Origin of the sequence: Curtobacterium sp. MCLR17_034 (genome assembly GCF_003234485.1) — a bacterium.
GTDB classification, from domain to species: Bacteria; Actinomycetota; Actinomycetes; order Actinomycetales; family Microbacteriaceae; genus Curtobacterium; species Curtobacterium flaccumfaciens.
The window spans coordinates 112,547-208,811 of record NZ_QKTH01000005.1 but is presented as its reverse complement, the minus strand read 5'-3'; the positions used below and the strand labels follow the sequence as shown (position 1 = coordinate 208,811).

102 protein-coding genes and 1 rRNA gene (1 of these 103 only partly in view) are annotated in these 96,265 nt (G+C 69.4%); 55 read left to right on the top strand and 48 right to left on the bottom strand.

The annotated features are described in order from the left end of the window. The 11 genes from rrf to DEI98_RS08135 all read left to right on the top strand — a co-directional run. A 5S ribosomal RNA gene (rrf, locus tag DEI98_RS08185) occupies nucleotides 1-105 on the top strand; the annotation flags it as partial. A gap of 1,389 nt (nucleotides 106-1,494) precedes the next feature. Continuing rightward, nucleotides 1,495-2,346: a hypothetical protein gene (locus DEI98_RS18635; RefSeq protein WP_111100455.1), complete on the top strand. Its 852-nt coding sequence runs from the start codon at nucleotides 1,495-1,497 to the stop codon at nucleotides 2,344-2,346. A gap of 13 nt (nucleotides 2,347-2,359) precedes the next feature. Further along, complete coding sequence (locus DEI98_RS08170; protein ID WP_111100454.1) at nucleotides 2,360-3,349, top strand: HAD-IIA family hydrolase; 990 nt, start codon at nucleotides 2,360-2,362, stop codon at nucleotides 3,347-3,349. Between the two features lie 10 nt (nucleotides 3,350-3,359). Then, nucleotides 3,360-3,527 carry a hypothetical protein gene (locus DEI98_RS18630; RefSeq protein WP_164941184.1) on the top strand — a complete coding sequence of 56 codons (168 nt, stop codon included), beginning with the start codon at nucleotides 3,360-3,362 and terminating at the stop codon, nucleotides 3,525-3,527. Further along, a complete protein-coding gene (locus tag DEI98_RS08165) occupies nucleotides 3,520-4,353 on the top strand; it encodes a TlyA family RNA methyltransferase (RefSeq protein WP_111100453.1) in 834 nt (277 codons plus the stop codon). The genes DEI98_RS18630 and DEI98_RS08165 overlap by 8 nt, the downstream gene beginning before the upstream one ends. Continuing rightward, entirely contained in the window at nucleotides 4,350-5,273 is a 924-nt protein-coding gene (locus DEI98_RS08160) for an NAD kinase (protein ID WP_071245131.1), read from the top strand. Before DEI98_RS08165 ends, DEI98_RS08160 begins: the two co-directional genes overlap by 4 nt. Before the next feature lie 90 nt (nucleotides 5,274-5,363). Beyond that, nucleotides 5,364-7,058, top strand: a complete 1,695-nt coding sequence (recN, locus tag DEI98_RS08155) for a DNA repair protein RecN (RefSeq protein WP_111047474.1) — start codon at nucleotides 5,364-5,366, stop codon at nucleotides 7,056-7,058. A gap of 126 nt (nucleotides 7,059-7,184) precedes the next feature. Next, nucleotides 7,185-8,900, top strand: coding sequence for a CTP synthase (locus DEI98_RS08150; protein WP_111100452.1), 1,716 nt, complete (start codon nucleotides 7,185-7,187; stop codon nucleotides 8,898-8,900). 178 nt (nucleotides 8,901-9,078) lie between these two features. Continuing rightward, complete coding sequence (locus tag DEI98_RS08145; protein ID WP_071245128.1) at nucleotides 9,079-9,654, top strand: NUDIX hydrolase; 576 nt, start codon at nucleotides 9,079-9,081, stop codon at nucleotides 9,652-9,654. Next, a complete protein-coding gene (locus tag DEI98_RS08140; protein WP_111095924.1) occupies nucleotides 9,651-10,250 on the top strand; it encodes a DUF1349 domain-containing protein in 600 nt (199 codons plus the stop codon). The genes DEI98_RS08145 and DEI98_RS08140 overlap by 4 nt, the downstream gene beginning before the upstream one ends. 37 nt (nucleotides 10,251-10,287) lie before the next feature. Next, a complete protein-coding gene (locus DEI98_RS08135) occupies nucleotides 10,288-11,268 on the top strand; it encodes a site-specific tyrosine recombinase XerD (RefSeq protein ID WP_111100451.1) in 981 nt (326 codons plus the stop codon). A gap of 162 nt (nucleotides 11,269-11,430) precedes the next feature. On the opposite strand, the gene DEI98_RS08130 is transcribed toward DEI98_RS08135, so the two are convergent. Further along, nucleotides 11,431-11,877: a DUF2510 domain-containing protein gene (locus DEI98_RS08130; RefSeq protein ID WP_181437981.1), complete on the bottom strand. Its 447-nt coding sequence runs from the start codon at nucleotides 11,875-11,877 to the stop codon at nucleotides 11,431-11,433. 124 nt (nucleotides 11,878-12,001) lie between these two features. On the opposite strand from DEI98_RS08130, the gene DEI98_RS08125 reads away from it, so the two are divergent. After that, on the top strand, nucleotides 12,002-12,460 hold the full coding sequence (locus tag DEI98_RS08125) for an ASCH domain-containing protein (RefSeq protein ID WP_220037074.1): 459 nt from the start codon (nucleotides 12,002-12,004) through the stop codon (nucleotides 12,458-12,460). Nucleotides 12,461-12,505: 45 nt separating this feature from the next. On the opposite strand, the gene DEI98_RS08120 is transcribed toward DEI98_RS08125, so the two are convergent. Continuing rightward, nucleotides 12,506-13,543: an LLM class flavin-dependent oxidoreductase gene (locus DEI98_RS08120; protein WP_111100448.1), complete on the bottom strand. Its 1,038-nt coding sequence runs from the start codon at nucleotides 13,541-13,543 to the stop codon at nucleotides 12,506-12,508. 50 nt (nucleotides 13,544-13,593) lie between these two features. Here DEI98_RS08120 and DEI98_RS08115 point away from each other — a divergent pair, with 50 nt between their 5' ends. Next, the gene (locus tag DEI98_RS08115) at nucleotides 13,594-13,926 is read left to right on the top strand and encodes a TraR/DksA C4-type zinc finger protein (RefSeq protein ID WP_071405871.1); all 333 of its coding nucleotides are present in this window, start codon (nucleotides 13,594-13,596) and stop codon (nucleotides 13,924-13,926) included. A 130-nt stretch (nucleotides 13,927-14,056) separates the two neighbouring features. Then, a complete protein-coding gene (locus DEI98_RS08110; protein WP_071405873.1) occupies nucleotides 14,057-14,506 on the top strand; it encodes a TIGR02611 family protein in 450 nt (149 codons plus the stop codon). Between the two features lie 172 nt (nucleotides 14,507-14,678). Here the strand turns inward: DEI98_RS08110 and DEI98_RS08105 are convergent, their stop codons facing one another. Then, nucleotides 14,679-15,932 (bottom strand): MFS transporter, encoded by a 1,254-nt coding sequence (locus DEI98_RS08105; protein ID WP_111032691.1) that lies wholly within the window; start codon nucleotides 15,930-15,932, stop codon nucleotides 14,679-14,681. A gap of 103 nt (nucleotides 15,933-16,035) precedes the next feature. On the opposite strand from DEI98_RS08105, the gene DEI98_RS08100 reads away from it, so the two are divergent. Beyond that, nucleotides 16,036-16,401 (top strand): helix-turn-helix transcriptional regulator, encoded by a 366-nt coding sequence (locus DEI98_RS08100; protein ID WP_071245119.1) that lies wholly within the window; start codon nucleotides 16,036-16,038, stop codon nucleotides 16,399-16,401. Continuing rightward, nucleotides 16,398-17,984 (top strand): methyltransferase, encoded by a 1,587-nt coding sequence (locus tag DEI98_RS08095; RefSeq protein ID WP_258370777.1) that lies wholly within the window; start codon nucleotides 16,398-16,400, stop codon nucleotides 17,982-17,984. The genes DEI98_RS08100 and DEI98_RS08095 overlap by 4 nt, the downstream gene beginning before the upstream one ends. Nucleotides 17,985-17,987: 3 nt before the next feature. Here DEI98_RS08095 and DEI98_RS08090 read toward each other — a convergent pair whose 3' ends face one another. Next, nucleotides 17,988-18,851 (bottom strand): NAD(P)-dependent oxidoreductase, encoded by an 864-nt coding sequence (locus tag DEI98_RS08090; RefSeq protein WP_071245140.1) that lies wholly within the window; start codon nucleotides 18,849-18,851, stop codon nucleotides 17,988-17,990. A 296-nt stretch (nucleotides 18,852-19,147) separates the two neighbouring features. On the opposite strand from DEI98_RS08090, the gene DEI98_RS08085 reads away from it, so the two are divergent. Next, nucleotides 19,148-19,465: a hypothetical protein gene (locus DEI98_RS08085; RefSeq protein WP_146243473.1), complete on the top strand. Its 318-nt coding sequence runs from the start codon at nucleotides 19,148-19,150 to the stop codon at nucleotides 19,463-19,465. 48 nt (nucleotides 19,466-19,513) lie between these two features. Here the strand turns inward: DEI98_RS08085 and DEI98_RS08080 are convergent, their stop codons facing one another. Then, nucleotides 19,514-20,104 (bottom strand): TetR/AcrR family transcriptional regulator, encoded by a 591-nt coding sequence (locus DEI98_RS08080; RefSeq protein WP_111024889.1) that lies wholly within the window; start codon nucleotides 20,102-20,104, stop codon nucleotides 19,514-19,516. A gap of 176 nt (nucleotides 20,105-20,280) precedes the next feature. Between DEI98_RS08080 and DEI98_RS08075 the strand changes: the two genes are divergently transcribed. Then, entirely contained in the window at nucleotides 20,281-22,761 is a 2,481-nt protein-coding gene (locus tag DEI98_RS08075) for a glycoside hydrolase family 3 C-terminal domain-containing protein (RefSeq protein WP_111100446.1), read from the top strand. A gap of 613 nt (nucleotides 22,762-23,374) precedes the next feature. On the opposite strand, the gene DEI98_RS08070 is transcribed toward DEI98_RS08075, so the two are convergent. Beyond that, nucleotides 23,375-24,388 (bottom strand): LLM class flavin-dependent oxidoreductase, encoded by a 1,014-nt coding sequence (locus DEI98_RS08070; protein ID WP_111100445.1) that lies wholly within the window; start codon nucleotides 24,386-24,388, stop codon nucleotides 23,375-23,377. A 122-nt stretch (nucleotides 24,389-24,510) separates the two neighbouring features. On the opposite strand from DEI98_RS08070, the gene DEI98_RS08065 reads away from it, so the two are divergent. Both DEI98_RS08065 and DEI98_RS08060 read left to right on the top strand, forming a co-directional pair. Then, nucleotides 24,511-27,081 carry an RNA helicase gene (locus DEI98_RS08065; RefSeq protein ID WP_111100444.1) on the top strand — a complete coding sequence of 857 codons (2,571 nt, stop codon included), beginning with the start codon at nucleotides 24,511-24,513 and terminating at the stop codon, nucleotides 27,079-27,081. Nucleotides 27,082-27,145: 64 nt separating this feature from the next. Beyond that, a complete protein-coding gene (locus DEI98_RS08060; protein WP_027465939.1) occupies nucleotides 27,146-27,397 on the top strand; it encodes a DUF6458 family protein in 252 nt (83 codons plus the stop codon). A 7-nt stretch (nucleotides 27,398-27,404) separates the two neighbouring features. Here the strand turns inward: DEI98_RS08060 and DEI98_RS08055 are convergent, their stop codons facing one another. The 4 genes from DEI98_RS08055 to DEI98_RS08040 form a co-directional block, all read right to left on the bottom strand. Further along, on the bottom strand, nucleotides 27,405-27,809 hold the full coding sequence (locus tag DEI98_RS08055; RefSeq protein ID WP_027465940.1) for a PIN domain-containing protein: 405 nt from the start codon (nucleotides 27,807-27,809) through the stop codon (nucleotides 27,405-27,407). After that, a complete protein-coding gene (locus DEI98_RS08050) occupies nucleotides 27,809-28,009 on the bottom strand; it encodes a type II toxin-antitoxin system VapB family antitoxin (RefSeq protein WP_111100443.1) in 201 nt (66 codons plus the stop codon). The genes DEI98_RS08055 and DEI98_RS08050 overlap by 1 nt, the downstream gene beginning before the upstream one ends. Before the next feature lie 58 nt (nucleotides 28,010-28,067). Then, a complete protein-coding gene (locus DEI98_RS08045; protein WP_027465941.1) occupies nucleotides 28,068-28,589 on the bottom strand; it encodes a ribonuclease H in 522 nt (173 codons plus the stop codon). Between the two features lie 94 nt (nucleotides 28,590-28,683). Then, a complete protein-coding gene (locus DEI98_RS08040; protein ID WP_146243472.1) occupies nucleotides 28,684-29,514 on the bottom strand; it encodes a hypothetical protein in 831 nt (276 codons plus the stop codon). A 118-nt stretch (nucleotides 29,515-29,632) separates the two neighbouring features. Here DEI98_RS08040 and DEI98_RS08035 point away from each other — a divergent pair, with 118 nt between their 5' ends. Next, entirely contained in the window at nucleotides 29,633-29,971 is a 339-nt protein-coding gene (locus DEI98_RS08035; protein ID WP_051596813.1) for a hypothetical protein, read from the top strand. A gap of 5 nt (nucleotides 29,972-29,976) precedes the next feature. Here the strand turns inward: DEI98_RS08035 and DEI98_RS08030 are convergent, their stop codons facing one another. Both DEI98_RS08030 and DEI98_RS08025 read right to left on the bottom strand, forming a co-directional pair. Continuing rightward, a complete protein-coding gene (locus tag DEI98_RS08030; RefSeq protein ID WP_111100441.1) occupies nucleotides 29,977-30,795 on the bottom strand; it encodes an aldo/keto reductase in 819 nt (272 codons plus the stop codon). Nucleotides 30,796-30,986: 191 nt separating this feature from the next. After that, nucleotides 30,987-32,192, bottom strand: a complete 1,206-nt coding sequence (locus DEI98_RS08025; protein ID WP_071405882.1) for an MFS transporter — start codon at nucleotides 32,190-32,192, stop codon at nucleotides 30,987-30,989. A 355-nt stretch (nucleotides 32,193-32,547) separates the two neighbouring features. Between DEI98_RS08025 and nrdH the strand changes: the two genes are divergently transcribed. From nrdH to nrdF, 4 genes are all read left to right on the top strand, one after another. Further along, a complete protein-coding gene (nrdH, locus tag DEI98_RS08020; protein WP_017886897.1) occupies nucleotides 32,548-32,781 on the top strand; it encodes a glutaredoxin-like protein NrdH in 234 nt (77 codons plus the stop codon). 111 nt (nucleotides 32,782-32,892) lie between these two features. Beyond that, nucleotides 32,893-33,309 (top strand): class Ib ribonucleoside-diphosphate reductase assembly flavoprotein NrdI, encoded by a 417-nt coding sequence (gene nrdI / locus DEI98_RS08015; RefSeq protein WP_027465945.1) that lies wholly within the window; start codon nucleotides 32,893-32,895, stop codon nucleotides 33,307-33,309. 17 nt (nucleotides 33,310-33,326) lie between these two features. After that, on the top strand, nucleotides 33,327-35,432 hold the full coding sequence (gene nrdE / locus DEI98_RS08010) for a class 1b ribonucleoside-diphosphate reductase subunit alpha (protein ID WP_111100440.1): 2,106 nt from the start codon (nucleotides 33,327-33,329) through the stop codon (nucleotides 35,430-35,432). 90 nt (nucleotides 35,433-35,522) lie between these two features. Beyond that, nucleotides 35,523-36,497, top strand: a complete 975-nt coding sequence (nrdF, locus tag DEI98_RS08005; protein WP_017886894.1) for a class 1b ribonucleoside-diphosphate reductase subunit beta — start codon at nucleotides 35,523-35,525, stop codon at nucleotides 36,495-36,497. Between the two features lie 255 nt (nucleotides 36,498-36,752). Here nrdF and DEI98_RS08000 read toward each other — a convergent pair whose 3' ends face one another. Together DEI98_RS08000 and DEI98_RS18345 are read right to left on the bottom strand one after the other, a co-directional pair. Next, on the bottom strand, nucleotides 36,753-37,283 hold the full coding sequence (locus tag DEI98_RS08000; protein ID WP_146243471.1) for a hypothetical protein: 531 nt from the start codon (nucleotides 37,281-37,283) through the stop codon (nucleotides 36,753-36,755). Between the two features lie 80 nt (nucleotides 37,284-37,363). Continuing rightward, nucleotides 37,364-37,558 carry a hypothetical protein gene (locus tag DEI98_RS18345; protein WP_146243470.1) on the bottom strand — a complete coding sequence of 65 codons (195 nt, stop codon included), beginning with the start codon at nucleotides 37,556-37,558 and terminating at the stop codon, nucleotides 37,364-37,366. Nucleotides 37,559-37,777: 219 nt separating this feature from the next. Between DEI98_RS18345 and DEI98_RS07995 the strand changes: the two genes are divergently transcribed. Together DEI98_RS07995 and DEI98_RS07990 are read left to right on the top strand one after the other, a co-directional pair. After that, nucleotides 37,778-39,604: a DUF4209 domain-containing protein gene (locus DEI98_RS07995; protein ID WP_111100438.1), complete on the top strand. Its 1,827-nt coding sequence runs from the start codon at nucleotides 37,778-37,780 to the stop codon at nucleotides 39,602-39,604. Nucleotides 39,605-39,823: 219 nt separating this feature from the next. Further along, nucleotides 39,824-40,540, top strand: a complete 717-nt coding sequence (locus tag DEI98_RS07990) for an alpha/beta hydrolase (protein ID WP_181437980.1) — start codon at nucleotides 39,824-39,826, stop codon at nucleotides 40,538-40,540. A gap of 148 nt (nucleotides 40,541-40,688) precedes the next feature. Here DEI98_RS07990 and DEI98_RS07985 read toward each other — a convergent pair whose 3' ends face one another. From DEI98_RS07985 to DEI98_RS07960, 5 genes are all read right to left on the bottom strand, one after another. Further along, nucleotides 40,689-41,294, bottom strand: coding sequence for a hypothetical protein (locus DEI98_RS07985; protein ID WP_181437979.1), 606 nt, complete (start codon nucleotides 41,292-41,294; stop codon nucleotides 40,689-40,691). After that, nucleotides 41,291-42,178 (bottom strand): hypothetical protein, encoded by an 888-nt coding sequence (locus tag DEI98_RS18340; protein WP_146243469.1) that lies wholly within the window; start codon nucleotides 42,176-42,178, stop codon nucleotides 41,291-41,293. Before DEI98_RS18340 ends, DEI98_RS07985 begins: the two co-directional genes overlap by 4 nt. 1 nt (nucleotide 42,179) lies before the next feature. Beyond that, nucleotides 42,180-42,752, bottom strand: a complete 573-nt coding sequence (locus tag DEI98_RS07975) for a hypothetical protein (protein ID WP_146243468.1) — start codon at nucleotides 42,750-42,752, stop codon at nucleotides 42,180-42,182. A 1,346-nt stretch (nucleotides 42,753-44,098) separates the two neighbouring features. Beyond that, entirely contained in the window at nucleotides 44,099-44,317 is a 219-nt protein-coding gene (locus DEI98_RS07965) for a cold-shock protein (protein ID WP_258370778.1), read from the bottom strand. 75 nt (nucleotides 44,318-44,392) lie between these two features. Next, a complete protein-coding gene (locus DEI98_RS07960) occupies nucleotides 44,393-44,587 on the bottom strand; it encodes a hypothetical protein (RefSeq protein WP_111100431.1) in 195 nt (64 codons plus the stop codon). 161 nt (nucleotides 44,588-44,748) lie between these two features. On the opposite strand from DEI98_RS07960, the gene DEI98_RS07955 reads away from it, so the two are divergent. The 6 genes from DEI98_RS07955 (at nucleotide 44,749) to DEI98_RS07930 (ending at nucleotide 50,077) form a co-directional block, all read left to right on the top strand. Beyond that, nucleotides 44,749-46,347: a helix-turn-helix domain-containing protein gene (locus DEI98_RS07955; RefSeq protein WP_146243467.1), complete on the top strand. Its 1,599-nt coding sequence runs from the start codon at nucleotides 44,749-44,751 to the stop codon at nucleotides 46,345-46,347. Nucleotides 46,348-46,533: 186 nt separating this feature from the next. After that, nucleotides 46,534-47,361 (top strand): hypothetical protein, encoded by an 828-nt coding sequence (locus DEI98_RS07950; protein ID WP_111100429.1) that lies wholly within the window; start codon nucleotides 46,534-46,536, stop codon nucleotides 47,359-47,361. Between the two features lie 95 nt (nucleotides 47,362-47,456). Beyond that, the gene (locus tag DEI98_RS07945; protein WP_146243466.1) at nucleotides 47,457-48,542 is read left to right on the top strand and encodes a hypothetical protein; all 1,086 of its coding nucleotides are present in this window, start codon (nucleotides 47,457-47,459) and stop codon (nucleotides 48,540-48,542) included. A gap of 22 nt (nucleotides 48,543-48,564) precedes the next feature. Then, nucleotides 48,565-48,861 carry a hypothetical protein gene (locus tag DEI98_RS07940; RefSeq protein ID WP_111100427.1) on the top strand — a complete coding sequence of 99 codons (297 nt, stop codon included), beginning with the start codon at nucleotides 48,565-48,567 and terminating at the stop codon, nucleotides 48,859-48,861. Between the two features lie 34 nt (nucleotides 48,862-48,895). Beyond that, nucleotides 48,896-49,267, top strand: a complete 372-nt coding sequence (locus tag DEI98_RS07935; RefSeq protein ID WP_111100426.1) for a hypothetical protein — start codon at nucleotides 48,896-48,898, stop codon at nucleotides 49,265-49,267. A gap of 117 nt (nucleotides 49,268-49,384) precedes the next feature. Then, nucleotides 49,385-50,077, top strand: a complete 693-nt coding sequence (locus tag DEI98_RS07930; RefSeq protein ID WP_111100425.1) for an HAD family hydrolase — start codon at nucleotides 49,385-49,387, stop codon at nucleotides 50,075-50,077. 199 nt (nucleotides 50,078-50,276) lie between these two features. Here the strand turns inward: DEI98_RS07930 and DEI98_RS07925 are convergent, their stop codons facing one another. The 5 genes from DEI98_RS07925 to DEI98_RS07905 form a co-directional block, all read right to left on the bottom strand. Then, nucleotides 50,277-51,164 (bottom strand): carboxypeptidase-like regulatory domain-containing protein, encoded by an 888-nt coding sequence (locus tag DEI98_RS07925; protein WP_146243465.1) that lies wholly within the window; start codon nucleotides 51,162-51,164, stop codon nucleotides 50,277-50,279. A 226-nt stretch (nucleotides 51,165-51,390) separates the two neighbouring features. Further along, nucleotides 51,391-52,626, bottom strand: a complete 1,236-nt coding sequence (locus DEI98_RS07920) for an acyl-CoA dehydrogenase family protein (RefSeq protein ID WP_111100423.1) — start codon at nucleotides 52,624-52,626, stop codon at nucleotides 51,391-51,393. A 417-nt stretch (nucleotides 52,627-53,043) separates the two neighbouring features. Continuing rightward, nucleotides 53,044-53,469, bottom strand: a complete 426-nt coding sequence (locus tag DEI98_RS07915) for a hypothetical protein (RefSeq protein ID WP_111100422.1) — start codon at nucleotides 53,467-53,469, stop codon at nucleotides 53,044-53,046. Between the two features lie 261 nt (nucleotides 53,470-53,730). Next, nucleotides 53,731-54,780 (bottom strand): methionine synthase, encoded by a 1,050-nt coding sequence (locus DEI98_RS07910; protein WP_111100421.1) that lies wholly within the window; start codon nucleotides 54,778-54,780, stop codon nucleotides 53,731-53,733. Between the two features lie 37 nt (nucleotides 54,781-54,817). Then, a complete protein-coding gene (locus tag DEI98_RS07905; protein WP_111100420.1) occupies nucleotides 54,818-55,774 on the bottom strand; it encodes a putative oxygenase MesX in 957 nt (318 codons plus the stop codon). 120 nt (nucleotides 55,775-55,894) lie between these two features. On the opposite strand from DEI98_RS07905, the gene DEI98_RS07900 reads away from it, so the two are divergent. Then, complete coding sequence (locus DEI98_RS07900; RefSeq protein WP_017886883.1) at nucleotides 55,895-56,836, top strand: LysR family transcriptional regulator; 942 nt, start codon at nucleotides 55,895-55,897, stop codon at nucleotides 56,834-56,836. A gap of 56 nt (nucleotides 56,837-56,892) precedes the next feature. Here DEI98_RS07900 and DEI98_RS07895 read toward each other — a convergent pair whose 3' ends face one another. Beyond that, entirely contained in the window at nucleotides 56,893-58,365 is a 1,473-nt protein-coding gene (locus DEI98_RS07895) for a family 20 glycosylhydrolase (protein ID WP_181437978.1), read from the bottom strand. 110 nt (nucleotides 58,366-58,475) lie between these two features. Continuing rightward, nucleotides 58,476-59,000: a hypothetical protein gene (locus DEI98_RS07890; protein WP_111100418.1), complete on the bottom strand. Its 525-nt coding sequence runs from the start codon at nucleotides 58,998-59,000 to the stop codon at nucleotides 58,476-58,478. A 284-nt stretch (nucleotides 59,001-59,284) separates the two neighbouring features. On the opposite strand from DEI98_RS07890, the gene DEI98_RS07885 reads away from it, so the two are divergent. From DEI98_RS07885 to DEI98_RS07865, 5 genes are all read left to right on the top strand, one after another. After that, nucleotides 59,285-60,346, top strand: a complete 1,062-nt coding sequence (locus DEI98_RS07885) for a LacI family DNA-binding transcriptional regulator (protein ID WP_209050904.1) — start codon at nucleotides 59,285-59,287, stop codon at nucleotides 60,344-60,346. Between the two features lie 147 nt (nucleotides 60,347-60,493). Next, nucleotides 60,494-61,831, top strand: coding sequence for an ABC transporter substrate-binding protein (locus tag DEI98_RS07880; protein ID WP_110864172.1), 1,338 nt, complete (start codon nucleotides 60,494-60,496; stop codon nucleotides 61,829-61,831). Nucleotides 61,832-61,842: 11 nt separating this feature from the next. Further along, nucleotides 61,843-62,802, top strand: a complete 960-nt coding sequence (locus DEI98_RS07875) for a carbohydrate ABC transporter permease (protein ID WP_258370776.1) — start codon at nucleotides 61,843-61,845, stop codon at nucleotides 62,800-62,802. Beyond that, entirely contained in the window at nucleotides 62,799-63,707 is a 909-nt protein-coding gene (locus tag DEI98_RS07870; protein WP_110864171.1) for a carbohydrate ABC transporter permease, read from the top strand. Before DEI98_RS07875 ends, DEI98_RS07870 begins: the two co-directional genes overlap by 4 nt. Before the next feature lie 50 nt (nucleotides 63,708-63,757). Continuing rightward, on the top strand, nucleotides 63,758-65,857 hold the full coding sequence (locus DEI98_RS07865; protein ID WP_111100473.1) for a beta-galactosidase: 2,100 nt from the start codon (nucleotides 63,758-63,760) through the stop codon (nucleotides 65,855-65,857). 52 nt (nucleotides 65,858-65,909) lie between these two features. On the opposite strand, the gene DEI98_RS07860 is transcribed toward DEI98_RS07865, so the two are convergent. Both DEI98_RS07860 and DEI98_RS07855 read right to left on the bottom strand, forming a co-directional pair. After that, a complete protein-coding gene (locus DEI98_RS07860) occupies nucleotides 65,910-66,791 on the bottom strand; it encodes an ornithine carbamoyltransferase (RefSeq protein WP_111100417.1) in 882 nt (293 codons plus the stop codon). A 188-nt stretch (nucleotides 66,792-66,979) separates the two neighbouring features. Next, a complete protein-coding gene (locus DEI98_RS07855) occupies nucleotides 66,980-67,489 on the bottom strand; it encodes a hypothetical protein (protein WP_111100416.1) in 510 nt (169 codons plus the stop codon). Between DEI98_RS07855 and DEI98_RS07850 the strand changes: the two genes are divergently transcribed. Beyond that, a complete protein-coding gene (locus DEI98_RS07850) occupies nucleotides 67,488-67,703 on the top strand; it encodes a hypothetical protein (protein WP_146243464.1) in 216 nt (71 codons plus the stop codon). The genes DEI98_RS07855 and DEI98_RS07850 overlap by 2 nt on opposite strands. A gap of 77 nt (nucleotides 67,704-67,780) precedes the next feature. Here DEI98_RS07850 and DEI98_RS07845 read toward each other — a convergent pair whose 3' ends face one another. After that, nucleotides 67,781-68,524: an SDR family oxidoreductase gene (locus DEI98_RS07845; RefSeq protein ID WP_111100414.1), complete on the bottom strand. Its 744-nt coding sequence runs from the start codon at nucleotides 68,522-68,524 to the stop codon at nucleotides 67,781-67,783. An 83-nt stretch (nucleotides 68,525-68,607) separates the two neighbouring features. Here DEI98_RS07845 and DEI98_RS07840 point away from each other — a divergent pair, with 83 nt between their 5' ends. The 3 genes from DEI98_RS07840 (at nucleotide 68,608) to DEI98_RS18335 (ending at nucleotide 70,986) form a co-directional block, all read left to right on the top strand. Further along, nucleotides 68,608-69,057 carry a MarR family winged helix-turn-helix transcriptional regulator gene (locus DEI98_RS07840; RefSeq protein ID WP_111100413.1) on the top strand — a complete coding sequence of 150 codons (450 nt, stop codon included), beginning with the start codon at nucleotides 68,608-68,610 and terminating at the stop codon, nucleotides 69,055-69,057. Nucleotides 69,058-69,166: 109 nt separating this feature from the next. Further along, nucleotides 69,167-70,390, top strand: a complete 1,224-nt coding sequence (locus DEI98_RS07835; protein WP_111100412.1) for an endo-1,4-beta-xylanase — start codon at nucleotides 69,167-69,169, stop codon at nucleotides 70,388-70,390. Between the two features lie 164 nt (nucleotides 70,391-70,554). Next, nucleotides 70,555-70,986: a hypothetical protein gene (locus tag DEI98_RS18335; protein ID WP_146243463.1), complete on the top strand. Its 432-nt coding sequence runs from the start codon at nucleotides 70,555-70,557 to the stop codon at nucleotides 70,984-70,986. 144 nt (nucleotides 70,987-71,130) lie between these two features. Here the strand turns inward: DEI98_RS18335 and DEI98_RS07825 are convergent, their stop codons facing one another. The 3 genes from DEI98_RS07825 to DEI98_RS07815 form a co-directional block, all read right to left on the bottom strand. Next, nucleotides 71,131-71,469, bottom strand: a complete 339-nt coding sequence (locus tag DEI98_RS07825) for an SdpI family protein (RefSeq protein ID WP_111100410.1) — start codon at nucleotides 71,467-71,469, stop codon at nucleotides 71,131-71,133. A gap of 85 nt (nucleotides 71,470-71,554) precedes the next feature. Next, on the bottom strand, nucleotides 71,555-72,211 hold the full coding sequence (locus tag DEI98_RS07820; RefSeq protein WP_111100409.1) for a response regulator: 657 nt from the start codon (nucleotides 72,209-72,211) through the stop codon (nucleotides 71,555-71,557). Further along, on the bottom strand, nucleotides 72,208-73,917 hold the full coding sequence (locus DEI98_RS07815; RefSeq protein WP_111100408.1) for a sensor histidine kinase: 1,710 nt from the start codon (nucleotides 73,915-73,917) through the stop codon (nucleotides 72,208-72,210). Before DEI98_RS07815 ends, DEI98_RS07820 begins: the two co-directional genes overlap by 4 nt. A gap of 153 nt (nucleotides 73,918-74,070) precedes the next feature. Between DEI98_RS07815 and DEI98_RS07810 the strand changes: the two genes are divergently transcribed. Then, nucleotides 74,071-75,567, top strand: coding sequence for a CitMHS family transporter (locus DEI98_RS07810; RefSeq protein WP_111100407.1), 1,497 nt, complete (start codon nucleotides 74,071-74,073; stop codon nucleotides 75,565-75,567). 64 nt (nucleotides 75,568-75,631) lie between these two features. On the opposite strand, the gene DEI98_RS07805 is transcribed toward DEI98_RS07810, so the two are convergent. From DEI98_RS07805 to DEI98_RS07780, 7 genes are all read right to left on the bottom strand, one after another. Further along, nucleotides 75,632-76,705, bottom strand: coding sequence for a low specificity L-threonine aldolase (locus tag DEI98_RS07805; protein ID WP_071245082.1), 1,074 nt, complete (start codon nucleotides 76,703-76,705; stop codon nucleotides 75,632-75,634). Nucleotides 76,706-76,709: 4 nt separating this feature from the next. Continuing rightward, nucleotides 76,710-77,393, bottom strand: coding sequence for an SDR family NAD(P)-dependent oxidoreductase (locus tag DEI98_RS07800; protein WP_258370774.1), 684 nt, complete (start codon nucleotides 77,391-77,393; stop codon nucleotides 76,710-76,712). Beyond that, complete coding sequence (locus DEI98_RS07795; protein ID WP_111100406.1) at nucleotides 77,390-78,856, bottom strand: DUF6421 family protein; 1,467 nt, start codon at nucleotides 78,854-78,856, stop codon at nucleotides 77,390-77,392. Before DEI98_RS07795 ends, DEI98_RS07800 begins: the two co-directional genes overlap by 4 nt. 208 nt (nucleotides 78,857-79,064) lie before the next feature. Continuing rightward, nucleotides 79,065-79,382, bottom strand: a complete 318-nt coding sequence (locus DEI98_RS07790) for a hypothetical protein (RefSeq protein WP_111100405.1) — start codon at nucleotides 79,380-79,382, stop codon at nucleotides 79,065-79,067. After that, a complete protein-coding gene (locus DEI98_RS18625; protein ID WP_181437977.1) occupies nucleotides 79,379-79,534 on the bottom strand; it encodes a hypothetical protein in 156 nt (51 codons plus the stop codon). The genes DEI98_RS07790 and DEI98_RS18625 overlap by 4 nt, the downstream gene beginning before the upstream one ends. Before the next feature lie 70 nt (nucleotides 79,535-79,604). Then, nucleotides 79,605-80,330: a hypothetical protein gene (locus tag DEI98_RS07785; RefSeq protein WP_111232872.1), complete on the bottom strand. Its 726-nt coding sequence runs from the start codon at nucleotides 80,328-80,330 to the stop codon at nucleotides 79,605-79,607. Continuing rightward, complete coding sequence (locus DEI98_RS07780) at nucleotides 80,327-81,226, bottom strand: ATP-binding cassette domain-containing protein (RefSeq protein ID WP_181437976.1); 900 nt, start codon at nucleotides 81,224-81,226, stop codon at nucleotides 80,327-80,329. The genes DEI98_RS07785 and DEI98_RS07780 overlap by 4 nt, the downstream gene beginning before the upstream one ends. A 316-nt stretch (nucleotides 81,227-81,542) precedes the next feature. On the opposite strand from DEI98_RS07780, the gene DEI98_RS07775 reads away from it, so the two are divergent. Then, nucleotides 81,543-81,992 (top strand): hypothetical protein, encoded by a 450-nt coding sequence (locus DEI98_RS07775; protein WP_111100403.1) that lies wholly within the window; start codon nucleotides 81,543-81,545, stop codon nucleotides 81,990-81,992. A gap of 146 nt (nucleotides 81,993-82,138) precedes the next feature. Further along, the gene (locus tag DEI98_RS07770) at nucleotides 82,139-82,717 is read left to right on the top strand and encodes a TetR family transcriptional regulator (protein WP_111100402.1); all 579 of its coding nucleotides are present in this window, start codon (nucleotides 82,139-82,141) and stop codon (nucleotides 82,715-82,717) included. A gap of 82 nt (nucleotides 82,718-82,799) precedes the next feature. Here the strand turns inward: DEI98_RS07770 and DEI98_RS07765 are convergent, their stop codons facing one another. Then, on the bottom strand, nucleotides 82,800-83,444 hold the full coding sequence (locus tag DEI98_RS07765) for a GntR family transcriptional regulator (protein ID WP_111100401.1): 645 nt from the start codon (nucleotides 83,442-83,444) through the stop codon (nucleotides 82,800-82,802). Between the two features lie 97 nt (nucleotides 83,445-83,541). Between DEI98_RS07765 and DEI98_RS07760 the strand changes: the two genes are divergently transcribed. The 4 genes from DEI98_RS07760 (at nucleotide 83,542) to DEI98_RS07745 (ending at nucleotide 86,634) form a co-directional block, all read left to right on the top strand. Further along, nucleotides 83,542-84,249 (top strand): DUF969 domain-containing protein, encoded by a 708-nt coding sequence (locus DEI98_RS07760; protein ID WP_027465970.1) that lies wholly within the window; start codon nucleotides 83,542-83,544, stop codon nucleotides 84,247-84,249. Then, entirely contained in the window at nucleotides 84,246-85,340 is a 1,095-nt protein-coding gene (locus DEI98_RS07755; protein ID WP_111100400.1) for a DUF979 domain-containing protein, read from the top strand. The genes DEI98_RS07760 and DEI98_RS07755 overlap by 4 nt, the downstream gene beginning before the upstream one ends. Then, the gene (locus DEI98_RS07750) at nucleotides 85,327-86,388 is read left to right on the top strand and encodes a DUF2891 domain-containing protein (protein ID WP_258370773.1); all 1,062 of its coding nucleotides are present in this window, start codon (nucleotides 85,327-85,329) and stop codon (nucleotides 86,386-86,388) included. Before DEI98_RS07755 ends, DEI98_RS07750 begins: the two co-directional genes overlap by 14 nt. A gap of 63 nt (nucleotides 86,389-86,451) precedes the next feature. Continuing rightward, the gene (locus DEI98_RS07745) at nucleotides 86,452-86,634 is read left to right on the top strand and encodes a hypothetical protein (RefSeq protein ID WP_071405924.1); all 183 of its coding nucleotides are present in this window, start codon (nucleotides 86,452-86,454) and stop codon (nucleotides 86,632-86,634) included. A gap of 69 nt (nucleotides 86,635-86,703) precedes the next feature. Here the strand turns inward: DEI98_RS07745 and DEI98_RS07740 are convergent, their stop codons facing one another. From DEI98_RS07740 to DEI98_RS07725, 4 genes are all read right to left on the bottom strand, one after another. After that, the gene (locus DEI98_RS07740) at nucleotides 86,704-87,006 is read right to left on the bottom strand and encodes a putative quinol monooxygenase (RefSeq protein ID WP_071405925.1); all 303 of its coding nucleotides are present in this window, start codon (nucleotides 87,004-87,006) and stop codon (nucleotides 86,704-86,706) included. Between the two features lie 63 nt (nucleotides 87,007-87,069). Beyond that, nucleotides 87,070-87,954: a biotin-dependent carboxyltransferase family protein gene (locus tag DEI98_RS07735; protein WP_111100399.1), complete on the bottom strand. Its 885-nt coding sequence runs from the start codon at nucleotides 87,952-87,954 to the stop codon at nucleotides 87,070-87,072. Next, nucleotides 87,951-88,583: an allophanate hydrolase subunit 1 gene (locus DEI98_RS07730; RefSeq protein WP_111100398.1), complete on the bottom strand. Its 633-nt coding sequence runs from the start codon at nucleotides 88,581-88,583 to the stop codon at nucleotides 87,951-87,953. The genes DEI98_RS07735 and DEI98_RS07730 overlap by 4 nt, the downstream gene beginning before the upstream one ends. Then, nucleotides 88,580-89,341, bottom strand: coding sequence for a LamB/YcsF family protein (locus tag DEI98_RS07725; RefSeq protein ID WP_111100397.1), 762 nt, complete (start codon nucleotides 89,339-89,341; stop codon nucleotides 88,580-88,582). Before DEI98_RS07725 ends, DEI98_RS07730 begins: the two co-directional genes overlap by 4 nt. A gap of 161 nt (nucleotides 89,342-89,502) precedes the next feature. On the opposite strand from DEI98_RS07725, the gene DEI98_RS18620 reads away from it, so the two are divergent. Then, nucleotides 89,503-89,673 (top strand): hypothetical protein, encoded by a 171-nt coding sequence (locus DEI98_RS18620; protein WP_181422642.1) that lies wholly within the window; start codon nucleotides 89,503-89,505, stop codon nucleotides 89,671-89,673. 215 nt (nucleotides 89,674-89,888) lie between these two features. Beyond that, entirely contained in the window at nucleotides 89,889-91,253 is a 1,365-nt protein-coding gene (locus DEI98_RS07720; RefSeq protein ID WP_111100396.1) for an MFS transporter, read from the top strand. A gap of 119 nt (nucleotides 91,254-91,372) precedes the next feature. Here DEI98_RS07720 and DEI98_RS07715 read toward each other — a convergent pair whose 3' ends face one another. After that, entirely contained in the window at nucleotides 91,373-91,717 is a 345-nt protein-coding gene (locus tag DEI98_RS07715) for a hypothetical protein (protein ID WP_110864146.1), read from the bottom strand. A 146-nt stretch (nucleotides 91,718-91,863) separates the two neighbouring features. Further along, entirely contained in the window at nucleotides 91,864-92,694 is an 831-nt protein-coding gene (locus tag DEI98_RS07710) for an alpha/beta hydrolase (protein ID WP_111100395.1), read from the bottom strand. Nucleotides 92,695-92,827: 133 nt separating this feature from the next. Between DEI98_RS07710 and DEI98_RS07705 the strand changes: the two genes are divergently transcribed. Continuing rightward, nucleotides 92,828-93,445 carry an LppP/LprE family lipoprotein gene (locus DEI98_RS07705; RefSeq protein WP_111100394.1) on the top strand — a complete coding sequence of 206 codons (618 nt, stop codon included), beginning with the start codon at nucleotides 92,828-92,830 and terminating at the stop codon, nucleotides 93,443-93,445. Here DEI98_RS07705 and DEI98_RS07700 read toward each other — a convergent pair. Further along, nucleotides 93,439-94,104, bottom strand: a complete 666-nt coding sequence (locus DEI98_RS07700) for a hypothetical protein (protein WP_111100393.1) — start codon at nucleotides 94,102-94,104, stop codon at nucleotides 93,439-93,441. The two genes, DEI98_RS07705 and DEI98_RS07700, sit on opposite strands and share 7 nt — an antisense overlap. Next, nucleotides 94,101-94,832, bottom strand: coding sequence for a hypothetical protein (locus tag DEI98_RS07695; RefSeq protein WP_111100392.1), 732 nt, complete (start codon nucleotides 94,830-94,832; stop codon nucleotides 94,101-94,103). The genes DEI98_RS07700 and DEI98_RS07695 overlap by 4 nt, the downstream gene beginning before the upstream one ends. A 9-nt stretch (nucleotides 94,833-94,841) precedes the next feature. Between DEI98_RS07695 and DEI98_RS07690 the strand changes: the two genes are divergently transcribed. Continuing rightward, nucleotides 94,842-95,873: a YeiH family protein gene (locus DEI98_RS07690; RefSeq protein WP_111032734.1), complete on the top strand. Its 1,032-nt coding sequence runs from the start codon at nucleotides 94,842-94,844 to the stop codon at nucleotides 95,871-95,873. A gap of 77 nt (nucleotides 95,874-95,950) precedes the next feature. Beyond that, nucleotides 95,951-96,265 carry the 5' portion of a hypothetical protein gene (locus tag DEI98_RS07685; RefSeq protein WP_111032735.1) on the top strand. The gene runs 297 nt beyond the window's last position, so only the first 315 of its 612 coding nucleotides appear in the window; its start codon is at nucleotides 95,951-95,953; the stop codon falls past the right edge of the window.

The following is a 96,265-nucleotide window of genomic DNA, read 5'->3' as shown; positions in this document are numbered from 1 at the left end:
AGCGAGAGGGAAACGCCCGGTCACATTCCGAACCCGGAAGCTAAGCCTCTCAGCGCCGATGGTACTGCAAGGGGGACCTTGTGGGAGAGTAGGACGCCGCCGGACTTAACGTATGAAAGATGTGGCCATCGGCCCTCCATCGAGAATTCGCAGGGGAAACCCTCGTTCTCGGTCGGGGCCGGTGGCCATTTCTGTTTCTGCCGCCGTTCACTCGACGCCGGCTCCGGTTCGTGATGGACTGGAGGCCGACGTCGGGAAACTGACGCGGCACCCAACACAACGACACAGCGGACGAACGCCCGAGGCACTGCACCGGGCACGCGATGAGGAGCAACGGTGGCGAACGACGACGATCAGCGGCGGAACGACGGGGACCGCGGGGATCGACCCCGGCGAGACGGCGACCGGTTCCCGCGTCGCGACGGCGCTCCGCGTCGGGCCGGCCAGAGCGATGGTCGTTGGTCGTCCGGTCCTCGTGAGTTCGAGCGGCGCGAAGGTGACCGTCGTGATCGTCCGCAGGGTGGAGGCCGTCCGTTCCGGGACGGCGCACCCCGCCGGGACAGCGCTCCGCGTCGCGATGGGGATCGTCCGTTCCGGTCCGGCGACCGGAACGACCGTCCGTCGTGGCAGGGTGACCGCGGTGACTCCGGCCGGCCGCCGCGTGGTGATGGTCCGCGCGGTGCCGATCGTCCGCGACGCGATGGCGATCGTCCGTTCCGTGGTGGCTCTGACCGCCCGGCTCGTGACGGTGATCGTCCGTTCCGTGGCGGGAGTACTGACCGTCCGCGTCGTGACGGTGACCGCCCGTTCCAGGGTGGTTCAGACCGTCCGCGTCGTGATGGCGATCGTCCGTACCGCGGTGGATCGTCAGACCGCCCGGCGCGTGACGGCGATCGTCCGTACCGTGGTGGATCGTCCGACCGCCCGGCGCGTGATGGCGATCGCCCGTACCGCGGTGGCTCGGACCGTCCCGCTCGTGATGGTGATCGTCCGTACCGTGGCGGGTCCTCAGACCGGCCGCGCCGTGACGGGGACCGACCCTTCCAGGGCGGTTCTGACCGTCCGCGTCGCGATGGCGACCGCCCGTACCGCGGGGGCTCCGATCGTCCCGCTCGTGACGGGGACCGCCCGTACCGCGGGGGCTCCGACCGCCCTGCTCGTGACGGGGACCGCCCGTACCGCGGGGGCTCCGACCGCGCTGCTCGCGACGGGGACCGCCCGTACCGCGGTGGTTCGTCCGACCGTCCGGCCCGTGGTGGTTCGTCCGACCGTCCGTTCCGTGGTGGTTCGTCGGACCGCCCGGCTCGCGACGGCGGTGAGGACCGTCGTCGTTTCGGTGACGGCAGCCGTCACGCCGGCGCCCGTTTCGGTGAGGCCGCGCGCGACGACTGGGAGGACCGCGACCCCTACGGCACGAAGTCGATCCGTCCGCGCCACGACGACCCGGAGATCCCCGAGGAGATCCAGGCGCGCGACCTCGACCCCGCGGCCCGGATGGAGTTGAAGACCCTCAGCAAGGACAACGCCGACTGGGTTGCGCGTCACCTCGTGGCTGCTGCGCTCTTCGTCGACGACGACCCCGAGACGGCGAACCAGCACGCCCTGAGCGCTGCTCGTCGTGCCGGTCGTGTCGGTGTCGTCCGCGAGACGGCCGCGATCACCGCGTACCGCCTCGGCGACTTCGCCACCGCGCTCCGGGAGCTCCGCACCTACCGTCGGATCTCCGGTCGCAACGACCAGCTCCCGATGATGGTGGACTGCGAGCGTGGCCTGGGCCGTCCGGAGCGGGCACTCGAGCTCGGTCGTTCGGTCGAGCGCTCGGCCCTCGAGACCCCGGTGCAGGTCGAGCTCGCGATCGCCATGTCCGGCGCTCGTCTCGACCTCGGGAATCCCACAGCCGCCCTCGGCGAGCTGGAGATTCCACAGCTCGACCCATCCACCGCCTACACGTGGTCCCCGGCGCTCTACAGTGCTTACGCGGCCACGCTCGAGGAGCTCGGTCGACAGGACGAGGCCGACGAGTGGTGGGCCCGTGTGGACCGCGCGGCAGCGGCCCTCGCCGAAATCGCGGACGACAACGCTTGGGAGACAGTTGATGTGGTCGAGGAAACGCTCGAAGTCGAAGAACACGGAGACGCCGGAGACAACGACGCCGACGACCTCGGAGCCGACGACGTCGCGACCGACGAACTCGACGGCGACGACGAATCCGCCGACGACCTCGACGACGACCTCGATGACGAACCCGCCCTCGACGACCTCGACGACGACACCTCCGCAGCCGACGAGCCCGGCGAGATCGACGACGACAACCCCCGCGACGTCGACGGCTCCGCAGCCGGCTGAGCACTCGGCGGCCTTGACCGACGGCGTCGACGTGGTCCTCACCGACCTCGACGGCGTCGTCTACCGGGGCCGCAACGCCATCCCGCACGCGGTCGAAGCCCTGACCCGGGCATCGCTCACGGCGCGGGTCGGCTACATCACGAACAACGCATCGCGCCGGCCGATCGACGTCGCCGAGCACCTCGAGCGCTACGGGCTCGAGGTGCCCGAGGGCGACGTCGTCACCTCGTCACAGGCCGGCGTCCAGCTGCTCGCGACCCTGGTGCCGGCCGGAGCGACCGTCCTGGTCACCGGCGGGCTCGGGCTGTCCAGCATCGTCGAGGAAGCCGGGTTCACCGTCACCTCGAGTGCCGAGGACTCCCCGGCCGCGGTCATCCAGGGCTTCTCACCGGACCTCGGTTGGAAGGAACTGGCCGAGGCCTCCTTCGCCCTGGCCGACCCGGACGTGCCGTGGGTGGCCACGAACATGGACTGGTCGATCCCGGTCGAGCGGGGCATCGCGCCCGGCAACGGCACGCTCGTGTCCGCCGTGCACCAGGCGGTCGGCCGGATGCCCGTCGTCGCCGGCAAGCCCGAGCGGCCGATCTTCGACACGGCGGTCGAGCGCTTCGGCGGCGGTCGGACCCTGTTCATCGGGGACCGGTTGGACACCGACATCAAGGGCGCGAACGACGTCGGGATCCCGAGCGTGCTCGTGCTCACCGGCATCGACAAGGCGAAGCAGGTGCTCGCGGCCGACCAGCGCTCGCGTCCCACCTACGTGCTCGAAGACCTCCGAGGGCTGTCCCAGCCGTACCCGGACACGGTGCGGCGCGAGGACGAGGACGGCACCCGGTACGTGACCGTCGGGACTGCGACGGTGGCGATGCGCGGGCACGTCGTCCGGGTGCTCGACGCCGGGACGGACATCGATCGGCTCCGTGCCGGCTCGACGCTCATCTGGGAGTCCGGGTTGGCCATCTACGGCCTCGACGTGGACCCGCAGCTGTACGGCGGCGAGTAGCGTGTCGGACGTGCCGAACCCCGAGCAGCCGTCCGCCGAACCCGAGCAGCAGGACGCCTTCGCCGCGCGCACCGCCGAGGCCGAGGCCCTGCCGCTCGCCGAGCGCGCCGACGCCTTCTCCGCCCTGCACGACGAGCTGCGGACGCGGCTCGAGAGCGGCGGCTCCGCGAGTGCCTGAGCCGGACGGAGCCGTGCACGACGCGACCCCGGTCCGCCTCGACGCCCTCCTCGCTGCACGCGGGCTCGCACGGTCGCGCACCGTCGCCAGCAAGCTGATCCAGGACGGCCGGGTGCTCGTGGGCGGCCGTGCCGTCCTGAAGCCGTCGACGCCGACCGCATCCGACGCGGACATCGAAGTCGACGCCGCGGACGAGTGGGTCTCGCGCGCGGCCCGGAAGCTCGTCGGTGCACTCGACGCGTTCGACGTCGACCCCGCCGACCGGGTCGTGCTCGACGTGGGCGCGAGCACCGGCGGGTTCACCCAGGTGCTGCTCGCACGCGGCGCGCGCCGAGTCATCGCGCTCGACGTGGGGCACGGACAGCTGCACCCCACCATCGCGCTCGACGAACGCGTCGCCGTGGTCGAGGGGACGAACGCGCGGAACCTCACGCGCGCCGACTACCTGGCGCTCGACGGCACCGCCGCCGAGACGAGCCTGGTGGTGGGCGACCTGTCCTTCATCTCGCTCCGACTGGTGCTGCCGGCGCTGGCCGAAGCCGTCCCCGCGGACGAGTTCGTGCTCCTGGTGAAGCCCCAGTTCGAAGTGGGTCGTGGCGGTGTGCGCGAGGGCATCGTGCACGACGCCGGGCTCCGGAACGACGCGCTCATGAACGTGCTGTGGGCGGCGTGGGACCTGGGCCTCGGCACCAGTGGGCTCGCCGCGTCCCCGATCGTCGGGACACACGGCAACCACGAGTACCTGGCCCGCTTCCAGCGCGGTGTCGGGGGCAATCCGACAGAATGGAGAGTCCGGGCGACCGAACTCACGGAAGGGTCTTCATGAGTGACGAACGGCACATCCTGCTCGTGTCCCACACGGGTCGCCGCGACTCGATCGACGCTGCGGTCGAGGTCTGCGACCTCCTGCACGCAGCCGGTCTCACGCCCGTCATGCCCTTCGACGAGTACGCCGACATCCGTCGTGCCGAAGCGTCGGTCGGCAAGGTCGACATCCTCGGCGTCGACGTCCAGCCGAACCAGCTCGAGATCGTCATCGTGCTCGGTGGCGACGGCACGATCCTCCGCGCGGCCGAACTCGTGCGGAACACCGGCGCTCCGCTGATCGGGGTGAACCTCGGGCACGTCGGGTTCCTGGCCGAGAGCGAACGTGACGGCCTGTCCGAGACGGTCGAGCGTGCGCTGTCCGGCGAGTACAACGTCGAGGAACGCGTCACCCTGCAGGTCGACGTGGTCGTCGGCAACCAGATCGTCTACTCGAGCTGGGCGCTGAACGAGGCCACGATCGAGAAGGCCTCCCGGGAACGGATGCTCGAGGTCGTCACCGAGGTCGACGGTCGCCCACTGTCGTCGTTCGGCTGCGACGGCGTGGTCGTGTCGACCCCGACCGGCTCCACGGCGTACTCGTTCTCCGGCGGTGGCCCCATCGTGTGGCCGGACGTCGACGCGCTGCTCATGGTGCCGCTGAGCGCCCACGCCCTGTTCGCCCGACCGATCGTCGTCGGGCCGGACTGCACGCTCGCGATCGAGGTCCTGCGGCGCACGAGCGGCGTCGGTGTCCTCTGGTGCGACGGCCGACGGACCCACGACCTGCCCCCGGGCGCCCGTGTCGAGGTCCGGCGTTCGCCCGATCCGGTGCGGGTCGCCCGACTCAAGGACGCTCCGTTCACCGACCGCCTGGTCGCGAAGTTCCAGCTGCCCGTCGCCGGGTGGCGCGGCCCCCAGAGCGACGAGGACGACCGATGAGCACGGAGGACGACCGATGATCGGCGTGGAAGGGCGCAGCATCGCTTCCGCCGGGTCAGCCGTGGCGCAGGGAACGACGGAGGACGACCGATGATCGAGGAGATCGCGATCCGCGACCTCGGTGTCATCGGTGAGACCACGCTCGAACTCGGGCCTGGCTTCACCGTCGTCACCGGCGAGACCGGTGCGGGCAAGACCATGATCGTCACGGCGCTCGGGCTGCTGCTCGGTGCGCGGGCCGATGCCGGTTCGGTGCGCCGCGGTGCGTCGAGCGCCGTCGTCGAAGGCCGCTGGCACGTCCCCGAGCAGGACGCCGTCGCCGAACGCGTCGAGGACGCCGGCGGCACCGTCGAGGACGGCGAACTCATCCTCACCCGCACGGTCTCCGCCGAGGGGCGCAGCCGCGCCACGGTGGGCGGTCGCAGTGCGCCCGTGGCGGTACTCGGCGAGCTCGCCGACCAGCTCGTCACCGTGCACGGGCAGTCGGACCAGATCCGCCTGACCTCGGCCACGGCGCAGCGAGCTGCCCTCGACGGGTTCGGGGGAGCCTCGCTCGAGAAGGCCCTCGCCCGGTACGTCGCCGCGTACGACGCCTGGCAGCAGCACGCCGGTGACCTCGAGGTCCTGGTCCGCGACCGGGACGACCGTGTGGCCGAGGCCGAGCGGATCCGCGCGGCCTCCGACGAGATCGAGGCCGCCGACCCGCAGCCCGGCGAGGACGTCGAGCTGGCCGAACGCGCCGAACGGTTGGGCAACCTCGAGGAGCTCCGGTTGTCCGCTGCCCTGGCGCACGAGGCATTGTCCAGCGAGTCCCTCGACGGCGTCTCCGACGTCGTCGGCCTGGTCGAGTCCGCACGCCGTGCCGTGGAGCGCGTCGCGTCGTCGGACAGTGCCCTGCAGCCGGTGCTCGAGCAGCTCACGGAGCTCGGGATCCAGGCGGCCGAGGCCTCGGCGAGCATCTCGAGCTACCTCGGTTCCCTGGAACCCGAGGCCGGGCACGACCTCGAACTCATCAACGAACGCCGAGCCCTGCTGGCCGGCCTCACCCGCAAGTACGGCGAGACGGTGGACGACGTCATCGCCTACGGACAGCGCGCGAGCGACCGGCTGCTCGAGCTCGACGGCGACGACGACCGGATCGCGGCGTTGCAGCAGTCGGTCGAGCAGGACGAGCAGGCGCTCGAGTCCGCCGCCGCCGCGCTCACGACGGCGCGCACCAAGGCGGCCACCGACCTGGCGAAGCGCGTGACCGCTGAGCTGAAGACCCTCGCGATGGGTGGCGCGACGCTGGTGGTCGAGGTCACCGACGCCGGCGAGTACCGCCGCCACGGCCGTGACCAGGTCACGATCCTGCTCCAGCCGCACTCCGGCACCGACCCCCGGCCGATCGGCAAGGGGGCGTCCGGCGGTGAGCTGTCGCGCGTGATGCTCGCGATCGAGGTCGTCATGGCCGGCAGCACCACGGTGCCGACGTTCGTCTTCGACGAGGTCGACGCCGGTGTCGGCGGGGCGGCGGCGATCGAGATCGGCCGACGGCTGGCGAAGCTCGCCGAGCGCACGCAGGTCATCGTCGTCACGCACCTGGCCCAGGTCGCGGCCTTCGCGAACAACCACCTCAACGTCGTGAAGGACGCCAGCGGGGCCGTCACGTCGTCGAGCGTGCGCCGGCTCGAGGGCGAGGACCGGCTGCAGGAGATGGCACGGCTGCTATCCGGACTCGGTGACAGCGCCAGCGGCATCGAGCACGCCCGCGAGCTGCTCGACGTGGCCGGCCAGCGAGCCTGACGACCAAGCAGGCGGGTGCCGCCCGCCGACCCGGCCACGGCCCGAGGACCCGGCCACCCACCCGCGCAACGCCCACGGCGAACCGAGGTCGCGCCTCCCGGCAGTTCTGACGTACGATGGAATCCCGTGGCGGACACTCTCAGCGGCGGTACCAATTCTTCGAACTCGACCCCGAAGGTGACGAAGCAGATCTTCGTGACCGGCGGGGTCGTCTCGTCTCTCGGCAAGGGCCTGACGGCGGCCAGCCTCGGCAACCTGCTCACGGCTCGCGGCCTCAAGGTCGTCATGCAGAAGCTCGACCCGTACCTCAACGTGGACCCGGGCACCATGAACCCGTTCCAGCACGGCGAGGTCTTCGTGACCGACGACGGTGCGGAGACGGACCTCGACATCGGGCACTACGAGCGCTTCCTCGACATCAACCTGTCGCAGGCCGCGAACGTCACGACCGGTCAGGTGTACTCGACGGTGATCGCCAAGGAGCGTCGCGGCGAGTACCTCGGCGACACGGTGCAGGTCATCCCGCACATCACCGACGAGATCAAGCGCCGGATGCGCGAGCAGGCGCAGAACGACCCGCAGCCAGACGTCATCATCACCGAGGTCGGTGGCACCGTCGGCGACATCGAGTCGCAGCCGTTCATCGAGTCCGCCCGTCAGGTCCGGCACGAGCTCGGCCGCAACAACGTGTTCTTCGTGCACGTCTCGCTGGTGCCGTTCATGAACGCCTCGGGTGAGCAGAAGACCAAGCCCACGCAGCACTCCGTCGCCGCGCTCCGGTCGATCGGCATCCAGCCCGACGCGCTCGTGCTGCGGTCGGACCGTCCGGTGTCGGAGTCGAACAAGCGCAAGATCGCGCTGATGTGTGACGTCGACGAGGACGCCGTGGTGAATGCCGTCGACGTCCCCTCGATCTACGACCTGCCGACGCTGCTGAACAACCAGGGCCTCGACCAGGTCATCGTCGAGGCGCTCAAGCTCGACGCCGGTCCGGTCGACTGGACCGCGTGGACCCCGGTGCTGAAGGCCGTGCACGAGCCGAAGAAGGCCGTCACGATCGCCCTGGTCGGCAAGTACATCGACCTGCCGGACGCCTACCTGTCCGTCACCGAGGCGCTCCGTGCCGGCGGCTTCGCGCACGACGCCAAGGTGACGCTGAAGTGGGTCGTGTCCGACGACTGCACCACGCCCGAGGGCGCGGCGAAGCAGCTCGGCGACGTCGACGGCATCTGCATCCCCGGTGGGTTCGGCGTGCGCGGCATCGAGGGCAAGCTCGGCGCGCTGAAGTTCGCGCGTGAGCAGGGCATCCCGACGCTCGGCCTGTGCCTCGGCCTGCAGTGCATGGTCATCGAGTACGCCCGCCACGAGGTCGGTCTGACCGACGCGTCGAGCACCGAGTTCGACCCGGAGACCTCCACTCCGGTCATCGCGACGATGGCGGAGCAGGTCGACATCATCGCCGGTGGCGACCTGGGCGGCACGATGCGCCTGGGCCTGTACCCGGCGTCGTTCACCGATGGTTCGCTGGCGGCGGAGCTGTACGGAGCGCCCGAGGCGTCCGAGCGCCACCGTCACCGCTACGAGGTGAACAACAAGTACCGCGAGCAGATCGCGGACGCCGGCCTCGTCTTCTCGGGCACGTCGCCCGACGGCACGCTGGTGGAGTACGTCGAGCTCCCGCGCGACGTGCACCCGTTCTACATCGCCACCCAGGCGCACCCGGAGCTCCGCTCGCGTCCGACCGATGCGCACCCGCTGTTCGCGGGGCTCGTCGCGGCCGCGATCGAGCGCCACGAGGCGTCCAGCCTGTTCGACCCGCAGACCGAGGAGCAGGTCGCGTAAGCGCCGGTCTCCACGATCGGACGGGAGGCGCGGTGCCAGCTGGCACCGCGCCTCCCGTCCGTCCGGGGTCGCGTCCACGGCACCTGGTTCCGGACACGGAACCGCGGAACGACGCGGTGCTGTGTCCGGAACCTGGTTCCGATGGGGGCGTCAGGGGGGCGCGTGCTTGGATGGGGACGTGACAGACGCACCGATCGCTGACGAGTCCGCCTCCTTCGAGGTCACCGAATCCACCGTCGTGTACGAGGGCGCCGTCTGGGACGTGCGCCGCGACACCGTCGCGTACAACGGCGACTCGATGGTCCGCGAGTACATCGACCACACCGGTGCCGTCGCCGTGTACGCGGAGGACGACGAGGGCCGCGTCCTGGTCATCCAGCAGTACCGGCACCCGGTGCGGCTGCGCGACTGGGAGCTGCCCGCGGGCCTGCTCGACATGGAGGGCGAGGACCACCTGACGGCCGCGAAGCGCGAGCTGGGCGAGGAGGCCGACCTCGAGGCCGACACGTGGGAGCCCCTGGTCCGGTACAACACGTCCTCGGGCGGCAGCGACGAGTTCATCCAGATCTACCGGGCGCGCGGTGTCCGGTCGACCGAGTCTGCGTTCGAGCGCGAGGCGGAAGAGGCCGACATCGTGACGCGCTGGGTCCCGCGGGCGGAGCTGCTCGAGGGGATCCTGGGCGGTCGGCTCAACAACTCGGCCCTCGTCGTCGCGACGCTCGCCGTCGAGGCCATCGAACAGCGCGGCAAGTGAGCGGGTCCGCGGCCGACGGTCTGCGCGACCTGGTCACCTCCGGCACCTGGACGCACGAGCCGGAGGTCGCCGGGTTCGACGGCGACGTGTTCCGCGTCACCGCGGTCGAGGGCAGTGACGCCTGGCGGACCACCTCGTACGGGTTCGTGCACGACTCCGAGCACGCGCTGCTGCAGCCGACGGACGGGCCGTTCTCGGTCGAGGCGTCGTTCGTGCTCGACTACACCGAGCAGTTCGACCAGGCCGGGGTGTTCCTGCGCGTCGACGAACAGACCTGGATCAAGGCCGGTGTGGAGTTCTCGGACGGAGCGCCGCAGCTCGGCGCCGTGGTGACGCGGGGGTTCTCGGACTGGTCGGTGTCGCCCGTGCCGGAGTGGGCGGACCGGGTGGTGACCGTCCGCGCGAGCCGCGATGGCGACGCCGTGACGATCCGGGCGTGGGCCGAGGGTGAGGAACCCCGCCTCGTCCGGGTCGCGTACCTCGACCCGGACGCCGTCGTGTCCGCGGGGCTGCTGTGCGCCGGGCCGACGCGGGCCGGGCTGACCGTGACGTTCACCGGGTTCCGCGTGGGCACGCCGGACGAGGCGTTGCACTGACGGCGGGTGGCCCCGCGCCGGTTAGCCTGCTGAGGTGATGCCCCTCGACCGTGCCGCGGAGACGTACCTGCGGCACGTCGCGATCGAGCGGGGACTCTCGCAGCACACGTTGTCGGCGTACCGGCGGGACCTCGTCGTGTTCACGTCGTGGTTGGCGGCCGCTCCGGTCGTCGAGTCGGACGGTGCGGACCGGGCCGGGGGATCCTCGGTGCTGCTGGACGTGGCACGGTTGGCACGGGCGGACGTCTCGGGGTTCGTGACGCACCTGGCCACCCGACCGGAAGGTCCGCTGGCACCGCGGTCGATCGCGCGGATGCTCAGCTCGGTGCGCTCGTTCACCGCCTTCGCCGCGGGGGAGGGCTGGTTGCCGCTCGACCCTGGCACCGCCGTCCGGCCGCCGAAGGCCCCGATGCGGCTGCCGAAGGCGATCCCCGTCGAGGACATGGAACGGCTGCTCGGGGCGGTTTCCGTCGACGCCGATGACCCCGTCCAACTGCGGGACAAGGCCCTGCTCGAGCTGCTCTACGCCACCGGTGCGCGGATCTCCGAGGCGGTGGGGCTGTCGGTGGACGACGTGACGACGCTGTCGGACGCCGACGGTGAGCTCTCGGTCGTGAAGGTCACGGGCAAGGGCAACAAGCAGCGCATCGTGCCGCTCGGCAGCTTCGCCCGTGCAGCGATCGACGCGTACCTGGTGCGGGCACGGCCGGTGTTCGCAGCACGCGGGCCGTCGACGCCGGCACTGTTCCTCGGTGCCCGTGGAGCGCGGTTGTCGCGGCAGAGTGCCTGGCTCGTGATCCAGGCCGCCGCTGCTGCCGCCGACCTGGAGGCACACGTGTCTCCCCACACGTTCCGGCACTCGTTCGCGACGCACCTGCTCGAGGGCGGTGCTGATGTGCGCGTGGTGCAGGAGTTGCTCGGGCACGCGAGTGTCGCCACGACGCAGATCTACACGATGGTCACGGCGGACATGCTGCGGGACGTGTACCAGACGGCACACCCGCGGGCGCGGCGGTAGGCGGGCCCGGTGGGCCGTGCGGGTGCCTGGGCCGTGCGGGTGCGGGTGCGGGTGCGCGAGGGGCGCGTTTCGTGAGCAGAAATGGTCGGGTCGCGCCGTCTCACCCGACCATTTCTGCTCACGAAGTGCCGTGGACCGCGGCGGTAGGCGGTCCCTACGCGCTCAGAACAGGTGGAACTGGGCCGACGCGGCGATGACCGTCGTCGTCACCGCGACGACGAGGGCGCTCGCCGAAGCGCTCCGCGCCAGGACGGCCCAGGCACCGACGGCCCCGGGACGGACGATGCCGATGACCCCGCACGCCACGGCGAGCAGCCCCGCCAGGCCCCAGGGGTTCGCGACGACCGAGACCACGGCGAGCAGCACCGCGAGCACCGTGAACACGCAGAGCCGACGGGCGCCGGTGGTGCCCGATGCCCACGCGTCCGTCCGGATCGCCGCGGTCTGCACCGAGAACGACGGCCCCACCGGCGCGACGACGATCGGCGTGACCGGGTCAGCAGCGGCCGCGGGGACCCGCGTGGCTGCGCCCCAGGTGCGACCGTCCCACCAGCGCAGACGACGGGCGTCCTGCGGGTCCGGGAACCAGCCTGCGGCCGGCAGCGTCACGGTTGCTCCTCGAGGTGCGGGGTGGATCGACGCTCCCGAGCCTAGGAGCGCGGTCGGCTTCGCCCCAGTCCCCAGCCGGGTGTCAGCACAAGGGGGGACCGGACCGGTGCACTACGGTCGGGGCGTGCCCTCGACGCTCGACGACTTCTGGACCGCGCGACGCAGCGAGCGTCCGAGCCTTCCGACGGAGGTGCCGGAGGCGTGGTCCTTCGGCGCGACCGCGGAGCAGGCGGACGCGCTCCTGCAGCTCGTGCTCGACGGGGTCAAGGTCGGCACGGCGTCGTCGCTCTGGGACTACGAGGCGACCGGCGATCCACTGCCCGCGGCCGACGAGGTGAGCGTCGTGACCGACGGCTCGGGTGCGCCCCGTGCCGTCATCGAGACGACGGCGGTCCGGGTGGTGCCGTTCGACCAGGTCGACGCCGACCACGCCTGGGCCGAGGGGGAAGGCGACCGGACGCTCGAACACTGGCGGACCGTGCACGAGGCGTTCTGGCGCGCACACTCGGAGAACCCGCGGGGGTTCGCGCCGGACATGCCGGTCGTGTGCGAGCGGTTCCGGCTGCTCTGGCCCGAGGGCTGAGCCCGAGCCCGAACGGCTGAGCCCGAGCCCGAAACCGATCCGGGGTCAGGCGGGGACCGGCTCCGCGTCGACCTCGGTGAACACGTCCTTCACGGCGGCGAGCAGCCGGGCGTTGAAGTCCACACCGAGCTGGTTCGGCACGGTGACGAGCACGGTGTCGGCAGCACGGACGGCCTGGTCGGCCGCGAGCTCCGCGACGAGCTGTTCGGGCTCACCGATGTAGGACCGGCCGAACCGGGCCAGCCCGCCGTCGAGGTGCCCGACCTGGTCCTGCCCCTCGACCTGCGCGCGCACGCCGAAGTAGTGGCGCGACTCGTCGTCGATGATCGGGATGATGCTGCGCGAGACCGAGACGCGCGGTTCGCGGTCCCAGCCCGACTCGGACCACACCCGGCGGAAGCGCTCGATCTGCTCGGCCTGCAGCTGGTCGAAGGGCACGCCGGTGTCCTCGGTCAGCAGGGTCGAGGACATCAGGTTCATGCCCTGCTCGGCGGTCCACTCGGCGGTGGCACGGGTGCCGGCGCCCCACCAGATCCGGTCGCCGAGCGAGTCGGAGAGCGGGTAGATCGGCAGGGACCCGACCGACCCGGTCATCTGCGGGTTGGCGTTGGCCATCGGCTCGCCGGCGATCGCGCGGCGGAACACGTTCGTGTGCGCACGGGCCATGTCGCCGCCGTTCTCGTCAGCGGCGTCGGGCACGTAGCCGAACTGCTGGTAGCCGGCGAGGGCGGTCTCGGGTGATCCCCGCGAGACACCGAGCTGCAGTCGCCCGCCGGAGATGAGGTCGGTGGCCGCGGCCTCTTCCGCCATGTAGAGCGGGTTCTCGTAGCGCATGTCGATGACGCCGGTGCCGATCTCGATCCGGCTGGTCCTCGCGGCGATGGCGGAGAGCAGCGGGAACGGTGCGGCCTGCTGCGGCGCGAAGTGGTGGACGCGGAAGTAGGCGCCGTCGACGCCGGCTTCCTCGGCTGCGACCGCGAGGTCGATCGCCTGCACCAGGGCCTCCCGCCCGCTGCGCACCTTCGACCCCGGCACGTCACGCCAGTGTCCGAACGACAGGAACCCGATCTTCGTCATGTCCATGCGAACGCATCCGGAGGCGGGGCCATTCCGCCGCGACTACCGTGGCCGGCATGGAGGACCCCCGCCCCGCACTCGAGGCCGAACGCGCCCGCAACGAACGGCTGCTGCTCGACGTCGAGCGGAGCATGCGTGACGTCAGTGACGCCCGGCAGGACGCGAACTCCGACGACGAACACGACCCGGAGGGTGCGACCCTGGCCTGGGAACGCGGCTCGCTCGGTGCGGTCCGCGACGGCGCCCAACTGCGAGTCCGCCAGGTGGACGCAGCGCTCGCACGACTCGACGACGGCACCTACGGGCGCTGCACGGTCGGTGGTGAGCCGATCCCGGAGGCCCGGCTGGCCGCCGTCCCGTGGGCGGCGACGTGCGTCGCGCACGCGTGAGGGGCACGCGATCGGTGCCGCCTGACGGCCTGGAGGCGCGGGCTGTCCCCGCCACGCGCCTCCCGGCATGCGCACCCCGCGTCCACCCCGTGCGCCGCTGATTCCCAGCCGCGCGCCCTACGTTTTCGGCATGGACGGCGACCCGAACGACCGACCCGGCGAAGCCCGGGCCGACGGCGCGCCGCGCCAGCGCTTCCAGTGGTTCCACCGCCTGCGCACCTGGATCCACGCGCGGCCGCACGTGCACCTGCTCTACAAGGTGCTCGTCGGTCTGGTGGGCGGGCTGGTCGTCATCATCGGGCTGATCCTGGTGCCGCTGCCGGGCCCGGGGTGGCTCGTGGTGTTCATCGGCCTCACGGTGCTGGCGAGCGAGTTCCACTTCTTCCACAAGATCATCACGTGGCTCAAGGCGCAGCTGCACCGCTTCTGGGACTGGGCCAAGCGGCACGGGCCGAAGCGTCTGCGCGATGCTGCAGACCGGGGCAAGGCCGATGTCGATGCTGCGCACACCGGGGCAGCGCGGACCGTCGGGGTGCGTGCGCGCGCTCGCGGGACGAACTCGGCGCGACCGGGCCACTAGTCGGGCCGCTGCGGTCGGGCGCTGGTGCTGTCGGCACCGTGCGGCGCTGGTCACCGCGTGCGAGGTTGATGGCTCCGTGCGGCGCTGCAGGCCCGCACCGAGCGATCAACCTCGCACCGAATGGGCATGGCCGCACCGTGCGAGTGCGTCCCACCAGGCGGACGGACCGTGCCTACTCAGCCGCGACCCGGATCGAGCCGGTGGCGGTGCGCTCGATGACCTCGGCCGCGCGCTCCTCGACCTCGGCGGCGTCCTTCGACGACAGCTGCAGCACGAGGGCGACGACTGCGGCGAGCACGATGAAACCGCCGTACCCGGCGATGACCGGGACGAGCCCGACCGAGGGCTCGAGCAGCCCGCCGATGACCGAGGGCACCCCGAACGCCAGGTAGCTGACGACGTAGATCGTGGAGAGCAGCCCGGCGCGGTGGGTCGGGGCAGCGGTGGCGAGCAGCATCCGCAGCGGCGCCTGGAACCCGGCGCCGAATCCGACACCGGCGATGGCGCTGCCGACGACCATGCCCGGCAGGGAGTGCGCGAACACGAACGACACGGTGACGATCGGGCCGAGCACGAGGGCAACGAGTCCGAGCAGGACCGCGCGACGGGTGTCCATCCGCTGGATCGCCAGGCCGGTCAGCGCGCCGACGCCCGTGACCACGGCGATGAGCGCACCGGCGGCGAAGTGGTTGGTGATGCCGAACACCGTGCCGAGCGCCGAGGGGACGAGCGACAGGAACATGCCGCCGAGGGCCCAGCTGGCGACGAGCGAGCCGGCGACGCCGCGGAACAGCCGGCGTGAGGACCGCGGCACGCTGATCGTCGGACGCAGGGAGCGAAGAGCGCCGGGACGACGCTGCACCTGCTCGGGGACGACGAACAGTGCGAGCACCAGCAGCACGAGGAGCGCGCCGAACAGCAGGTAGACGAGCTGCTCCGGTGCCGGACCCCACTGCACCAGCGCGCCGCTCGACATCGCGCCGGTGGCGAGTGCGATCGGCGGGATGACGCCGTTCAGCACGCCGGCCATGGTCGGGTGGCGTTCGAGGGAGTTGTCGATGAGGGCTGCGCCGAGGGCCCCGATGAGCAGCCCGACCGAGACACCCTGCACGATCCGGTCGACGATGAGCGCGACGACCCCGTCCGCCATCGCGAACAGGCCGAGCGACAGTGCGACACCCAGGCCGCCGACGACCAGGACAGGCTTGCGGCCGACGTGGTCGGACAGGCGACCCGCGACGAGCAGGCTCGCCAACAGGCCGGCGACGTAGATGGCGAAGACCCCGGTGAGCATGAGCGGGGTGAGGTGCCACTCGGCTGCGTAGACCGGGTAGATCGGCGACGGCACGGCCGACGACGCGACCGAGACCAGGAGCATCGCCGCCAGGATCCAGAACCCGGCGACCGAACGAGCTGACTGGTGCATGCGCACCCCTTTCCATCTCCGTGCAGTACGACTGCATTCGTACCGCACTCGAACAGTACGACGCAAGTCGTACAGCAAGCCGAACGGTGGTAGCGTCCCGTCCATGCCCGCGCACGTCGATGCTCCTGAACGGCTGCCGCAGCCGTCCGTGGCCGAGATGGACCTCCCGGTCGTGATGGACGCCCTGAGCGATCCGATCCGGCTCGCGATCCTGCACCGCTACCTGGTCGACGCGGCCGGGGGTGAGCGCAGCTGCGGCTGGGTCGGCATCGACCGGCCGAAGTCCACGCTGACCCACCACTTCCGGGTCCTGCGCGAGGCCGGTCTGCTCGAGCAGCACCTGGAGGGCCTGACCCGCGTCAGCCGCGTCCGCGTCGAGGACGTGCAGCAGCGGTTCCCCGGGCTCCTCGACCTGGTGCTCGACTGGCAGGTCCCCGCGGCCCTGCTGCGCGAGGGGATCGCCTCGTGAGCGACGGTGCAACCGCCAGCGTGGACACGGTGCGCACGCTGCCGTCGATCGTCGCGGACCCCGCCGTCACCACGGCGCTCGCCGCGGACCTGACGGCCGCTGGCTTCACCGTCGACCGGCTCGACTCGCTGTGGGGCGCCGAGGCCGCCGCATCGCTGCACCGCGGTTCGCGGGTCGCCGCGCTCCGCGCGCTCGCCGCCCGCGAGACCACGCCGCTCGGCAGCCTGGCGACGCTGTTCGTGCTCGGCCTGCCGGTGGTGCGGGCCGAGGCCGCCGCGGCGTTCCCGACCGCCGGGCTCGACGCCGTCATCGCCGCGGGCCTGCTGCGCAGTGAAGGCGACAGTGCCGACGCGCTCGTGCACCCCACCGTCGACCTGCGTCCCTACGCCTTCGTCGACGACCTCGGCGCCGGCAGCTGGTGGATCGTCTCCGACCTCGGCGAGCTCGCCCTCGGGCACGCCATCAGCGAGGAACACGTCCTCGGCATCGGCGGCGCCACCACGACGCTGAGCGGCCTGCAGGTGCCCGTCCCGGTCGAGCGTGTGCTCGACCTCGGCACCGGGTGCGGCATCCAGGCCATGCACGCGCGGCGCTTCGCCGACCAGGTGGTCGCCACCGACATCTCGCGCCGTGCCCTCGACATCGCCCGGTTCAACGCCCGACTCAACGGCATCGACGGCATCGACTTCCGGTTCGGCTCACTGTTCGAGCCGGTCGCGGGGGAGCGCTTCGACCGGATCGTGTCGAACCCGCCCTTCGTCATCACACCTCGTCGCGAGGGCGTCCCGTCGTACGAGTACCGCGACGGCGGCATGGTCGGCGACGCCCTGGTCGAGACGGTGCTCCGCGGCCTGTCCGACCACCTGGAGCCCGGCGGCACCGCTCAGCTCCTCGGCAACTGGGAGTACCACTGGGGTGTCGACGGCCTGGACCGCGTGCGCGGCTGGTTCGCCGACACCGACCTCGACGTCTGGGTGATCGAGCGCGAGCGGCAGGACCCGACGCCCTACGCGGAGACCTGGATCCGCGACGGCGGGACGAAGCCCGGCACGGCCGAGTTCGACAACCTGATGGGCGCCTGGCTCGACGACTTCGCGGACCGTCGCGTCACCGGCGTCGGCTTCGGCTACGTCGTGGTGCGTCGACCCCTGCCTGGAGGCACGTCCGGCCTCCGCCGGTTCGAGCGCGTCCCCGAGACGCTCGGCTCCAACCCCGCGGGCCTCGGCGCGACGGTCGCCCGCGTCCTCGACGCAGCCGCCTGGCTCGCCGCGCACGACGACGCTGCGCTCGCCACCGCCCACCTGTCGGTGGCCGGTGACGTCACCGAGGAGCGGTACTACTGGCCGGGTAACGACGACCCGACCGTGATGACCCTGGTGCAGGGTGGCGGGCTCGGGCGCCGGGTGGACGCGGACACCGCACTCGCAGCGTTCGTGGGTGCGTGCGACGGCGACCTGTCCGTCGCCGCGATCATCGGCGCGCTCGCGCAGATCACCGGCGTGGACGAGCGGGCGCTCGCCGCCGACCTGCTGCCGGCGGCGCGCGACCTGGTGCTCGACGGGCTGCTCGTCCCCGCTGCCTGACGATCAGGCGCGGTGGTCGCGCCAGCTGTGCTCGGGCGTGTAGCCGAGGAGTTCGCGGGCCTTCTCCGACGACAGCAGCGAGCTGACGCCGTCGATGTCCGCACGGCGCTCGATGTCCGGCACGAAGCGTTCGACGAGCTCGATGGTCGGGGTGTCCATCACCGTGTCGGGGCTGGCGATGACGAACGCCTCGAACCCGGTGAGGTCGGCCTCGAGTGCCCGGCGGACGGCCTGGGCCCCGTCGCGGGAGTCGATGTACGACCACAGGTTGAACGTCTTCGCCTCGGGGGTGGCGTCCCACGGGAACGCCGGGTAGTCGGTCTCGTCCATCACGTTCGAGAAGCGCAGGCCGATCATCTTCAGTTCCGGGTCCCAGCGGGTGAAGTGGCGGGCCATCTCCTCCTCGACCGCCTTGCCGAGGGAGTACGACGACTGCGGGCGGACCGCGAACTCCTCGTCGACCGGCAGGTAGGGCGGGTGGTGCTCGCCCATCGGGATGCCGAGCAGGGTCTCGCTCGACGCCCACACGACGTTCTTGATCTTCGCGGCACGTGCGGCGTGGAAGACATTGATCGACGAGGTCACGTTGTTCGTGATGAGGGCCACGTCGGGGACCTGCCCCGGGGCCGGCACCGCCGCGAGGTGCACGACGGCGTCCACGTGGTCGTACCGGTCGTCGATGCCGAGCAGGGCGTTCAGGACCTGGCCGTGGTCGGTCAGGTCGATCCGCACGAACGGGACACGCTCGGGCTTGTCGGGGGAGGGGACACGGTCGAGCAGGACCACGTCGTACCCGTGCGCATCGAGGTCACGCACCACCGCTCGTCCGAGCTTGCCGCTGCCACCGGTCACCACTACACGCGTCATCGCGTCACTCCACATCGTCGTCGGAACACACCCTGGCGGGCACCGACCATCCTGCCCCGCCGCACCTGACGCGACCAGGCCCTGTCCGTACCCCGGAGCTGGCGGCTGGGCCCGTTTTACATATCGACACCCATACGCCAGTGTTCGACCATGGAACGATCGCAGACCTCATGAGCAATGAAATGAGCGAGATAGCGCACCTCGTCGACGGTGGAAGGATCGGTGATGCCGTCCGAGCCGCCCGCGGGCTCACCCCTCAGCGGGTCCGTGAACTCCTCTTTGCTTCTGGTGGGTTCATGCAGGACTCTGGCGCGTACGACGAGTTCTTCCGCCGCTGGTACGCCACGCTCGAGAGCCCGTACCTGCGGGCCGAAGCAGCGGATTGGTTCTGCCAGGCGTACCTGACCGAACTGGCCGACGTTCCTGGTGCGGAGCACTACGGAGCGGCCTTGTCGACGGATTCGAAGCGAGCGGTGCGTGACCACCTCGCGCGGGAGATGCGCGGCCGGAACATCTCAGATTGGTCGATGTCTCCGGAGGAACCCCTCTCGAAGACGCAGGTCCGCGCGTGGAGCACCGCGGCGGACGAACTCGCTGCCGTGCGCTTGCCCTGACCACTTCGCCGGAGGGAGGCTCGGTGCGGACGTGCGGTGCGCCTCCCGTCAGGCGGTGGGGGCGACCTGGGCGATCGCGAGGCGGGCGACGAGCTCGACGTGCTCGGCCATGTCGCGGGTGGGGTCGAAGAGCCACTGGATCTGCATGCCGTCGGACACCGCGAGCAGCACGCTGGTGAGTTCGTCGGGGTCGATGTCGGTACGCAGCCGACCGTCCTGCTGCATGGTGCGGAAGTCGGCGGACAGGTCACGGCGGCTGCGTTCGTAGCGCTCGCGGAAGTACTCGTGCGCCGGGTGCTCGGCGTCGGTGGCAGCGGCGGCGGACAGGTTGACGAACATCTGCACCAGGCCCGGGACCTCGGCGTTGTGCCGCACGATCGCCGCGAGCAGGGCTGCCGGGTCCGCGGCCTGCCAGTCGTGCGCGAGGTCGAGCTCGTCGCGCCGGCGGAGGATCTCGACCCAGAGCTCGTCCTTGGAGTCGAAGTAGTGCAGCAGGCCGGCCTGGGTCAGCTCCACGGCGTCGGCGATGTCCTTGATGCTCGTCCGCCGGAAGCCCTGCGACGCCACGAGGTCCAGCGCGACCGTGAGGATCTCCTCGCGCTTCGCGATGCCCTTTGCGTACGAACCCCGTCGTGCCATGGCCAGACTGTACCGCCCGCAGGAGACCCGAGAAAACCAAGCAACGGTTGGTTTTCGGTGGTACGGTGCAGGAGCTGCCAGCGCGGGCGGCGAACCCGGTGGATGGTGGGTGTGGGCGACGAGGCCCCGGCTGTCCAGGCGGCGCCCCGCGGCCCTGAACGAGAGGACCGACCACCGTGACCACCGTGAACGACGCGAGCACCGCCTCCAGTCCGTCGACGCCGCTGACCGAGCGCATCGATGCGCTCCTCGGCCAGCTGACCACCGACGAGAAGGTGCAGCTGCTCACCGGACGTGACTTCTGGACCACCTGGCCCATCGAGAAGATCGGGCTGCGCCGGATCCTGATGTCGGACGGCCCGTCGGGCGTGCGCGGCGAGGTGTGGGACGAGCGCGACCCGTCCCTGAACCTGCCGTCGGCGACCGCGCTGAGTGCCTCGTGGGACCGCGCGATCGCGAAGCGCTACGGCGCCGCCGCCGCGGTGGAGGCCCGCCGCAAGGGCGTGGACGTTGTGCTCGGCCCGACCATCAACCTGCACCGGTCCCCGCTCGGTGGCCGGCACTTCGAGGCGTTCAGCGAGGACCCTGTGCTCACGGGGGACCTGGCCGCGTCGTACGTCGACGGCGTGCAGGAGAACGGTGTCGCTGCCACCCCGAAGCACTACATCGCGAACGACTACGAGACCGACCGCTTCACCGCGTCGACCGAGGTGTCGGACCGCGCGCTGCGCGAGCTGTACCTGCTGGCGTTCGAGAAGGCCGTGACCGAGGCACACGCCTGGGCGATCATGTCGTCGTACAACGCGATCAACGGCGTGACGGCGTCGGAGAACGACCTGCTTGAGACCCCGCTCAACTCGGAGTGGGGCTTCGACGGCATCGTCGTGTCCGACTGGACCGGGGTGCGTTCCGTGGACTCGGCGAAGGCGTCGCAGGACGTCGCGATGCCGGGGCCGAACCCGTGGTGGAGCGAGGGCCCGCTGCTCGCCGCCGTGCAGTCCGGCGAGGTGCCGATGGCGGCGATCGACCGCAAGGTCCGCCGGATCCTGACGCTGGCCGCACGCGTCGGCGCGCTCGAGGGCTTCGAGCCCGTCGCCGCGTCGCCCGTGCACGTCGAGGACGGCATCGCGTTCGTGCGCGAGGCCGAGGCCGAGGGCATCGTCCTGGTCCGCAACACCGGTGTCCTGCCGCTCGACGCCCCCGCCGTGTCGCGCATCGCGGTGATCGGGCACAACGCCGACCAGGCCCGCACGCAGGGCGGCGGCTCGGCCACGGTCGTGCCGTCGCAGGTCGTGTCACCGCTGGACGGCATCCGCTCGGCCTTCCCCGGCGCGAGCGTGGACTACGCGATCGGCGCCGTCGTGCAGGAGGGCATCGCGGAGTTCCCGCTGTCCACCATCACGAACCCCGGCACCGAGGAACCCGGCGCCCGGGTCGCCTTCGTCAAGGACGGCGAGGAGCTGTTCGTCGAGGACCGCCGCGCGACGGCACTGTTCTGGTTCGGCGGCGACGCCCCGACGCGTGAAGCCGACCGGCTCGACATCACCACCACCTACACGGCCGAGTCGACCGGGACCGTGCGGTTCGGCATCGGCGCGGCCGGACGGTCACGCATGTGGATCGACGGCGAGCTGCTGCTCGACGAGGACGTGCCGTTCGAGGGTGACCAGCTCGGTGCCGCGTTCCTCAACCCGCCGGCGCGGTCGGTGCCGGTCGAGGTGACGGCGGGACAGCAGGTCGCGATCCGCATCGAGTACGACATCGTGCAGGACGAGACGCTCGGCGGGGTGCTGGCGTACCAGTTCGGCACCGAGCCGTCGGACGACGACCCCGCCGTGCTCATCGAGGCCGCGGTGGACGCCGCCCGTGGTGCGGACGTCGCCGTCGTCGTGGTCGGCACGAACTCCAAGGTCGAGTCCGAGGGCTACGACCGGTCCTCGCTGGCACTGCCCGGCCACCAGGACGACCTGGTGCGCGCGGTCGCCGCGGCGAACCCGAACACGGTCGTCGTCGTGAACGCCGGGTCGCCGGTCGAGATGCCCTGGCGGAACGACGTCGCCGCGGTGCTGCTGACCTGGTTCGGTGGGCAGGAGTACGGCAACGCCCTGGCCGACGTGCTGACGGGGGCGCAGGAGCCCGGCGGCCGCCTGCCCACCACGTGGCCCGTCGCGATGGCCGACGTCCCGGTGCTCGACGTCACCCCGGTCGACGGGAAGGTCGCGTACGACGAGGGTGTCCACGTCGGCTACCGGGCCTGGCTGCGGGCCGGCACCGAACCGGCGTACCCGTTCGGGCACGGCCTCGGCTACACCACGTGGTCGATCGAGGGTGTCTCCGCGAGTCCGACCGTGCGCGAGGGCGACGCCGTCATCGTCACGGCGACCGTCGCGAACACGGGTGACCGCGCCGGCAAGCACGTCGTGCAGGTCTACGCGTCCCGTGCGGAGTCGGCGGTCGACCGCCCGGTGCGCTGGCTGGTCGGGTTCGCCCCGGTCCGGCTCGCCGCGGGCGCCTCGACGGAGGTCTCGATCGAGGTCCCGGCGCGAGCCTTCGCCCACTGGGACGGCTCGTGGCAGTACGAGTCGGGGGCCTTCACGCTGCACGTCGGCGCGTCGGTCACCGACGACGCCGGAACCGCGTCCCTCGAACTGGAGTGACGAAGTCGTCCGGTTTCCGCGCAGCTCCCAACTCCATTCAGTAACATCGTTCTGCGCGAGTCGGCTGGTTACCGTCCGCGCACGCACCGACTACGGGGTCGCTGGGTGAGCGACTCGGTCTCCTGATCCGGCCGTTGTTGCCCTGGCCTCCCCGGTGCGTCCCAGAATGCGTCCCCGCGTCCGCGCGGGGACGCATTCGTCGTTCCGGCCCCGATCCGCAGGCGAACCGGCGCGGGAACCAGGTTCCGGACACAACACCACGGAATCGCGCGGTGCTGTGTCCGGAACCTGGTTCCGTGGCTCGTTCCGGCCCCGATGCGCACCGGTGAACCGGTTGCCGCACTTCGTCCCGGTTCGGAAAAACGAGTGACACTTGGTCAACTTCATACGTCCCAGGTGCGCGGAACGGTGTGACAAACCGCTCGGTAGGTGGAACGATGGGTGCACCATCTCGTGCGGATCAGGGACGAGATGGTCATCCGGCCGGGCTCTCGGGCCTCACCAACTCGATCAGAGCCCCGCCGGATGCCCTTGACTCTCGGTGGCGGTGCGGCGGCGGGACCGCAGGCGGTCAGGCCAGCGGCGCCGGCGGTCAGGTCCGCGGCGCCCGCCCTCAGGCCCGCAGCGCCGGGGCGATCTCCTCGGCCACGATGCGCAGGATCCGCTCGTGCGCCGCACGGTCGCCGTTCGCCGGCAGGGTGATGACCAGTTCGTCGGTGGCGGTGACCGCCGGGTCGGCGAGCAGGCTGTCGAGGATGGCCGCCGGTTCGCCGAACACGACCTTGCTGAAGCGGAACGGCGGGTTCCCCGAGAGTGGCCGGCCCTCGTCGTCCATCCCGGAGGCGTACCCGGTCAGGAACTCCTCGTGCACGGCGCGGTCGTGTTCGTCGAGGAGCGGCACCACGATCCGGCCCACGGCGACCTTGGACTCGCGCTGCGGGTGCAGCTCGGCGAACCGCTCACGGTAGGCGGCGATCTGGTCGGCCTGCGCCTGGGCGAACGGCGCGCCGGTGTCCTCGGTGTTCAGGGTCGAGCAGTGCAACAGGAGGCCCTTCTCGGCCGTGCGGACCGCCGTGCCCATGCTGCCGCCGCCCCACCAGACGCGGTCGCGCAGACCCGGGCTGAGCGGCTGCAGGGTCAGGTCGGCCCCGGCGGGGATGCTCTCGTAGCCCTTGCCGGCACTGCCGAGGGGCTCGCCCTGCAGCACCTCGAGCAGCCGTGCGGCGCGGGCCTCGGCCTCGTCGCGGAAGCTGCGGTCGACCGTGCCGAACACCGGGTCGAGGATCGGGCCGTACCCGGCGATGCCCGTGCTGATGCCGAGCTGCACTCGGCCTCCGCTGAGCAGGTCGACCGTGCTGGCGTCCTCGGCCAGGCGCACCGGGTCCTCGTAACGCATGCCGAGCACGGCGGTGCCGAACGCGATGGTGCTGGTGCGCTGCGCGGCTGCCGCGAAGAAGGTCATCGGGCTCGTCAGGTACGGCTCGAAGTGCCGTCCGCGCACCCAGCCCGTCCCGTAGCCGAGCGACTCGGCGGTCTCGAACAGGCGCAGGCCGTCCTCCAGGGCGCGGGCGGCGCCGTCGGTGCCGCCGTGGTTCGGGACGAAGGAGAGGAAGCCGAGTTCGCGCATGTCGCGAGTCTATGCGCACGTATCGAAATGCGCCTGAGTCGGCGACGGGGCGGACGGGAGGCCCGTGGCGGGCTGGCACCGCGCCTCCAGTCCGTCATGGCCGCACCTGGGAGGATGGGCGCATGACCGACGTCACCGCCCTGCCCCCGCTCGTCGCCGCGATCCCGGCGGCGGTGGACGGCGTCGTCGACCCCGACGAGGTCTACGAGGCCTTCGCGGCCTGGGCCGCGGTGGGCGGCCGACCGCTGTACCCGGCGCAGGACGAAGCGGTCATCGAGCTCGTGTCCGGCGCGAACGTCGTGCTGAGCACGCCGACCGGCACCGGGAAGTCGCTCGTCGCGGCCGGCGCGCACTTCGCCGCGCTCGCCGAGGGAAAGCGGAGCTACTACACGGCACCGATCAAGGCGCTGGTGTCCGAGAAGTTCTTCCAGCTCGTCGAGCTGTTCGGTGCACAGAACGTCGGCATGGTCACCGGCGACTCGAGCGTCAACGCCGACGCCCCGATCGTCTGCTGCACCGCCGAGATCCTGGCGAACCTGGCGCTGCGGCAGGGACCGGACGCGGACGTCGACGTCGTCGTGATGGACGAGTTCCACTTCTACGGCGACCCCGACCGAGGCTGGGCGTGGCAGGTGCCGCTGCTCGTGCTCGAGCGTGCGCAGTTCCTGCTCATGTCGGCGACCCTCGGCGACGTCACCACGATCGCCGACGACCTGTCCCGCCGGACCGGCCGGCCCACCGCCCGCGTGACCGGTGTCTCGCGACCCGTGCCGCTCGAGTACCAGTACGTGATGACGCCCGTGCAGGAGACGGTCGAGCGGCTCCTCGAGGATGGCAAGGCGCCGATCTACATCGTGCACTTCGCCCAGGCGGCTGCACTCGAACGGGCGCAGTCGCTGATGTCGGCGAAGGTCGCCTCGCGCGAACGCCGCGACCAGATCGCCGACGCCATCGCCGGCTTCCGGTTCAGCGCCGGGTTCGGACAGACCCTGTCGCGCCTGATCCGGGCCGGCATCGGCGTGCACCACGCCGGCATGCTGCCGAAGTACCGACGACTCGTCGAGCAGCTCGCCCAGCGCGGCCTGCTGCCCGTCATCTGCGGCACCGACACCCTGGGCGTCGGGATCAACGTGCCGATCCGGTCCGTGCTGTTCACCGGGCTGACGAAGTTCGACGGCACGAAGATGCGCCAGCTGTCCGCGCGGGAGTTCCACCAGATCGCCGGCCGCGCCGGACGTGCCGGCTACGACACCGAGGGTGACGTCGTCGCCGAGGCACCCGAGCACGACATCGAGAACGCCCGCGCCGTCGCCAAGGCCGGCGACGACCCGAAGAAGAAGAACAAGATCAAGCGGAAGAAGGCGCCCGAGGGTTTCGTGTCCTGGGGCCAGGCGTCGTTCGAGCGGCTGATCGCCGCCGAGCCGGAGCCGATGGTGTCGCGCATGCGGATCACGCACGCGATGGTGCTGTCCGTCGTCGCCCGTGGCGGGGACGCCTTCGCGGACGTCCGGTCGCTGGTCTACGACAACCACGAACCGCGCTCCCGGCAGCTCGCCATGGCTCGACGGGCACTCGTCATCGCCCGGACCCTCATCAACGCGCGGGTGATCGAGAAGGTCGACGGTGCCTACCGCTTGACCGTCGACATCGCGCCGAACTTCGCGCTCAACCAGCCGCTGTCACCGTTCGCGCTCGCCGCGTTCGAGCTGCTCGACCCTTCTTCTCCCACTTATGCACTGGACATGGTCTCGGTTGTCGAGGCCACCCTCGACGACCCGCGGGCGATCCTGTCGCAGCAGCAGTTCAAGGAGCGCGGCGAGGCCGTCGCCCGCATGAAGCAGGAGGGGATCGAGTACGAGGAGCGGATGGAGCTGCTCGAGGAGGTCACCTGGCCTCGCCCGCTGTCCGAGCTGTTGGAGGCGGCGTACGAGGCCTACGCCGCCGAACAGCCCTGGGTGCTCGACTTCCAGCTGTCCCCGAAGGCCGTCGTCCGCGACATGTACGAACGCGCGATGACCTTCGGCGACTTCGTGCGCTTCTACCAGCTCACCCGCTCCGAGGGCCTCGTGCTCCGCTACCTGTCCGACGCGTACCGGACCATGCGACAGACCATCGCCGAGGAACAGCGGACCCAGGAGCTCGACGACCTGATCGAGTGGCTGGGCGAGGTCGTGCGGCAGACCGACTCCTCGCTCGTCGACGAGTGGGAGGCGCTGCTCAACGGTGACGTTCTGCTGGCTTCCGAGGAGCACGAGGAGATCGCGCCGCCGCAGCCCGCACGGCTCACCGGCAAGCCGCGGGCGTTCCGGGTGCTCGTGCGCAACGCCCTGTTCCAGCGGGTGCTGCTCGCCGCGGCCGACGACATCGACGGGCTCGGGGAACTCGACGCGACCGCGGGCTTCGACCGAGCCGCGTGGGACAACGTGCTCGAGGAGTACTACGAGGAGCACGACAGCATCGGCACCGATGCCGATGCGCGCTCGATGCAGTACCTGGTGCTCGACGAGAGCGGCGCCACCGCGTCACCCCGGGTCTGGAAGGCGCGGCAGATCTTCGCCGACCCCGAGGGGGACAAGGACTTCGGGTTCTCGGCGACGATCGACCTGGACGCCTCGGACGAGGTCGGCGAGGCTGTCGTGCGGCTCACCGAGACCGGGCGGTTCGACGGGTGGGCCGAGGTCGACGTCGACTGATCGGCGCTGGGGTTGTCGGACGTGTACCGTCTCCGGCACCACCCCCACCCGAGAGGACTGCGTCATGCGCATCGGATCCAGCATCGCCCTGATCGTCATCGGCGCGATCGTCGCCTTCGCGCTGAACATCCAGCTCGCCGGTATCGACCTCCGCCTGATCGGCTACATCCTGATGGCAGCCGGTGTCGTGCTGCTCATCATCAGCCTCGCCGTGGCCTTCGGCGGTCGCCGCACCACGACCACCACGCGCTCGGGCGTCGACCCGGCGTCGGGGGAGCAGATCACCCGCCAGGACCGGCGCGACGGGACCTACTGACCCGCGGTCAGTGCTCCGGCAGGTACTCGTGCCGGAAATCGGCGACCGCGTCGGCGATGTGGTCGTAGTCGCGATCCGAGCTGAGGACGGTTGCCCCGTTCCGCACGGCGTAAGCAGCGATGTGGACGTCGATCGGTCCGGCTCCGCGGACGTGGCCGTTGTTCCAGAGAGCGTTCTGGATGCTCGTCACATCCTGGACGTCCGGGTGTTCTGATGCTTCGAGGAAGGCGTCCATGTCATCGCGGTGTCCCTGGTGGTCGGGCCCGGTGCGTGCTGAATGGCAGTACTCGAGGACCTGCGGCGGGCAGGTCATGATCAAGTCTTGCGTCGCGATCTCGCGAAGGCGTCGTGCGATCCCCGCGGAACGGTGCGCCTTCCACCAGACGGAGTTGTCGACGATGTACGTCGCCATCAGGGATGGAGCTCGTCAGCCGCGGAAGGGTCGGCGCCGAAGTCCCGCGCGATGATGCGTTCGACGGCGGCGGGCTGTCGCCGCACCGCGATGAGGGTTTCGAGTGCTCTCTGCACGACCTCGCGGTTGGAGCGCGCGCCGGTCAGCTGCTTCGCATCATCGAGCACGCGTGGATCAAGATCGATCGTCGTCACTGCCATACCGATCACCTCCGTTATACAGAGGAGTATATAACCGGGCGGGCTGCTGGCGGAAGGGTCAGAAGAGGGTCGCGGGCGGGGTCGCGTCGGGCAGCGCGGACGGCTCGGGGACCTCGGCGCCGGGCCAACCCGGACCGTGCGGCACGTCGGTGCCGTTCTGGAACGCGGTGGCAGCACCGCGGGCACGCACATCGGCGGCCTCGTTCATCTCGTGACCGACGTGGCCGCGGACCCACTCGAACGTGACCTTGCGGCCCTGCAGTTCCGCGTCGAGTTCCTTGATGATCTCGACGTTGAGCACCGGCTTGCCGTCGGCCTTCCGCCAGCCCTTGCGCTTCCAGCCGGCGAGCCACTCGGTGCAGGCCTTGATGGCGTACTGGCTGTCGCACAGGATGTGCAGCGGCTCGCCGGTGTCCTTCGTGGCGCGGAGCAGCTGCAGCACGGCGGTGAGCTCGCCGATGTTGTTCGTCGCGCGGGGCCAGCCGCCGGCCGCCCACCGGTCGTCGTCGACGTACCAGGCCCACCCGGCAGGGCCGGGGTTGCCGAGGGCTGAGCCGTCTGCGGCGGCGACGATCGTCACGATGGGACCTCCTGGTGGTGCCGAGTGCTCGCGAGTGCTGGTCAACCGTAACCGACCGTACGGACGGGCTCCGCGCGGCGGGGCGGCGACCGGATCAGCGCGCTGCGGGATCCAGGTTGAGATCGGTGTCCGTGATGAGCTGGTCGCCCGCGCCGGTCTGCAGCGACGGGTTCAGCCAACGGAGTTGCGCGACGGTGATGCCCAAGCGTTCGGCGACCGTCACCTGCGCGTCGTCGCTCGACACCTGGTACGACACCGGCACACCGTGACGTTCGTGCACCCAACCGTTCGCCCCGGGCCGCGCTGCGCCCACGTCGACCTGCAGGTGCGGGTACGGGTCGGGGATCGTCCAGTGCAACGGAGCGACTGCGAGCACGGAGCCGATGCCGGTGCGTCCGGAATCGTCCCCGTCATCAGACGGTGCCGGCACGAGCGCCACGCTGTGCAGGAAGTCCGGAGTGGACCCAGCCTCGGACAGTCCGACCGAGTCCGGGGCGCCGGTCTCGGGGTCCCAGATGACGACCCCGGCACGGTGTCCGCTGGCGTCGCCGGCACCGTCAGCGTCACCCCCGCGGAACTCCAAGCTCATCCACTGCGGGTTCGTCGTGCGGTAGCCGGACAACTCGGCGTCGAAGGTGCCGGTCTCGTTCGCGACGACCCGCACGTGGATCCGGGTGTCGCCGCTCGCCGAGACGACATCGGTCTCGGCGGCGACCGTGCCGGGCGCCAGGACCTGCGGCGTGCTGACCTGTTGTGCGGCGGGAGTCGGGTCGGCTCCCGGGCTCCGGCTCGTTCCGTCGAGTGATGCCTGTCGCGTCGGCACCGGGATCGCGTCGTCGCCGCCGGACGCCGTGCACCCGGCGAGCAGCAGCCCCACCAGCGCCGAGCCGATCACTGTGGTCGTCGCGGTCCGTGTTCGTCCCATCGTTCCCCCTCGTCGGCAGCGTAGCGGGGGCCAGGGACGTCATCGAGTGCGGGGAGCGGACCGAGCCAGACTCGTTACACGGGGCCGAGGACTACCGTCCGCTGCAGGAGGAAACACCATGAGCGACAGCATCCCGAACGCCCCCGGCCCCGAGCCGTCCGACGACCGAGCACGGAACGACGCGCTCCGCGACGCCGCGCACAGCGACGACGTCGACGGGGTCAGCGGACGCGAGCAGCGAGCAGCGGACACGTCGTACAGCCCGTCGAGCGAGCGCGAGATGGACGCGTCCCAAACGAAGCAGCGCGACGACGCCGACCTGCGTGAGGACGGCATCGACCCGTCCAAGGTCATCGCGGCCCCCGGGACGGGTGGCGCGGACGACGCCGGCGACGTCGAGCCCGAACCGGGCGACCTGCACCTGCCGTGGCAGTCCGAGGAGGACCGCCGAGGCTAGCTCGGCTACGACACCGAGTCCGGGTGGGAGCCCGTCCGCTGCCCGGACTCGAGCGTCGCGATCGCCGCGAGCTCGTCGTTGGTCAGCACGAAGCCGTCGACGTCGAGGTTCGACTGGATCCGTGACGGCGTGACCGACTTCGGCAGCACCACCACGTCCTGCTGCACGTTCCACCGCACGAGCACCTGCGCCACGCTCACGCCGTGCGCATCCGCGATGCCGGTCAGCACCGGCTCGTCGATCAGGCGCCCACGACCGAGCGGCGACCACGCCCCGGTCACGATGTCGTGCTGCTCGTGGAACGCGATGAGTTCGCGCTGCGGCAGCCACGGGTGCCGTTCGACCTGGTTCAGTGCCGGCACCTCGCCGGTCTCGTCGATGAGCCGCTGCAGGTGCGGCACCTGGAAGTTCGAGACACCGATGCTCCGTGCCCGCCCTGACTCACGCAGTTCCACCAGAGCGCGCCAGGTCTCGACGTAGAGGGCGTTGGCGGCGGCCGGCCAGTGGATCAGGTAGAGGTCGACGGCGTCGAGCCCCAGCCGCTCGAGGCTGCCGTCGAACGCCCGCAGCGTCGCGTCGCGCCCCTGGTGGTCGTTCCACACCTTGGTCGTCACGAAGACGTCGTCACGGTCCAGCCCGGAGGCCCGGATCGCCTTGCCGACGCCGGTCTCGTTGCCGTACATCTCGGCGGTGTCGACGTGCCGGTAGCCGGCGTTCAGCGCGAGGCCGACCGCCGTCTCGGCTTCGGCATCGTCGACCTTGTAGACGCCGAAGCCGATCGCGGGGATCGAGCGGCCGTCGCGCAGGGGAACTGAGGTGACCATGCACCCATCCTGCCGGTGCCTGGCGGGCGTGCGCCGGGCCTCCAGGCCATCTGTGGAGAACGCGACCCGTACGCCGGACGCACGTTCCTTCCCATAGCGGCCGCGATGGCGAGTGGGATCGGGCGTACCTGGTCAGAACTTCCGACCAGGTACGCCCGTTTCGACCAGGCACGCCCGAAACCGCCCGCCGCTCAAGTCGGCAGGTGCACCGGCTCGGTGTCGGGGAGGGGGCTGGCGTCACGGCCGCGCAGGTCGGGCAGCCAGCTGCGCATCGCCAGGGGGAGCAGCACGCCCAGGCCGGCCATCACGGCGCCGACGGTGAAGCCGCCGACGGGGCCGCTGCCGTCGATCAGGAAGCCGGCGATCGCCGAACCGCCGGCGGCACCGATCAGCTGGCCGGTGCCCATCCAGCCGTAGGCCTCGGCCGTGTCGGAGAACTTGACGGTGGCCGAGACCGAACCGAACATCACCGCGAGGGCCGGCGCGATGCCCACACCCGCGATGACCAGGGCCAGGCAGAGCCACCAGAAACCCGTGCCACCGAGGGCAAGGGTGAGGCCGACGAAGACGACGGCCATGCGCGTCCACAGGGTGTTGCGGGAGATCGGGCGGTGGCCGAACGCCAGGCCGCCGGCGAGCGAACCGACCGCGAACACCGCGAGGACGATGCCGGCGTTCGGGCTGCCCTCGCCGAAGACGCTGGTGACGCTCGCCTCGACCGCGGCGCACGCTCCGATCAGCAGCAGACCGGTCAGGGTGGCGACGACGACCGCGGGGCGCTTCAGCACGACACCGAAGGCGCGCTTCGAACGGGGGATGCGGACGCGGCCGAGCTCGGGGGAGGCGATGAACCACGCGCCGCCGACGACCAGGAAGACCATCGCGACGACGATCGCCTCGACCGTGCCGACCTGGGTGGCGACGAAGGTGGTGATGACCGGGCCGGCGACCCAGATGAGCTCCTGCGCGCTGGCGTCGAGGGAGAAGAGGGGTGTGAGCTGCGCCGACGTCACCATCTTCGGGTAGATGGTGCGCACCGCCGGCTGCACGGGCGGGACCGCCAGGCCGCCGAGGAACCCGACCACCACGTAGCCCCAGAGCGGCATGACCACGAACGCGATGACCACCATGCTGATCAGCGCGACGATGCTCGTCAGGATGAGGACGGGGCGCATGCCCCAGCTGCCCATCCACCGGCTCGTCAGGGGACCGGCCAGCGCCTGCCCGATGCTCGTCGTCGCGAGCACCAGGCCGGCCGCGCCGTAGGAGTCGAACACGTGCTCGACGTGCAGCAGGTAGGCCAGCGACAGCATGCCGAACGGGAACCGCGCGGTGAGCTGTGCGGCGATGACACGACCCACGCCAGGGGTCTTCAGGAGGGGCCCGTACGTACTCACGAGACGAGTGTACGGACCGGCCGGACGGGGGTGTCCCCCGTCCTGGGGAGGGGCGGTTCGCGACACGCCGACGCGTTGATTCCACATCTGTGGATCGGGACTGTCCACCGGTGTGGGGAAGTGTCGGTGGTCGGGCGCAGACTGGCGGAAACTCGGGCCTCCCGGGAATCCACAGACTGTGGAGGACGTTGTGGAGAACTACACGGCTGTAACACTTCCTCTAGTGGTCGGTGCTGCGGCTAGCCACTAGATGTAGTGTGGAGGCATCGCAGCGGCCCCTCCCGGACACGACTGCGGACAGACATCAGCACCACCTCCACAGCACAGCAGAAACCAGTAGGAACCAGGGGAGAACATGGCCGTCACCGTCTACACCAAGCCGTCCTGCGTCCAGTGCACCGCGACGTACCGGGCCCTCGACAACAAGGGCATCGAGTACGAAGTGCACGACGTCTCCACGGACGAAGCAGCGCTCGAGCACGTCAAGAGCCTGGGCTACATGCAGGCCCCCGTCGTCGTCACGGACGACGACCACTGGTCGGGCTTCCGCCCCGACAAGATCGCAACCCTCAGCGCCGAACTGGCGTAGTCGTTCTGCGGGCCCCGAAGGGGCCCGCAGGCAGGGCATCTCGGGAGGCGCGACTCGCCTCTCCTGGCCCGTCCGGTCCGCCTGTCCGCACCTTCTCCAGAGGAGCGCACCATGAGCCGATTGGTCTACTTCTCGAGCGTGTCCGGGTACACCGCGCGCTTCGTCGAGAAGCTCGGCCGCGACGCGGACCGGATCCCGCTCTACCCGAGCGAACCATTCCTGCACGTCGACGAGCCCTACGTCCTGGTCCTGCCCACCTACGGTGGCGGCAACGGCGAGGGTGCAGTCCCCAAGCAGGTCATCAAGTTCCTCAACGACGCCCACAACCGCTCGCTGATCCGCGGCGTGGTGGTGGGTGGCAACACGAACTTCGGCGAGGCGTACGGCCTCGCAGGGGACGTCATCGCGCAGAAGTGCAACGTCCCCCTTCTCTACAGATTCGAACTCTTCGGGACCCCTGACGACGTGTCGGCGGTCAACTCAGGATTGGATGCATTTTGGACGCAGCAGTTGCAGACGTCGATCTGACGTCGCCGCAGACGGGGATGGACTACCACTCCCTCAACGCGATGCTCAACCTCTACGACGCGGACGGGAACATCCAGTTCGACAAGGATCGTGAGGCCGCCAAGCAGTTCTTCCTGCAGCACGTCAACCAGAACACCGTCTTCTTCCACAACCTGAAGGAGCGGCTCGACTACCTGGTCGAGAACGAGTACTACGAACAAGCAACGATCGACATGTACTCGCTGGACTTCATCCAGCGACTCAACGACCTGGCCTACTCGAAGAAGTTCCGGTTCCAGACGTTCCTCGGCGCGTTCAAGTACTACACGAGCTACACGCTCAAGACGTTCGACGGCAAGCGGTACCTGGAGCGCTTCGAGGACCGCGTCGTCATGACCGCCCTCGGCCTGGCCCAGGGCAACGAGCAGCTCGCCATCGACCTGGTCGAAGAAATCGTCGCCGGCCGCTTCCAGCCCGCGACCCCCACGTTCCTCAACACGGCGAAGGCACAGCGCGGCGAGCTCGTCTCCTGCTTCCTGCTCCGCATCGAGGACAACATGGAGTCGATCTCGCGCGGCATCAACTCCTCGCTGCAGCTCTCGAAGCGCGGCGGTGGCGTGGCCCTGCTCCTCTCCAACATCCGTGAGGCCGGCGCCCCGATCAAGCAGATCGAGAACCAGTCCTCGGGCATCATCCCCGTGATGAAGCTGCTGGAAGACTCCTTCTCCTACGCGAACCAGCTCGGTGCGCGTCAGGGTGCCGGCGCGGTCTACCTCAGCGCCCACCACCCGGACATCATGAAGTTCCTCGACACCAAGCGCGAGAACGCCGACGAGAAGATCCGCATCAAGACGCTGTCCCTCGGCGTCGTCGTGCCGGACATCACGTTCGAGCTCGCGAAGAACAACGAGGACATGTACCTGTTCTCGCCGTACGACGTCGAGAAGGTCTACGGCGTCCCCTTCGGCGACGTCCCGATCTCCGAGAACTACCGCGCGATGGTCGACGACTCGCGCATCAAGAAGACGAAGATCAAGGCGCGTGACTTCTTCACGACCATCGCCGAGATCCAGTTCGAGTCGGGCTACCCGTACATCGTGTTCGAGGACACGGTGAACAAGGCCAACCCGATCAAGGGTCGGATCAACATGTCCAACCTGTGCTCCGAGATCCTGCAGGTCAACACCCCGACGACCTTCAACGAGGACCTGTCCTACAAGGAGATCGGCAAGGACATCTCCTGCAACCTCGGCTCGCTGAACATCGCGCTGACGATGGACTCGCCCGACTTCGGCAAGACCATCGAGACGGCCATCCGCGGCCTGACCTCGGTCTCGCAGATGTCGCACATCACCTCGGTGCGTTCCGTCGAGGACGGCAACGACAAGTCGCACGCCATCGGCCTCGGCCAGATGAACCTGCACGGCTACCTCGCTCGTGAGCGCGTCTACTACGGCTCCGAAGAGGGCATCGACTTCACGAACATCTACTTCTACACGGTGCTGTTCCACGCCCTGCGTGCGTCGAACAAGATCGCGATCGAGACCGGCGAGACCTTCGACGGCTTCCGCGACTCGAAGTACGCGTCGGGTGAGTTCTTCGACAAGTACACCGACCAGACGTGGACGCCCGCGACCGCTCGTGTTGCCTCGCTGTTCGACAACGCGAACATCACGATCCCGACGCAGGACGACTGGAAGGCGCTGAAGGCGTCCGTCCAGGAGCACGGCATCTACAACCAGAACCTGCAGGCCGTCCCGCCGACCGGTTCGATCTCGTACATCAACCACTCGACGTCGTCGATCCACCCGATCGCGTCGAAGATCGAGATCCGCAAGGAAGGCAAGCTCGGCCGCGTCTACTACCCGGCGCCGTTCATGACGAACGACAACCTGGACTACTACCAGGACGCGTACGAGATCGGTGCCGAGAAGATCATCGACACGTACGCCGCGGCGACGCAGCACGTGGACCAGGGCCTGTCCCTGACGCTGTTCTTCAAGGACACCGCCACCACGCGTGACATCAACAAGGCGCAGATCTACGCATGGCGCAAGGGAATCAAGACGATCTACTACATCCGTCTCCGCCAGCTCGCGCTGGAGGGCACGGAGGTCGAGGGCTGCGTCAGCTGCATGCTGTAGAGCTGCCGCTCTGCTCCCTGGAGGCGCGGTGCCAACCCGCACCGCGCCTCCAGTCCGTCACTTAGTCACCATCTCTGTAAGGAACACACGTTGGTCGAGAAGCTGAAGCTCATTGATCGGGTCCAGGCCATCAACTGGAACCGCATCCAGGACGACAAGGACGTCGAGGTCTGGAACCGTCTCGTCAACAACTTCTGGCTGCCCGAGAAGGTGCCGCTGTCGAACGACGTGCAGTCGTGGAACACGCTGACGCCGGCCGAGCAGACCCTGACCATGCGTGTGTTCACCGGTCTGACCCTGCTCGACACCATCCAGGGCACAGTCGGCGCCGTGTCGCTCATCCCCGACGCGATCACCCCGCACGAGGAAGCCGTCTACACGAACATCGCGTTCATGGAGTCGGTGCACGCCAAGTCCTACTCGTCGATCTTCTCGACCCTCGCGTCGACCCGTGAGATCGACGAGGCCTTCCGCTGGTCCGAGGAGAACCCGAACCTGCAGAAGAAGGCGTCCATCGTGATGGACTACTACCAGGGCGACAACCCGCTGAAGCGCAAGGTCGCCTCGACGCTGCTCGAGTCGTTCCTGTTCTACTCGGGCTTCTACCTGCCGATGCACTGGTCGTCGCGCGCCAAGCTCACGAACACCGCCGACCTGATCCGCCTGATCATCCGCGACGAAGCCGTCCACGGGTACTACATCGGCTACAAGTACCAGAAGGGCCTCGAGACCCTCACGCAGGCGGAGCGCGACGAGCTCAAGGACTACACGTTCTCGCTGCTGTTCGAGATGTACGAGAACGAGGTGCAGTACACGCAGGACCTCTACGACGAGGTCGGGCTGACCGAGGACGTCAAGAAGTTCCTGCACTACAACGCCAACAAGGCGCTGATGAACCTGGGCTACGAGCCGATGTTCCCGAAGAACATCACCGACGTGAACCCGGCCATCCTCTCCGCCCTGTCGCCGAACGCGGACGAGAACCACGACTTCTTCTCGGGCTCCGGCTCGTCGTACGTCATCGGCAAGGCCGTGAACACCGAGGACGAGGACTGGGACTTCTGATCCTGGTCTGACTCGTGGGAACGCCCCGCTGGCTTCGGCCGGCGGGGCGTTTCTGTGTCCGCAGGCCCGCCCGTCACTGAGATCAAGCGCGGACGGGCTATGTGAGACAGGCCCCGTCTACCTCACGAAGCGTGGAGCAGTTCGTCCGGTGGACGACCGGCTTACGAGACGGCAAAACAAGGTTCCGCATGCTCGGGCGAGCCGAGCGTAGGCGCAGGGGACGATCGCGTCAGGAGCTGTTTCGCTGAAGCTCGGCTACACGTTCCTGTCCTTATACATCTGCACCAGGCGCGCAACGAGGGTGAGTGCTGCGTCGTAGAACATCGCGAGCGTGACCACCGAGGTTGTGAGTTCGAACGACGCCGAGCCGGCAACGGAGGGTCCTAGCTGCCTCACCTCGAGAACGTTCCGCATCATGGAAGTGTTGCCGTGCGCGATGCCACTGGCCATCTGCCAAAGGATCAGAGGGGGCTCCACTAGATCAGGGACGAGGCCCGCGATTGCAGTCAGCCGACTCGTGACCGAAGTGACCTTCGAGATCCGCGTGCCTCGGATACGCGGACGTTCGTCAATGAGTTCTTCCAATCGCACCTGCATCCGGTTGAACCCGACATCGTTCGCGGGATCGAGGCCCAGCTCGGTTTTGACGGAGCGGACTTGTCGGCGGTTGTCCCAAGTCAGTTCAAACGAGCGCAGCACGCGATCATCGCGGCTCCTCGGCTGGAGGATCCAGAGGCCGGTGCCGGTCATCTCGATAGCACTGCGCACCAGCGTGAAGAGTGACATCGCGAGGATCTTCCCGCCTGAGTCCTCGACCGTTACTTGCACGGCCCTGAGATGGTCCGTGGCTGCAACCAGTAGCCCGATTACTTGATCCGGGATGGGGTTGTACGCCGTCGCCGCCCGGTCGCCACGAGCGATGAGCGATTGCGTTCCTCGAGAGTCTCGACCAGCTGCTCCAACGCGGTCAATCGTGCAAAGCTGAGTTGCAGGAACTCGAAGCCTCGCTGCGCGTCCGCATCAGACTCGCGAGTGTTGCGGACGCCCGTCGGATCGTTCATAGGGCGAACGTAGTGCAGGGAGCGGCTCTCTGGAACGAGGGTGGCTATCACCAAAAACGACGTCAGCGCGGTCTGGGGAAGTTGACCCCAGTCGAGTACGAGACGATCATCAAACCCGCAGGTCGTACTCGCGGCCTAGTCGAACGAGTCAACGCAGTCCCTTCCCGGGTTTCGTCGGGGAGATGAGCAGCCTTCGGCCACCGGCCATAACCTGAACTCATGACCACGGCTCCCGACTCTCGCTGGCAGGCCGCTGCCCGCGACTCTGACCTACAAGCAGCGCTCGCCGAGAGTGACACGGGCACCCTCCTCATGGGCAGTCCCCTTCAGGTGATCGCGGATGACGCCGGTGTGGGTGATGATGTCCGCTACGTCTCAGGTCTACTTGCGACGGTCGCCTGGTTCATGCCGAACGGGAACGACTGGACCAACCCCTACGGTCCTTTCGCTACGTTTGGCGATCGGCGGAGTCCCATCCCCGCCGACTTCAGTGAGGCGGACATCACGGTGTTGGCCGAGATCGCCGCACTAATCCCCAGTCTGATCTTTCGGAGTCGCGTCCTCGACGTCGTCGCGATCACGGGGGACCCTGCACTGCGCCCGACTCGGCATTCCGCGCAGCTCCAAGCGCTGGCCGACCACGGGGTGACGAGCGATGCAATGACCCACGCCGCCGAGCAGTGGGACCGCGGACTTGCTGTCGGCGTCCGCTTCCGCGGCGTCGCGTCGGCGCAGCTCGACGAGATCGAGCGCCAACTCGTCGAAGCCGCAACCACATCCTCCGACGGCGGACTTGCGGTGCGCGCGGCGCGGCTGCTCGGCGATCATCGGCTTGGACGCCAGCATGCGGCGGCGATTGCGGCACACCTTGCTGGACATGCAGAAGGCGTCGAGTCAATCGCCGCTCAGGACACGCTGGAGGTCGCGGCCGAATGGTACGGGCGTGCGGGCGATCCAGCGGGCGCCGAGGATACGACGAACGCAATCGTTCAGCGACTGATCGCTGAGGCCGATGCTTCTGAGGCGTTCCGCGCGTCCATCCACTTGGAGATGGCGCTCAAGATTCTCCGCACACTGCCCCGCACGGCTCGCGAGCGCCTTGGCGTGGCCGACCTGCCAATCGAACTCGCCCGTCGGATCCGGGAGAGCGGCGCTGCGGCCATCGGTCAAATGAAAGTGTTGGCTACCGAGGGCGGCGACCTCGGCGACCATGTCGCTGAGTTGCTTGCCACAATTCGTAGCGACGATCCCGTTGAGTCGCTCCGGCGCTTTGCTGGCATACAGGCTTTCGCTAGTGTGTCGGCGGCTCGGTCTGAGACTGAAGAGCGTGAGCGGCGATTCCCTCTCTCTTTTTTGGCGACGCGGCGGACCCTCAGCGCCGATGGGCGCACCGTGTACCGCTCCCCCGTGGGCGACGATGCCACGATTTATGGCGAGAAGGCGGCCACCTGGGAAGGGATGATCCAGCATTATCAGCTGCGAGTCAGTCTTCTTGGCGGCATCGTGCTGCCGAGGGCCCTGCGACAGCTCTCCACTGATCACCGGCTTCACATCGGCGACTTCCAGGCCCTTGCTGAGGGCAGCGCTATCGTGCCGAGCGCGCACGAGGGGATCTTTGCGCGGGGGTTGCATTACGGATACAGCGGGGACTTCGGAGCCGCAGTGCACCTCCTCGTGCCCGCAATCGAAGCACTCGTGCGATTGCACCTCGCGAACGCCGGCGAGCGCACGAGCGCAATCAGCGCGGACGGCAACGAAAACGAGATCGGCCTCTCCGCCCTCATGGAGAACGAGCGGGTCGTCGACATTTTTGGAGAGGACGTTGCGTTCGAATTTCGCGCACTGCTATGCGGACCCATCGGCCCGAATCTTCGCAACGAGGTCGCACACGGACTGGTCGGCGATGCGGTGTTCTCTTCGGGTGTCAGCGTCTACCTCTGGTGGCTCACGCTCAAGCTCGTCTTCATGCCCTACTGGAACGCGCTGCACGATCCAGAGGCGGCTGAGGCGCGCGAGCCAGCCGTTCCGGAAAGGGACGCGGATTAGGGCCTCCGCGCGAGTGTGCCGATCTATTCGGCCCGGGGCAGCGGGTCTCTGAACGGTCTTCGCACGTTCAGCGAATCGGATCGATGCGCCGCGGCGGGACAGCATGGCGAAGGAGGAACGAGCGAGCATAGGTGCAGCTCCGGACTCCAAGTGCGTCTCGATAGCCGATCGGCAAGCGAGACAGCCGGCCCGTGAAGCTGGATGTGCTTCGATACCCCGATGAAGCTCCACGTTGAGGTGCATGGCCAGGGGGACCGCACGGCGGTGCTGCTGCACGGGATGATGGGTTCTCGCGAGAGCTGGTGGCGAGTGGTGCCGCTGCTGGTCGCGAGCGGCTATCGCGTCCTAGCGGTTGATCTTCCGGGCCACGGACTGTCACCACGCGACGACACCAGGACGGTGGATCGGGCCGCTCGATCGATCGCGGAGTGCGTTGCCGACGAATGCGGATCGACGCCTGACCTCGTGATGGGCCATTCGTACGGTGCGCTGCTCCTCGCAGCGGCTGTGGACGCCGGGCTGCTCGCCCCGGCTCTCTCGGTCTACATCGATGCGCCCTTCACGTCGCGCGGCGGCTGGGACCGCACCGAGCTCACCGCCGAATACGAGCAGGACAAACGAGCGCGCACGTACGACGGGCTCCTAGCATCGCGGCCGTACTACAGCGACCAGGACTGCGTGGTCGAGGCTCGTGCAGCGGACTACTTCGATCCGGCCACGGCGGCCTCGCCCGCGACGGGCCCTGGGATGTGCTTCGAGCCGGAACCCAGATCGATCATCGTGCGAGCGAAGCCGAGCCTGTACGTCGATGACGTGACAGCGGCGCACCACGAGAGCCGCGGTGTGATCGTCCGGAACTTCCCCGGAGCAGCACACTCCGTCTGGTACAGCCACTTCGATCAGTTCGTTGCCGCGCTACCCGAGGTGTTCCGGTAGCCCATTGCCTATCGGCCGCTCGACAGCCCTCGGGGGCGCCGAGCTTGGACGGGATCCCGTTCGAACCGTCAGTTTCTGGCCGGGTCTCGGCGGCGGAGGCGCGGCAGGACCAGATCCTGATCCCAGATTGCTTCGCAGGCGTCCGGCTTCAGGACGAGGACGACAGCCTCGCGAGTACGGAGGCCAGTAGCTCGTGTGGGTCCGCCGTGACCAAGTCGGCACCGCTGCGACTGGCGTCCCCTGCCGCGACCTGAGTCAGCGTTGTGTATACGATCACGGTCGCGCCGGGGTGCAACGTCCCGACATGGCGGATAAATTCGGACACCGGCGTGCCGTCCTGACGGCTCCAGTTAGTGATCACGACGTCGTATCGCAGGCTTTTGAGATACTCCATTGCGCCGCTCGCATGCGTCGTCTTTGTGATGGCCAGTCCCAGGCGTTCGAGGGCAATGCTCTCGTGGACGCTATTGTCCGGGTGGTCGTCCACCCACAGGATACGACCGAGACGGACAGAGGCGGGCAGCTTCACAGCGGCGGTGTCGAGTGTCTGCCCGCGCTCGGCCGCGGCAGCGCGCACATCCTCGCTGACCGCTTCGCGCGTCTCCGCCCCGACGGTCACTTGGACGTCGAGGAGCTTCGCGACCGAGATCTTGAGGTCACCCGCACGTCCGCGCGCCACCGCTCCCCACGTGATCGCCCCGACGACGACAATGATCAGCACTCCGAGGATCAGCGACACCACTTCACTGCTCATGCCTGACGGCCTCCCTGTCTCAGCTCGATCGCTTCGATCGCCACGTTGATCGAAAAACGTGCCCATCCTGACAGCTCTGAAGCCGCCTCGCGGAGCCTGCGGGCAAATCCTTCAACGCGGTCGACTCCTAGTGCAACCAGCGCGATGATATCGAGGTCGGGGATGTCGACGGGCGCGCTCGCATTCCTCCACAGATAGCGGTTGGAAGAGGCCAGGCTCGCCGCGTCTTCGAAACGGCGGGACATCCCGACGAGCACACGCAGCAGGACGGACGCGCGGTCGTGGTCCATGAGGGCGAGGCCGGCTCGGACGTACGTCTGCACCGGAGCGCCGAGCGCTCCCACCGGGGCGGTCCCCAATCCCATAGCAGGGAGGTCCGCGATCGCTGCGAGCTCGTCGCGGAATTCGTCCGCGAGCTCTGGTGTCGCGGCCGCGGCGACGAAGAGGTAGGCCTGCTGCTGTCGAGAGGCGAGGCCGCGCCGCTCGAACCGGTCGGACTCAACGGGCGAGCCCGCCACCGCGTTGCGCAGCTGGCGAATCACGTCCCCCTCACTTAGTAGCGGACCGTCGGCATTGACCGTCCGGCAGGCCGCTCCGAGGAAGTGGCCGTAGGGAAGGCCGAGCTGGGAGAACCAGCGGGCGGCTGTCGCCAGACGGTCGAATGCGTCGTCGGTGCCCAGAGCCAACGACCACTGAGCGGCCTCCCGATAGGCCGTCGCCGCCTCTAGGCGGTTCGCTTCGCTGGTGCCCGTCTGCGGCTCGCTGATCGTCGCCTCGCGGGCGTAGTCCTCTCCGGCCAACTGCGCGTATGCGGTAGCAAATGCCACCCGGGCGGAGGCGCGCTCGGGGTCGACCCCGAGATATCCGAGTTCTGCCGCGGTCATGTCAGATCATCTCACGCACGTTGGATAAGCTCTCGGGCGCGATGAACGACCGGTTCGGACGGATCCAGTCCCGCTGGAGGACGTTGCTCGACCGGTCCCAGCTCCACTTCTCGCACGACTGGATCTGGGTCGCGGGTACGTTGATCTTGGCCACGATCTCGCCTTCGGTCTGGAAGGCGGAGTACCGGCGATAGGAGTTGAGGTCACGCACCTCTTCGGCCACGCCCTCCACCTCGACGGCCGGTCGCGGTGCCAGCACCAGCCAGCACACGAACAGGTACGCGGATGGTTTGGCGCCGAACTCGGTCCCGAACCAAAGTGCCGTCTTGCGGGCGCGATGGGCGAAGTTGGTGGCCGCGGCCGATTGCCGCTCCATGGCGCCAGCGGAGAGCGAGATGAATGGCGTGATCTCCCGAAACGGCCGGCCCGTCGCAGGATCCGGGTCGTCGAAGTGGTTGACGTGTCGGTCGAGCGCGCTGAGTGTCAGCTGCCCGGAAACCTCCGAGGGGTGGATCATGCCGCTGTCCCGCCACCAATTGGAGACAAGGCCCTCGCCGCTGTCGATGAGCCCCATTGCAATGTCATCGTCGGGGAGGCTGAGACCCTTCACGCACCACTGGACAATCAATCCTGCCACCCCTCTGACGGACGTGTGACGCGGATGCGCGTCTCCGCTCTCCCCCAGGCTAGCGCGAGGGGCGGAGTAACGGGAGTTTTCCCTCCCATGAATCAGAAACCTTCGAGCACTAATGCCTGGCGTAATCCCGCTCTTCGTGATCAGGGGTCGGCAGTATTTTCCCGCGGGCGACAGGTGTCGGGTATCGGCCTGACGATCACGGTGCTCGCGGTTGGTCGTGCTGCAACGGTCGGCGTTGTTTGGTTCGCTACATCATGGTCTGTGGTGAGGGGCAACGCGTTGCGCTGGGCGCAGTGAATGCTCGTCGTCGTTCAGGCCGGTCTGTGGCTGCTAGCCGCCGCACCGTGCGCGTGGCGATGGAGGCACAGCTGAAGTGCGCTCTGGGTTGCAGTGGGCGTGTTCGCCACTGTGTTCTTCGTCGTAGCGACGTTCTTGCTCGTCGCGTCCCTGCCCTGCCCTTCGTTTTGCTGAGGACGGCGCCTTTTCCGACGGTGCCGGAGTCTCCCTTCCCCTAGGTCCGACGCCATCTTTCACCGTGCGGCAGCAGATCGGCTATCGGAAACCGCAGAGCCCTCGATTTCAGGTACTCAGGCCGGACAAACCGAGAGAGACGCACTTACCTCGGCCCACCCAGGCCAGCGTTAGTGAGGCGCTGACAGCGCGAAGCTAATGAGCGCCGACTGGATACCGCTTCACGATCGGCTGACGGACGCGAGCAGCAGCGAGCGTAGCCCCAAAACTGGGGCTGAGCAGCGGTGGCAATTCTTCGGTAATCGGCAGCGCTTGCACCGGCTGCGTTGGGTGAGCGCGGTAGCGGCGGTGATGTTCCTCGTGGTTGGAGTGAGCGAGGTGATCCTGGCTGACGGCTCTGTCCTGCACGTCGTGGTTGGGACCCTCTTCTTGCTCATGTCGTTCACAAGGATTGGTAGGGGATCGGTCAATGAGAAAGTCGCTGGCCGTCTGTCACGCTCGAGAACGCACCGCGTCAGGCATCCTCGTTCCATGGAATTCTCGTGGTGGACGTGGGTAGGCCTCATGGTCATCTTGCTGGCGGGCTTCGTGCTGATGGGCCGAGGTGGTGTGATTGCGGTCCGACGAGATGGGATGGGCAGGGGGCGACCGGAGCGCGGGTCAAGCGCTCCTTGGTGGTGGGCGGGAGTCGGCCTGTGTGGCGTCGCGGGCGTCCTTTTGATCCTGTGGGTCGTCGCCCTCGACAGCTGATCCTGAGAGCCCTCGACCCTTGCCGACGGCACGTATCGCCGCAATGACGGATCGATCACCGATCAGACGATGGTGACATTGTGGGCACGGAAGAAGTAGCCATCCTGCCCCGGCGGGTACGGCTCTACTTCGAACCGAACACGTTGTCCGGCTCTCAGCGAGTGGTAGCCGGTCGTGTTGACGTTGGAGAAGTGAACGAAGACCTCCGAATCGGCCTCGTTCGAACGGAGAGCACCCCAACCGTCATCGTCACTCCACCAGACACACACGCCATCGACCATCTGCACCAGCGCCCGCTACCGCGCTAGGTCGTCCGGTAGGCGATCGGCTACCGAACGAGCGCTTGCGCTAGTGGGTTAGCGCTTGTCCTGATTGCGGAGGCTCCACACACCGAGATACAGCGACCAGGGCATCATCACGACCAGCGGCAGCCAGGAGCCGATCCGGCCAGTGTTGATGATCAGGTTCAGGAGCCCCAGGGCAAGCATGAGCGCGGCAGCGACGGCGACGAACCAGGCGAGTGCTCGCGGCAAGGGCTTGAGTGATCCCACGTCGGAACGCTATCTGCCGCGGTCGTCCGATGGTCGATCGGTCATTGAGACGGTCCACTAGCCACTCGCGGTCGTCGTCGCTGCCAGGCTTACCGGCGTCCGCTCACCGACCGGCTATCGGACAGTTCAGTGGGACCGCTGTGCGTGTGAGGATCGGCCACATGGTTGTCGTTGACGGTCGCGTAGACCGCGAAAAGCTCTCTGAACTCCTTACGTTCGAAGCTGAGCAGGAGGCTCTAGATTTCAAGGCGACACTCGACCTCGCCGATCCCAAGCATCAAGTCGAGCATGTGAAGGATCTGCTCGCGATGATGTCGCTGCCTGCCGGCGGCTACATCGTCGTCGGAGTCGACAACAGCGGCAAGCCGGCTATGGACCAACAGCCGATTGATCCGAAGCAGTTCGATTCGGCTGTACTGCAGCAGAAGGTCTCGGCGTATGTAGACGGCCGACTGTCGATCGTCGCAGCCGTGCACGAGCTGCAGACCGAAGTCGGTACGCGCGAAGTGGCTCTAATCTTCGCCGGGCCGCCGCCGGGTTTGCTTCCCTTGGTCGTCACAAAGCAGGGCCAGTACGACCGTAGCGGCGGCCGGAAGCCGGAAGTCGTGTTTCGTCCAGGGCAAGTCGTCGTTCGAGACGGCACAACGACGACAAGGCTCGCCGAACACTTCTGGCCTCGGCTACTCGAGCGATACACCGAGAGAGTCAAAGATGACGCCCGCCGCGATGTCGACGCGCTTGTCCGTCGCATCGTCGAGATGCTCGACGATCAGCGCAGCGCTGCCTCAGGCCTGGGCGCAGAGCCCTCGCTCGCGATTGACCTCGGGATGGACCCGAAGACGTTCGCAATCGCTGCGGACGCGTTGATCGAGTCGGGCAGCCTGCCGCGCCTGACTCGTTTCCTTCTTCGAGCAGACGACGCGTTGCGTGCGGTAGCAGCGTCCGGCAACCTCGCGTCGGCCAACGGCCTGCTTGACCGATTGTTCACGCTTGCGGAGACAGCTCTGCTCTACGGAACATCTGAGCAGTTCGACCGGGTCATCGACGCTCTTGCCCGCTACTACAGCGCGATCCCGACACTTCCGGATGCTGTCACAAACGAGACTGCCTCGGAACGCGGGCGGGCCTCTGCGATGTTCGAGGTGCTGTCCCGGCTGTACGTCCTCGGGTCACTGGCAGTGCGGCAGTCCCGGTGGGAGCAATTGCGGTCACTCGTGCTTCGCCCTTACGAGGTGAACGAAACCTACTCGTACGCCTCCTGGATCCGTCACGCGCTGACGATGTCTGCTCGCGCAGGCGTGCTGCGGTCGAAGGAAAATGACGTCGAGGGCGCGCCGGTGATCTCGCGTGCGTTGCAGCTCATGATGGAATCTCCGGAACTGCGCCCCGACGTCGGAATTGTCGATCCGCGTACCCGCGCCCGACTCTATGACAGCTTGTGCGAGTTCGATATCCTCTGGTGCGTTGTCGCACAAACCGCCACCGACCGGCCAGACGCCATGGATTTCTACCCGAGCAGCTCCGAGATCGATCAGGTGCATGCAAATGGTGCGTTCACACTGATCGCGAAGGATCGCGCCGCGCGCCGCCTCCTGCTCCCTGCGAAGTCGGACCAAGAGATCGCAACCGCACTCCTGTACGTGTGGGCGCGCGCCTACCGGCAGTCCTGGCAACACGATGGCTGGTGGGATCGCCTCCCTGCCGGTGTGTACCAGTGGGCGAAGGACGCGGGTGCGGTCGAGCCTGATCTGAACGGCTAAGTCGCCTTGCGGGTATGAGACCTACCGGGCGAGGTGTTGGCGGGCGTCGCCGTCGTGACCGGTGACCGATCAACCATCGGCTCCGGAGATGGTGAAGCGGCCGCCTGCGCGCGACGTCGGTGGCCGAGGGGACGATGGGCACATGACGATCGAGGCACAAGATGTCCCGCGAAGCGCTGGCCAGGGATGAGCAGCGACGAGGGCGTGCGAGAACGGCAGGAGCAGGTGCTGACGGCATTCGTGCTGCGCGCCCGCAGGGTGCGGGCACACTCGCTCGCGCTGGATCTGCCAGCACTCCGGCAGATGCAGCACCCACAGTTCACCATCATCGGTCGAACGGACTCCCGGTATGTGACGCTCCGGACGGAGTACCCGCCCGAGGAGCAGGTCGAGAGCGCGGCCGCGCGCATACGTCCGCTGCTACCGCAAGGCGATGACACGCATTACGGCAAGGCGATGAACGCGCTGTTGTACTTTGCGAAGGCGGACGGGGCGGATCAGGAAGCGATTGACGGGCTAAAGGCGCTTCGAAAGGAGTGGATCGGGGTGGCGTCGGAGAATAGTTCCCGATTGACGTACGAAGTGCGCGTCAAGCGCGGCGAGGACCCGGAAGAGTCGATGAATGACCGCCGGCTGGCGTTCGCGTGGATCTATGGCGACGTGGTTCACGCGGACAGGAAGCGGCGAGACGGCGCCGAGGTGTTCGGCGTCGAAGAGCGATTTCACGGCGCTGTGCCGCTGGTCGCGCAACTCATGGTCCTCACGATTCGAACGCTCGAAAGGGTCGCAAGGTTACACGGCCGCAAGCTCATGCCGTTCTTGCACGATGCCTTCGCAGAGGACGTAGTGGTCTCAAGGCAGGTCGTCGAGCGCAAAGCTGAAGCGTGGGTCGGGAAATACAGAGAAGGCGACCGGCCGCCGGTCGTACCGCCGGGGGAGCAACCTGGCGAGGGGTGGAAGCGGTTCGGAGACGAGTTCGGTCCCGCCAGCGCTGACAAGCAGTCAGGCACCTAATCAAATCGTCGCCCGCCGAGTAGATTTGGGCCGGTCGTCGCCACAACCGGGCTTCAGCGACACGGCTGAACTCCCTGATGCGGCAGACTGCGGCCATGTATCTCGAGGTCCATCCCGAAGGCCCCTCACTCACGCCAGCGCAGGCGAAGACGCTCGATGACGAGTTCTTCCGGTCCGACCCCGGGTCGCACTATTCGTCTCGGATTGCTGGGCTGCTCCGCGACGCCGATGCCGCCCCCACTCTGTCTCGGGCCGAGCAGCCTGCCTTCTTCAAGGCCCTTGGCATCCGGACCGACGAACTCTCGGTCGGGAAGCCGGAGGACCGCGACATGCAGGTCGCGGTCGACGCGTTGGCACTCCGCCATCAGTGCGCGGAGGCGCTCTCGCGCTTCGTCTACGCCGTCTCGACGGCTACGCCTCGACAGGGCGATGCGCCGTGCACTTGGTTGGCGGTCTCTGACAGTCCGACCAGCACAGCCGACGTCATCAAGAAGAGCCTGGCGTCGTTCAAGTCGGACGACGAGCTGTGGGTGCGCTTGGTCCTTCCACCGGAGGCACGTGGCAATGCCCGATCTCGATCGGCGGCGTACACCGCTCTCGAGTGGGTCGAGCACGCGGAGTACCTCCTGACCGACGACGAGCTCTCGGTCAACGTCGGCCACAACAAGTTCAAGCACGGCCTCGCCGTGAGCAGCCGCAACGATGTTCGTGTCGAGCTCGTGAGCGAAGCCCCGAACGAGAACGGCGAGGTCCCTCTGAGTGCGTTTGGGGAGGGGAAGTCCCTCCCCCTTTTCGACCGACCGCTCTTCACGTTCTTGTCGAGGCCGCACGGGAAGCCTCCAAGGGGCATCGAGGCCATCTCCATTCGCGTCGACGTCCCGACTGTGCTCGCAGAGACCTGGATGATGGCGAACGTCTACGCGGCGCTCTTCCACGTCGCGGCGCTCAAGCACTTTGGTCCCGACGGGCACGAAAACCTCGCGACATTTCCTACGCTCGTGATCAACCATCCTCCGAAGCGAGTGGTGGCCGGCAGCCCTCTCGGTTTCCGGGCGCCGGTGACCGACCCGGCTGACAAATCGGTGGCCGCCCGCCCGTCCGGGGTGGTCTTCTACGACGGCTTCATGCCTGTCACGGTCGATTACTCCAGCAAGACCAGCGGCGTCATCGTCGACGAGTAGGGGGTCGCGAAGTAGGCATGAGGTGGCCACCCAGGACTACGGCGATCATCACGCCGGTCTGGCCTGGAGCGGCGGCCAACGGATCCACGGCCCCGACCTCGCGGACGTGCCGAAACGCTTGAAAATTGACAGCTTCGCGGTGGCTCAGCAGACCGAAAAGATGACGACCGCGGCAATCGCCAGCGACGTCTGGAGCGTCTCACTGACCGATCCGCAACCGGGCGGTGAGGGCGGCAGGCATTCCGATTGCGACCCCTCCCGGAAAGCGGCCGCGCTGGTCGACGCTGCACTCGAAGCAGCCCGCCGCGTGGCACTCTGATGACATTCGACAAACGAACCAGACCAGGAACCAGATGGCCTCCCGCATCCAACCCGTACCGCTCGGTGACCGTGGCGCGCTGTGGAACCTCGTCCTCATCTGGGTCGTCATCGTTGTCGGACTGCTGGCCGCGATCGGCTGCGTCGGGTACATCCTCAACGAAAGCCTCATCTCGTACAGCACCTGCAGCGGCCGAGACGTGGACCCATGCACAGACGCCGGCTGGTTCAGCAGCATGGGCCTCACATTCTTCGGCGGCTTCGCAGCAGTCATAACGGGAGGTGCGATCGGCATCCGTCGCCACTACCGCGCCAGCGGCGTCTGGTACCCGCTCGCCGGCCTCGGCGGCGCGCTCCTGCTGACCGCGGCCGCCGTCGTCGTCCTCAAGGCGGCAACAAAGACGTAGAGCAACAAAGACGTAGATCTCCACACTGCGCCGTCGCGGCCGTCAGGTTTGGACGGCCGCAGTCCCCGTCTCAGTGAGCCATCGTGGAACGGACGAGGCGAGTTCTAGTCTGGTCGGGTGGGGGTATTGCGAGCAGTGTGCTTCGACCTGGATGGAACCCTGTTCGATCACAGAGGGTCAGCACGAGCGGGTGCCACCCGCTTCCTCGAGAGCCTGGGGATAGCCGCGACGGAGTCTGCGCTGGAGTCGTGGTTTGCCGCCGAAGACGCGCAGTTCGAGCGGTGGCGGTCCGGGCAGATCAGCTTCCAAGAGCAACGACGCGAGCGCCTTCGCACCGCGTTGCCATCTCTCGGCTGCCAACCTCCGTCGGATGAGATCGGCTTGGACTCGTTGTTCGACGGCTACCTCGCCTCGTATCGTGCGTCGTGGCGGGTGTTCCCCGGGAGTGTGTCGCTGCTGCGGGAGCTCCGTGGGCGGGGATACCGCCTGGGTTTGCTCACCAACGGCACCGAAGAGCAACAGCTCGACAAGCTCACGTACACCGGTCTCGACGGCGCCTTCGACGCGGTCTGCGTCTCCGAACGCATCGGCTTGCAGAAGCCGGACGAGCGGGCGTTCCTGACCGTGGCGCACGAGCTCGGAGTCGACGCCTCCGACTGCCTGTTCGTCGGCGACAGTGCAGCGCACGACATCGCTGGCGCGCGCACCGCCGGTATGCACGGCCTGTTGGTCAACCACTCCGCGGAAGAAGCGGTGGGTATCAAGACTGCCGTGCTGGCGTGCATCACGGCTCACGGCGACGCCCGGTAGCCGATCGGCTTCCGCGCGCGGAGCGCGGGCGCATTGCCGCGACCGTGTTCCGGACGGGAGGCGCGGTGCCAGCTGGCACCGTGCCTCCCGTCCGTCGCTTCTCACGCGATAGCGTGCAGCCACGCAGCCAGCTGCGTCCGGACAGTCCGTTGCTTGAAATGGTGCTGGGCCGAACCACCGAAGGGTGGCGCCCGACCACTCAGCGCGACACCGTCTCCGGTACCGTGCCGCCCCAACCGTTGAACCCGCCGAACACGACCTTCACGGGGACGGCCTGCGCTCGGTCGGCCACGTACCGGTACACGCCGCCCGGACGTCCGAGCCACAGCACCTGCGCGGTCGTTGTGGTCGTCGCCGCCGTTCGGAGCTCCACCACGTACTGGCCGGAGGGGATCTGGAACTGCGCCGTCTGCTCGCTGTCGAGCAGCGTTGAGAACCGGGTCGAGAACGACGCCCCGGTCGTTGCGTTCGTCACGGTGACGCTCGCGCCGCTCAGCTGCGCCGACGGGGCGCGGGACGCCGAGGCCGCGTAGACGACCAGGTCGTAGTCGCTGTGGGCGTAGTGCTGTGACAACGTGACCCGCGAAGCCGGGAGGGTCCCTCGCTGCTGGTACACCCGGGTCTTCCAGACGGCGGGCGACGCCGTTCCGCTGGCGTAGGCCTCGATGCGGTACTTCCCGGTGCTCAACCCGACGAACTGGTACCCGCCCGTGCTGTCCGAGGTCGTCCGGAACACCTGCGAGGTGTCCTCGTTCCAGGCGTACATCAGGCGCCCGGCGGCGGGTCCCGTGGGGCCGACCACACCACCCTGCACGGTGGCACCGATCACGAGCGGCACGGTGACCGCGACCGTCGAACCACCGCGGACGGCGATGCCGGAGCGGAGTCCGGGTGCGTAGGTCTCCGTTCCGTGCGGCGGGAGCTGCCGCGTCGTCACCGTGACGGTGTCCGGTGCGGGGATGCCGGTGAACGTGGCGGTGCCGTCATCGTCGGTGGTGGCGTTCCCGACGACGACGTCCGTGCCGATCGCTGCGAGTTCGACGTCCGCCAGCCGGATCGCGGTACCGTCCGGCGTTGCGAGCTGCACGGTGATCGTTCCGGATCCGGCCGCAGTCGCTGGCGGCGCCAGGCCGATCAGCGCGCCTGCTGCCATCGCAACGACCAGTGTCGTCCCCGTGATCAGTCGCATCGTGTTCCCCGATCGTCGGCCAGCCGTGCGTTGCCAGGGACTGTACGCGTCCGGCGGGCGTCGGGCGGCGGGGAAGCGCATCGCCGCAGCGGTCACGCGGAAGTCGTCTCCGATTCGACAGGCGTCACGAGGTTCGGGTCGCGCCGATCGCCCAGACGCGGGGCGGTTCGGCACCGTTCACCGCGTGGTCGCCGATGATCCGCGCCTTGAACACCCACGGGTTGTGGCTGCCCGCGGTACGGGCGTTCCGCCAGTGCCGGTCGAGGTTCTTCGTCGTGCTCACCCCGGACGCCGCGAGCGCGTCGAACAGGTGCGAGGTCGCCGTCGTCGCCAGCGTGGTCAGCGCCACCTGCGCCTGCGCGGTCGCGAGTTCGGCGCGGTCGTTGCGGCGCTCGTCCTCGGCTGTGTCGAGCCCGGCTCCCTCGTACGCACCCTGCAGGGCTGCGGCGGCCCGGTCGACGATCGCGGTGGCGGCGAACCCGGCCGCCGACACCTCGCCGACGACCTGGAGGATCTGCGGGTCGGCCGCGAACGTGTCGGCGTTGCCGTGTGAGAAGACGCGGGTGCGGTTGCGGACCTCGCGCGCGATCTCCCGTTCGGCTGCGAGGACGGACCCGGCGAGGACGCTCAACAGCACGCCCTGGTAGAACGCCGTCTGGTACTTGAACCGCTCGTCGAAGGGGATCACCGCGTCGGCCTGCACGACGGCGTCGTCGAAGGTGCTGGTCCCGGAGCCGGTGGTGCGCTGCCCGAACCCGTCCCAGTCGTCGGTGTGGGTGACCCCGGGCTGGTGCGCGTCGACGATCGCGATGACCCGCTCGCCGGTGTCCGTGCGCTCGGCGTAGGTGTCGATCCAGTCGGCGAAGATGCTGCCGGTCGAGTAGTACTTCTGCCCGGTGATCCGGAACGTGCCGTCCGGCTGCGGGGTCACCTTCGTGATCACGTCGCCGACCTGCACTGACCCGACTTCTGTCCACGAGTTGCCGGCGATCTCACCACGGCCGAAGCGGTCCAGCCACCCCTCGCGTTCCCCGGTCCGTGCGACCAACCGATCCTCCACCAGCGCGAAGTGGCCGCGGAGGGCCTGGGGGATGTTGCTGTCAGCGGCGGCGAGTTCGGTCAGCAGGCGGAACAGCTGGGGCAGTGTCGCCCCGGCTCCGCCGTGGGCGACGGGGACGCGGACGGCGCCGAATCCTGCCGCGGCGAGTTCGCGGATCTCCTCGAACGGGAGGCGGTGGTCGCGTTCGCGCTCGGAGGCGCCGGCAGCGACGCGGTCGAAGATCGGACGGAAGCGGGCGAGGAGCTCGTCGTCGGCGCCCTCGTCGATCCTGCTGTCGGCGGTCTGGTTGCTGATGGTCACGAGGACTCCTTCGTGCTCTGGGTTGCTACCTGTCGCGTGGTGTGGCGTCGTCTGGTGTCGATTCGTCCGGTGTGGGCGGACAGCCCGACCAGTTGTGCGCCATCGCGAGACTGTGGCATCGCCGAACGCCCGCGAGAAGGGTTGTGTCGATGTGTGTCGGAGGGTGACTTCCCATGACACGTGACCACGCTGCGACGAGGTGGGGGTTCGCAACAGCCTCATCGCGGTGCTGCGCGTGTGTGATGGCCGCGGAGCCCGTCGGACGAAGACGGGCATGCTCCTCCGAGAGACCCGCGTCGGCCACGCTCACAGCAACGCGCATCAACGAGGGAGTACGCACCCGCCAGAGGACCGGCCGCTGGCTTGCTTGGGTGTGGGCGAAAGCCGTGGCCTCGGCGCTGTTCACCCCGGTGTGGTTCAGGCCGGCGGGGTCGTCCCTGCGCCCTCGGTGTCGTCCGCACCCGCAAGACCCGTCCCGGCCTGGTCGAGGTTCTCGTGTGGGTCGCCCATGTCCCCGGTTGCAGCGCCGACGGGGGACAGCCCGAAGTGTCCGCGGACGGCGTTCGCCTCGGCGGGGGACAAGGTGTGTCCGGCTCCGAGGGACGGCGCGTCCTTGATTGCGTCCTTCGTGTACCCGACGTGCACGTCCGTGCCGTCGAACGTGGCGTCGTCGGCGGGGACGAGCGCCTGGTGTCGCCCGAGCAGTCCCGTCGCGACACAGACGTAGGCCGCACTGCCGTCCTCGTCGGAGGGGAACACCTGCACGACCTTGCCGACTGATACGCCGTTGCGATCCCGGACAGTCGCACTCTCGACCTGGTGGATGACGCCCTTGGTGATCATGAACGTAGTCAACGCCCTCGAGTCTGACGCTTCGCAGACGCCGTCCCCCTGGTGGGCGGGGTGGACTCGATCAACCACCGGACGCACGCCGATGGTGACGGCGAGACGCCTGTCGTGATCCGTACCCGGTGTCGACGCCACCTGTCGGCGCAACCGCAGCCGGGCCTCCAGGCCGGATCGAGAGCCGCCCACGCGGCGGACGCAACACGAACGGCGGCTCTCCTCCTTCCGGAAGAGAGCCGCCGTGGTGTCTCGCGGTGATCAGTGGGCCGACGGGACCGCCGTGCCGACGAGCTCGGCCCGCACGATGTCCGCACCAGCCGACAGCGCGCCGAGCTTGTCCAGCGCCGCACCCCGCGCCAGGGGAGCCATCCCGCAGTTGGAACTCGGGATGAGCTTGTCTGCATCGACGAACTCAAGCGCCCTACGTAGCACCTCCGCGACCTCTTCCGGGGTCTCCACGGTCTCGGTCGCGACGTCGATCGCCCCGAGCATGACCTTCTTCCCGCGGATCAGTTCCACGAGCTCGAGGGGAACGTGGGAGTGGATGGACTCCAGCGAGACGATGTCGATCGACGACTGCTGCAGCAGCGGGAAGGACTGCTCGTACTGCCGCCACTCCGCGCCGAGCGTTTCCTTCCACTTGTTGTTGGCCTCGATGCCGTAGCCGTAACAGATGTGCACGGCGGTCTCGGCGCGCAGGCCCTCGGTCGCGCGTTCGAGCGCGGCCACGCCCCAGTCCTGCACCTCGTCGTGGAAGACGGTGAAGGCGGGCTCGTCGAACTGGATGATGTCGACGCCGGCGGCTTCGAGCTCGCGAGCTTCCTGGTTGAGGATCGTGGCGAACTCCCACGCCAGCTTCTCGCGGCTCTTGTAGTGCTGGTCGGAGAGCGTGTCGATCATGGTCATCGGGCCGGGGAGTGCCCACTTGATCGGACGGTCGGTCTGGGCGCGGAGGAAGCGGGCGTCGTCCACGAACACGGGTGCGCGTCGGCTGACGGCACCGACGACGGTCGGGACGGCCGCGTCGTACCGGTCACGGATCCGGACGGTCTCCTTGCGCTCGAGGTCGACGCCGTCCAGGTGCTCGATGAACGTCGTGACGAAGTGCTGGCGGGTCTGCTCGCCGTCGCTGACGATGTCGATGCCGCGGCGCTCCTGCTCGTGGACGGCGGAGCGGAGTGCGTCCTGCTTGCCCTCGGTGAGCGCTGCGCCCTGCAGGTTCCAGGGGGACCAGAGCTTCTCGGGCTCGGCGAGCCAGGACGGTTTCGGCAGGCTGCCGACGATCGAGGTGGGGAGGAGAGAACGCATGGGAGTGACGGTCCAGTCAGTCGAAGGGCAGAGGAAGTCAGCGCGCGAGGGCGGGGTCAGCCCACCGGGCGAGGAGTGCGTGGTGCGGCCGCACCAGGTGCTCCTCGGTCCACCGGCCCTGCGTGATCCCGAGGCGGCTGCGCTCCTCGCGGTCGTACGTCACCGGGGTGGGCGTGAAGTCGGTGTGGTCGAGGGTGGGGCGGTAGGTGCTCCCGGCCGGGGTGTTCGCGGCGTAGACCTCCGGGCGGTAGATCTTCTGGAACGTCTCCATGGTGGCGATCGTGCCGATGAGCTGCAGGTCCGTGTAGTCGCCGGTCAGGTCGCCGCGGGTGTAGAACGCGAGCGGGGCCGACGCCCCGGCGGGCTGGAAGTAGCGGACCCGCATGCCCATCCGGCCGAAGTAGTCGTCGGTGAGCGAGGAGTGCTCGTGCTCGTACTCGGCGCCGAGGACCGGGTGGACGTACCCGGTGCGGCGGTAGGTCTGGCTCGTCGAGACGCTGATGCACACGACGGGCTCGGCACTGAAGTCTGAGCGGAACGCGGACGACTCCAGGAAGCGCTGGAAGAGCGCCCCGTGCAGCGCCCCGAAGTCAGACGGCAAGCCCGGCGATGACGGCAGCAGGACGGAGAAGTCGTAGTCGCGCAGGTACGACGAGAAGTTGTTGCCGAGGATGCCGTGGTGGTGCTCGCCGGTGTGCTGGTCGACGATCGTGACGTCGAGCATCTCGAGCAGCGGGAACTCGGCGTCCGATCCACCGTCGGAGAACTGCAGTGCGGCCGAGACGATGTCGAGCTGCAGGCGGTAGCGGTCACCGGCAGCCAAGAGCTCGTTCGCGCGCCCGTCGATCATCGCCAGCGCAGCGCGGAGGTTCTCCTGCCGGCGCTCGCCGCGCGCCAGGTTGGCGAAGTTCGTGGTCAGCCGGGAGCTGTCGGCGGGGGAGTAGTCCTCGTCGAACCGGGTCCGGGTGATGCTGAAGGTGAGGTCGTTCGCCATGGTCGGCAATCTGTTCGTCGAGCGCCCGCGGGCGCTGGGGAAGGGGATACGTCGATCATGACGGGAATGGCGAGCCATCAGGTAATACCGAGACGCTATGCACCGGTATAGCCTCGGCCTATGGCCCGGGTCTCGAACGACATCACCCTGCAGCAGCTCCGGTACTTCATCGAGGTCGCGACGGAGGGCTCGATCAGCGCAGCGGCCGACCTGCTCTACGTGTCGCAGCCGACGATGTCCGCGGCGATGAAGGACCTCGAGACGCGGATCGGGCGCCCGCTCTTCACCCGATCAGCCCGAGGAGTCGTGCTCACCGTCGACGGCGTCGAGTTCCTCGGGTACGCCCGGCAGGTCGTCGAGCAGGTCTCCCTGCTCGAGCAGCGCTACGTCGGCGGCCAGCGGTCGCGTCGGCTGCTCGGGGTGTCCGCCCAGCACTACTCGTTCGCGGTGGAGGCCTTCGTCCGCATGGTCGAAGCAGCGGCTGCGGACGAGTACGAGTTCTCACTCCGCGAGACGCGCACTTGGGACATCATCGAGGACGTCCGCACCCTGCGCAGCGAGGTGGGCATCCTCTACCGCAACGACTTCAACAAGCAGGTGCTCGGCAAGCTGCTGCGGGACGCCGGCGTCGTGTTCACACCGCTGTTCGTCGCGCAGCCGCACATCTTCGTGGCCAAGCGGAACCCGCTCGCGTCGCGGGAGCGTGCGACCCTCGAGGACCTCGCCGACCTGCCTCGGCTCACGTTCGACCAGGGTGCGAACAACTCCTTCTACCTGGCCGAGGAGATCCTGTCGACGATGTCGAGCAAGCGGGAGATCCGTGTCTCGGACCGGGCGACGATCTTCAACCTCATGATCGGCCTGGGCGGGTACACGATCTCGACCGGGCTGATCAGCGACGACCTCGACCCCGAGATCGTCGCCATCCCACTCGACGTCGACGAACGCATCGAGATCGGCTGGATCGCGCACGCCTCGGTTCCCCTCACCGTGCAGGCGCAGGCGTACCTGGACGAGTTGCGTGCGGTGGTCACCAGCTACGGCGTCGAGCCGCTCGGGTAGGCAGGCGGCGGGTCCGGCGGTTCCAGCGATCGGCCTGGAGGCGCGACACGCGTCCGTCAGGAGGCTGCGGTCTCGATCATCGCCGTCACGTGCGGCGCGCTCCACCGCAGGAGCGCGTCAGATGGCGGGTCCTCAAGGTCCTCACCCCAGATCGCGACGGCGGCGCCCGACATCGGAGCCGCGAGCAGCGAACCGGAGTCGCCGTCCCACGCCCGGAGCGACCAGTTCTCGCGGAGATCGGCGACGGTGTACTCGCTGTCGGCCGGGTCGAGGTCGGTCGGCACCTCGTAGAGGTAGTACGAGTTGTAGTTGAGCAGGTCGATCCCGGCCTGCTGCAGGTCGACCGCACTCGCCCGCCGTGCTCGGCGTTCGCGGCGCTCCGCTGCGTCCTCGGTGTCGCCGTCGAAGCTCCAGTACGTGACGTGGATGCGTGGGTCCAGCCGCCCGACCGCGACCCGATCGATCCCGTCGTTCCACGCCCAGACTTCGCGGTTGCCGACCGTGGCCGCCATCGCGTTCATCCAGGCGACGCGTTGGGCGGCGGAGACGTCGTCGCCCCATTCGTCGCCGCCGATGTGCACGGTTCGGCTGGAGGGGAAGGTCTGCTGCACCTCCGCGTACAGCTTCTTCGCCAGCGCAAAACTCTCGGGCGCCGACGTGTCGAGCTCGTTCTCGCCCGAACGGATGCGGTCGACCCACTTCGTGCCGTGCTGCGCCTCGAGCAGGTCGAATGCCGCAGCCATGTGTCCGGGAGTGTCGATCTCCGGCACGATCGCGACGCCTCGCTTCGCCCCGTAGGCGGCGATCGTGCGTGCCTGCGCGGCGCTCAGGAACGGGCGATGGGTCACGCGGCTCGTGTACACGCCGTCGTCGAGGTCAGCGTTGGCGAGGGTCTGGCCGAGGACCGTGCTCTCGATCCCGACGTTCTGGTCATCGGTGAGGTGCAGGTGCAGGAAGCGGCCGCCGTCGTCGGCGAGGAGGTCGATGTACCGCTTGAGCAACGCCACGGGGTAGTAGGCGCGAGCGACGTCGAGTATCACGCCCGTCTCCGGACGCGCGCGGGTCGTCGGCTTGGTGGTGACGGTCGCGGTCGACGTGCGGCACTGCTTCGCCGAGTACGCACCCACGCAGGCGAGGACGGAGTACTTGCCGGCTTCGGCACGGGAAGGTGTCCCGCGAACTGCGGTGACCGAGGTGCTCGACCCAGCGGCGAGTGCTTTCACCGCGACCCGGCCGAGCGTGTACTTCTTCGTGCCGGCGGACAGGTACAGCCACGCGGAGGAGGCCGGCTTCCGCACCGAGGCGGTGTTCTTGACCTTGAGCGTGGTGCGAACGGCGGTGCCGGTCGAGGTGACGGTCGTCGTCGCGGTGACCTTCGTGACCGTCACCGCCGAGGCTGCGGTGTCCGCTGATCCTGCCGTTGCACGGATGCCGACCAGAGCTGCGGCCGACAGGGCGATCGCCAGGCCGACCGCGAGCGCGCGTCTGGCAGACGATCCGGGACCCACGTGCCCCTGTTGACGCACCACGACGTTCTCCCCCTCGAACACCCCGTTGCCCTCGTTGAGTCAGGATGCGCGCACGATCGTATCCGCACCGCGTCGAACGCACATCGCCCAGCGACGTGCAGAGGGGCTCCTCAGCGGACCTCCGCACTCGCCCACAGCGCACGCACAAGACTCCGGGCGCGGCGAAGAACCGGCTGCAGGCTGAGGGCAGCCCCGACGACCAGCGTGCCGGCCTGCGCGAGGAGGAACGCCACGAGCGCCACCGGGATGAACGCGGTGACGATCCAAGCGGCGGCGAACCCCACGAGCATCACCGCGAGGACCCGCACGGCGGCGAAGTTCTGTGGACCGCGAAGGACCAGCAGCCCGCCGGCAGCGAAGGTCAACGGGACGAGCGCCTGCAGGACGACCGCGATGGGGAGCCACAGCTGGCTGCTGGTCGCCGGCGACAGGGTGGTCACGAAGACGACGGTGGCGGCCGCGATGACGAGGTGCACGGCGTCGCGAGCGAGCGCAGCACCGGCAGCGGCGACGACTCCTGCTGACACGGAAATAGCAGCGACCATCAACACTTGCCCTGCTGCGACCAGATGCGTTCCGATGAAGCCGAGCAGGTTGTCGACCGCCAGCAGCGAGGCGCCGGTGGTGGTGACCATCAGGGCGGCGGTGGCAGCTCTGCGAGTGGAGGGTCGGGTGCTTGACGCCCTCACCGCCTGTCTCCGCCCGCGTGGCATGCGACCCGGATCTTCTTCATGTTCTTCCTCTCGGTTCGCGCCACGGCACGGCCAATCGATCCAGAATGCTGCACATCAGTACAAGCCACAACCTCGCACCCGCGGTGGCACCGCGGAATCGCTCTTGACTACGTAGACAATCCCGTGGTTGTCTTGCTCCCACATCCGGTCCTGGCCGGTCCCACGGAGCAGCGAAGGAGCTGACGATGAGCGGCAACGCATCGGTTCATCGCCTCCGTCCGGCCTCCATGACCGACGTCGCGACCCTGGCCGGCGTCTCCCAGAAGACCGTCTCCCGCGTGGTGAACGACGAACCGCACGTCACCGAGGCGGTCCGCGCCCGGGTCCTCAAGGCGATCGACGAACTGGGCTTCCGCCCGAACGCAGCCGCCCGCTCCCTCAAGTCGCAGCGCTCCCGCCGGATCGGTCTCATCACCATCGGCACGAACCTGTACGGCCCGACCGCCATGCTCACCGGCGTCGAGCAGGCGTGCCGCACGAACGGGTACAGCCTGGCCATCGTCCGGACCGTCGCCGCGACCGCATCCGAGCTCCAGCCGGCGGTCGACTCGCTCGTCGGCCAGGACGTCGAGGCGATCGTCTTCTCCGAGCCGGTCGAGAACCAGATGGACCAGCTCCGCCTGCCCCAGGGCGTGACGGTGCTGACGCTCGGGCCGCCGGACGTCGCCGACCGCGAGAACACCCTGGCGGTCGGTCTGGACGAGAGCGGCGCTGCGTTCGCGGCCACCGATCACCTGCTGGCCCTCGGGCACGAGACCGTGTGGCACATCGCGGGTCCGGCGGACTGGACCTCGAGTTCGCGCCGGCTGGCGGGGTGGCGGGCGGCGCTGCAGGACGCCGGCGTCGCCGAGCACGCGCCGGTCGAGGGGGACTGGTCGCCGCAGAGCGGCTACGAGGCCATGCGCTCGTTGCTCGGCCGTCCGGACCTGACAGCGGTCTTCGTCGCGAACGACCAGATGGCGATCGGCGCGATGTCCGCCATCCAGCAGCACGGGTTGTCCGTGCCGGGGGACGTCAGCATCGTCGGCTTCGACGACATGCCGATCTCGGCGTACCTGCCGACGCCGCTCACGACCATCCGTCAGGACTTCGACGAGGCCACCCGCCTCGCGATGCACCGCCTCTTCCGCACCCTCGACGGCCACCCGCCCGCCGAGCGCCACCGGATGCTGCCCGGCCAGCTGATCACGCGCGCCACCAGCGCGCCGCCGTCCGCTGAGCGGCGTCACCTCCGCCCCGCCGACTGAACCCCCGGACGGGAGGCGCGGCCCGCGTCCGTCCCGTGAGTGAGCGCTCACGGGCGCTCACCGCCACTTCCGCACGCACCTCGACGACGACGTCAGGAGACCTCCGTGACCCCAGTACCCAGGCGACTTTCCCCACCTGCGCCACCCGTGCCTCCAGGCCGTGGGCCGAGCCGACGCGACCTGCTCCGGTGGGGCGCCGCCGCTGGCGGCAGCATCGCCCTCGGCGCGCTGCTCGCCGGCTGCTCCCCGCAGTCGACGGCCGCCGTCCGTTCCGGACGCGCCGACCTGTCCTTCTGGACCCACGACCCCGGCTACGAGAAGTTCTTCACCGAGGCGTTGCCGGTCGCCGACCGGAAGTCGGACTTCGACTTCGCGCTCGACATCACCACGATCGCGGCGGCGGACATCCCGACCAAGCTCATCGCGCAGGCCGTCGCCGGCACGGGGACGCCGGACGTCGCCGGGCTCGAGATCGGGGCGTTCTGCCGGATGCTCCGCGGGGACATCGCTGCCGAACTGCTGAGCGACCTCTCGCCGTCGGTGGCGTCGCGCAAGGACGACCTGATCGCTGCACGACTCACGCCGTTCTCGAAGGACGGGCACCTCTACGCGCTCGATTCGGACACCCCGTTGTGCGTCTACTACCACCGAGCCGACCAGTTCGAGGCCCTCGGCATCCCCGACGACCTGACGACGTGGGAGGAGTACATGGACGTCGGCGCGAAGCTCAACAAGAGCAAGGGCGTCTCGCTGCACGCCGTGGCGGTCACCGATCCGGGCGGCACGCTGCAGAGCTACCAGATCCTGCTGCTCCAGCGGGGCGGCGACCTGTACGACGAGGACGGCGGCATCGCCATCCAGACGCCGGAGGCCGAACGCACCCTGCAGTTCCTGGTCGACGGTGTGCAGTCCGGGGCCATCGCGACGGTCGCTGACATGTACGGACCGAGCCTGCAGTCCGGGCTGAAGGGCGGCACGATCCTGGCCGTCGACATGCCCTCCTGGTACGCCAGCTACGGCATCAAGCCGAACGTGCCCGAGCAGAAGGGCAAGTGGAAGGTGCGGAACCTGCCCCGGTTCGCGGGTGGTGGCAGCACGACGAGCGTCGGCGGCGGCACCGGGTTCTCGGTGCTCCGCGACAAGCCGCTCACGAAGGCCGGGATCGACCTGGTGCTCGCCGCGTACCTCGACCCGGACCAGCAGGTGAAGCGCTACCAGGACCTCGGTTACCTGCCGACGCTCCGCTCGGTCTACGACGACCCGCGGCTCGCGGCGCTGAGCGACCCGTACTTCGGCGGGCAGCAGCTGTTCGGCGTCTACAAGTCGGTCGTCGACGACGTGCCCTCGCAGCACCAGAGCGCCGACGCCTCGATCCTGCAGACCGTCCTGAGCGGCTACCTCATCAAGGCCTACAAGGGCCAGATCTCCCCGAAGCAGGCGCTCGACGCCGCTGCGGCCGACTTCCGCGGCCAGACCCGCGCCTGAGGAGGACGACGTTGTCCACATCCACATCCACCGCCACCGGCATCCCGGTGTCCGCCACCACGACCAACACCGATCCACCCGCTCGCCGTCGCCGACGCCTGAACACGAACGGGGGCAGCGCGCCGTACCTCTTCATCGCGCCGTTCTACGTGCTGTACGGCCTGTTCATGATCGTGCCGGTGCTCGCCGCCGTGTACCTGTCACTCACCGAGTGGGTCGGGCTCGGCACACCGAACTGGATCGGCCTGTCCAACTACGCGAACCTGTTCCGGGACACCAGCTTCGGCACAGCCCTGGTCAACTCGTTGATCTACACACTCATCGCCGTGTTCGTCATCGTGCCGTGCTCGCTCCTGGTTGCGCAGGCACTCAACGCCAAGGGACTCCGCGCACGAGACCTGTTCCGGGTGACGTTCTTCATCCCGATGGTGCTGTCGCCGATCGTCATCGCGCTCATCTACAGCCTGGTGTTCGACACGAACTACGGACTGCTCAACGCCACGCTCAAGGCGCTGTTCGGACTGCCGAACACCGACTGGCTCGGCGACCCGACCCTCGCGAAGGTCGCCATCGGCTTCGTGCTCCTGTGGCGCACGGTCGGGTACCTGACGATCTTCTTCCTGGCAGCACTGCAGAACGTGTCGCCCGAGCAGTACGAGGCCGCGTCGCTCGACGGGGCAGGCACCTTCCGGAAGTTCACCAACGTGACGCTCCCGGCGATCCGACCGGTCACGGCGTTCGTCGTGGTGACGAGCTTCATCAGCGCCGCGCAGCTGTTCGACGAGCCCTACCTGCTCACCAAGGGCGGTCCGGGCGAGGCCACGCTCTCCGTCGCCATGTTCATCTACCGCGCCGCCTTCGAACGGCAGCAGTTCGGGTACGCGGCAGCCGCCGGTGTCGTGCTGTTCGTCGTCGTGTTCGGCGTCAGCCAGATCCTCAACCGCGCACTCGCCATCGGGAGGGACGCATGACCGCCACCACCGACCGCCCGGACACCCGGGCCGTCACGACCGCCGGAAGCCGGGCGCCCCGGTCCGGCCCGCCCCGCACCAGGGGCTGGATCGCTCGCCGCGGCCTGCTCTACGCCACACTCGTGGCTCTGCTGCTGGTGTTCGTGTTCCCGCTGCTCTGGGCGCTGTCCGGCTCGTTCAAACAGCGTGGCGACATCTTCGCGACACCGCCCACGCTCATCCCGAGCCCGGCGACGGGGGAGAACTACACGAACCTGCTCGCCACCCAGCCGTTCTGGGCCTGGTTCGGCATCAGTGTCGGCACCGCCCTGATCGCGACCGTCGTGTCCGTGTTCGTCTGCGCGATGGCCGGGTACGGGTTCGCGAAGTTCCGGTTCCGGGGCAAGCGGATCCTGTTCGCGGTGATGTTCTCGTCGCTCTCGGTGCCGTTCGCGGTGATCCTCGTACCGCTCTTCATCCTGGTGGTGAAGTCCGGGCTGACGAACCCGTGGTTCTCGCTCGTCGTCCCGTGGGTGGCGCCGGCGTTCGGCATCTTCATGATGCAGCAGTTCATCGTGCAGGCGATCCCCGACGAACTCATCGAAGCGGCCCGCATCGACGGCAACTCCGAGTTCGGAACGTTCCGCCGGGTCGTGCTCCCGCTGCTCCGGCCGTCGCTCGGCGCCCTGGCGGTGTGGAGCTTCCTGCAGAGCTACAACTCGTTCCAGTGGCCGTTGGTCCTGCTGTCCGACTCGAGCCAGTACACGCTGCCCCTCGGCCTCAACGCGATCTTCGCGTCGGAGAACCGGTCGTACGACCTGGTGCTCGCCGGCGCCGTGCTGGCGAGCGTGCCGACGATCCTCGTGTTCCTGCTCCTCCGCAAGCAGCTGCTCGACGGGCTGACCGCGGGGGCGGTCAAGGGATGACCGGCACCCCCGCCCACCACCGATCCTTCTCGAACGGAGCACCCAGCACCATGCAGCACGACCGCGTCCTCTTCGGCGCCGCCTACTACCACGAGTACCAGCCGACCCCTCGGCTCGACGAGGACATGCGCCTGATGCAGGAGGCCGGCTTCTCGGTCATCCGCGTCGGTGAGTCCGTCTGGAGCACCTGGGAGCCTGAGAACGGCCGCTTCGACCTGGAGTGGCTCGCACCGGTGCTCGACGCCGCCCACGAACACGGCATCCGGGTGATCCTCGGCACACCCACGTACGCCGTGCCGATGTGGCTCGCCCGCATCGTGCCGGAGATCAACGTCCGCCGCCGCACCGACGGCGAGGCGATGGGCTGGGGCGCCCGGCAGGAGATCGACTACGCCCACCCGGCGTTCCTGTTCCACGCCGAGCGGGTCATCCGGAAGATCGTCGCCCGGTACGCCGAGCACCCCGCCGTGATCGGCTACCAGGTCGACAACGAGCCGGGCAACGAGCTCATCGCGAACCCCGAGGTGTTCCAGCGCTTCGTCGACCACCTGCGTCACACCTACGGCAGCGTCGAGCGGTTGAACGAGGAGTGGGGTCTGACCTACTGGTCCCACCGGCTGTCCACCTGGGCCGACCTGTGGACGCCGGACGGCAACGCGCAGCCGCAGTACGACCTGGCCTGGCGCCGGTTCCAGGCCTCGATCACGACGGACTTCATCGCCTGGCAGGCATCGGTCGTGCGGGAGTACTCGCTTCCGGACCAGTTCGTGACCACGTGCATCGCCTACGAGCGGCCGACCGTCGAGGACGAGGTGCTCACCAGGACGCTCGACGTCACCGCCGGCAACCCGTACTACCGGATGCAGGACGCCCTCGAACTGCCGAGCGCCGAGGAGCCCGCACAGTTCTGGACCTCGTCCGGTGCCTGGTCGATCTTCGCCTCGGGCGACCGCATGTACGGGTCGAAGCAGGCACCGTTCCTGGTCACCGAGACCAACGCGCAGGCCATCGGGTTCTCGTGGATGAACGAACCGGCTTACGAAGGGCAGTGGCGACAGGCCGCCTGGGCCCTCGTGTCCCGAGGCGCGTCGATGATCGAGTACTGGCACTGGCACACGCTGCACTACGGCGTCGAGACGTACTGGGGTGGCGTCTTGCCGCACTCGCAGCAGCCCGGTCGCACCTACGAGGAGATCGCCCGGATCGGTGCGGAGTTCGCGAACGCCGGGGACCGGGTCGCCGGTCTCCGCCCGCACGCCGACGTCGCCCTGCTGTTCTCGAACGAGTCGAAGTGGGCACTCAACGAGCACCCGGCACTCGGCGACGGTATGGAGCCCGACCGGCGCTCGTGGCAGACGACCTACGACGCCTACGCCCGAGGCGTCTTCGATGCGGGACTGCAGGCGAACACCGTGCATCCGTCCCAGGTCTTCGACCGTGAGCCGGCGTCCTTCGCCGTGGAGCGTCCGGTGCTCGTCGCTGCCGCGTTCACCATCGCGACCGACGCCCAGCTGCAGTGGCTCGCCGCCTACGCCGAGGCAGGTGGCCACCTGGTCGTCGGCATCCGCACCGGGTACGAGGACGAAGAGGCCCGTGCGCGGCTCGAACGGAAGCCCGCGTTCCTCGACGTGCCCGCAGGCGTGCACTACGACGAGTTCAGCAACCTCGGCCGACGCATCCCGGTGTCGGCCGGAGCCGCTGCCGCTGCGCACGGGTTCTCCGTGCCGGCCGGGGCGACGGCCACCCGGTGGGCGGACGGTCTGCTCGTCGACGACGCCGACGTGCTCGTCGGGTACGACCACCCGCACCACGGTCGTTTCGCGGCGGTGACCACGCGGTCGCACGGTGCCGGTCGGGTCACCTACGTCGGGACCGTCCCGGATCCGGCGCTCGCCGCAGCGATCACGGAGTGGGTGGTCGCGCAGGGAAGCGGGTCGCCGAGCTGGCAGCCGCAGGCCGACACGCAGTCGGTCGCGAGCTCGGTCAACGGCCGCGGCGAGACGGTGCACGTGATCCACAACTGGTCGTGGGAACCGAGCACGTACGCGGTGCCGGTTGCCGCGGAGGACCTGTTCGAGGGCACGGCGCTCGCCGCGGACGCCGTGCTCGAGCTCGGGCCGTGGGACGTCCGGGTGGTCGTCGTCGCATAGCGAGACCGGAGCAGGCGGGCCGTCGGGTCGGACGGTCCGCCTGCTCCCACAGTCAGTGCTCCGGTGTGGGCGCGGAACACGAGCCGCGTAGGTCCGACCCGCCGACAGTGACGCACATCAGTTCGAGGCAGTGCGCCATGACGGCTTGCTGGACCGGCAGCAGCGCGGCCTTGAAAGCATGCCCGACGAAGGCAGGGTGTTCGAGCGCATCGGCGCTGACCTCCCGACCGCGCACGAAGGGCGGACACGGGTCGAGTAGCACCCCTGTCGGCGCGAGGTCGAGCAGGGCCGCGGTGATCCGGAACGGTTCGAGCGCTCGGGCGTGCTCGCCGGGGCCGTCGGTGAGGACCACGTCCGCTGATCGGACGGCGGTCTCCAGGTCGTCCGTCCACACTGCACCCGGGGAAGCGAGCTCGGCGGGGCAGCACTGGACCACATCGAGCTGCAGGACCCGAGCCGCTTCCTGCCACGCTCGGGCGATGTTCCCGTCTGCGCCCACGAACACGTAGCGGAACGACGAGATGTCGCCTCGCTGCCGCAGCGTGTACAGGTCAGACAGCACCTCGCAGGGGTGGTTCTCGTCGGTCATCGCGTTCACCACGGGCAGTGCCGCTGCTGCGGCCAGGCCCTCGACGACCGCGAGGTCGTGATGGCGCACGACGAGGATGTCCGCCCACGCCGCCAGGTACTGCGCGACGTCCGTCAACGCTTCCGGCTTGTCGAGCGTGGTGTCCGGGAACACGATCGGCTGCAGGCCCATCAGGGACGCGCCCCGTTCGAACGTGACCCGGGTCCGCAGGCTCGTTGACGGGAAGAACATCGCCGCGGAGCCCGCGGTCGCGGGTCCTCGGCCGTCGCGGTAGTCGTCGGCCAGGCTGAAGACGGCCTCGACGTCGGACCTGCTCCAGTCATCGAGCTTCGTGAGCGATCGCATCCCACCACCCTAGGGACGCGCCGGCGCGCTCCCGACGTGACCGGAAGGCGGCCTGGAGGCGCGTGGCGGCGCCGCCACGCGCCTCCAGGCCGCCGTGTGGTGTGGCCGGAAACCGGCCCGACCGCAGGATCGGCCTGCGCCCTTGGCGGGAAGCGCTGCGCTCGCTGCTCCGCTGTTGCGGTGCTCGCTCAGCGCGTGCGCGCAGCGAGATCGCCGTAGGCCGCCGCGTACCAGCCGACGCTGCCGTCTCCCGCGGTCGGGCCGATCGTGATCGCCGCCCTCGACGTGACCACGTACAGGTCCTCGTCGTGTCCGCAGTGGACGGAGCGTGCTGTGAGCCGTTTGCCCGTCTCCGACCCGTTCGCACCGATGCGTCCGGCCCACACGGCCATCTGCACGGTTCCGCCGCCCTGGCATGTGACCGAGACGCGGATCCGCGCACGGTCCCCGGCTCCGTCGGTGCCGAGGGAGAGTCGGCTGGATGAATCGTTGGTGCCGGCACCGCTGCCGAGTCCGCCAGGTTGTCCGGCCCATCGGTCCTGCACGCGCTGCATCCAGCCGGAGTAGGCCTTGTCGTTCTCCTCCGGCGTCGGGTGATCAGAACAGGCCGTGAGTGACACGAGGGCCACGACGGCGACGCCGATGACCAGTGTGCTGCGTCGGAGGCCGCGGCGGGCGTGGGGGAACGGAGTGCGCATGTCGTGGCAAGTGTTCCGGAGATCGGCAGCCCACCGCATCCTCCCGTTCGTGGGACTCCGCGAGACGGTGCACGTGATCCACAACTGGTCGTGGGAACCGAGCACGTACGCGGTGCCGGTCGCCGCGGAGGACCTGTTCGAGGGCACGGCACTCGACGCGGATGTCGTGCTCGAGCTCGGGCCGTGGGACGTCCGGGTGGTCGTCGTCGCATAGCGAGACCGGAGCAGGCGGGCCGTCGGGTCGGACGGTCCGCCTGCTCCTTCTGTGCAACAGCGGCTCTCGGACAGTGGTCAGGCCGCGGCCCGGAACGCCTCCAACGCCGTTCGGGCTTCCGTTGACGACGCGAGTGAGACGGAGTGGCTGCCGATGTCCGTCGCCAGGGACAGTGCGACGGCTGCGGCACCGACCTCGGACGCCGCGACCCAATCCGGCTCGCCGTCGACGAACCGGGTCCGCACCGGCCCGAGCACGAGCGCGTGGACACGCTCGTCCGGCGACTCCGCCGCGAGGACCCGCTGCATCATGAGCACCGCGGCCTGCTCCATGCTCACGGGCCCGCTGCCCGGCACCGGGAACTCGGCGGACTGCCCGACGATCACCGTGTACGCGCCGACGCCACTGAGCCGCGGGACGATCGCCCGCGCCAGTGCCATGTGCGCCGTGGCGAGCCCGGTGAACGCTCCCGCCCAGTCGTCCTCGTCGATGGTGGTCAGGGGCCCGCCCTGCCACCATCCGCCCACGGGGACGACCACGTCGTCGATGCCGCCGAGTCGTTCGGTCATCTCGGCACCGAGTGCTTCCGCCCCGGCGAAGGACGTGTAGTCGTGCGTCGGCAGGTGCAGCAGCTGGGAGGTGCCGATCGCGCCGAGCGCGGCGCGGAGTTCTGTGCCGCGCGCATCCGAACGGGTGGGGACGACGACGTCGGCACCGGCGTTGAGGTAGGCGCTGACGATGCCCTCCCCGACACCGCCTGTGCCGCCCGGCACGAGGACGCGACGACCTGAGAGGTCAGGGTTGATGGGATCTGTGGACATGTTCGACTCCTTGGTGAGACCAATGTTGGTTCAACCAACGATACGCACAATTGGTTGGTCGCACCAACTGATAGTCTTCGGGCATGGCCGACGACCCCACTCCACCCCAGGCGCTCCGGACGCTCGTGAGCTGGCAGGCCGGGCGACTCGCCACGATCGGTGCGCGCCTGACCAGCGCCCGGATGCCCCTCGAAGCGCGGTCCGACTTCGCGGTGCTGGCAGCGCTCGACGAGAACGGCGCGCTGAGTCAGGCTGAGATCGGTCGGGCGCTGGGTCTGGACCGCAACAACGTCAACGGCATCGTCGTCCGGCTCGAAGGAGACGAGGCCGTGACTCGAGAGCCCGACCCGTCGGATCGCCGGCGGAACGTCGTCACGATCACGGCCGCTGGTCGGGTCAGGCTCGCCGAGATCCAGGTGCTCGCGGATGCCGTGCAGGACGAACTGCTCGCCGCGTTGTTCACGAAGGAGCGGAAGGACCTCATCCACCTGCTCGACCGGGTTCTCTCCGTTCACGGTGGCCAGTCCGCCTGACCCCGCGGACGACTCCGCAGGGCCGACCGCCCAGGGGTGACGGCGACGATCCTCGCTGCTATGTTTGCGCGCACAACAAATCCCGGACGACGATGTCGGAGGACGCGCGATGACGCACGCACCAGATCACCGCTTCGGCGAGACGACCCTGACGATCGTCGATGCCGAAGGCAATCCCATCCCCGATGCCGACATCACCGTCGAGCAGACCTGCCATGCCTTCGCCTTCGGCAACATCGGCTTCGACTTCATCGAACTGGCCAACGGCGAAGCGCACGACGCGGCAGGCACCGAGCGCCTCGCCGACCTCTACGCCGACGTCTTCAACACCGCGACGCTCCCGTTCTACTGGGGCCGCTTCGAGCCCGAGCGCGGAGCCCCGGACACCGCCAGACTCCTGACGACGGCGCAGTGGTTCCGCGACCGGGGCATCGCCCTCAAGGGTCACCCGCTCGTCTGGCACACCGTGCAGCCCGATTGGCTGCTGGGGCTCCCGCTGGACGAGGTCGACCAGCTGCAGCGGGAGCGCATCCGCCGCGAGGTTTCCGCTTTCGCGGGCACGATCGACACCTGGGACGCCATCAACGAGGTCGTCATCATGCCGGTGTTCGACAACGGCGACAACGCGATCACCCCGCTCGCTCGGGCCAAGGGTCGCATCCCGATGATCCGGATGGCTTTCGAGGAGGCCCGCGCCGCCAATCCACACGCCACCCTGCTGCTCAACGACTTCGACCTGTCGAGCGCGTACGAGTGCCTGATCGAGGGCGTGCTCGAGGCCGGCGTGCAGATCGACGCCATCGGGCTGCAGACCCACATGCACCAGGGCTACTGGGGCGAGGACGCGATGCTCGCGATGGTCGACCGGTTCGCCCGCTACGGCCTGCCGCTGCACCTGACCGAGACCTCGCTCGTCTCCGGCGACCTCATGCCCGCGCACATCGTCGACCTCAACGACCACCAGGTCGCTTCGTGGCCGTCGACGCCCGAGGGTGAGGCGCGCCAGGCCCACGACGTCGAGCGGCACTACCGGAGCCTCGTGGGGCACCCTTCCGTCGAGGCGATCACCTACTGGGGCATCACCGACGCCGGCGCCTGGCTCGGCGCCCCGATCGGACTCGTCCGCGCCGACGGCAGCCCGAAGCCGTCCTACGACGCGCTCCGCCGCCTGGTCAAGGAGGAGTGGTGGCTCGGCCCGACGGTGCTCCGCACCGACGACCGCGGTCGGGTGCAGGTCCGCGGCTTCCGCGGCGACTACCGCGTCGACGTGCGCGGCACGTCCGCCCCGTTCACCGTCACCGACGTGCCCACGCAAGTGCAGATCGTCGCGTGACCACCTGACGGACTGGAGGCCCGGTGCGGCCCCGCCCCGCGCCTCCAGTCCGTCAGTGGCGGACCTGGCTGTGGGGGTGCTCATGGCTCTGATCGCGGTGGTGCGCTTTGCTGGGCGAGACCAGCGGACCGTCCGCGGCACCGTGAGGGGTGGACTTGATGCGTATGAGCAGACCGCACGGACGGCTCCTGCTCGTGCAACGCTCGGTCCTCGTGACCGCCGTGCTGGCGTCGGGGCTCGCACTGGTGGCCGGGTGCAGTTCGCCCCGGTTGCCGCCGTCGTCCGCAACCGCCGTCGAGGTGACGAAGGTGTACCTGGCTGCGGCGAAGGCGCAGCGGTGTGACGTGACGAAGGCGTTGACGCTCGACAGCACGTGGGCGTGGTGTCGGAACCCGACGCTGCGGAAGTACACCGTCGCGGACAAGGCGGAATCGGTGCCGTTCAACCCTGGCCACAAGGCGGAGTCCTGCGTCGACACAACGGTGACGAGTCGAGCGTCGGAGGAATCGGAGCCGATGAACGAGACGCGCACGTGGAGCTTCTGCTTCACGAAGACGGCGTCCGGCTGGCGCCTCGCGGACCAGGGACAGGGCTAGGGCGCGGCCCTGCTGAGGTGGCCGGAAGGGCCAATCTTCAGCGTGGGTGTGCGGCACCGCGACGACCTGGAGGTACGGGCCGACCATCTCGAGCAGCTCGACGGCTTCGGCGCTGAACCACGCCCGGGCCCCCCGCGTCCGACGTCACCTGGTCGCGCGTCCTGCGGCCACCACACCCCAGAAGGCTCCGCCGACGAGGATCGCGGCGCACGCGACGAACGCGGGGATGTCGTCGGCGCGTCCGAGTGCGATGTAGACCAGGCTCACTGCAACCGTTGCGCCGCCGGCGATGCTCGTCGGGACGATCGCTGCTCGGTGGCCGATGATCCAGCTCTCGTTGCTGCGCATGGTCGCCCGGGTGCGGATGCCGACGAGCCCGTTCCTGCCGATGGTGCCCCGCGCCGGCAGGACGACGAAGACGATGGTCAGGACGGCGGCTGCCATCTCGATCGCGATCACGTGGTCTCCTTCTGAGTCGGTCATCGCGCTCGTGTGTGTGGCTGAGATCGGAGCGCGTCAGACCAAACCTGCCGGTATCCGGTGAAATACGCAAGGGCAGCAGGGCCCGTCACCGCCGCACGTACCGGTGCTCCGGCCGCCCCGCAGCCCCGTACCGCAACTGCATCGCCACCGTCCCGTCCGCCGTGAGCTGCGCCAGGTACCGCTGCGCCGTCGCCCGCGAGACCCCGATCGCCGCAGCCACCTCGGCGGCCGATCGTTCCTCACCGGCGACGAGCTGCTCGAGCACCAGCGCCGCCGTGGCCGCCCGGGACGGCGACGCCCCACCGCTGTCCCCGGCGTGCAGGATCCGGAACGCCCGCTCGACGGCCTCTTGATCGAGGGTCGACCGCTCGTCGAGCACGTTCCGCGACCGCGCGTACGCCTGCAGCCGCTCGGCCAGCACCCCGGCTGCGAAGGGCTTGATCAGGTAGGCGAGTGCCCCGCACCGCATCGCCCGCCGCACGGTGCCCGAGTCCGAGGCGGCGCTCAACACGAAGGCATCGGTGTCGATCGACCGCAGCAGGTCGAGCCCGCTGCCGTCGGGCAGGTACACGTCCACGAGCACCAGGTCCACGGTCCCACTCGACAGCGCGGAGCGGGCGGCCGCGAGGGTCCCGACGGGTTCGAGCGCCCGGAACCCCGGTACCTCGTCGACCTGCCGCCGGTGCAGGTCGGCGACGTGGAAGTCGTCGTCGACCACCAGCACGGTGAACACGGAACTCACGACACCACTCCTTCCAGTCGGGCGCAGAAGACCGCGCCGTGGTCGTCACCGCCGGGGGAGGCGAGCCACACGTCACCACCGTGCCGCCGGGCGATCTCCCGCGACAACGGCAGCCCGATCCCGAGCCCGTGCACCTGTGAGACGTCCTCCGACGCGGGAGCCGCCGCCGGACCGCGCACGAACAGCGAGTCCGCGGCATCGTCCGGCACCCCCGGCCCGGAGTCCATCACGGACAGGTGCAGGGTCGCGCCGTCGTCGAGCACCTCGACCTCCACCCACGGTGATCCGCCGTCCCTCGACTGCTCGTCCCCGGTGAGGGCCGCCGACACCGCGTTGTCGACCAGGTTGCCGAGCACGGTGGTCACGTCGCCCGGCTCGGTGATCGTCCCCTGCACGAGCGTCTCCGCCCCGATCCGCAGCAGCACGCCCCGCTCGGCGGCCTCGACACCCTTCGCCCCGAGGAACGCCTGCAGGTACGGCTCGGTCAACCGGTCGGCGTGCTGCACCGGGTAGCGCAGCGGCCCGCGCTCCTGCACGTCCGCCAGGTACGCGCGCGCCCGGGCGGTCTCGCCGATGTCGAGCAGCCCCGAGATCGCGTGCAGCCGGTTCGCGAACTCGTGGCGCTGTGCGCGGAGCGCCGTGCTCATCGCCCCGACGGCGTCGAGTCGCCGGGTCAGGGCCTCGACGTCGGTGCGGTCGCGCAGGACGGCGACCCGGCCCAGGTCGCGTCCGTCGCGGAACACCGTGCGGACGTCGACGAGCAGCACCCGGTGCCCGGCGACGATCGTGGCGCTCGCCGGAGCCGCGGTGGTCACGTCGAGCATCGACCCGAGCGGCGCGGGCAGGTCGAGCGATGCCACCGGACGGCCGACCGGATCGGCCAGCTCGAGCAGTCGCACGGCTTCGGGGTTGCAGACGGTGACGACCCCCGACGGGCCGATCGCGATGACGCCTTCGCCGACGCCGCCGAGCACGGCCTGCTGGTTCTGCACGAGCGTCACGAGCTCCTCCGGCTGCAGCCCGAGCGTCAGCCGCACCAGCCTGCGTCGGATCAGCACCGAGGCGATCACCGCGAGCAGGACCGCCGCCAGTCCGGCACCGATCACCGGCATGCTGTCCTCGACCAGGGTGTCGTAGACGCGTGCCCGGTTGAACCCGACGCTCACCTCGCCGACGACGGCGGACTGCCGGGAGGCGCGGCTCGTCTCCGCCCCGCCGGCCGCGGGCGCGGAGACGGGCACCTTCGCCCGCGCCGACTCACCGAGCGTGCCGCGTGCCCAGGACACGGTCTCGCGGCCCGCGAGTGCGGCGTCGGGGGAGGTGCTCACCATCTCGCCGATCCGGTCGGTGTCGGGGTGGGCCAGCCGGATGCCCCGGTCGTCGGTGACCACGACGAAGAGTGCCCCGGTCCTGCGCTGGGCTGCGAGTGCCGCTCGCTGGACGGGCCCGTCGGCGAGGGCCGCGGGGTCGAGGTCGGTGCCGTCGACGCTGAGCCGGGCGACCGCGGCCCGGACGTCGGACTGCGCGGCGACGCTCTGTGCGATCGCGAGTGCGGTCCCCTCGGCAGCGCGCTCCAGCCGGGTGACCTCGATCCGGACGAACACGGCACTGGTCAGGGCGACGACGGCGACCACCACGGCGAGCTGCAGCACGAGCACCTCGGTGGCGAAGCGGAGCCTGGGGCGCCGTGAACGGTCGTCGGTCACGACCCCAGCGTACGGAGGGCGAGCCGACCTGCCTGCGCACAATGCGCAGAAAGCGGTCAACGCGCGATGGTGCGCCAATGTGCAGAAGCGCGCCGCGCCTCCAGGCCGGGTCGTAGCGTGCCCGGACTGCCAGACACGGACGAAGGAGTCCTGATGCTCGTCATCCTCGGGTACGCGATGGTCGTGACCTTCATGGTCCTGATCATGACCAAGCGCATGTCGCCCATGCTCGCGCTGATCATCGTGCCGACCGTGTTCGGACTGTTCGCGGGGGCGGGTCTGGGACTCGGCGACATGGTGACCGAGGCGATCGGCACGCTGGCGCCGACGGCCGCGCTCCTGATGTTCGCGATCATGTACTTCGGGCTGATGATCGACGTCGGCCTGTTCGACCCGCTCGTCCGGTTCATCCTGCGGGTGACCGGCAACGACCCGGCGAAGATCGTGCTCGGCACTGCTCTGCTGGCCGGTGCGGTCTCGCTCGACGGGGACGGCTCGACGACGTTCATCGTGGTCACGGCGGCGATGCTGCCGATCTACCTGAAGCTCGGCATGAGCCCGGTCGTGATGACGTGCGTGGCGGGTCTGACGAACGGCACGCTCAACATCGTGCCGTGGGGCGGTCCCACCGCCCGTGCCGCCGCCGCGCTGAAGATCGACCCGACGGACATCTTCGTGCCCCTCGTGCCGTCGCTCGTGGTGGGGCTGCTGCTGTGCTTCACGTTCGCGTGGACGATGGGCCTGCGGGAGCGGAAGCGGCTCGGGCTGATCGAGTTCACCGAGGCCTCGCGGGGTGCACGGGTGCCGGAGCGGGCGAACGCCCGGGCCGGGTCACGGGTGCTCGCGGCGGTCGGCGGGACCGGCGGCGGCATGTTCACGAGCCCCACGGTCGCGCTCGGACTGCGCGGTGGGAAGGCGGACGGCCGGCGTGCGGACGGCGAAGGTGTGGACGGCGCGGGTGCGGGCGACGAGGGCGGCACGGGGACCGGCACCATGGCCGAGACGATGCTCGACCCGAACCGTCCGACCCTGCGACCGAAGCGGATCTGGTTCAACCTGGCGCTGACCGTCGCCGTGATGGTGGCGCTTGTGATGGGCCTGCTGCCGCTGCACTTCGTGTTCATGATCGGCACGGCGATCGCCCTGCTCGTGAACTTCCCGCAGCTCAAGCAGCAGACCGCGCAGATCGTCGCGCACGCCCCGAGCATCGTCGGTGTCGTGTCGATGGTGTTCGCCGCCGGGGTGCTGATCGGGGTGCTCGACGGCACCGGGATGGTCGCGGCGATGGCCGACTGGCTCGTCGCGGTGATCCCGGACTCGATGGGCCCGTACCTGGCGGGCATCACCGGTGTGCTGAGCATGCCGCTGACGTTCTTCATGAGCAACGACGCGTTCTACTTCGGGATTCTGCCGGTGCTGTCGGAGAGCGCCGCGGCGTACGGGATCACGCCGGCCGAGATGGCGCGGGCCTCGGTCGTCGGGCAGCCGGTGCACATGCAGAGCCCGCTGGTCCCCGCGATCCTGCTGCTGGTGTCGCTGGCCAACGTGAACCTCGGCGACCACCACCGGAAGGTGCTGTGGCGGGCCGCCGTGGTCGCGATGGCGATGCTCGTGGTGGCGATCGTGGTGCGGGTCATCCCGTTCGGGTGAACCGACCGCCGGTGCCGACTCGGCGCGCGCCCGACCGGTGCGCGCCGGACCGGACGGTGCCGGCTCAGGCGGCGTCGAGCTCCCGCGTCAGCGCCGCGACGAAGTCGTCGATGTCCTGCTCCGAGGTGTCGTACGCACACATCCACCGCACCTCGTTGCGGCTGGCGTCCCAGTCGTAGAACCGGAAGTGCTTCCGCAGCCGGTCGGCCACCCCGGCGGGCAGGGTCGCGAAGACGCCGTTCGCCTGGGTCTGCTGGCTGAAGCCGACGCCCCGGATGCTGCCGTCGGCGATGCCGGCCTCCAGCGCACCGCGGAGTCGGGCGGCCATGGCGTTGGCGTGCCCGGCGGAGCGCAGGTACAGGTCGTCGCTGAGCAGGGCGATGAGCTGGGCGGAGACGAACCGCATCTTCGACGAGAGCTGCATGTTCATCTTGCGCAGGTAGTGCAGCCCCTCGGACGCCGAGGGGTTCAGCACGACGATCGCCTCGCCGTAGAGCATGCCGTTCTTCGTGCCGCCGAAGCTCAGCACGTCGACACCGGCGTCGGTGGTGAAGTCGCGCAGGGGCACCCCGAGGGACGCCGCGGCGTTCGAGATGCGGGCGCCGTCCATGTGCAGCTTCATGCCGAGGGAGTGGACGTGGTCGGCGATCGTCCGGACCTCGTCCACCGTGTAGGCGGTGCCGAGCTCGGTGGTCTGCGTGATCGACACGACGAGCGGCTGGGCGCGGTGCTCGTCGCCCCAGCCCCAGGCCTCGCGGTCGATGAGCTCGGGCGTCAGCTTGCCGTCGGGTGCCTCGACCGGCAGGAGCTTGATGCCGGCGACGCGCTCGGGCGCTCCGGCTTCGTCGGTGTGGATGTGCGCGGTCGCGGTGCACACGACCGCTCCCCACCGCGGCAGCATCGACTGCAGGCCGACGACGTTCGCGCCGGTGCCGTTGAACACCGGGAACGCCTCGGCCTGCGACCCGAAGTGCTCGCGGATCACCTCGTTGAGACGTGCGGTGTAGACGTCCTCGCCGTAGGCGATCTGGTGGCCGTCGTTGGCCGCGGCGATGGCGGCGAGGATCTCGGGGTGGACGCCGGCGTAGTTGTCCGAGGCGAAGCCCCGCAGGTCCAGGTCGTGCAGTCGGAGGGTCACGCGTTCATCCTAGGTTCGAGGGATCAGGCGCCGTGAGCGGGATGCGGGCACCGTTGACGTCGGCCGGTGGGACGTCCCAGAGCCGGACGACCTCGGTGCCGAGCCGCTCCTCGAGGCCGGACAGTGCACCGACGACGAACACGGCGGCCGCGGCGGTCTCCGGTGCCTCCTTCCGGAACCCCTGCGCGACGGCCCGGACCCAGGCGTCGGACGCGGCCTTCGCCGACGCGTAGTTCGCGGCGCCGGCGGTGGGGGAGTCGACCGCGGTGGACGACACGAACGCGAGCCGCCCGGCGGGGGACGCCACCAGGTCGTCGTGGAAGACCCGGGTCGTGTTCCGCAGGGTCCGGAAGGCGCGGTCGAAGAAGTCCCAGTCCGCGTCGGACTGGCCGACGATGCTGCCACCGCCGCGCCACCCGCCGACCAGGTGGACCAGTCCGTCGACGCGGCCGGCGTCCGCGTGGACGTCGTCGGCCAACGCGGTGACCGCACCGAGGTCCGACAGGTCGCACGTGCGCGTCGTGACGCCCGGGACGGACGCGCGCAGCGCCTCCAGGGCGTCGGGTCTGGTGCCGACCGCGACGACGGCCGCACCGGCGGCGGTGAGTGCGCGCGCGACGGCCGCGCCGCTGGCACTGGTTGCACCGGCGATCAGCACCAGGCGACCGGCCACCGAGCGGTCGGTCACGCGGCGGCCTCGCCGGCGAGCTCGGCGTCCGTGGTGCCGGTGATGCCGGCCGTGGACGCGATGACGGTCGCCATCTTCTTGTCGAGGGCCTCGTAGAACATCGACAGCGGGAACTCGTCGTCGAGCACCGCATCGGTGTAGCCGCGCGGCGGTCCGGCGAGCGTCTCGTCGGGCAGGCCACGCGCCCACTTCGACGCCGGGTGCGGCGTGAGCGTGCGGGTCAGCATCTCGTACGCGGCGAGCCAGTGCGCCGACTTCGGCCGGTCGATCGAGCGCCGGTAGAGCTCGTTGATCTCGTCGCTCAGGGCGATGATCACGTCCGGCATCTCGGGCCAGTCGATCGTGAGCTGCGTGTCCGTCCAGTGCAGGACGCCGTGCTGGTGCATCCAGGCGAACAGCAGCTGGCCGCCGAGTCCGTCGTAGTTGCGGACGCGGCTGCCGGTGATCGCGAAGCGGAAGATGCGGTCGAAGACGACCGCGTACTGCACCAGGCGCGCGTGGTCACGGATGGCGCGCTGCGCGTCCTGGAGGCCCGTGTCGGGTCCGGCGGACAGCTCGCGTTCCAGACGCACGGACTCGCGGAACGCGGTCAGGTCGCAGCGGAGTTCCTCGAGCGAGTAGAGGAAGAACGGCATCCGCTGCTTGATCATGAACGGGTCGAAGGGCAGGTCCCCGCGCATGTGCGAACGGTCGTGGATGATGTCCCACATCACGAAGACCCGCTCGGTCAGCTGCTGGTCGTCGAGCATCGCAGCGGCCTCGGCCGGCAGCTCGAGCTTGGTGACGTCGGCGGCGGCACGGACGACCCGGCGGTAGCGGGCAGCCTCGCGGTCCTGGAAGATCGCGCCCCACGTGAAGGCGGGGATCGAGCGCATCGCGACGGTCTCGGGGAACAGCACCGCCGAGTTCGTGTCGTAGCCCGGGGTGAAGTCGACGAATCGCAGCGCGACGAACAACGCGTTGCCGTGGTCGCCGGCCTCGAGCTCGGCGATGAACTCCGGCCAGATGACCTCGACCAGGACCGCCTCGACGAACCGCGAGGTGCTGCCGTTCTGCGTGACCATCGGGAACACGACCAGGTGGCCGAGCCCGTCGACGCGGTGCTGCTGCGGCTGGAACGCCGTGAGGGAGTCGAGGAAGTCGGGGACCCCGAAGCCCTGCTCCTGCCAGCGTGCGAAGTCGAGCTGCAGCACCTGCAGGAAGGCGGCGTCGTGCGGGAAGTGGGGCGCCAGCTCGGCGATGGCCGGCACGATCACCGCGACGTGACCGGCGGCAGCGGCGTGGTCGGACGGTTCGGGGACGGAGCCGTCCCGCGTCTGCAGGGCCTGCAGGGCGACGACTGCACGCTTGAGCCGGAGCCAGGCGGGGTGGGCGGCGATCTCGCGCACGGACAGGTGGTCCTCGACGACCTCGGGCTCTCCGACGATGGCGTCCTGCGAGGTCTTCTGGACGAACTGGGACATGTCGAACCTCCCGTCACTGGGGTCGGCCGCGGAACTGCGGACGAGTGGTGCGCGTTACCGGATCGTCTCGAGCCTAGGGAAGTTCGGGGGACGCAAAGTTGCCCATCTGCGGTGGAATCGTGCGTCGTCGTGGTGCTCGCGCGGGGATCCGACTGCGGCGCGCACGGAACCGTCGCCGGTCCTGCGTGGGCGGTCAGCGTGGACGGAGTCAGCGGCGCCGGGCGGGTCGCCCGGAGCTGTTGTCTCCACGGGCCTCCGAGTCGATGCGCTCACGCTTGGTGACGGCATCGATCGCTTCGCTCACCGTCGAGTCCGGATGCGTCTCACGCCAACTCCGCACCTGTGCCGGGTCTGGTGCGCACCCCGGGGGGATCGGGGTACTCCCGACGATGCTCGGAGCGAAGGCGGCGTACGTGATCGTCGCGAGCGCGGCCAAACACGCGTAGAGCAGATCGAGCGAGAGCCAGGCGCCGACCGTCGACACGATCCCGAAGAGGACGATGAAGGCCGGCGCCCGACGCCTCATCGGAAGCACCCTCGCTTCACTGCCGCGATGCCGAGGAGCTCAGCCCCCAGCGCAGCCGCAGCCCCGCCGAGGGCTCGGATCTTCTCCCAGCTGAAGGACGCGCCCCACATGATCCGGACTGCCTTCGTGACACCGCCGAGTGAGTTGATCAAACGCTTGATCCTCACTTCTTTGAGTCTCTTTTCCTGGGTGTTGGCCCGGTGTGGGCCGCCGGGAGATGCATCACCGCGGTTCTGCGCGGAGCTGTCGGAACCACCCGAGCGCGAGTGGAATCGCGGTCCAAACGACGAACGACGTCATTGCGGGGCCGACGCCGACGCGGGTTTCCGAGGCGATCGTCCAGTCAAGACCAGGCGCCGCGAGCCACGACGCGAAGGCGTATGGATTCAGCCAGTTGAGGAGGGCTGGTGTGAACGCGAGGCCGATCGTGAGGAACAACGGACCGAACACAGCGATGACGAGTGCGGGCGCTGTTCGTAGCACCAGGCCCGCCACAGCCGTCGCGGTGAGCGTCGCGGCGATGGTCGTCGCGAGCATCTCCCAGAACTGCCGGAGTACCGCGATGTCGAAGACAGAAGCGGCTGAGGTGGGCCGTGTGACGGCGAAGACCACGGCAGCGAGGAGATGGATGACGACGAGCGTCGAGACGCCGAGGATCAAGACCGCGACGTAGCGGGCGCCGAGGATCCGCTGGCGTCGTGGCGTGATCGAGAACGTCGTCAACGCCGCACGCGTGGTCCATTCGGCCGTGAACGCCATGACAGCCAGGAGACCCATGAGCAGGGGAAGAGCCACGCTGAGTCCCGCCACGAAAGCGACGAACGTCTTCGTTTCCCACCCGATAAGGAAGGACAGCACCACTCCGCTGACAGCTGCGACTGCGAATGCCCATCGGGGGCCGCGTGTGTCGAGAGCGCGTCGCATCTCGACGAGCACCAAACGGATCACGCCATCCTCCCCTCGTACTCCGTGGCGGTGAGGGATGCCAGGTACGCGTCGAGCCGGATGTCCTCGCTCCTGAGCTCGAGGAGCGCGATTCGTGCATCCCGCGCAGCACGACCGACCTCCTCTGGTGCAAGGTCCACGAGCAAGCCTGCTCCCGTGGGGAAGGGGTGGCTGCCGACGCGTCGGAGTGCCTGCTCAAAGCGCGGAAGATCTTCAGCGACGACGAAGGTGCGTCCGGCTTGTGTCCGAAGATCATCGAGTCGGGTTTCATCCACGATCCGTCCGCGGGAGATCACGACCAGGCGGTCGGCGGTCCGTTCCACTGCCGCGAGTTGATGAGTGGAGACGAGGACTGTTCCTCCCTGCTCCGCGAAGTGGAGCAGCAGGTTGTCGAGCCAACGCATTCCTTCGGGATCCAGGCCGTTGGACGGTTCGTCCAGCACGAGGGCACGCGGGTGCCCGAGTAGCGCGTGCGCCAAACCGAGTCGCTGACGCATGCCAAGGGAGAGTTTCCCGACTCGTCTGGCGGCAACCTCTGACAGGCCAACCATCTCGAGACACTGATCGACCCTTCGGAAGGGCTCGCCGATCGTGAAAGCTGTGAGCCGAAGAGTCTCGCGGACGGATCGACCTGGGTGGAAGGCTGACGCGTCCAGCAGGCAACCGAGGAAGCGGGCCGGATCGGAGAGCTGTTGGAGTTCCTGCCCGTTCACGAACGCGGCTCCGACATCGGCTCGGGTGATTCCGGTGAGGATCTTCAAGGCGGTGGACTTGCCGGCGCCGTTCGGCCCACAGAACGCTGTGATCGTCCCCTCGGGACAGGAGAAGGAGACGTCATCGAGCGCGATGCGTTTGCCGTAGGTCTTACCGACCCGACGGAGTTCGATCGGATCGGTCACGACATCAGCTGATCGAGCAGAAGTGCTGCCCCGATCGCTCCGACGCAGACCAAGAAGGCGGCTGGTGCCACCTTGCTCCTCGGTTCGACGATTCCAGCAAAGCCCGCTGCGCTGAGGCCGGCCGCTCCGGCCGCCACCGAGAGCGGCCACCCGGCGGCAACGAGGACGACACAGGTGGCCCCGAGCAGGACGGCCATCGCTGCGAGTCCAGCGCTGAGCAGTGGTCGTAAACGAGATTTCCTTGCAGCCACAACCCCTCCTTACGTTGGGGCTTCGAAGGGGTGGTGCAGCCACCACCCCTTCGAAGCTGGGTCAGTTGAAGTACTTCCAGATGTCCCAGGCCGTGATGAGCGTGCTGATCGTCCCTACGGCAGCCTTGATCGCGGGCCACGCAGTGCGCTGGAAGGTTGCGAACGACTTCTTGACACCGTCCGAGAGCTTCTTCCACAGTGCGGGGACCTTCTTCAACGCATTGATCGCAGTGCGGATGAGCGATATCCAGCTCCGCTCGGTCTCGCCGACACGATCGGATGACCCCGCCGGTGCTGCGGTGTTGGAGAGGGGCCGCGCCCAAGCGGGGGCACCGGTCGCGGCCGCGCTGCGAGTGGTTGTCGGGCCGTGGGTCGGTGCGCTGCTCGACGCGGAGACCGGCGTCGATGCCGGGGCCACCGCAGCCGTCGCGGGCACGGATGTGCCGAGGACAGCTGCTGCCGTGACGCAGGCTACGACTCCTGTCGACGCTGCCCAGCTCCGCCGCTTGCGCTGATACATGATTGCTCCTTCGCGATCCGTATGTGCCGGTCCTGGTCGACCGGCACGCTGTACGGGCAGCACGCTACCAACGTTTCACCTGCTGATGTGCAAAGTTTTGGTATATGACGAACACGCTCATCGATCGGTACGGTGGTCGCTATGGCCCGATTCACGCCCCCAGCCGCTGACGCGATGCGCGCCCGGCTCCTGCTCGCCGCGCGGGACGAGTTCGCCGCGGTCGGACTGGCCGCCGGCAGGGTCGAACGGATCGGTGCCGCGGCGTCGAGCAACAAGGCGCAGGTCTTCCACTACTTCGGCAGCAAGGAGGGGCTGTTCGACGCCCTCGTCGCGGAGACCGTGACCGAGACGTTCGCCGAGGCTCCACTCGACACCGCCGACCTCGCCGCCTGGGCCGGCCGGGTGCACGACTCGTACGTCCGTCGCCCCTGGGCCCAGCGGCTCGCGACCTGGCACCGGCTGGAGCGTGCCGACGTCCCGCTCGAGTCCGTCGCGACCAGCTACGCCGACGCGGTGGCCGAGGTCGAGCACGCCCAGCGCGCCGGGGTCCTGCCGCGGGCGTTCCGTCCGGCGGTGCTCCTCGGGCTCGTCCTGCACGCCGCTGCGTTCTGGAGCGCGACCGCTCCGGAGTACGAGCCGCTGGTGCAGGCCGTGACGCCGCCGCGGCGTCGCCAGGTCGTGGTCGACGCGGTCACGGCCCTGCTCGGCGGGAAGTCCTGACCGAGCGATCCGCGGGCGCCAGCGTGAGCGCGCTCGGATTGCGCGTGCGGGGCAGAGCCGCACCGGGCCTCCTGGCCGTCCCTCAGTCGGCTGCGCCGGCGGCGACCCGCAGCGTCCGCTCCGCGTCGTCGAGGTAGTCGGCGAGCAGCGCCGAGGCGGCGTCCTGGTCGCCACCGCGCAACGCGGACACGATCGCGTCGTTGCGTTCGACGAAGTCGGCGTGGAACGAGGCCGGGTCCGCGGTGGTCAGGAAGGCGAGCCGCATCTCGGCGAGCAGGCCGTCCATCAGGGCGTGGATCCGCTCGCTCGGCACCGCGCGCACGAGCTCGGCGTGGAACCGGATGTCGGCGGTGCCGACCGCGCCCCAGTCGCCCGCGGACGCTGCTGTCCGGGCGTCGGCGACCGCTGCGGCGGCCTCGGCGAGTGCCGGTGCGTCGGGGGTGCAGGCGCGGACGGCTGCCTCTTCGAGCACCCGCCGAGCCGCGTAGAGATCGGTGACGTCGGCGGCGGAGAGCCGGCGGACGAAGACCCCGCGGTTGAACACGTGCTCGACCAGACGGTCGCGGGCGAGCAGTCGGAAGGCCTCGCGCAGGGTGTTCCGTGAGACCCCGAGCTGGTCGCTCAACCGTTCCTCGGACAGCTGCGCCCCGGGGGAGAACCCACCCGACGCGATCATGGTGCGCAACCGCGTGGCCGTGGAGTCAGCGCCGCCGACGGTTCGGGTCATGGCACCGATCCTGGCACGGGTGGCGTTTGTGAAGGGCGTGTTACAGAGCAGAACCGGCTCTTGCGATTGTTGAACAATGCGGTCCAGACTGTCCCGCATGTTCGTCCTCATCGGCGTCGCCGTCGTCATCGTCGGCTTCGCATTGCGCATCAATGCGCTCCTCGTCGTCACGGTCGCGGGCATCGTGACCGCGGCCATCGGCGGGATCGGTCCCGTCGGCATCCTCGACGCGTTCGGCAACGGGTTCGCCTCGAGCCGATCCGTCACGACCTTCGCGCTCGTCCTGCCCGTCATCGGCCTGATCGAGCGCTACGGCCTGCAGGACCAGGCGAAGCGCCTGATCGCGAAGCTCGACAAGCTGACGACGGGTCGTCTGCTCGCCGGGTACCTGGTGATCCGGCAGGTCACCGCGGCGGTCGGCCTGACCAGCATCGGTGGCCCGGCGCAGACCGTGCGCCCGCTGGTGTACCCGATGGCCGAGGGTGCGGCGACCAAGAAGTACGGGCGCATCGACGACCGCATGCGCGAGAAGATCAAGGGCTACTCGGCCTCGTCCGACACCGTCGGCGTGTTCTTCGGCGAGGACGTCTTCGTCGCCGTCGGCTCGATCCTGCTCATCACGACGTTCGTCGACTCGACCTACGGGCTGTCGCTCGAACCGATCGACCTGGCCCTGTGGGCGATCCCGACGGGCATCGCGGCGCTCATCGTGCACGGTGGACGCCTGCTGCTGTTCGACCGTCGACTCGACAAGATGGCGGCGGACGCCCGTGCCGACGCCCCGACCCTGGGGGCAGCAGCGTGATCACCAGCGAATGGCTCTACTGGCTCATCGGCGCGTTCTTCATCGCCGTCGCCGTCCTGATCGTCACCGACACCGCGCACGCGAAGCGCCTGGGCAACGCGGCGTTCTGGGGCATCCTCGGGCTGTCGTTCTTCTACGGCACCTTCGTCGCCGCCGGCACCGTGCCGGCCTGGACGCTCGGTATCGCCGTCCTCGTGATGGTCGCGCTCGCCGGACTCGGCTTCACCGGCACGACGAGCCGCACCCGGGTCGCGAGCATCCCCGGCGCGGGCACGGGTGCCGAGACCGGCCCCGCCGAACCCACCGGCGTGACGCAGGAGATCACGAACGCCGGCAGCGGCAGCGGCAGCGGCAGCACGAGTGTGCTCGCCACCACCAGCCCGGACGAGCGCGCCGCGTTCGCGACGAAGTACGGCAACCGGCTCTTCATCCCGGCCCTCGTGGTGCCGGTGGTCGCCGTGCTGGTCGCCACGCTCGGCCCGCTCGTCTCGTTCGGCGGCGAACCTCTCCTCGCCGAGGGCAGTGCGACCCTGACCGGTCTGGGCATCGGTTCGGTGCTCGCCGTGGTCGTGGCCGTGTTCGTCCTGCGCCCGCCGAAGATCGCCACCCCGATCCGCGAGGGCGGTCGCCTGCTGCAGGCGATCGGCTGGGCGGCGCTGCTGCCGCAGATGCTCTCGACGCTCGGCATCGTCTTCACGCAGGCGGGGGTCGGTGACGCTGTCGGCACGATCATCAAGTCGGTCCTGCCCGACGGCTCGCTGCTCGCCGCCGTGGTCATCTACTGCCTGGGCATGGCCCTGTTCACCATCATCATGGGCAACGCCTTCGCCGCCTTCCCGATCATGACGGCCGCGATCGGCTGGCCCGTCCTGGTGCAGGGCTTCGACGGCAACCCCGCCGCGATCTTCGCGATCGGCATGCTCGCCGGCTTCTGCGGCACGCTCGTCACCCCGATGGCCGCGAACTTCAACCTCGTGCCGGCCGCGTTGCTCGAGATGCGGGACAAGTACGGCCCGATCAAGGCGCAGATCCCCACCGCCGCCATCCTGCTCGTCGTCAACATGGGAGTCATGTACCTTGTCGCATTCTGATGCCGCCCCGATCGACCTGACCCGGGCCGCGTGGGCCGACCGCTTCGCGGCCGTCGCCGCGGACAACACGACCCGCGAGTACCCGTACGCCGCGCACCACGCGACGTCCGGGCCGGACGACCGGGCTCTGCCCGTCGAGCTCCACCCCGCCTTCGCCACGTCGTACGACTGGCACTCGTCGGTGCACATGCACTGGCTCGCGGCGCGCCTGGTCGCGCACGGCCTGCCCACCGACCTGGAGGCCCGGCTCACCGCGATCCTGCAGGCGCACCTCACGACGGATCACCTCGCGACCGAGGCGGCCTACCTGCGCGAGACGCCGCACTACGAGCGCCCCTACGGCTGGGCCTGGCTCGCCCGGCTCGCCGCAGAGGTCTCGGCATCCGAGGCGCCCGCCGTCCGGGCACTGGCACCGGGGTTCGCACCCGTCGTCGACGTCCTCGAAGACCTGGTCGTCCGGTGGATCGACGGCGCCGCGCACCCGGTCCGGCACGGCGTGCACTCGAACTCCGCGTTCGGACTGCTGCTCGTGCTCGAGGCCGCCCGGTCGCTCGACCGTCCGGCCCTGGCGGCAGCGGTCGAGGGGGCTGCGAAGGACTGGTTCGGCGCGGACGCCGGGTGGCCGTTCGCCTGGGAGCGGAGCGGGCACGACTTCCTGTCCGCGGGCCTGGCCGAAGCCGACCTGATGCGGGCGGTGCTGCCCGCCCCGGAGTTCGCCACGTGGGCGCGCGGCTTCTTCGCCGCGGTGCAGCCGGGTGACGCGATCCTGCGGTCGACGGTGGTCCGGGACGAGAACGACCCGCAGCAGGTGCACCTGTTCGGGCTCGACCTGTCGCGGGCAGGCTCGGCCCGGCGCATCGCGGACGCACTCCGCGCTGGCGGCCCGGACGATTCCGGCACCGGCATCGCCGATCTGCTCGACGACGCGGCCGATCGGCTGCTCGCCTCGGGTCTCGCGGCGAGCGTGGGCGAGGAGTACTACTCCACCCACTGGCTGGCGAGCTTCGCCTGGGACGCCATGGAGGCCCGGGAGCGCGCCGCCCGCTGATCGTTCGTCGGGAGCGCTGATCGTCTGCGGACACGTCGAGGATCCGGAGGTAGCTTCGGGGCCATGAGCGATCCGAAGGACGACGAGAACCTCGACGACTTCCGCGAGGCGCAGGAGACCGACTACGAACCGGAGCCGACCGTGCTCGACCCCGACGACCTGCCGGTGGTCGACGACGCGGACGACGAACTGCTCCCCGACGACGACCGACCGGTGCCGCTCGACACCGACGACGACACGATCTGAGCGATCGCGCCGTCGTCGTACCGCGGCACCGGCGTCGGCGTCGGCGTCAGCTTCGGTGTCGGCGCCCGCTCAGTCGAGCGGGAGAGTCCGCGCGAAGGTGCGGGTGACCGGAGTCGCGGCGAGGAACGGTGCCATCGCCGGAGCGCCCTCGGGTGTCGCGCGCCAGGCCACGTAGGTGTCGTGGTCCTCGGGGGTCGTCCACGACTCGACGACGACCATGCGTGCCGGGTCCTCGTCGTCGACCAGGACCTCGAGCGACTCCAGGCCGTGGAACGACGCGGTCTGTTCGAGCGTCTCGCGGATCGCACCCTGGAGTGCGTCTTCGGGGGCGTCGCTCTGGAACTGGACCTCGAGCAGGACGGTCATCGACATGGGAAACCTTTCGTCAGCGGTGTCCAAGCCAACCCCTGACCCCCTGCGCTTGTTCCGGGTCGGTCAGCCGACGATGCGGAACCGGAGCGGATCGCCCGGACGGAGCTGCGCAGCGAGGTCGATCGACGACGGTGTCAGGACGGCGACGACCGGGTAGCCGCCAGTCACCGGGTGGTCGGCGAGGAACAGCACGGGGAAGCCCTCGGGCGGCACCTGCAGTGACCCGGTCTCGACGCCCTCGCTCGGCAGTTCGCGTGCCACGGAGCGGGCGAGCGGCGTCTCGGCCGTGGTGCGGACCCCCACGCGGTCGCTGTCCGCACTGACGGAGAAGTCCTGGCCGGTCAGGGTCGTGCGCCACTCCGGGGTGAACCAGTCGTCGCGCGGTCCGGGCACCACGTCGAGCACGACCGGCTCGTCGGGCCACCGCGGCTCGGGCTGCGGCACCGCGTCGACGATCGGCCACGACACCCGCGCGTCACCGACGGGCAGGACGTCACCGGCCGACAGTGGCGGCGGTCCGAGGCGCGCGAGGGAGTCCCACGAGCGGCTGCCGAGCACCGGGTCGACCGCGAAGCCCCCGAGGACCGCGACGTAGGTGCGGAGGCCCACGGTCGCGGTGCCGATCCGGAGCGTGTCGCCCGGGGCCAGCAGCAGCACCTCGTGCGAGGCGGCACCGCGGACCGATCCGTCCGCCCGCTCGACCTCGACGGGGCAGGCCGCGCCGGCGGTGGCCGCGACCACGTACGCGTCGGCGCGGAGCGTGACGGAGCCGAGCAGGGCCTCCAGGACGGCCGCGTCGGGACGGTTGCCGACCAGTCTGTTGGCGAGTGCCGCGGAGCCACGGTCGGCGGCTCCGGCCGCGCCGAGGCCCATGTCGCTGAAGCCCGGGCGCCCGAGGTCCTGCGTGGTCGCACCGTAGCCGACCTGCACGACGGTCAGCGCGGTCATGCCGCACCCGCCACGACGAAACGGACGAGCGTGCCGGCGGGCGCGAGTGCCGGAGGCGTGCGCTCGAGGGACCACATCGGCACGTCGGTGCGGCCGATGAGCTGCCAGCCGCCGGGCGATGTCCGCGGGTAGACGGCGCTGAACTCGCCTGCCAACGCGATGGCTCCGCTGGGGACGGCCGTGCGGGCGGTGCTGCGACGGGGCAGGTCGAGCGGCCGATCGCTGCCGGTGAGGTAGCTGAAGCCGGGTGCGAAGCCGCAGAACGCGCTCGTCCAGAGCTGCCCGGTGTGCCACGCCACGAGCTCGTCCCGCGGCATGCCGGTCAGTTCGGTGACGGTGTCGAGGTCCTCACCGTCGTAGGTGACTGGGATGACGAGTGGCTCGGAGTCGTGCGCTTCGAGCGAGGCATTGACCGGGACGACCTGCTTGAGTTCCGCGCGGAGCCGCCCGGGGTCCGTCGTCGTCCGGTCGAACCGGAGCAGCAGCGTCCGGGCGCCGGAGACGACCTCGGTCAGCCCCGGCAGGGTGGCCTGTGCGAGCCCGGCGCGGAAGGCGACGATGTCGGCGAGGGACCCGAACGTGGCGAGCAGTGCGGTGCCGCCAGCGGAGCGGAACTCCGGACCAGTCACGGTACGAACGGCGCGATCGTCACGCCGTGCTCGGTCAGCAGCGCTCGGATGGCCCGGGCCATCGCGACCGCGTCGGGGGAGTCACCGTGCACGCAGACGGAGTCGGCACGCACGGCGATCTCGGACCCGTCGACGGCGGTCGCGACACCGTCGGTGACCATGCGGAGCACCCGGGCCGCGACCTCGTCCGGGTCGTGCAGCACCGACCCCGGCTGCTTCCGCGACACCAGCGAGCCGTCGGGTTCGTAGGCGCGATCGGCGAAGGACTCGCGCACCGCGCGGAGCCCATGCCGCTCGGCTGCCAGCAGCAGTTCCGACCCGGGCAGCGCCAGCACGGCGAGGGACGGGTCGACCTCGGTCACGGCGCGGACGACGGCCTCGGCCTGCACCGGGTCGGCGCAGGCCGTGTTGTACAGGGCGCCGTGCGGCTTGACGTAGGTGACGGCCGTGCCGGCGACGTGCGCGGTGGCGGCCATCGCGCCGAGCTGGTGGACGACGTCGGCGTACAGCTCGTCGGGGGTGACGTGCACGGGTCGGCGGCCGAAGCCGATCAGGTCGCGGTAGGCCACGTGCGCGCCGATCGCCACACCACGCTCGGCGGCGGCGCGGGCGGTGGCGAGCATGATCGTCGGGTCGCCGGCGTGGAACCCGCAGGCGACGTTGGCGCTCGAGACGACGTCGAGCATCGCGGCGTCATCGCCCATGGCCCAGGCGCCGAAGCCCTCGCCCAGGTCGCTGTTCAGGTCGATCGTCGTCACGGGTGCTCCCTGTCCTCGCGGGTTGTTGAACAATCTAGCGAGTGCGCCGGTCCGTGTCACCTGTGCCGGACGGCTCGTTCCGAGGGGCGGCACGTACTGTCCGAGTCCTCAGCAACACCGGGGGCAGCGCCTCCGGATCGACCACTCCACTGGAGCAGATCATGACCGACAGCGACAACACCCACGGCACCCCGGCGAACGACCCGGAGGGCACCGAGAAGCCGGGCGGCCTCGGCGACGACAACACCATCCCCAACAACCCCGACGGCCTCGCCGCCGGTCACGCGGGTGACGACTCGCACTTCAACCCGGAAGAGGACGGCGAGCAGTAGGCGCTCCGTCCGGCCTGCGGGTCGATGCAGAACGACACCGTCGTTGTCCTCGACAGCGGCGGTGTCGTTCTGCGTCTGCACCCCTCCGTCGGCACCCGACGAAACAAGCGCGACAAAACCTTCCGGCAGGTGGTTTCCGGTGCTACAGTCCCGATCACCTAGCAGCACTAGGGATTCAGTGGGCGCCGAAGCCCCCTGTGACTCAAGGAGGAGTCATGTCGACACCGACGTCGAAGGAAGAACCCACGCGGGGCATCGCCGGGACCGCGTCCCCAGCGGTCACCGCAGCCGCCGGAGCCACCGCCACGGACGCCGCTGCGTCCCGGGCGTTCTCGGTCGAGGGCATCACGCAGTCCGTCAGCACCGTCCGGGTGGGTCGGGGGTACCTCTGGGGCCTCAGCTTCGCCCAGTTCGGCCTGTTCGTCGCCCTGCTCACCCCCGTCTTCGTGAGCATGTCGATCAAGGCGACGGAGCTGAACCCGACGAGCCCCGAGACCGTCGTCGGCTCGGTCCTGCCGTTCGGCGCGCTCGGCGCCCTGTTCGCCAACCCCCTGTTCGGCGCGCTCTCCGACCGCACCCGCACGCGGTGGGGCCGTCGACGCCCCTGGATGGTCGGCGGTGTCGTCGTCTTCGTCGGTTCCCTCGCCTGGCTCGCGTTCTCGCCCGACGTGCTCCAGCTCACCCTGGCCTGGGTGCTGGCGCAGGTCTCCGCCAACGCCGTCCTGTCCACGCTGACGGCGAGCTTCGCCGACAACGTGCCGGAGTTCCAGCGCGGCAAGGCGTCGAGCGTCATCGCCCTGGCGCAGAACATCGCGATCCTGGCCGGGCTCTACCTGGCCGTGTACCTGGTCGGCAACCTGCCGGTCCTGTTCATCGCACCGGGCGTCCTGGCGATCGTCGCGGTCCTCATCTACTCGTTCGTCGCCCGCGACGACCTGCCGACGACGCCGGTCAAGCCCTTCAGCTGGGTCAACCTGATCAACTCGTTCTGGACGAACCCGATCAAGCACCGAGACTTCGGGCTCGCCTGGTGGGGCCGTTTCCTCATCACCTTCGGCACGTTCATGTTCACGACGTACCGACTCCTCTACATGCAGGACCGCATCGGGCTCCCGCAGGGCGAAGCGGTCGGGGTCGTCGCGTTCGGCGTGCTCCTGTACACGATCGCCCTGCTCGTCAGTGCGGCCGTCTCCGGCTGGGTGTCCGACCGGATCCAGCGTCGCAAGGTCTTCGTCTGGGGTTCGACGGCCATGACCGCCGTCGGCCTGGTGATCCTGGCCCACGTCGACAGTGTCGGCGGGTTCTACTTCGCCGAGATCGTCCTCGGTTTCGCCTTCGGCATCTACGCCGCCATCGACACCGCCCTGGTCGTCGACGTGCTGCCCGACCCGGAGCGCCCCGGCAAGGACCTCGGCGTCATCAACATCGCGAACGCCCTGCCGCAGTCACTCGCCCCCGCCGTCGGTCTGTTCCTGCTCGGCATCGGTGGCGGCCAGAACTACACGCTCATGCTCTGGGGTGCCGGCGTCGCCGTCATCCTCGGCGCCCTGGTGATCCTGCCCATCAAGTCGGTCCGCTGACCGACGCGACCGCCTGGAGGCGCGACCCGCGTCCGCGACGCACGCCGCGCCTCCAGGCGGTCACCTGCACCGCACGTGGCCGCTTCAGCGGGCGCCGTGCCGGGCAGGGATGGCTCGGCTCAGAGCTGCGGTGTGCGCCTGCCGAACAGCGCGTCGAGGAACCGCGAGAACCGCGACTCCGGCTCGTGGGGCGTCTCGATCGAGCGGGTCGGCGAACGGAACGCCAGGTCGTGCAGCATGTTCCGCTTCGACCCGTCCCAGTTGGCGAACAGGTAGGTCCCGCCGATGAAGGACATGCTCCGGACCGGCGTGCGCTTCCACGAGTCGGCAGCCACGTAGTAGCCCGCGTGGCCGGCGCGGATGTGCTGGATCACGGTGTCCACGTCGATGACACCGGTCGGTGTCACGACGGCGGTGATGCCCGTGCGGTCGCGGGCGACGTACTCGATGAGGTGTTCGGTCACGATGGAACTCTTCGTCACGGTGGTGAGACGCCACGGCAGGGAGCGTGGCGAAGGGGATTCGGAACCGCCGTTGCTTCCGTTTCCAGAGTACGTCCGCCGCGGGCGTGCCGTCCCCGGATGTCCGCCGTTCGCAGATGGATGAGCGTTCAGCGGATGGGGGTCCGGTCGGCCCAGTCCATGATGCGTTCGATCGTGTCGTCGAAGTCCCGCGTGCCGGGGCGGTTGAGGAACGCGTGACGGCTGCCCGGCAGGACGTGTCGTTCGACCTCGATGCCCGCGGCCTCGAGCTCGTCCGCGGAGCGCTCGCTCGAGGCGCGCATCACGTCCCGCTCGGCGTCGATCAGCAGGGTGCGGGGGAACCCGCCGAGGTCGTCGGACGCCGGGTAGACCGCAGTGGGGCGGCCGCCCGCGTAGGCCCGGTTGCTCAGGTCGAGCAGCAGCGGCGCGTGCGTGAGCCGCCGGTGCCCTCGGACGAGTCGCTGCAGCGCCCGGTCACGGGGGAGCCGGGCGTGGAAGAACCCGTAGGTCAGCACGAGGCCGACCAGCGGCGGGGCGGTCGCGACCGCGGATGCCGCCAAGCACGCACCGGCGCTCGCCCCGCCGAGCAGCAGCCCGGACGGTGCCTCGTGGTGCAGGTGGTGGAGGACGGCGACGATCTCGTCCCGCGCGTGGGGTGCCCGTCGTCGCCCACGTGGTCCACCCCGGCCGAGCCACGGCAGTCCGGGCAGCGGTCCGAGGCGGTAGTCGACGGTCACGACCGGCAGCCCGCGCTCGGCGAGCTCCCGTGCGACGGCGTCGGACTCCGGCAGGTCGAGGTCGCCCCGGAAGAACCCGCCGCCGTGCACCCAGACCAGGGTCGGGGGTCCCACGCTGGCGCTCTGGTTCAACGGTCGGTACCGCCGGACGGGGACCGGTCCGTGTGGGCCGTCGATCCGTTCATCGGCGACCTCGATCGTGTCCTGCTGCTTCCCCCGCATGGGAGCAGTGTCGCAGGACGCGGGCGGGAGCCGGGCTCGCGGCGCTTGAACAGGCGTACTTTCGGAGCGTCGCGAGGGACACGGCCCGGTAACGATGCGGGCGACCGCCCGGCCGGGCAGGCAGCGTGGAGGCATGCGCCTGACGAGAGCCGCCCTGATCCTGACCACTGCGACCCTGGCCGCGCTGCTGACGGGGTGTTCCAGCGCGGACGGAGCGGACGGCGGTGCGGCGACTCCGACCGTGACCGAGACCGTCACTGCCTCGCCCTCCGCCCCCGCGAGCTTGCCGACGCCGACGCCGACGCCGACACCGACACCGACGCCCACCCCCACCCCGACGTGTGGCCCGTCGAGCGGTGCCGCGGCTGCGGCCGAGGGCATCGCGGCCCTGCCGCTGCCCGCCGGCCTCGAGGATGCGAAGTGGGACGCCGCGAACGCCGACTACTCCGGCTACGACGCCTGCGCGCCGCTGTCCTGGTCCGTGGTCGCGCCCGAGTTCGGCACGGCAGGATCCCCGTACGCGATCCTGCTGTTCCACGAAGGCCGGTACCTCGGCACGGCCACTGCCCAGCAGTACGCCTTCGAGCCGACCGTCGAACGACAGAGCGACTCGGCCGTCACGGTGACCTACCGGTTCGCCAAGGCCGGCGAGCCGAACGCAGCGCCCTCCGGCCGCACCACGGCCACCTTCACCTGGAACGACGAGACCGGCCGCGTCGAGATGACGGGGGACACCCCGCCCGCTCAGTGACGGTCGGCTGACGCCGAGGCCACGCCGAGCTCCCGCTGCAGTGTGCGGAGGACACGTACGAGGGTGTCGAGCTTGTCCGGTCCGGCCTCGAACCCACGTCCGAGGGCAGACCGCGGCTGCACGACCACGTCGTCACCGTCGGCCGTGGTGATCCAGACGCCGAAGTCGGCACGCTGGCCGCGGGATTCCCTCGTCGCGACGGAGAACCGTCGGATGCGCGCCCACGGCAGGTCGAACACCGGCGCGTCCCGTGACGGTGCCCACGCGTGCAGGCCGAACTCGTCGACGGTCCAGACCTCGGGGCGGGGCTTCGGGAAGTCGTCGGAGGTGCGCAGGCCGGACGTCAGCACGGGCAGGCGGAACCGGGGTGCCCGCCCCGCTCCGATGCGCGCGAGCGTCCGGCGGTCGCCTCGCCCGGCGGACAGCGTCGACACGGCCAGCAGCACCCCGAACCCCGCGACCACGATCGGCCACAGCACGAACGACCCCTGCGTCCGGGCACTGTCGATGCCCCGCAGGAAGTCCGGGAACGCGAACTCGGCGACGAGCGCGGCGACCCCCACTGCCGTGGTGACGACCGCCGCGAGCAGCACCGGCCCCCGCTTCGGCATCTCCCCGTCGCGCAGCCGCTGCACCCACGGCTCGTCCGCCGGGGTCATCGCTCGGTCCGTGTCCGACCAGGACGCCCGGCGTCCGGCTGGGACCCGAGTTCCCGGCGCAGCGACCGGAGCACCTGCATCACGATGTGGATCTTCGTCGCGCTGGCACCGAAGGGCCGTCCGATCGCTGGCCGCGGCTGCACGGTGAAGCGCCCGACGTCCTCGGTGATGATCCAGATGCCGGTGTCCACCCGCTGCCCGCGGACCTCTGCCGAGGCGAGTTCGAGCGAGTGGACTGCACTCCACGCCAGGTCGAACACCGGAGTCTCCCGCTCCGGCGACCACGCGTGCAGCCCAGCGGCGTCGACCGTCCACATCTCGGGTCTCGGCTCGGGGAAGTCGTCGAGGGTGTACTCGCCCCTCCGCACGACCGGCAGGTGGAAGCGCGGCGTCGTACCGTGCCGACGGATGCTCGCGAGGATCCGTCGGTCACTCCGGCCGCGCATCCGCGAGAGGACGGCTGCGACGGGGCCGAGCACGAGCAGGATCACGGAGAACAGCGGCACGGCGAACGGACGGCGTGCATCCGAGTGCAGAAAGGCGTCGAGGTGCGTGATCGAGAACACGACCCCGGTGCCACCGGCCACGGTCACGATCGCCAAGCCGATCAAGAACGGCCACCGCTTCGGCATCTCCCCGTCGCGCAGCCGCTGCACCCACCGTTCCCCCGCGTACTCCACCGTGCCATCCTGCCCGTCACGGCCACGGATCGTCCGCGAGCGCGACATGCTGTTCCCATGCAGTCCGTCCGTGCCGCCGCACCCGGTGTCGCCCTCGCCGTGGCGATCGGCATCGTCGCCACCCTCGTCGGCCGGGTCGTCCCGGTGGTCGGCGGTCCCGTCCCCGCCGTCCTGATCGGTGCCGTCGTGGGGTGGCTCGTCCGGCGTCGCACCGGTGGCACACTCGCCGCGCTGGCTCCCGGCGTGAAGTTCTCGTCCAGCCGGGTCCTGCAGTTCGCCGTGGTCCTGCTCGGCGCGCAGCTGTCCATCGGCGAGGTCCTGCGCATCGGCGGTGAGACCCTGCCGGTGATGCTCGCGACGCTCGTCGTCTGCCTTGTGGCCGCGTGGGGGATCGGCCGACTGCTCCGGGTCTCGGGCGCACTCCGCACCCTGATCGGCGTCGGGACCGGCATCTGCGGTGCGTCCGCGATCGCGGCCGTCACGCCCGTCATCGGCGCGGTCAGTGCGGACGTCGCCTACGCGATGTCGACGATCTTCCTCTGCAACATCGCGGCCGTCTTCGCCTTCCCGCTGCTCGGGCACGCCCTGGGCCTCAGCCAGCACGCCTTCGGCGTCTTCGCGGGTACCGCCGTGAACGACACGTCGTCCGTCGTCGCCACGGCGACGGTCTACGGCCGCCAGGCGACCGACACTGCGGTCGTCGTGAAGCTGGTGCGCACCCTCATGATCATCCCGATCGTCATCGGGCTGGCCGGACTGGAGGCCCGCCGCGCCTCCCGCGAGCAGCTCACCCCCGCCTCGGGGCCGGGTCGCGGGTTCCGTGTGTTCCGGTTGGTGCCGTGGTTCCTGATCGGGTTCCTCGTGGTGGTGCTGCTCCGGACGGTCGGGGTCCTGCCCGCGTCCGTGGCGCCGGGGTTCGCGACGGCCGCCTCGTTCCTCATCACGGTGGCGCTCGCCGCGATCGGCTGCTCGACGGACTTCGCCGCCCTCCGCCGTGCCGGGTTCCGGCCGATGCTGCTCGGCATCGCGCTCTGGGTCCTGGTGGCGGGGACGAGCCTGGGCATGCAGGCGGCCTTCGGGCTGCTGTAGGGGTTGCCGGGACGGCACCTATCGTTTATCGTTACATCGAAATTCGATGGTATCGATGATCGACAGGGGAAGCAGCCATGACCACGCCCGTCTACGAACCGCCCCGCGGGCGGAACTCCTACCTGGCCTACGTCGTCTCGTGTGCGATCGGCATCGCGATCGTCGTGTGGCGGTACGTCGACCTGCTCGTCCACTCGATCGCCTCGGGCACGGTGGCGGTGCCGGTCCGGATCCGCGAGACCAGTGCCGTCCCGCAGCCTCCGGGCGGTGCGACGGTGACGTCCGACCAGCTCGTGCTCCGGGCGCCGATCGCCGACGTGCCGGGTGGTGCGATCGGGTACATCCGCGTCGGCGACGCGCTGGAGGTCCTGCTCGTCAGCGCCCTCATCGCC

What these genes read in the sequence shown, in the direction of transcription:
- DEI98_RS18635 (WP_111100455.1), top strand. Translation starts at nt 1,495, where the DNA reads ATGGAGTTGAAGACCCTCAGCAAGGACAACGCCGACTGGGTTGCGCGT.
- DEI98_RS08160 (WP_071245131.1), top strand. Translation starts at nt 4,350, where the DNA reads ATGAGTGACGAACGGCACATCCTGCTCGTGTCCCACACGGGTCGCCGC.
- recN (WP_111047474.1), top strand. Translation starts at nt 5,364, where the DNA reads ATGATCGAGGAGATCGCGATCCGCGACCTCGGTGTCATCGGTGAGACC.
- DEI98_RS08135 (WP_111100451.1), top strand. Translation starts at nt 10,288, where the DNA reads ATGCCCCTCGACCGTGCCGCGGAGACGTACCTGCGGCACGTCGCGATC.
- DEI98_RS08120 (WP_111100448.1), bottom strand. Translation starts at nt 13,543, where the DNA reads ATGGACATGACGAAGATCGGGTTCCTGTCGTTCGGACACTGGCGTGAC.
- DEI98_RS08115 (WP_071405871.1), top strand. Translation starts at nt 13,594, where the DNA reads ATGGAGGACCCCCGCCCCGCACTCGAGGCCGAACGCGCCCGCAACGAA.
- DEI98_RS08110 (WP_071405873.1), top strand. Translation starts at nt 14,057, where the DNA reads ATGGACGGCGACCCGAACGACCGACCCGGCGAAGCCCGGGCCGACGGC.
- DEI98_RS08105 (WP_111032691.1), bottom strand. Translation starts at nt 15,932, where the DNA reads ATGCACCAGTCAGCTCGTTCGGTCGCCGGGTTCTGGATCCTGGCGGCG.
- DEI98_RS08100 (WP_071245119.1), top strand. Translation starts at nt 16,036, where the DNA reads ATGCCCGCGCACGTCGATGCTCCTGAACGGCTGCCGCAGCCGTCCGTG.
- DEI98_RS08090 (WP_071245140.1), bottom strand. Translation starts at nt 18,851, where the DNA reads ATGACGCGTGTAGTGGTGACCGGTGGCAGCGGCAAGCTCGGACGAGCG.
- DEI98_RS08085 (WP_146243473.1), top strand. Translation starts at nt 19,148, where the DNA reads ATGCAGGACTCTGGCGCGTACGACGAGTTCTTCCGCCGCTGGTACGCC.
- DEI98_RS08080 (WP_111024889.1), bottom strand. Translation starts at nt 20,104, where the DNA reads ATGGCACGACGGGGTTCGTACGCAAAGGGCATCGCGAAGCGCGAGGAG.
- DEI98_RS08070 (WP_111100445.1), bottom strand. Translation starts at nt 24,388, where the DNA reads ATGCGCGAACTCGGCTTCCTCTCCTTCGTCCCGAACCACGGCGGCACC.
- DEI98_RS08065 (WP_111100444.1), top strand. Translation starts at nt 24,511, where the DNA reads ATGACCGACGTCACCGCCCTGCCCCCGCTCGTCGCCGCGATCCCGGCG.
- DEI98_RS08060 (WP_027465939.1), top strand. Translation starts at nt 27,146, where the DNA reads ATGCGCATCGGATCCAGCATCGCCCTGATCGTCATCGGCGCGATCGTC.
- DEI98_RS08055 (WP_027465940.1), bottom strand. Translation starts at nt 27,809, where the DNA reads ATGGCGACGTACATCGTCGACAACTCCGTCTGGTGGAAGGCGCACCGT.
- DEI98_RS08050 (WP_111100443.1), bottom strand. Translation starts at nt 28,009, where the DNA reads ATGGCAGTGACGACGATCGATCTTGATCCACGCGTGCTCGATGATGCG.
- DEI98_RS08040 (WP_146243472.1), bottom strand. Translation starts at nt 29,514, where the DNA reads ATGGGACGAACACGGACCGCGACGACCACAGTGATCGGCTCGGCGCTG.
- DEI98_RS08035 (WP_051596813.1), top strand. Translation starts at nt 29,633, where the DNA reads ATGAGCGACAGCATCCCGAACGCCCCCGGCCCCGAGCCGTCCGACGAC.
- DEI98_RS08030 (WP_111100441.1), bottom strand. Translation starts at nt 30,795, where the DNA reads ATGGTCACCTCAGTTCCCCTGCGCGACGGCCGCTCGATCCCCGCGATC.
- nrdH (WP_017886897.1), top strand. Translation starts at nt 32,548, where the DNA reads ATGGCCGTCACCGTCTACACCAAGCCGTCCTGCGTCCAGTGCACCGCG.
- nrdI (WP_027465945.1), top strand. Translation starts at nt 32,893, where the DNA reads ATGAGCCGATTGGTCTACTTCTCGAGCGTGTCCGGGTACACCGCGCGC.
- nrdE (WP_111100440.1), top strand. Translation starts at nt 33,327, where the DNA reads ATGGACTACCACTCCCTCAACGCGATGCTCAACCTCTACGACGCGGAC.
- DEI98_RS08000 (WP_146243471.1), bottom strand. Translation starts at nt 37,283, where the DNA reads ATGTCACTCTTCACGCTGGTGCGCAGTGCTATCGAGATGACCGGCACC.
- DEI98_RS18345 (WP_146243470.1), bottom strand. Translation starts at nt 37,558, where the DNA reads ATGAACGATCCGACGGGCGTCCGCAACACTCGCGAGTCTGATGCGGAC.
- DEI98_RS07995 (WP_111100438.1), top strand. Translation starts at nt 37,778, where the DNA reads ATGACCACGGCTCCCGACTCTCGCTGGCAGGCCGCTGCCCGCGACTCT.
- DEI98_RS07990 (WP_181437980.1), top strand. Translation starts at nt 39,824, where the DNA reads ATGAAGCTCCACGTTGAGGTGCATGGCCAGGGGGACCGCACGGCGGTG.
- DEI98_RS07985 (WP_181437979.1), bottom strand. Translation starts at nt 41,294, where the DNA reads ATGAGCAGTGAAGTGGTGTCGCTGATCCTCGGAGTGCTGATCATTGTC.
- DEI98_RS18340 (WP_146243469.1), bottom strand. Translation starts at nt 42,178, where the DNA reads ATGACCGCGGCAGAACTCGGATATCTCGGGGTCGACCCCGAGCGCGCC.
- DEI98_RS07975 (WP_146243468.1), bottom strand. Translation starts at nt 42,752, where the DNA reads ATGGGGCTCATCGACAGCGGCGAGGGCCTTGTCTCCAATTGGTGGCGG.
- DEI98_RS07965 (WP_258370778.1), bottom strand. Translation starts at nt 44,317, where the DNA reads ATGGTCGATGGCGTGTGTGTCTGGTGGAGTGACGATGACGGTTGGGGT.
- DEI98_RS07955 (WP_146243467.1), top strand. Translation starts at nt 44,749, where the DNA reads ATGGTTGTCGTTGACGGTCGCGTAGACCGCGAAAAGCTCTCTGAACTC.
- DEI98_RS07950 (WP_111100429.1), top strand. Translation starts at nt 46,534, where the DNA reads ATGAGCAGCGACGAGGGCGTGCGAGAACGGCAGGAGCAGGTGCTGACG.
- DEI98_RS07945 (WP_146243466.1), top strand. Translation starts at nt 47,457, where the DNA reads ATGTATCTCGAGGTCCATCCCGAAGGCCCCTCACTCACGCCAGCGCAG.
- DEI98_RS07935 (WP_111100426.1), top strand. Translation starts at nt 48,896, where the DNA reads ATGGCCTCCCGCATCCAACCCGTACCGCTCGGTGACCGTGGCGCGCTG.
- DEI98_RS07915 (WP_111100422.1), bottom strand. Translation starts at nt 53,469, where the DNA reads ATGATCACCAAGGGCGTCATCCACCAGGTCGAGAGTGCGACTGTCCGG.
- DEI98_RS07910 (WP_111100421.1), bottom strand. Translation starts at nt 54,780, where the DNA reads ATGCGTTCTCTCCTCCCCACCTCGATCGTCGGCAGCCTGCCGAAACCG.
- DEI98_RS07905 (WP_111100420.1), bottom strand. Translation starts at nt 55,774, where the DNA reads ATGGCGAACGACCTCACCTTCAGCATCACCCGGACCCGGTTCGACGAG.
- DEI98_RS07900 (WP_017886883.1), top strand. Translation starts at nt 55,895, where the DNA reads ATGGCCCGGGTCTCGAACGACATCACCCTGCAGCAGCTCCGGTACTTC.
- DEI98_RS07890 (WP_111100418.1), bottom strand. Translation starts at nt 59,000, where the DNA reads ATGGTCACCACCACCGGCGCCTCGCTGCTGGCGGTCGACAACCTGCTC.
- DEI98_RS07885 (WP_209050904.1), top strand. Translation starts at nt 59,285, where the DNA reads ATGAGCGGCAACGCATCGGTTCATCGCCTCCGTCCGGCCTCCATGACC.
- DEI98_RS07870 (WP_110864171.1), top strand. Translation starts at nt 62,799, where the DNA reads ATGACCGCCACCACCGACCGCCCGGACACCCGGGCCGTCACGACCGCC.
- DEI98_RS07865 (WP_111100473.1), top strand. Translation starts at nt 63,758, where the DNA reads ATGCAGCACGACCGCGTCCTCTTCGGCGCCGCCTACTACCACGAGTAC.
- DEI98_RS07860 (WP_111100417.1), bottom strand. Translation starts at nt 66,791, where the DNA reads ATGCGATCGCTCACGAAGCTCGATGACTGGAGCAGGTCCGACGTCGAG.
- DEI98_RS07850 (WP_146243464.1), top strand. Translation starts at nt 67,488, where the DNA reads ATGTCGTGGCAAGTGTTCCGGAGATCGGCAGCCCACCGCATCCTCCCG.
- DEI98_RS07855 (WP_111100416.1), bottom strand. Translation starts at nt 67,489, where the DNA reads ATGCGCACTCCGTTCCCCCACGCCCGCCGCGGCCTCCGACGCAGCACA.
- DEI98_RS07845 (WP_111100414.1), bottom strand. Translation starts at nt 68,524, where the DNA reads ATGTCCACAGATCCCATCAACCCTGACCTCTCAGGTCGTCGCGTCCTC.
- DEI98_RS07840 (WP_111100413.1), top strand. Translation starts at nt 68,608, where the DNA reads ATGGCCGACGACCCCACTCCACCCCAGGCGCTCCGGACGCTCGTGAGC.
- DEI98_RS07835 (WP_111100412.1), top strand. Translation starts at nt 69,167, where the DNA reads ATGACGCACGCACCAGATCACCGCTTCGGCGAGACGACCCTGACGATC.
- DEI98_RS18335 (WP_146243463.1), top strand. Translation starts at nt 70,555, where the DNA reads ATGAGCAGACCGCACGGACGGCTCCTGCTCGTGCAACGCTCGGTCCTC.
- DEI98_RS07825 (WP_111100410.1), bottom strand. Translation starts at nt 71,469, where the DNA reads ATGACCGACTCAGAAGGAGACCACGTGATCGCGATCGAGATGGCAGCC.
- DEI98_RS07810 (WP_111100407.1), top strand. Translation starts at nt 74,071, where the DNA reads ATGCTCGTCATCCTCGGGTACGCGATGGTCGTGACCTTCATGGTCCTG.
- DEI98_RS07795 (WP_111100406.1), bottom strand. Translation starts at nt 78,856, where the DNA reads ATGTCCCAGTTCGTCCAGAAGACCTCGCAGGACGCCATCGTCGGAGAG.
- DEI98_RS07790 (WP_111100405.1), bottom strand. Translation starts at nt 79,382, where the DNA reads ATGAGGCGTCGGGCGCCGGCCTTCATCGTCCTCTTCGGGATCGTGTCG.
- DEI98_RS07770 (WP_111100402.1), top strand. Translation starts at nt 82,139, where the DNA reads ATGGCCCGATTCACGCCCCCAGCCGCTGACGCGATGCGCGCCCGGCTC.
- DEI98_RS07765 (WP_111100401.1), bottom strand. Translation starts at nt 83,444, where the DNA reads ATGACCCGAACCGTCGGCGGCGCTGACTCCACGGCCACGCGGTTGCGC.
- DEI98_RS07760 (WP_027465970.1), top strand. Translation starts at nt 83,542, where the DNA reads ATGTTCGTCCTCATCGGCGTCGCCGTCGTCATCGTCGGCTTCGCATTG.
- DEI98_RS07745 (WP_071405924.1), top strand. Translation starts at nt 86,452, where the DNA reads ATGAGCGATCCGAAGGACGACGAGAACCTCGACGACTTCCGCGAGGCG.
- DEI98_RS07740 (WP_071405925.1), bottom strand. Translation starts at nt 87,006, where the DNA reads ATGTCGATGACCGTCCTGCTCGAGGTCCAGTTCCAGAGCGACGCCCCC.
- DEI98_RS07735 (WP_111100399.1), bottom strand. Translation starts at nt 87,954, where the DNA reads ATGACCGCGCTGACCGTCGTGCAGGTCGGCTACGGTGCGACCACGCAG.
- DEI98_RS18620 (WP_181422642.1), top strand. Translation starts at nt 89,503, where the DNA reads ATGACCGACAGCGACAACACCCACGGCACCCCGGCGAACGACCCGGAG.
- DEI98_RS07720 (WP_111100396.1), top strand. Translation starts at nt 89,889, where the DNA reads ATGTCGACACCGACGTCGAAGGAAGAACCCACGCGGGGCATCGCCGGG.
- DEI98_RS07710 (WP_111100395.1), bottom strand. Translation starts at nt 92,694, where the DNA reads ATGCGGGGGAAGCAGCAGGACACGATCGAGGTCGCCGATGAACGGATC.
- DEI98_RS07705 (WP_111100394.1), top strand. Translation starts at nt 92,828, where the DNA reads ATGCGCCTGACGAGAGCCGCCCTGATCCTGACCACTGCGACCCTGGCC.
- DEI98_RS07700 (WP_111100393.1), bottom strand. Translation starts at nt 94,104, where the DNA reads ATGACCCCGGCGGACGAGCCGTGGGTGCAGCGGCTGCGCGACGGGGAG.
- DEI98_RS07695 (WP_111100392.1), bottom strand. Translation starts at nt 94,832, where the DNA reads ATGTCGCGCTCGCGGACGATCCGTGGCCGTGACGGGCAGGATGGCACG.
- DEI98_RS07690 (WP_111032734.1), top strand. Translation starts at nt 94,842, where the DNA reads ATGCAGTCCGTCCGTGCCGCCGCACCCGGTGTCGCCCTCGCCGTGGCG.